Origin of the sequence: Palleronia rufa, assembly GCF_000743715.1 — a bacterium.
Classification (GTDB): Bacteria; Pseudomonadota; Alphaproteobacteria; order Rhodobacterales; family Rhodobacteraceae; genus Palleronia; species Palleronia rufa.
In genome coordinates this window covers 1-112,129 of record NZ_JQEY01000005.1, presented here as the reverse complement: position 1 = coordinate 112,129, position 112,129 = coordinate 1, and the positions used below count along the sequence as shown (strand labels likewise).

Genomic DNA, 112,129 nt, shown 5'->3' with positions numbered 1-112,129 from the left:
GATCACCGCCGACCGCGGCATGGCGACGCTCGCCCCCGTCCGCGCCACCGACAGGCCCAGCAGCGCCGCCTTGCGCGCCCGCCCGGTGCGCGCCCTGGGGCCGACGCTGTCCCAGCGGTTGCGCCGCACCGCCCCGCCGATGGCGGCATAGATGTGGCGCGCCGCATAGATGCCGGGCCGGGCCGACAGCGGCAGCGCGGCGATCCCGGACTCCGACCGCAGATAGAGCCGCTCGGCCTGCCCGATCAGGCGGCGCACCATGGCGCGCACGGCCGGATCGGCGGCGGGGGCGGACAGGAACCGCTCCGGCTCGATCCCCGCCTCGGCCAGCCAGTCGCCGGGCAGGTACAGCCGGCGCGCCCGCGCATCCTCGCCCACGTCGCGGGCGATGTTGGTCAGCTGCATCGCCACGCCCAGATCGCAGGCCCGCGCCAGCGCGTGGGAATCGCGCACCCCCATCAGCACGCACATCATCGCCCCCACGGCGGATGCGACCCGCGCCGAATAGCCGTAAAGCTCCGACAGGGTGTCGTAGCGCCGGCCCAGCGCGTCCCAGGCCAGCCCTTCCAGCAGTGCGTCGGGCAGCGGGCGCGGCATGTCGTGATCGGCGATGACGGCGGCAAAGGCCCGGTCGGCGGGCCGCGGCTCGGGCATCTGGCGATAGACGAGATCCAGCCGGTCGCGCAGCCGCAGCACGGCCTCGCGCTTGTCGCGCCCTTCGTCCACGGCGTCGTCGGCCAGCCGGCAGAAGGCGTAGAGCGCCAGGGCCGGGTCGCGGACCCGCCGGGGCAGCACGCGGGACGCGGCGTGGAACGACAGCGATCCGTGGCGGATCGCCTCCCGGCAGTGCGCCATGTCGCGCGGGTCGATCATTCCGCCGCAAGCTTTCCGGCACGGACCATCGGGCGGGCGGCGTCGGGGACCAGCTTGCCCAGCACCTCGGCCGAGGAGATGACGCCGGGCAGCCCCGCGCCGGGATGGGTGCCGGCGCCCACCAGATAGAGTCCCGCGACCTCCTCGCTGATGTTGTGGGGCCGGAACCAGGCCGATTGCAGGATCCGCGGCTCGATGGAGAATCCGCTGCCGTGGGGGCTGAGGTAGCGGTCGCGGAAATCGGCGGGGGTCAGCTCGTGGCTGGGGCCCAGCCGCGCGCGAAAGCCGGGGATCATCGTGTCGAGCTGCGCGGCCACCTTCTCGCGGTAGCGCGGCGCCTCCTCTGCCCAGTCCACCGGGTCGGCATGGCCCAGGTGCGGCACGGGCGACAGCGCGTAGAACGTGTCGTCCCCCTCCGGCGCGGCGGAGGGGTCGGTGACCGTCGGGCGATGGAGATAGAGGCTCATGTCGTCGGACAGCCGCCCGTTCACGAAGATGTCCCTGACCAGCCCCTCATACCGCGGGCCGTTGAGGATCGTGTGGTGGCCGACGTCCGGCCACATTTCCCGCGTGCCCCTGGTGCCGAAATACCAGACGTAGAGCCCCATCGACCACCGCCGCGCGTCGAGCTTGCGCTTGGTCCAGCGCTTCCTGCCGGGCAGCAGCCGCGTGTAGGTATGGCCCGCATCGGCGTTCGACACCACGATGTCGGCGGGGATCGTCTCACCCGCCGCGGTCTCCACCCCGACGGCGCGGGCGCCGTTGCGAACTCTTACGGAACTCATACGTTTTTCCGACGCGGTTCCGACCGTGCCGGACGGGCCGTTTGCGGTGACGATCCGCTCGACCTCGGTGCCGAACCGGACCTCTCCGCCCTGGTCGCGGATCACCCGCACCATGGCGTCGGCAATGGCCGCGACCCCGCCCATGGCATAGTGGACCCCGAACGCCTTCTCCAGATGGCTGACCAGGATATACATGGAGGTGACGTGGAACGGGTCGCCGCCGATGAACAGCGGATGGAACGAGAACGCCATCCTCAGCCGCGGATCCCGGAACCGCCTGCCGGCATGGGCGGCCACGGAGGCATCCGCCCTGAGCCTTGCAAACGTTGGCAAAACCCGGATGAGATCGGCCAGCTTGTGCATCGGCCGCCGGCCCAGATCCTCGAACCCGAAGCCGTAGCGGGCCGCGCTGTCACGCAGGAACCGCTCATACCCGCTGGCATCCCCGGGCGACAGCCGCGCCACCTCGGCCCGCATGGCGTCCGTGTCCTGGCGGGCGGTGAAGGTCGATCCGTCCGGCCAGCGGATCTCGTAGAACGGGTCCAGCGGCCGCAGGTCCACGTCGGCATCGAAGTCGCGCCCGCAGGCGGCCCACAACTCCCTGAACAGCTGCGGCACCGTCACGATGGTCGGCCCCAGATCGAACCTGTGCCCCTCCATGTGAACCGCCGATCCGCGCCCGCCGGCACTGTCCAGCTTGTCCAGCACGGTGACGCGGTAGCCCTTCGCGCCCAGCCTCATCGCCGCCGCGAGACCGCCAAGCCCCGCGCCGACTACCACTGCTCTGCTCTCCGACGCGGCAAGGTCTGTCATGGGCTGACCGTAGCAGTGTCAATCCAGCCTGACAATCTGCTCCGACCCCCTTTCCGGACCGCGGGAAGGCTGTCACACTGGCCGGAAAGATCTTCGTGGAGGGTGCGCCATCCAGACCGTCACGCTCAGCCTGTTCCGGTTTGGTCCGGCGCTCGACCGACTGTGGGTGCTGGGTCAGATGGGCCGCGCCCGCCTGGACTTCCGCGCCATGCCCGACTGCACGTTCTGGAAGCTGTGCGGGTCGGGCAGCGGACAGGGCTTCACACCGCGCCCCAATACCGCGGTCTGGGCCATCCTGGCCTGCTGGCCCGATGCCGACACCGCCCGGCACCGCGTCGCCGACTCACCGGTCTATCGACGTTGGTCCGCCCGGGCGCAGGAAGCGTGGACGCTGTTCCTGGCTCCCATATCGGCGCGGGGCCGCTGGGCGGGCCAGGCCCCGTTCCGCCCCGGACGCGATGCGCGCGGTCCGGTCGCCGCCCTCACCCGTGCGACGATCCGTCCGCGGCATCTGGCCAGGTTCTGGGCCGCCGAACCCGGCATCTCGGCCCGGATCGGCGCCGATCCGGCCGTCGCCTTCAAGATCGGCATCGGCGAACTTCCGTGGCTCCATCAGGTGACCTTTTCCGTCTGGCCCGACGCCGCCAGCATGGCCCGTTTCGCCCGGCGGGACGGCCCCCATGCCGCCGCCATCCGCGCGGTGCGCGATGGCGACTGGTTCGCGGAAGAACTCTACGCCCGCTTTCGAGTCGTCTCAGAGGCCGGTTCCTGGCGCGGCGCCTCACCTATTCTCTTCCCCCGAGAGGCCGCATGAGACACAGCTTCCCCTTCGCCGCGATCGTCGGACAGGACGACATGAAACGCGCGATGGTCCTGACGGCCGTCGACCCGGGCATCGGCGGCGTGCTGGTCATGGGCGACCGGGGCACCGGGAAATCCACCGCCGTCCGGGCGCTGGCCGCGCTGCTGCCGCCGATCCGCGCCGTCGTCGGCTGTCCGGTCAACGCGGCCCGGCGGCGCGACGTGCCCGACTGGGCACAGCACGCCGAAGACCGCGTCCGGTCGATTCCCACACCCGTGGTGGACCTTCCCCTGGGTGCGACGGAAGATCGCGTGACAGGCGCGCTCGACATCGAACGCGCGCTGGTGGACGGCGAAAAAGCGTTCCAGCCGGGGCTGCTGGCACGGGCCAACCGGGGCTATCTCTATATCGACGAGGTCAACCTTCTGGAGGATCACATCGTCGATCTGCTGCTCGACGTGGCCCAGTCGGGTGAGAACGTGGTCGAGCGCGAAGGCCTGTCGATCCGCCATGCCGCCCGGTTCGTCCTGGTCGGATCCGGCAATCCCGAAGAGGGAGAGTTGCGGCCGCAACTTCTGGACCGGTTCGGGCTGATGGTCGATGTGACTTCGCCCCGCGACGTGGACACCCGGGTCGAGGTCATCCGCCGCCGCGCCGCCTATGAGGCCGATCCGGCAGGCTTCCTGCGGATCTGGAAGGCAGAGCAGGACGGGCTGCGTACCTCGATCCTGGCGGCACGCAAGGCCCTGCCGCAGGTCGCGACTCCCTCCGATACGCTGCGCGACTGCGCCGGACTCTGCATCGCGCTCGGCTCCGACGGGCTGCGTGGAGAGTTGACGTTGCTCAGGACCGCCCGGGCGCTTGCCGCGATGGACGGCGCCTCTGCGGTTGCCCGGTCCCACCTGCGAGAGGTCGCGCCCATGGCACTGCAACACCGTCTACGCCGCGATCCCATGGACGAATCTGGCTCTGCCACGCGGATCCTGCGCACCATGGATGAGGTGTTCGGCCCGCTTCCGGCCGCCGCGGAATGAGCGTCGCCTGGCAGCGCGCCATCCGTGCCGCCGATGCGCTCTGCGTTGCCGGGGGTGCCCTCGGCGGACTGTGGATCCGGTCGCGGCCCGGTCCGGCGCGGGACCGGCTTCTGTCGCGGCTCGCGCCGCTGGCACCGCAGAAGATCGGGCCGGCCACGGGCGACGACGCCCTTTTCGGCGGCGCGGACCTGATCGGCTCCATCTCCGCGGGCCGTATACTGCGGCAAGAAGGGATCCTGTCCCGGGCGACGGCGCTGCACCTGGCCATGGCGGAGCGGTGCCCCCCGGCCCTTGCCGCGCGCCTGGCCCAGTCGCTGGACGCGGATGGCCCCGCGATCCTGCTCTGCGACGAGTCCGCCGAGCCCGACGAGATGCCGCCCGCGTCCCTGTGCGAGCGGGTCGGGATGTTCGTCCCGCTGGAAGGCATCGGCCTGTCCGACCTCGACGCACCCGCGATCCAGGATCTTGCCCGCGCCCGCCAGATCTTCCCCCACGTCTCGGTCCCGGAGGATCTGAGGGACGCGGTGATTGCCGGGGCCGCCCGGCTTGGCATTTCGACCCTGCGCGCGCCGCTCTTTGCCCTGGCCGCAGCCCGCGCCTCGGCGGCGCTGGACGGGCGCGACCGCGTGGTGGCGGAGGACGTCTCCCTTGCCGCAGCGCTTTGCCTGGCGCACCGGGCGGTTCCACCCCCGGAGGACACGGCCGACCCACCGCCGCCGCCCGATCCCGGGCGTGAGGACTCCGCTCCCGGTCAGCGGATGGCCGGCGACATCATCGTGGACCCCGCCCGCATGGCATTGCCGCCCGGCCTTCTGACCGGCCTTGCCGTTGCCCGCCAGCGCGCCGACTCCGTGTCGGGCGGCGCCGGACAGGCCCGGCAATCGACCCTGCGCGGCCGTCCGCTCGTCTCCCGTCCGGGCCGGCCGGACCGCGGGCGGATCGACGCGATCGCGACGCTCCGGGCCGCGGCGCCGTGGCAGACCGTCCGCCGCCGTCTCCGACCGGGCGACGCGCGCCGGATCCTCATCGCGCCCTCAGATCTGCATGTCCGCCGCTACGAGGAGCGCTCCGAGCGGCTGGTGGTGTTCGTCGTCGATGCCTCTGGCTCTGCTGCGGCGAACCGCCTGGCCGACGCCAAGGGCGCCGTCGAGACGCTGCTCCAGCGCGCCTACGCCGCCCGTGACAGGGTGGCGCTGGTGGCCTTCCGCGGCGACGCGGCAGAGGTCGTCTTGCCGCCGACCCGGTCCCTCGTCATGGCCAAACGCCGCCTCACCGGCCTTCCTGGCGGCGGCGGCACCCCCTTGGCGGCCGGTCTCGACGCAGGTCTGGATCTGGCGATAAGGGCCCGGCGGGCGGGAAGCGGCGCGACGCTTGTCCTGCTCACCGACGGGCGGGCCAATATTGCCCGCGACACCACGGCGAACCGGGCCCGCGCCATGGCGGATGCCGAAGGCGTCGCCGCCCGGGTGAGGGCCGAGCGCATCCCATGCCTTGTGGTCGATTGCGGCACGCGGCCCGGCGCCGTGCTGAAGGATCTCGCCGCGACGCTTGGCGCCGGCTACCTTGCCCTGCCCCGCGTCGGAAGCGACGCCCTGAACGCCGCCGTCAGCGCCTAGATGCCGGCGCGGATCCCCGACGACTGGCCGAACCGCGCGCGGTCACGCCTGGTCGACAGCCGACCGCACCGATGGCATGTGCAGATCGGCGGGTCGGGTCCGCAGATTCTGCTCCTGCACGGCACGGGATCGGCCACCCACACATGGCGGGATGTCTTTCCGCTGCTCGCACGGCGCGCCCGGGTCGTTGCGCCCGATCTGCCCGGCCATGGCTTCACGCAAATGGGCACCCGGCAGCGGTCCGCGCTTCCCGCGATGGCGCAGGATCTGGCAGAGCTCTGCGCGTCGCTGGATGTTCGACCGGACCTGATCGTCGGCCATTCCGCGGGGGCCGCGCTCGCGATCCGCATGTCGCTGGCGATCGATCCACCCGTCCCGGTCGTCGGAATAAACGCGGCGCTGACGCCGTTCGAGGGTCCGGCGGCATGGCTCTTTCCGATCATGGCGCGCACCCTCGCTGCGGTGCCGCTCGTTCCCTTCGCGCTGTCGGGCCTCATGGGCGCGACCGGAGCTGCAGGTCCGCTCATCAAGGCGACGGGCTCGCGGATCGATGCCTCGGGTCTGCGGCACTACAGTTCCCTCATTTCACGGCCGAGCCATGTGGAAGGCGCAATCGCGATGATGTCTCAGTGGTCCGCCGAACCCGTCTGGCAAGAGCTGGAAACCTTTCCGGCGCCTCTGACGCTTCTCACCGGCGCCGATGACGCGACGGTTCCTGCGGATGTGTCAGTTCGTGCCGCAGCCCGCGCGCCGCACGGCACGGCAATTTCGCTCGGTGCCTTCGGTCACCTGATCCAGGAGGAGGCGCCCGAAATCGTCTCCGGGGCGATCATCACGGCCTTGTCGGCATAGGGGTCGCGTGCAAAGGCCCCGCAGACGACGCCCGCCTCATTGCACGATAAAATCGGCATGCAGCGCACCGGCGGCCTTGATGCTTTTGAGGATATCGATCATGTCGCGCGGCGCCACGCCGAGCGCGTTGAGACCGGCGACCACGTCCGACAGCGAAGCGCTCTCCGGGACTTCGGCAAGTCCGATGCCTGGCCTTTGTTCGATCTGGGCCCCGGTGCGCGGGACGATGACCGTCTCACCCGGCGCGAAGGGGTTCGGCTGAACCACCAGCGGCGCTTCTTCGATCCGCACGGTCAGGCCGCCCTGGCTCACGGCGACCCGGCTGATGCGGACGTCCTCACCCATCACGATCGTGCCCGACCGCTGGTCGACGACCACGCGTGCGCGCCGCTCCGGATCGACGGGAATGTTTTCGATGCTCTGAAGCGCGTGGGCGGGGGACGGCGCTCCGGTCGCGGCGATGTCGAGAAGGACCGTTCCCGCATCAAGCATGACCGCGACCGATCGGCGAAGGTTCTGGTTGATCGCCTGCTCGATGCGGCTGGCCGTGGTGAAATCGGGCGTCCGAAGCGCCAGGCGGACGCTTTCAAGCGACCCGAAATCGAAGTCGATCTCCCGCTCGATCCGGGCACCCGCCGGGATCGAGCCGGAGGTGGGAACGCCCTGCGTGACAGATGCCGCATCGCCTTGGGCGACGACCCCGCCCGCAATCACGGTCCCCTGCGCGACCGCATAGATCTGGCCGTCCGCCGCGTTGAGCGGCGTCATCACCAGCGTTCCGCCGAGCAGCGAGCTGGCGTCGCCGATCGCGGAGACGGTCACGTCGATGCGGCTTCCCGCACGCGAGAACGGCGGAAGGTCCGCTGTCACGAGCACCGCGGCCACGTTCTTCGGGCGAAATTGCTCTCCTGAGACGTTCACCCCGAGTCTTTCGAGGATCGTCGACATGATCTCTTCGGTGAACGGTGCATTCCTCAGACCGTCGCCGCTTCCATTCAGACCGACGACAAGGCCGTAGCCCACAAGGTCGTTGCCGCGCACCCCGTCGAACTCCACCAGGTCCTTGATCCGGACGCCCGCCGCCGACGCGGGCAGCGTCAAGGTAAGAAAGACAAGCGCGAGCACCAGGAAGCGCATCAGAGATAGGCCGTCAGGGACAGGCGGGAGAGGCGGGCCGTCAGGGTGTAGAGCGTCTCTATCTGCGCCTCGGTCTGCTGGAGCCGCGTTGCGGTCCGGTAGGGATCGGCTCCGAGCAGATCGAGCTTCATCTGCGCAAGGCTGTCCCGTTCGGCGCTGATCCGGACGCCGACACGTTCGATGCGCTCCTGTCCGGCGCCGATCTCCGCGGCCATCGCGACGATCCCGTCGCTTGCCTTCAGCGTGCCGACCGCCGCGGCACTTGCCACACGAACACGCTGGCCCGGTTCGCCCGAAAGAACACCCATGTCCAGCACGGCCAGTTTGGCAAGAACAGCCAAGCCGTCACGCAGACGCCGGTCATCTGCCTTTTGCTGAAAGGAAACGGTTTCGCTCTGCCCGACCTGGATGTCGTCTCTCGACAAGTTCGATCCAAGGTAGTCGTTGACGTCGAACGCGCCGCCCGGTGCGAAATACGCGTCGACAGCAGCTTCGACCCCGTCCGCCGTGGTAATTCCACCAAGAGTCGCCACCACGTCCGCGAGGATGTCTTCCGCAGGCCTCACGGCAGGTCCTGTGGTGCGTGTGCCCGAAAACAGGGATTCGCCGGCTACCTGGGTGTTCAAGGTTGCCACAAAGGCGCGAAACCCCTGCCGTGCCGTCGCCGATGCCGCACTCACGGCCTGGGTATCGGAGCCGGGAAGCACACCGGCGACCGCGGATTGAAGAGTTTCGATGTGATTGGCCAGGTTGGTCATCGCCGCCTGGGCCCCGTTGGCCAGCGTCTCGACCTTCTTGCGGCTCAGATCGTAGGCGTCGAGCAGCGACAGGGACCGGTCGATCGCGGCCACCGGCCCGCTTGCGCCGCGAAGCTGCGCTACAGGGTCGGACACAAGCCCGGTGGTCAATTCCCGCCCCAGTGACTGGATGTCTCGTGTCAGCCGCGCATCGCTGCGCTGATTTACGAAGTTCCGGGCCAGGTCGCCGATCGTTGTCATCATGATCTCAAATCTCCATCAGGCGGTCGATCATGCGACCGGCCGCGTCGATGACCCGCGCGTTTGCGGCATAGGCCTGCTCCACCAGAAGAAGCCGTCGCATCTCATCGTCGGTATCCACGCCGAGCGACAGCTCGGACTCAAGCAGCGCGTCGGCCCGAGCGGCGGAAAAGGTCAGGTCGGTCTCTGCGGCGAATGATCGGCTGTCGCCTCGGGCGGAAAGTTCCACGGCCAGGCCGCCCAGCGATCTGGCCGTCGGGCCGAGCGCCGACGCGCCCGGAACCCGGGAGAGGCTCAAGGCCTCCGACAGCGCGTTCAGCAACCTGGCGTCTCCGGCCTCGCCCGGGGCGGCGGCGTTCAGCCCGTCGCGGAGCCGCCAGGTTTCGCCGCCGTTCGACGGGTCCACGGCCGCGTTTACCTGAAGGCGCTGCGCAAGCCCCGCGCTCGGGGCCGAGCCCACCGTCGCCCCCACATCCGTGAACAGACCCGGAGCGCCGGGAGGGGTCGTGGGGTCCAACGCATCGGCTTCGAGTCTTTGGCCGAGTTCCCACGCGAAGGCGTCTAGCTGTGCCTGCGCACCGGGCAGTTCCCGGTCGCGGAGATCGAAGAGCGCCGAAAGTTCGCCGCCCGCAAGCTTTCCGTCCGGCTTGGCCATGTCGATTTCGCGCCCGCCGACAAGAACCGTCCCAAGAGGCGCACCAAGACCCATGGACGGCGTCACTGCGGGCGTCGGGCTGAACGAAATTTCCACGGGCCGGGAATCGAGCAGCAGCTGCCCGTTTCCGGTTATCAGGGCGATGCGACCGTTTTCGCGCTGGATCTGGCGGATCGGCACGATGTCGGAGATCCCGTCGATGATCTGTCGGCGCTGGTCGACAAGGGGATTGATATCTCCGCCCGTCACGCTTCGCCGGGCGATCTCGACGTTCAGCTTGTCGACACGGGCAAGGCCCTGGTTCAAGCGCGCGACGGAGGACGCGATTCCGGTTTCGGCATCAAGCCGCGCGGCCTGGATAGCGGTCCCGGCCTCATTGATGCGAGAGGCGAGCGTGGCGGCTTTCTGAAACAGGCTGTCCAGACCGGAAACGGACCCGGGGTCGCTGGCCGTGGTGATGAGCGCACCCTCAAAATCCACCAGACGGGCAGAAATGCTATCATCGGACGCGGCACTTCCGATGGCGGCGACCACCTTCCCGAGCCCCGTGAGGCGGGCATCCTGCCCGGCCACCTCGGCATCGGCCATACGGCGATCCGTCGTCAGCGCGATATTCTCCCTTCGGCTGATGCCGCTGAGCCGAACGCCGCCGAAGGACGCGCTCTCCAACTCGGTCGTGCGGGAGGCGTATCCCGGCGTCAGCGCATTCGCGACGTTGGACGAGATCGTCTGCGCCGACCGGCTGGCGGCGGTCAGACCCGAGACGGCTGAGGACAGGGCAGCGGAAAGGGACATGGTTTACCGTTTCAGGTTGGTGGTTTCCTGGAGCATTTCGTCGACGGTCTGGATGATCTTCGCGTTGGACGAATACGCCCTCTGGGTCTGGATCAGCTGCGTGAGCTCGAATGCCACGTCGGTGGTGCTGGCCTCACGGGTATAGCCGGCGGTCGCCCCTACCGGCCCGTCGCCGGCATCCCACAGGAACATGCTGCCGGACTCCATGCTGATGGTATAGGTCTGGGCGTCCCGGGCGGTCAGGCCGTTCGGATTGGGAACGTCGATGACGGGAACCTGGTAGATCGGGCGCGTGAAACCGGAATCGTAGATCGCCCGGACAATCCCCTTTTCGTCAATCTCGACGCCCAGGAAATTGCCGACGGTGGAGCCGTTCTTGTCGAGTGTCGAGGGCGCAAAACTCGAATCCAGCTGAGTGATCCCGCCACCCTCGTTGGGTTTTCCGATCCCGACCGAGATGATTCCACCGCCTACGGGGACGTCGAACGCGCCCGTCGCCGGGTCGTAGCCGCCGCCGGAGACGGTGGTGACGGATGCCAGCGTCCCACCGCCGACATTGGCGTCGTTGAAGGCCAGCGTGTACTCTCCGACGACGGCGCCGCCGGAGTTGCTGTCCGTGATGGTCATCTGCCATTCATTCGCCGTGCCGGTGGGCGCGAAGGCGAAGTTCAGGGACTCTGTCTGACCGAGGTTGCCGTAGTACTCGATCGAAAGGTCGTGCGGCCCACCAGGGCTGGCGGGATCGGAGTCGTCGGACGGCAGGTTGAGCGCGATGTTCATCTCCGTCGTCGGGTTGGCGGCGAACTGGTTGTGGTAGACATTGACGGGCTGCAGCCCATCGGCGCTGTCGCGCGGGAAGCTTCTGAAGGTGCCGTCCAGGGACGCAGGCCAGCCGAGGAGCACCTTGTCGGCAGGGCTGACGAGCACGCCTTCCGCGTCCGGACGGAAGGAGCCCGTCGTCGAAAGGGCAAGGGGCCGGTTCGCCCCCTGATCTATGCCGGCGAGATCGGTGACAGGCAGAAAACCGCGCCCCTGGATCGCAATGTCCGTCGCGTTGGCCGAACCTTGCAACTGCCCTTGCTCATCGATCATTCGGGAGGTCGTCGACCGGACACCACCGGCGCTGAATCGCGCCTCTGTCCCCGAGTTGATCACCATGGAATGGAAGTCGGTGAAGCTGCGCTTGTATCCGAAAGTAGCGGAATTCGAGATATTGTCGGAAATGCTGGCCAGTTTCTGGGCATTCGCGTTCAGTCCGCTGACACCAGCGGCAAGGGATGAGGAGATCGACATGGGCAGGCCCTTTCGGTGGCGGATCGTGCGCGTCCTTTCGACCTTGTTAATCGAGCGCTCTTAACAGGCCCCTAACGCCGGGCATTTCTGAGCAGGATGAGTTCGACCCTGTCGTTGCGCACGTCCATCCTGTCGGGGTGGAGCGGCACGTTGTCGGCGAAACTGGCGGTACGTGCGATGCGCCCCTCTCCGGTCCAGCCATCGGCCAGAAGAACCCGGGCGGCCTCTGCCCGGTCACGGGAAACGGCCCAGCCGTCGCGGTCCTGGCGGACCACCGGCTGCGCGCGGACATGGCCCTGGATGGCGACGCGGTTGCTGGCCATGCGGAAGATGTCGTCGACCACCGCCACCAGTTCGTGGAAAAGCGGCGTCGGTCCGGCGCCGTCGCCTTCGAAGATCGGCGCGCCCGGTAGCGAGAAGATGTCGACCACAAGCCCTTCGTCGGTGACGCGCGTCTTGACGTGACGCAGAAGCCGGTCCGCCACGTCGCTTTCACCGGATTCAGCGTCGAACCTGGCGGCGATTTCGGCAATGACCTCCGCCTCCTGCTCGGCGCTGGCCTGTGCCACGCCATTGAGAGAGTCGGTCGCGGCCAGCGAATCGCCCGACAGCACATCCCTGGAGCCGCCCGATTCCTTTGAGATCGGGATTTCCGGACTGAAGTAGTCGGCCAGTCCCTGACGTTGGTCCTCCGTCGTGGCGCTCAGCAGCCACATCATCAAGAAGAACGCCATCATGGCCGTCACGAAGTCGGCATAGGCGACTTTCCAAGCACCGCCGTGATGTCCGGCGGCGGCGATGACCTTTTTGCGGCGAATGATCACCGGCGCTGCGTCGCTCTGGGTCATGGAACCCCTCCTCTTCCCCGGGATCACCATGACAGGCGGGTTTGAATACCGCGCTAACGCGTAAAAACGTGTTCGTTTTCCGCCGACGGCCTATCTGTCGAAAAAACGCGGAGCAGTGGCACCATGGCTGGGCGGAACGACCTGAAGATTTACGACGATGCGGCCGCCAACTGGTGGTCCGATGACATCCGGTGGGTGCGGATCCTCAAGAACATGGTGCCCGGACGGCTCAAGTGGTTCGACCGGCACATGTCGTGGGAGGGCAAGCGCGTGTTGGACCTGGGCTGCGCGGGCGGCTTCATGGCCGAAGCGTTGGCCCGGCGCGGGGCGCGGGTCACCGGGCTCGACCCGGCGGGGCAGGCGATCGAGGCCGCGCGGTCCCATGCGGCGGCCGAGGGGCTCGATATTCGCTACGACATCGGCACCGGCGAAGAGATGTCCTATGCCGATGCCAGTTTCGATGCCGTGGTCTGCGTCGATGTGCTGGAGCATGTGCGGGACCTGACCGCCGTTCTGGCCCAGGTGTCCCGGGTATTGGTGGCGGATGGAAGGTTCCTCTTCGACACGATCAACCGCAATCCCCTGTCCCGGCTTGCGGCGATCACCGTGGCCGAGGACCTGCTGCGGGTGCTGCCGAAGGGCACCCACGATCCGGACATGTTCATCACACCGGATGAGCTTGCGGCGGCGCTGGAAGCGGCGAACCTCACGCCGCGGCGCTGGAGCGGACTGGGGCCGGTCGGCCTGAACCGCCGCGGCGATCCCGTGTTCGGCCCGATCCCGCTCAGGACGGTCATCTACATGGGCGTGGCCGACAAAACGGCGCCTTGACGTTTCGGCACTATGCGCGGGATCGAGAGATTGTCAGACTGCTGAGATCAGACAGTGGCGAAAAGGATCGTTCGATGGCAGGACTACTCGCGGCCGCGCGCGGCATCGACAAGGTCAACGGATGGATCGGCCGTTGGGTGGCCTGGCTGATCCTGGCCGCCGTTTTGGTATCCGCGGGCAATGCCGTCGTCCGCAAGAGTTTCAACATCTCATCGAACGCGTGGCTCGAACTTCAGTGGTACCTGTTCGGGGCGGTGTTCATGATCTGCGCCGCGTGGACCCTGCGCGAGGATGAGCACGTCCGCGTCGACGTGCTTTCGCAGCGGCTGACGGTCCGCACCCGGGTGATGATCGACCTTTTCTGTCACATCCTGTTCCTGATGCCTTTCGCGGTGATGATGATCTACCTGTCATGGCCGTTCTTCGTGTCATCGTTGCTGTCGGGAGAGCAGTCCAGCAATGCCGGCGGACTGATTCGCTGGCCCGCGAAGCTCTGGATCCTGGTCGGGTTCCTCATGCTCGCGGCCCAGGGCGTGGCCGAGATCATCAAGCGCAGCGCCATGCTGGCGGGGCATCTGCCGCTGCCGGACGATCCCGATGCGGCCAAAGACATACCCTCCGTCGGTCAAGACGCCGCCGGGGGGCGATGAGATGATCGAACTCATCGCCCAGAACCTTGCGCCCATCATGTTCATCTCCGTTATGGGGCTTCTGGTCCTGGGCTATCCAGTGGCGCTTACCCTGGCGGCCGGCGGTCTGTTCTATTTCGTCGTCGGCGTCGGCCTGTCCGATTATTCCAGCGACATCAATCTTTTCTGGCCGCTTCTCAGGGCCATGCCGGAACGGGTCTTCGGCATCATGTCGAACGACACGCTGCTTGCGATTCCGTTCTTCACCTTCATGGGGCTGATCCTGGAACGGTCGGGGATGGCGGAGGACCTGCTCGACACCGTGGGACAGCTCTTCGGGCCGCTCAGGGGCGGGGTGGCCTTTGCGGTGGTGCTGGTGGGCGCGCTTCTGGCGGCGACCACGGGCGTCGTGGCCGCGTCGGTGATCGCCATGGGCCTCATCTCGCTGCCAATCATGCAGCGCTACAACTACAGCCCGACGGTTGCGACCGGCACTATTGCCGCCGCCGGCACTCTGGCGCAGATCGTGCCTCCTTCGCTGGTCCTCATCGTTATGGCGGATCAGTTGGGCGTGTCGGTCGGCGACATGTACGTCGGCGCGCTTTACCCCGCGCTGATCGTCATCGCCGCCTACTGTCTCTACGTGCTCGGCCTGACCGTCCTGCGGCCCGAAACCGTCCCGGCCCTGCCAGAGGAAGAGCGGCGGCTGGGCTCCGGCGTTCTGTCCTTGCTCGGGATCTTCGCCCTCGCCGTGGTGATCTATGTCGGGTCCGCCCGCCTGCTCTTTGCCGACATGATCCCGGCAACGCGGGTCGTCTTCGCGGCGACCGTCACCGTGGTCGTCTGCTACGCCATCGCGCTGGTGAACCGTTGGATGAGTTTGGGGCTGCTCTCCAGGCTTGCCGAGGAGGTGGTCATCGTTCTGATCCCGCCGCTGGCATTGATCTTCCTGGTGCTGGGCACGATCTTTCTGGGGATCGCCACTCCGACGGAGGGCGGCGCCATGGGCGCGGTGGGCGCGCTGGTCCTGGCCATCGCAAAAAGGCGGCTCGACTGGGCGACCACGCGCTCGGCGGTGGAGGCGACGGCGAAGCTGTCGGCCTTCGTCATGTTCATCCTGATCGGCGCGCGGGTGTTCGGCCTGACCTTCTATGGGGTGAACGGTCAGGTCTGGCTGGAGGAGCTCCTGCTGGGCCTTCCGGGCGGTCAGGCCGGGTTCCTGATCGTCGTGACGATCGTGGTGTTTGTGCTGGGTTGCTTTCTCGACTTCTTCGAGATCGCCTTCATCCTGGTGCCGCTTCTGGCCCCGGTCGCCCAGACGCTGGGAATCGACCTGATCTGGTTCGGCGTCATCCTGTCGATGAATCTGCAAACCTCCTTCCTGACCCCGCCCTTCGGTTTTGCGCTGTTCTACCTCAGGTCGGTCGCGCCGTCGCGGGAATGGACCGACGAAGCGACCGGAGAACAGCAACCCCGCATCCGGACCAGTGAGATCTACAAGGGCGTCCTTCCCTATATCGCCATCCAGTTCGCGCTGATCATGCTGGTCATTTCGGTGCCGTCGCTCGTCACACACTACGACGACGCCAGAGGGCAGCAATCCGTGCCGGCATCCGGGTCGGGCGTCAATGGGGGCGGATCCGACGGGCTGAATTTCGGCAATGGCGGAGCATCCGGTGCCTCTGGAGAGACGGGCGAAACTGACGGCGGTTTCAATTTCGGCAACGGCGGCTCCGGCGAAGACTCACAGAGCGGGGGTCGGTCAAGCGGCGCAGGCGGCGGTTTCAACTTCGGAGGAGGCGGAGGCGGAACCTCTGACGCAGATGATGCCGATACAATGCAGGCTCCCGCGTCGGGGGCCGAAGGCCAGACAGAGCGGCCGCGCGGTGGTCAGGACCCGGAGGGGCGAAACTCAGACGCTGGCGAATTCAACTTCAACTGAACGGAAAAAGGCTCGGGCATCAGCCCGGATCTTTCCATGCCACGCGGAGTTGATCGTTACTGATTGCCCGACGATCCGCCCCCCGATACCTGCGCCGGAAGCGCGCCGGCCTTCTGCTTGTCCTGCATGAACTGCGCAAAGGTGGATTCGGCGACCTGCTGCCACAGGAAATGTTCGTTCTGGAACGCCATCATCGAGTCGTAGATCTTGCCCCAGCCGTCTTCGCTCTGCCGCAGGTCCGAATAGAGGCTCAGCGACGCATCATATGTGGCGTCCAGAACCTCCTGCGGATAGGCGCGAAGCTGGGCGCCGTTTTCGACCAGCCGTCGCAGGGCGGCTGGGTTCTTGTAGTCGTATTCCGCCATCATCTCCGTGTTGGCGGCGCGGCAGGCGGTGGACAGAAGGCTCTTGTACTGCTGGGGCAGCCCGTCCCAGGAAGACTGGTTGACGAAGACGTTCAGGGTCAGGTTCCCTTCCCACCAGCCAGGATAGTAGTAATAAGGCGCGACTTGGTAGAAGCCGAGCTTTTCGTCGTCGTACGGACCGATCCACTCAGCCGCGTCGATCGTTCCACGCTCGAGAGCGGGGTAGATATCGCCACCGGCGATCTGTTGCGGCACCACGCCGATCTGCTCCATGACCCGTCCCGCAAGACCGGCGATGCGCATTTGCAAACCGTCCATATCCGCCAGTCCGCCGATCTCGTTTCGGAACCAGCCGCCCATCTGGGTTCCAGTGTTGCCGGCGGGCAAATACTGCAGCCCCTGGGCGTTGTAGAACTCGTTCAGCAGCTCCACCCCGTCCCCGTAGTACAGCCACGCGTTCATGCCGCGGTTGTTTAGCCCATAAGGGATGACAGCGCCCAGTGCCCAGGTCGGCGATTTCCCGACATAGTAGTAGGCCGCGGTATGGCACATCTCTACCGTGCCGTTCTGAACGGCATCGGCTGCCTGGAGGCCCGGGACGATCTCACCACCCGCGAAGACCTGAATGTCGAAAGCGCCGTCGGTGGCTTCCCGGACATAGGTGGCAACGTCCTCTGCCCCCCCGTAGATCGTGTCGAGCGCCTTGGGGAAGGATGACGTGCAACGCCACTTCACCTGCTGCGCGGATTGACCAATGGCCGGTGCGGCCAGCGTTACGGCTCCGGCGCCGCCCAGTGCAGCCGTCGTCAAGAATTTTCGGCGATACATGTCTCTCTCCCCGGTCTTTTTGTGTCGCTCAGGGCACATAGCGCGTCCGGCAAGATTTGCCAGACGCGCCCCTCCTTATCGTCGGGCGCTACGCTGGCAGCGTAAGGCCTTTTCGCGGTTGGCCTGGATCGAAGCGAATTCGTTGACCGGTACAGACAAAACAGCCCGACCGACGACAAGAGCCGTAGTGTCCGCGGCAAATCAAAGGCCAACCGGGGCCGAGACGAACGCAGCCCGCCGTGTTTCAGAGCAGGTAATCAGACTTTCGCAGTGGGAACACTGACGTGCCGTTCAGCCCGTGCCATTCCCGTTCCGGCACGTTGCTCGTGCGCAGAACGTCAGCGGAAAAGTAGTTCAGCAGGCTGTACGGCTCTGGCAAACTGAAGGCCATTCCGAGGTTCCGCGCCAGATCTTCTTTGCCGAATTTCCTGACGTGGTCGCTCTGACCGAACCTGCGCTGCGCCTCTTCGGGGCTCAGGGCCGCCAGATCCTCTTCGGACTCTCCGTGCATGAAGGGGATGCAGAGCAGGTGCAGCCCATCTGGGGTCAGAGAGCGGTGGAGATGGGCGAGCGCCGCGGTGACGTTGCAGGGGATATGCTCCATCACATGTGCGTGGAGGATCAGGTCGTATCGGTTCGACGGCAGTTGCGGGCCGTCGCTGCACAGGTCGAAGCGCTCTATTTCCGCGAACCGGAAGTTTTCCGGACAGAAATCCACCGCGCGATATTCCTTCAGGTCGAGTGAGGCCAGATAGCCGTAAAGACCCTTCTCCGGGGCAAGGTGGAAGACGCGGCGCCCGGGACCCGCGGTCCAGTCTCTGGCCAGGAAGAGCTTGATGACCCGCGTTCGCTCCAAGGACCCGCAGGCCGTGCAGCGGACGTTCTTGCGCTTGCCCATGTCGCCCCAGCTGGAGCGACCGCAGATATTGCATGTCGGCGTCATATGATGGCCCGCCCGTCGCTGATGTCCATCCGGCCGGCCGCCGGACCCGCTTTCTTCCCCCCCCCGGACGCCTTCAGCGGAGGCTGCGCACCTGTCTCGCGGTGTGGTCTAAGGGAAAACATGCGGGCTGCCAACCGCCGCCGGGAACAGGCGGAGCCCGGAATTTTGCGGCTGGAGGATGGTATCCGCCGCGCAGATTGGATAAGACGCCGTGGACGGTTTCCGAAGGCCGGTATTTGACGTTGATTGCCATCTGTTCCGTAAGATTTCAGTATTTCGGTCCGGGCGCAGCCCATGATCGCCGCAGGGCATCGCAGGATGGGCCCATGTTCCGATGACCTTGGCCGCTGGACCCCTCGACACCTGGTACGGGCGCGACGATGCGGTCCTGCTGATTTCCCGCAGTCCGCTCTTCGATCCGGACTGGTACCGCAAAACCTATCCGGACGTCGTCGTGAGCGGCATCGACCCCGCGCGACACTATCTGATGTTCGGCGTCAGCCTGGGCCGCAATCCGGGGCCAGCGTTCGACACGCTTGGATACCTCGCTGCCCATCGCGATGTGAAAAGAGCCGGGCTCAATCCGCTTTTGCACTATGAGCAAAGCGGCCGGATCGAGGGCCGGCGGATTCCCTTGCCTGACGGTTTCGCGACGAGCCCCGCCCAGGCTGTCGCTGCCTCGGGCCTGTCGAACCGCGGCTGGCGGATGACGGTCCGCGAGGCGCGCAAGGCCATGGCCCGCGTCACCGACCCGCCGTCATCAAACCCCCGCAAAATGACGGCGACCTTCGACACCGTTGCCGCACGCCGCTACGCGGCCGCCGCCGAAGCGCTCTACGATGCCGACTGCGCCGCCATCAAAGTATCGGTCGTCATGCCGACCTACAACCGCGCCGGGCTGATCGGGGCCGCCGTCCGCTCGGTCCTGACCCAGTCCCACTCCGACCTCGAACTGCTGGTCGTCGACGACGGCAGCACCGACGACACGATAGAGCGTCTGGCCCGCATTGATGATCCCCGTTTGCGTGTGTTCGAAGCCGACCACCGCGGCGTCAGTGCGGCCCGCAACGTCGCGCTGAACCATGCGACCGGCAGCGTGGTGTTCTATCTGGACTCCGACAACACCTGGACGCACGACCACGTCAAACTGATGCTGACCGGTCTGCATGTCTCCGGCGCTGATTGTGCCTATGCCGCCAGCTGCCTGGTGACCGAGACCGGAGAGCTTCTGGGCTATCGCGGTGAGCCATTCGACTGGAGAGCGTGTCTTTCGGCGAACTATGTCGATATGAACGTCTTTGCCCACCGCATCGGACTGGTGGCGGAACGCGGCGGTTTCGACGAGCATTTGCGCAGGGTCGTCGACTGGGATCTGATCCTGCGATATTCCAAGGGACGCAAGGTCGCCTACCTGCCCTATGTCGGATGCCTGTATCTCGACTCCGTGGGCGACGCGAACCGCATCACGGTCTCGCAACCGTATCTCTTCCGGAAAGTCGTGGCCCAGAAAAACCGGCTCGGACGTACCACGGCGGCCGAGACATGGGACGCGCTGTCGCTTTCCTTCGCGATCAAGATCGCCGCTCCCTATGAGAAGCGCGCCGAATGGGGAGACTTCCACTATGCCGACTCGCTGTCCGATGCGCTGAAGCGCCGGGGCCATGACGCCCGGATCGACTTCCGGGGGGATTGGAGCCTTCCGTCCGCCTGGAAGGACGATGTCGCCCTGGTGATCCGCGGGCTGGAGGGGCACCGCGCCCTGCCCAGCCAGATTACCGTCATGTGGAACATCAGCCACCCGGATCAGGTCCCCTATGAGGAATATGCCGCCTGCAACGTGGTGATGGTGGCCTCGCGATCCTATGCGGCACTGCTGTCGCTGATCCTGGAGCGTCCCGTCCACGCATTGCTGCAATGCACCGACACGGAGCGATTTCACCTGCCGCAGGACGCGCCGCCGATCGACTCGGAGGGCAGAGGGCTGTTCGTCGGAAATTCGCGGCGCGAGTACCGGCAGATGGTGCGCTGGTCCGTGGAAAACGACGTCGAGATCGACATCTACGGCACTCTGTGGGAGGGTTTCATCCCTCCGGAGCGCATCGCGGGGCAGAATGTGCCGAACACAGAGCTGTCCGCCAAGTACCGCTCCGCGCGGTTCGTGCTGAACGATCACTGGCAGTCGATGAAGGATTTCGGCTTCGTCTCGAACCGCGTTTTCGACGTGCTGGCCAGTGGCGGCCGCCTGGTTTCGGACCGCTTGCCCTCTGTGGACGCGATGTTCGGAGATGCGGTGGCGACGGTGGAGACGGAGCAGGCGTTTCTACAGGCCGTAAGCCAGCCGCTTCCGGCCGACGACACGCGCCGCGCCGCTGCCGATCACGTGGCGGAACACGAATCGTTCAACGCGCGGGCCGGGACCATCCTGGACGCTGTCCGCGAGGCGCTTCTGCCGACCGAAGCCGCTTCTGCGCTGGCGTTGGCGCCGGCACCGGATTTGGCACCGGCCGTCAGGCGCCGCACCGTCGGCCTGCTGCTTCAGAGGGGGCGGGCCTGGTGGACCAGCTCGGCCTTCATCCGCCTGATCGGACCGTTGACCACGGATCATGCGCATTCCGTCGCGGGCCTGGATCCCATCGCCCTGGACGGCCCGGACGATCCCCGACTGGATCACTGCGACATCTGCATCGTTCAGCGTGTCGCCGTTTCCGATCCGGACGACGCCGCCCGGCTGATCGACCGCCTGAGAGAGCGGAGCGTCCCGCTCTACGTGGATACCGACGACGCCTTTCACCTCCATGACGACTACCGCGCGGCCGATGCGGCCTTGCGCCGTCTGATGGATGCCGCGCAAGAGGTCTGGTTCTCCACCCCAGCACTGGCAAAGCTCTATCCCGACGTGGCCCGCAAGGCCCGCGTCCGGCGCAACGACCTGGATCCGCGATTCTGGCGCGACTATCGCAATCCGGTCAGCCCGCTTTTCACGGACGGTCCCATCCGCTTTGTTTATATGGGAACGGCCACCCATCACGCGGACCTCCAACTGGTCCTGCCCGCGTTCGAGCGTCTGGCAACCACGCATCCCGGACAGTTCATCCTGACACTCATCGGCGTGACATCGACCCCCCCCGAGGCCGAGTGGCTTGAGGTGTGCAGCCTTCCGCAGACCGCACGCAGCTATCCTGGCTTCGCGCGTTACGTGACCCGCAATCTGTCTTTCGACGTGGGTCTCGCGCCCCTTGCCCGGTCGCCCTTCAACGGCGCGAAGTCGGACGTCAAGTTTCTCGACTATTGCGCCATGGGGCTTTTGTCGGTGGTGTCCGAGGGCGAAGTGTACGGACAAGCCGTCGCGGACGGGCTTGCCATCGGCTGCGGGCCCTCGCCGGACGCCTGGTACGACGCGCTGGCCGCCATCGTTGAACGGCGGAATGACGTGGCAGAGATGCGGCGGCGCGCCGTAGAGCATCTGTGGGTCAGCCGCAACGTGCTGACGGATCCGCATCCGCTGGCCGATCTTTTGCCATGATCCGGTTCCCATCGTGCCTGGTTTGCGCTGGCGCGGCGGACGTGGCAAGAGAACCGCGCCGCAGAGGACAGCCATGATGCCATCGCCCCCCCAGACCCGGACGCCGCAGCCTGCCGCCAGCCGGCGCGTTGCGGTCCTGATCATGGGTATGCACCGCTCTGGCACGTCGGCCATTTCGGGCCTTCTCAACCGGCTCGGCTGCGACGCGCCGGCGACGCCGCTGCCGGCCGACGGCCGTAACGCCAAGGGGTTCTACGAATCCTTTCCGATCACCGATCTGAACAACCGGATCCTTGAAGCCGCCGGCACCGTCTGGAACGATTGGAGCGGCGTGAACCCGGCCTGGCTCCAAAGTCCGCGGTACGAGTATTTTGCGCAGGAAGCGTTGGCCCTGGTCGTGGCAGAGTTCGGTGCCTCGCCGCTGATCGTGCTGAAGGATCCCCGCATCTGCCTTCTCACCGCCTTTTGGGTCGATGTACTCGGCCGCGCGGGCTATGATACGCGAATGGTGTTCGCCGTGCGGTCCCCAGCGGATGTCGCGGCCTCCCTGACCGAGCGCAACGGCTTCGACACGGTTCTGGGGCGGTTGATCTGGTTGCGCTACGTACTTGAGGGTGAGCGTGCGTCACGCGATCTGCCCCGCGTTTTCGTAAGCTTCGATCGACTCCTGTCCGACTGGGCCGCAGAGGTTGCGCGGATCGAGAATGGTCTCGACCTTCGCTTGCCCCGCCGATCCGCGCTTGCCACCGCCGAGGTCGAAAGCTTTCTGACCCCCTCCATGCGCCATTTCACCTTTGCCGACGCGGATCGCGACCACCCAGAGCTGCCGTGGATACGGGACATCCAAGACGTGCTCATGACGTGGGCGCGGCATGGCGAGGATCCCGGACAGCGCACCGTCTTGGACGGGATCCGCAAGAAACTCGATGCACTGGTGCCCCTGTTCGACCCGCTGGTCCGGTCCGCGAGGGATCGCGCCGCATCCGACGCGGCGCGGGATGGCGCGAATGCGGAAATCGACACGTTGACGGAAGAGCTGACCCATCGCGCCCAGATGCTGATGGAGCGCGACCGGAAGATCGACGACTTGACCCGCGGCCTGGGCGTCATCACCAGATCCAATGAAGATCTTCGACAGGAGCTTCATACAGCCCGGATCGCCGCGGAGGCGGCCAAGGCGGAGACTCAGGCGGTCCGAGACAGCCGGTCCTATCGCTTGACATCCCCCCTCCGCCGGATCGCGACCCGCCTGAGGGGCTAGGGCGGAGAGCGCGTCGGCGTGCGGCCTGCGAAAACGGCCCGGAAGGGGAACGCAAGGGTCGCACGATCCGTGGACAGGGGTCCAAATAATGCGGAGCGACACGCAGGCGCCGTCAGGGACGGATCGCCCGGTCCTCTGCACGGATCCGGATCGTCAGAACGACAGCGTTCAGCAGCGTGAAGACCAGTGCGATCCACCATTGGCCCAGCACCAGGGGGGCGATGGCGATTTCGGTCACGACCAGCAGATAGTTCGGATGGCTGAGCCATCGGTATGGACCGCCCGCCACAAGCGGCGTGTCGGTCACGATGATCCGCGTCGTCCAGCGCCGCCCCAGCGTCGCCAGGATCCAGACCCGCAACCCCTGGAGGATCGCGAACAGCACCAGCTATATGGGACGGACGGATTCATCGTATCCGAACAGCATCAGGCACAGGATCCACGCGGTGTGCATCGCCACGATGACCGGATAGTGGCCAGGTGCGACCTCTCGCGCCCCTGCCGCCAGAAGGCGTGCGGTATTGCGACGGGCGATGACCAGTTCCGACAGGCGCTGAAGCACCAGGAACCCCAGAAACAGCGCAGCGCCGGTGGTCATCAGGAGGCCGCAGCCTCGACATGAAACGGAAGGAACGCGGCGGAGAACCCGGGCCCAAGGGCCGACGCCATCATCTGCCCTGTCGCCCCCTCGTTCAGCACCCGCTCCAGCACGAAAAGGACGGTCGGCGCGGACATGTTGCCCGCGGTCCGCAGAACCTCGCGCTCTGCCTGAAGCGCGCCCTGCTCAAGATGCAACGCGCTCTCGATCGCTGTGACGACCTTGGCTCCGCCCGGATGGCAGACGAAACGGGCGATGTCGCCGCGCGCCAGACCGGTGGCCGCAAGGGCACGATCCACCGCGCCCCCCATGTGGTCGATCACGAACCCCGGAATCGACCGGTCGAAGACGACTCCAAGGCCGGTGTCGTCCACATCCCATCCCATGATCCCCAGCGTTCCCGGCCATGTCGTCTGCGTGCCTGCACCCAGCGACACCCGTTGCCGTTCTGAGCGGAGGCCCGACAGGCACGCCGCGGCCGCCCCGTCGCCGAAGAGCACGGTGGCGATGATGTCGGCCTTCTGCAAACGGTCGGTGCGGAAGGACAGGGTGCAGGTCTCTACCACGACCAGCAGGACACGCTCTTCCGGCCGGGCAGCGGCGAGGGACTGCGCGACCGAGAGTCCGGACACGCCGCCTGCGCATCCCAGGCCGAAGACCGGGACCCGCCGGACGTCCTGCCGAAAGCCCATCTGTTCCATGGCGCGGGCTTCAAGGGTCGGTGTGGCGATGCCCGTCGAGGAAACCGTGACAATGCAATCGACATCCTCCGCACGCCAGTCCGACGCCGTCAGCGCCGCCCGGGCCGCGTCGATGAAAAGCTGCGTGGCGCCGGCGATGTAGGCGTCGTTGCGCTCCTTCCAGCCGTGGGGACTTTCGAACCACTCTATAGGAACGACGGAGTGCCGCGTTTCGATCCCCGCACTTGCGAAGGTGGACAGAAGCCGCTGAAACTGCGGATATTTCGGCCCCAGCAGGTCCTGCGCCCTGGCCTGTACGATGTCCTGGGGAAGGTCGTGGACCGGGAGGGCCGTGGCGACCCCGTGGAGAAAAACTGACACGCGCATTCCATAAACTGATGGCGGGCATGGATCATGCGCGCATCCGACCGGGACGGAGCCCGCGGCTTGGTTGCAGTAACTCCAAAGACCGCCCGGCGTTCCGCGACATCTTGTCCGTTCGCCACGGGGGCACGCCATGACACCCCAGTCTGCCGTCAGCCCGCCGAGATTCTGTCCGCCTCGGCCCGACGAACCCAGGTCTCAGCCCCTTGGCACATCAACTCAATGTGCAATCGACCGGCGGGGCCGACGGGGGCCGTGCCTTCGTCCGGCAGCAATGCCTTGGCCACGCGATCGAATTCCTCCGCCGTGGCAGGACGGTTGCGGAATCGGGTCTGCGCATTGTCCGTCAGGATCGGATGAACCCGCAGCGTGAACCCATCGCTGGCGCCCAGCGCCAGATCCACCACCAGGCCGAAAGGCGGCGCATCGTGCTTGCCGAAGCCGCTTCCGGGCGTGTTCCAGACAAAGTTGCCCAGGCCGAACACGACCGGGCGGCCATCGATGACCTCGATCCTCTGACAACTATGGGTGCCATGGCCGATCACCGCGTCGACGCCCCCCTCGATGAGAGCCTTGGCAAGGTCCCTCTGCCCGTCCGTGACATCCTGATAATCGACCCCCCAATGGGGGAACGCGACAAAAATGGGATCGGCAAGCTCGGACCGCAGCGCGGCGATATGCTCGGCGATCACGGCTGGCTCCAGCCTGGCGACACCTTCGGACCCGGCAGAGGCATACCATTTGTAGCGTCGGTCGTAGCGGTCACGATGCTCGAACCCGGCGAAGACCACCACGGATCTGGTGCGTCCGCCGATCCTGATCTGCCGGACGATGGGCCGCGCTGCGATATCGGCGTCACGGCCGGCGCCGAACGGGACGATCCCGGCACGGGTCAGGCTGTCCTGCGTCGCCGCAAGCCCCAGCGGACCGCAGTCGAGCGCATGGTTGTTGGCAAGGGACAATGCCGTGAAACCTGCCGACCGCAGCGCGTCGAGCGTACGCTGCGGCTCACACCAGCCCAAGAACTTCTTGCGTCCCCGCAGGCGTTCGTCGACCCGGGGGGCCAGGGGAACCTCCAGATTGCCGATCACCATGTCTGACTCGGAGATGAGATGCTGGACCCGGCTCATGCAGTATCCGTAGCCGTTCAGGTCCAGGATGCGTTGCAGGTCGCGGCACTTGGGATAGTGCCGGTAGGCCTCTCCGAAACCGATATCGCCAACGAAGGTGACCACCCGCGCCTCTGAGCGCTCCTCCGGAAGCGGGGTGGGCGCGGCGGATCCGGGCGCGGAACGCAGCACCGGTGCGACGACGCCCAGCACATCGAGCGCGCGCGCCACGGCCGCTGGATTGTCCGCGGACATGACCCGGCCATCCGCCGCCTGTTCCAGCGCGGCGATGGCCCGGCCGGTCGCCGGCTTGCGGTGGTCCGCAGGGACGATGGCCAGATCCACCTTGTCCCGTCCGATTCCCGTCCGATCGATGCTGCTCGGCGGCAGCATGATGAGGGCGGCGTCGATGCTTTCTTCCCACGACAGCGCCTCGACACTCGGCAAGGCCAGAGGATGCCCCAAGTCCGGCAGCGCTTCCCGGACCGCATCGGCCAGTCCTGCAGGGAACAGCCCCACCTGCAGCCCCTGCTCACGGGCGGCAACGGCGATTTTCGTGGCGAGCCGGGTGGCCCCGGCGCCTCCGGTGAGGGCGACGACGGGAATACCGGTCCGCGCACCTTCCGGAAACATCGTGTCCACGTAATGCGCCGCGACGTCCTGCGCCTGACCCTCCGTGACCACAAGGTGCAGGCTCAGTCCGGGTTGGGTGTTGGCTTCGCAGATGGCGCCGGGCGCTTCGGACAGCGGTTTGGTAAGGTCCGTAGTCAGAAAGTCGATTCCGCAGAGGTCGATACCCAGAAGCTGGGCCGCGCGCTCTGCGGTCCGGCGGATTTCCGGGTGGACACGATCCGTCAGGTCCACCGTATCGCCGCCCTGGCTGACATTGGACAGTCCGTTGATCTCCACCACCTGTCCCGCGGACGGGACGCTCTCCGTGTTCAGTCCCTGGCCGGCCAGATGGGCCACGGCGCTGTCGTCGAGAGGGATGGGCAGACGCACGGCAAGACGGCCATGGGGCACGGACGCGCGCAGCGGCTCTGCGTTCACGCGGGCGACAAGCTCACGAACGGAGGTCCGTCCGTCTCCGGTGACGCGCGCCGGCCGACGGTGACTGGCCGCACGGAACCGGCCACCGACCACCAGCAGCCGGTACTCGTCCCCCGGCACGAAGGCCTCGACCAGCACCGAGCGTGAAACCTTGCGTGCGCGCACGAAGGCTCGCGCCACCTGAAGAGCCGATCCGGGCCGCACGGTCACGCCCTTGCCCTGATTTCCGTCGGTGGGTTTGACGACGACCTCGCGGCCCAGCGAGACATAGGCACGCACGGCGTTGCGGACCGAGCGGACAGTCCGTTGCTCCGGAACCGGAAGGCCCGCGGCGGCCAGCATCGCGTTGGTCACCGCCTTCTTCTTCGCCAGACGCTTGCCCATGAGTGAGGTGTCCGAGGACTCGGACCCGCGGAGGGCCTTGGAAAATCGCCCGGAGCCCAGGCGAACGAATGTGGAGTCGGCCACGCTAGTCCAGGAGATGCCCCTTGCCTCGGCGCTTGCGGCAAGGGCCAGCGCATCGAATGCCGGGGTCATGCGCGCCGTGCGCTTTTGAAATCCGGTCAGAGCCGACAAGAAGGTCTGCCGCAGCGTCGGGCCGTCCTCGCCGGACATGCAGCGGGCCACGACATCCGTGGCGCGCTGGGCCGCGATGCGTCCCACCTGACGGTTCCGCGTTTCGAACACGGCACCCTCCTCTTGGCCCATCCGGCCGTAGGCGACCGGCCACCACAGGCTGCGCTGGAGCAGCAATGCCAGCACTTCCACCGCATGGGCCGCCGGAACCGGACCGGTGGCCGCACCCAGGGTAGCCCAGGCCGGAAAGTCGAGCATATCGGACCTCTGGGGACCGATCGCGGCCAGTAGCCGCCGTCGATCCGCAGCCGAAAGGGCGGGGTTCGCGTCGAAGGTCACCACGACCACGGGGTGCCGGCACCAGAAATTCCCCGACGCCGGCCGCTTCATGCTCTCGATCTTCATGCCGCCCTCTCAAACCACTGAACAAAATCCGCAACCGCAGCGAAAGCTCACTCTTCTCGCAGGCCCCGCGAAATCGCCCGCGAAATCGGCGCTGCGATATAATCCCAGGCCGTGCGCTCCCCGGTCCGTATCATGATCTCGGCGCTCATTCCCGGTTGCAGGGGAACCTCGCTGCCCTCCACGTCCTCGGGGTCGAGCTCAATCCGCGACAGGTAATACGCCGCGCCCGTGCGGGGGTCGGTGATCCGGTCGGCCGAGATCGTCTTGACGCTGCCCTCGATCCCGGTCTGGCTGCGCCTGTTCAGCGCCGACAGCCAGACGGTCGCCGGAAGCCCCACGGACACCTGATCGATGTCCAGCGGATCGATGGTCGCCTGGATCACCAGCTTGTCGCCGCTCGGCACAAGGTCGAGCAATGCCTGACCGGGCGCGACGACGCCGCCCACGGTGCTGACGCCCAGATTGACGACGACGCCGGGAATCGGCGCGATGATCTCTGTCCGGCGCAGAACGTCGCGCGCTTCGGCCAGTTTCTGGCGCAACTCGTAGGCGTTGGCCCGCGTCGCCCGAAGTTCCTCGACCACGGAGTTCGCTTCCGACGCACGCAGTTCGGACATGCGCAGGGTCGTCTCTTCCATCCTCTGGCGCGCGGTCCCGATTGCCGCGCGGTTGGAGGAGATCGTTCCTTCCAGCTTGGCCTGCTCGCGCTGGAGTTCCTGAAGGCGGCTGCGCTGGGCCAACTGCCTGTCGAGCAGGGTGGTCACCGTTTCCATCTCATCGCCCAGAAGGGACAGCTGGCGCTCGGCCGATGCGATCTGCCCTTCCAGGCCCTCGATCTCGCTCTCGATACCGGCACGGGTCTGCTCCAGGACGGTCAGCCGGTCCGACAGCAGCGCCCGCCGGCTGGCGAAGACTTCCTTCTGCCCCTGCATGGCCTCCTGCGCGGCCGCGTCACCGACCTTGAGCCGAAGCTCCTTCGGGAACGTCACCTTGTCCGCCCCGTCGCGTTCCGCCAGGAGCCGCGCCTCCAGCGCCTGAAGCTCGAATATCCGGGCCTGGACCTCGGTCATCACGGCGGCGGGGATCGTGTTGTCCAGGCGCAGCAGGATGTCGCCGGCCTCGACCTCCGTGCCCTCGCGCACCTCGATGCTCTGGATGATGCCGCCCTCCAGGTGCTGGACCGTGCGCACGTTGGTGTCGACGCTGACCAGTCCCGGCGCGACGACCGCGCTGGCCATGGGAACGATGACGGACCAGGCCGCGAAGGTGCCGCCGAAAAACAGGATGATCGCGAAGCCCGCGATGGCCAGGCCGGGTCCGAAGGGGTGCCGGAACGCCGTGTCGGTCGGAGTGTCGTCGGCATGGGTCATTTGACCGTCCTCAGCTTGGCCCGGCGGGATGAGCCGCGTTGCTTCTCGGTGATCTCGATCTTGTCGCCCAGGGTCAGGTTGCGGTCGGCCAGACGGGACAGCCGGGGCGAGTCGATGGCCTGCGTCGCGATGATCGTGGCACCGGCCGCCCGGCGGGACTTCATGGCGGCCTCCATGACCCGGCGCGACGGCGAGTCCAGATTGGCCGAAGGCTCGTCCAGGACAATCAGGCGGGGATGGCCGAAAAACGCCCGGGCCATCCCGATGCGCTTTCTCTGGCTGCCGCTGAGGATGCCGCTGTTGCCGGAGCCGATCACGGTATCGTATCCTTCCGGCAGTTCGACCACGAAGTCGTGGATACCCACCAGCTTCGCCACCTCGACGACCTCTTCGAGCGGCGCGTCGCCCATGCGGGCGATGTTCTCGCGGATCGTGGCGTCGAAGAGCTCGGTGTGTTGAGGCATGTAACCGATCAGCCGTCCGCGCATGTCCGGCGGCAGGCGTGTGACGTCCACATCGCCCAGTCGGGCGGTGCCGTAGCGCGGCGCGATCAGGCCGACCAGGATCCGCGTCAACGTCGTCTTGCCCGCGCCGGCCGGGCCAGTGATCAGCAGAAATTCCCCCGGTTCGATGGAAAGCGACAGCCTGCGGAAAAGGCTGTTGCGCTGATAGGGATACCGGTGGCCCACGGAATCGAGCACCATCGGCGCGGTCTCTATGCCCTTCAGCACGGATACAGGGGCGGCATCCGCGGGTGACAGGTGCTTGACCAGCCGGACATAGGCATCGCGGGCTTCACGCGTCCCGCGCCAGTTGCGTACCGCGCCCTCAACCAGGCGAAAACCGAACCCCGCCATGACCCGCGCGGCGAAGATGCTGCCCAGGCTTATCTGGTCGAGCACCACCAGCCAGACACCGACCGCCAGAAGGCCGATGCGCATATATTGGCCGAGTCCCCCCATGAGCGTGCGGAACATGTCGCCGCGGGCATCGGTGGTCTGCCGCTCGACCAGGCGGCCGGTCTCCTTGCGGCGCCATTGGGCGGTCAGGTTCTCCCCCATTTGAAGGCCGCCCACCGATTCCCGGTTCCGGTCGAGCGTGCGCACGAGTTCGCCCCCGTCGCGGCGCGCGGCGCTGGCGGCCCGCCGCGACGGGCTTGTGGTGCGGTCCTGCAATACGCCCATCAGGACCAGCAGGGCCGTCGCCCCGATCGCCACGAATCCCAGAACGGGATGGATCAGGTAGACGCCGAAGATGAAGACCGGGGCCCAGATGAGATCCAGCCAGCGCAGCATCGACCGGCCGGCAAAGCGGCTCACGGCGGCAAGGTCGGTCAGCGCCTGATCTGTGTTTTGCTCGTCGCGCGCGTCGCCGTAACCCGTTCCCAGGCGCATGATCTCCGGACCCAGATTGGCCTCGATCCATGCGCTCCATCGGCCCATCATCCGGCCGCGGACGATATCCAGCGCATAGCCCGCCGCCAGCGCGACAGCCGTGATGGCGGTGAGCATCACCAGGGTCTCAAGGCTGCGGCTGGCCGGGATCCGGTCCAGAACCTGCAGCAGATACAGCGGCATCGCGAACTTCAGCACGTTGACGAACGCGCTGAAAATCAGAACCACGGCCAAGCCGCCGCGCGATGCGCGCCAGAGCCTGTCGATCGTGGATCGTTCACCTGCCTTGCGGCGTCGGGCCATGGGTCGGGTCCCTATCGCGCGTCCCGCCCCGGTTGGGGTCGGGATTGGATCATTCGCCCGGAATCGGGATGTAGCGAAGCGGAGCGTAGTCGGGTGCCGCACCGCCGGCGGCACGGGACGGCGGACGCCCGTAGGAGTTGAACCCTTCGGCCCGACGAGTATGCCCGTACTCGTTCATAAGGTCGAGCGAATCCTGCTCGTCGTCATCCAGATCGCTATCGAACTCGCCGTCATCTACCGCCACGGCGGCCTGCTGCGGTAGGCGTCCGACGGTCGGATCGGTCGTCTGAGTGGCGGACTGGATCGCGGACATCACCGCCTGACCCAGAGAACCCGTCACGGGAACGGACACCGTTTCGGGCCGGATCGCATCGACCAGAGCGGACACGGCCGCCTCGAAACCGGGGCCGTTCGCGGAGTAGAGCACCGCCTCGACCGCCTCACGGCTGGCAACCGAAAGCGTTTCCCCAGGACCATAGCCCCCCCGGCGCAGACGCGGAACCCGGACCCAGAGATCGCCCAGGACGGTCGCGACACGACGCGGCCGGAATCCGTTGCGCCGGTTTTTCCGGGTCGCGCCGCGCACGCCGAAAGACGCACCGCAAAGCGCGTCGACCTCCGCGGACATGACATGCTCGATCGCGCAGGTCAGCACGGCGCGGGCCTGCTCTTCCCGTACCGCGGCCGGCGACATCAGGTTTACGACATTCGATGTCCGCACGACTGCCGGATCCAGCACATCGCGTGCCAGCCGGTGAAGATGCGGAACGTCGCCACCTTGGGCCTTGAGCGCCGCGACGGCGCAGCTGCGGATCGTCGGAATTAGCATCCCGTCCTGCAGTTCCCACGGGCTGAACACGCGAAGGCCGGTAGCGGCCTCCGCCTCGCGCACACCAAGAGGAGAGCGGCCCAGACGCCCGCTCATGGCGATGACGTTGTGGCCCGCCGCTCTCAGTACATCGACCCCGTATTTCGCACCCATGGCGTCGTAGGCTGCGAAGACCGTGCCCAGCGTCACGTCCAGGATCGAGCGGCTGTGGATCAGCCGCGAGGTCTCGAGCTGCTGGAGACCGTCCGCGATCTCGATCACCGCGATGTCGCAGCCCTGGTCGGCGGCGTAGTTGAGAAGCCGCGCGCATCCTCTCTCGATGTCCTCGATCGGGGTCAGATAGGTGCTGGCGAACCCGGCATCCGTGAAATCGGCCACCACGTCGGCCCCGGCGTCGCGCACGATCCAGATGTCGCCACCCGCGCCGGTCCCGGTGATCTTGAGCGCGGCGACCTTGTGGCCGAGGCGCTTGAGCCCGCGGACCATCGACATGGCCGTGAGCGTCTTGCCTGCGTTCATCGAGGTGCCCAGGGACAGCAGCGCCGCGATGGGCGGGGGCCCCTCTCCGGCCCGCACGCCGTAATCGGCCAGATTCATCCGGGTTCCGTCAGCGCGTGCCAGAAGGCCCAGCGGAGAGATGCGGGTGGGCGGCAGCATCCGCTCATGGCGTGAAATCTCGACGGATGCGAGCCCGCCGGCAGCGACCAGATCGCAAGGCGACAGGTCCTCACCGATCTGCGCCTCGTACTGGTCGGGTGCATATCGGTGCCCGAACGCGACGATGATCTCGTCGCCGGGAAACATGTGCGCCTTCCGGCCGTCGGTGAGTTCCAGCTTCGTGTGCTTCAGGATCTCATCCACCCGGGCAAGCACCAGGTCGCCAGGCTCCGGGCGCAGATCGCCGGTCAAGAGCCGGCGCATGTCGCCGGTCGGCACGCGGCGTGTGCTGAACGCCCGCTTGGCATTGTCGATTCGCTTCTTGGGCAGCATCGCGACCACGGTAATACCTCTCAAAAATTCTTGGATGGGACACGCAGGCCACACAATTCCAACACTGGTTTACTGTTGTTTTCGCGTTCCGCAACGAATTGCGGCACAATTCATTAAAAAAAGGCGCCGAAACAACTTATGCGGGTTTTGAGGGGGATGGTCTGGCAAGACTACATTTTTTCTGGTTGCCCAACATGCATAATCACTGGCCGAGCTAATGCTATGGTTGTGCAATTATTGATCACCACACGCATAGGTAGAAAGCTGGAAATCTCTGCGACGGCAAACTTCGGTCGGCGATGCGACGCGGACGAATCGAGGCGCGGGCAGCCTTCATGACCTGCGGGCGCTGAGCAGCGTGTGCATTCGGACCGGGCGGAACGTCCGCTTCATCTGGGCCAGCCCGGCACGGCCGCTGTCAACGAAATCGTTGAACAGACGGGGGCCGGGATCGTGCGCCATGAACCGATGCCGCTGGAGATAGGCCAATCCGGGCTGGCGATGGTCCGATACCGTGATGAACAGGCTTGCGCTCTCCGCGTCGATCGGGCCTCCGAAGGTAAAGGCCGCGATTGCACCGTCGATCTCGATCACCTCGCCCCTCAGCCGGGAGGAGTGGAACGCTCCGTCGTTCGCAAGGCATCTCTGTGCGTAGGTCTTGTACGGTCCGATGCGGATTCCCCGCTCAGTGAGGGTCTGCCGCCAGTCCTCCAGCAGCGCCTCGCACCCCGCACGTTCGGCTGCGCCATACGGACGGATATCCATGGCATCCCGGTCGAACCGGCCGATCTTGCGGCGCAAGGAGGCGTAGCCCCGCCCTTCCATCTCACGCACCTGCGCCGCGTCGTAGATGTATTCGTCGTCGTTGAACCGCAATTCGAACCCAGCGCGCGCGACCGCCCAGGCCAGTTCCTCCGGCACCCGGCTGATGCGCTGCCTCCCGTCGCGGTTGACCTCCGCCATCCGCGCGCCGGCGATGTCCAGCGCGTCGTGGTCGAACGGAAACGGCGGTACGAGAAGGGAAAGCGTCAGTCGATCCCGCTTCCGGACAAGCCGATAGACAAGCACGGCGTTCGCGGTCCGCTCGAAAAGTACCCGCTCACCACCCGAAAGCTGGCTGAAGAAATGCAGGTAAGGAAAATAGTAGGTCCATCCGGTCGCACCTGACGCCGCCACCGCCGCATCGAAGACCTCACAATCGGAGACCTCTATCCGCGAGAGGCCGTCGAGCGCGGCGGGCAATGCGTCCATATCGGTTCTCGTTTCGCTCATGTCATGGTTGCGCGGTAGATCCGCTGCATGCGCACCGGACGGAACGACTGCTTGAGCTCACTCAGCCCTGTACGTCCGGCATCCCCGCCGGAGTTGAACTCCGCCAGAGTCGGCCAGAGCGTCACCTGGTCGTAGCGCATGAGATATGCCAGACCGCGCAGATCGGTGTCGGTGATGCAGATGAACATGTTCCCGCAGGATCGACTGATCGGACCGGAGAACGCAAACCCACGGACTTCGCCGTTGACTTCGCACACTCGACCCCGGATCGCGTCCGGCGGCCAGCCCGAAGCGTGGCGCAGGCAATTCGCGGTCAGCCGGTATCCTTCGGCGGGCAGATCGGCCGCCTTGAGACGCTCCCGCCAACGGTCGAGCACCGCAAGACAGGCATCCTCGTCGCCCGGGGCGTAGTCGCGCACGGACAACCCGGAGTGGGCGGAGGTCTTGGCAATCTCCCGCCGCAAGCGCCTGAAGTCCGATCCCTCAAGCGCCGTGATCTTTGCCGTATCGTAGATGAACTCTTCGTCGCGGTCGCGCAGGACGAAGCCGGCGCGGGCGACGGCGGCAAGGTCGCGTTCCTCGACGTGGCGGATGCGAACAGGGGATGCAGGGCTGATGGCACGCACGCGGGCCACGGCATGGGCCAGGGTTGCGGGGGTGGCCGGTATGGGCGGAACGAAAAGCTCAAGAGAGCGGCCCGACTCCGTATCCCGCGCCTTGTAAAGGGTCACCGCTCCGTCATGGGCCTCTTCCAGTATCCGATGCCCGCGGCGCAATCCGGTCAGATGGAGAAACGGTGGATAGAGAAACCAGCAGGCGCGGCCGTTGGCCTCGAACAGATCGGAAAGGCGTCCGCGTGACTCCAGTGTGACGGGCACAAGGCCCTCGCTATCGGTCGAAATCGGCACGGTCATCCGCAGCGTCCATTTGGTCGGCAGTCATCTATTGGAGCCCGGGCACGAAAAGTCCACCGCGCTGCGATCCGCTGTTGGCGATCCAGGGCCGCAAACATGCGATCGGCTCTTGCCGATCCGGGTCCGCAAACACAAGTCCAGAGAGGCGCCGAATATCGGAACGGCCCCGGAGGCGAAAGAACGCAGAATGAAGATTTCAACCCCTTGGGCGCTGATCCTGATTGCGGGGCTTTCGGCGGCTTTTGCCTCGCCCGGCGGAACGGAAGGCGTCGATCGGCGCTTCGGCGTGGATGCGACCGTGGCCGAAGTGGATGGACTGTCGATGGAAATATTTTCCTACCGCCCGTCGGAATGCGCCGCACCCGCAGTGCTGGTGGTGTTCCACGGCAATGGACGGGGCGCCGAATCTTACCGGGACTCTGCCCGGACGGTGGCGGACCGTTCCTGCTTCACGATCTATGCGCCACTTTTCGACGAGGAACGGTTTCCCAACTGGCGCTACCATCGCGCCGGTGTGATCGAGGACGGCCAGCTGCGCGATCCGGAGGTCTGGACCATCGAACTGGTGGGCGATCTCATCGACTGGATCCGTGACCGCGAAGGTGCTGGGGCGCCGATCTATCTTTTCGGCCATTCCGCTGGCGGTCAGTTCCTGTCCCGCTATGCGGCCTATGCCGAACCGCGCGACGTGGAACGGATCGTCCTTGCAAATCCCTCTACCTACGTGCTGCCCACGACAGACGAGGCCGCACCCTATGGCTTCGGCGGCCTTCCCGAAGGGATGGATCCGGACCCGCTCCTGCAGGCTTACCTTGCAGCACCGGTGACTGTCTACCTGGGGTCCGAAGACACCGGCGACGAAAGCCTGACCCGCAATGCGCAGGCCGACCGGCAAGGCGACGACCGGCTCGACCGCGGCCGCCAAACATTTGACATGGCGCGGGCCGTCGCAGACGAGAGGGGCTGGACGTTCGGATGGAGCCTGATCGAGGCCGAGGGCGTCGGCCACACGGCCCGCGGGATGCTGGAGAGTCCGGCGATCCTGCCCGCGCTCGGGTTCGAAGGGCTGCGGATGGAATAGACGCCTGCCCCGCCCGTTTCGATGGTCGGGTGCGGCGTGCGGCTGACGTTGCAAAGCGGCGCAACGAGGCCGTGTCGGATGCACCCAAACTCATTGGTCGCGGTGCGTCCGTTCGATTGTGACCCGTCTCGCGGCAAGCTCCCGAAACGCGCGAAGCCGGCAAGACAGCGTGATGATCTGCAGGTTCTCTGACGACCGGTGCGACGCATCGAGCTTCGCCGCGATCCGCTCGTCGTCGGAACAGACGCTGATCCATGCCTCAGCAGCGTCATCCTGGTGGAGCAGCACATCGTCACGCACACCCGTGCCTCAGTCCAACATGTATAACCGCCCCGTGCGCAAGAGGGATCTTCAAAGCTTGGTCTGACGCGCCATCGGGTGCTGACATGTATCCGGCCTCGTGATGCGACCTTGGATGCCGCGGGCCCGTATGGTGGTCGAGGATCGGGTCCAGATCAAAGCCGCGTGCTCGAAGGCACTCTGTTGCGCCCTGGTTCTCCCGATCCCGTCTCATGATCGCTGCGCCATACCGCTCCTTGCCCTCTTACGCTCCGACGCCCCCCCGACCGCTGACGGCTTACGCCGTCGCGACCGGAGCCCTGTAAACGCCGCCCCGGGCCATCAAGGCCCAGACGATCCGCGCCATCTTGTTCGCGAGCGCCACCCGCACCAGCATCCCCGACTTGCGTGCGAGCAGACCGCCCAGCCAGGTGCCGGGCTTGGCCGCAGCGTGGGTGTGCCGTTTGATGATGACGCTGTTGGCCCCGATGATCAGAAGTCGCCTGAGCGAGCGCTCGCCCATCTTCGTGGTCGCCCCAAGCCGCTGTTTGCCACCCGTGGAATGCTGCCTCGGCGTGAGGCCCAACCAGGCGGCGAAGTCACGTGCCTTCCGGAATGTCTCCGGCGGCGGTGCCAGCGTGGCCAGCGCCGTGGCGATCAGCGGCCCGATCCCGGGGATCGTCATCAGCCGCCGTGCGGTGTCGTCTTCGCGGGCCCGGCGGGCGATCTCAGCGTCGAGCCCGGCGATCCGCTCATCGAGATGGCGCAGGCCGTCCACAAGGACCTGCAACGTCGCCCGTGCCGTCTCGGGCAGATCGCTGTCGGGCTCTTCGATCAGTGCGATCAGCCGACGCATACTCGCGGCACCTTGCGGGACGACCTCACCAAACTCGGTCAGGTGGCCGCGCAATGCGTTGATCGTTTGCGTGCGCTGCCGGATCAGCAGCTCGCGCATCCGAAAGACGGCCGCCGCCCCCTGCTTCTCGTCGCTCTTCACTGACACAAAGCGCATGTTCGGCCGCTGCGCCGCCTCGCAGATCGCCTCCGCGTCGGCCGCATCGTTCTTTTGCCGCCGCACGAATGGCTTCACGTAGGCCGGCGGGATCAGCCGGACCTCATGACCCAGCTTGCCGATCTCCCGGCCCCAGTAGTGCGCCCCGCCGCACGCCTCCATCGCCACTGTGCATCGCGGCAGCCCCGCCAGCACCTCGAGCACCTGACCGCGCCGCAGCTTGCGCCGCAGCACCGCCCGTCCAGACGCGTCCGCGCCATGCAGTTGAAACACATTCTTCGCCAGATCGAGCCCGACCGTAGTAATCTCCGACATGACCGCCCTCCTCGTGGATCGTCGCTGACCAACCTTGGCACACCAGATGCCGTCGGGGGGCGGTCACACCATCAGAGCCATTGCTTGCGGATCCGCCAGCGGAAACCTTCGTGCTCTGCCTCCAGTCCGACGACGACCGTGCCGCCGGATCGGGACTGAAGCGCCCTGGCGTCCGCCTTGGTGCTGCGGTGAAGCGCTCGGAGAGCATCGAAGAGTGCCGATTTTCCAGCCTCGTTTGGCTCGGACCGCAGCATCAGCCCGTCACCGATCGGCCCTATGGTGACCGGGTCGGTTGCGCCGCGGTCCCTGGGGGAGACGCGCTGTCAGCATGGCTTCGGGAACGTCGGTGGGAAGAAGGTCCAGTTCGACCTGCCGCCACTCAAGCTGACCGCCGCGGTGACGCTCGACCTTGGGCACCGCCCCGGGCGCCGCGACCAGACAGACGCCTGCGCCGTCGTGGCGGAAACGGGTCCGTTCCGGCGCCCCGGCGTAGTAGCAGCGGTCGGACGCCTTCATGGCGCCATGCCAGTCGCCCAAGGCAAGGCAGTCCAGCCGCGCCTGCCGGTCCCGGTCGGGCGCGATGATGTCAGAGGGCGCATCGCCTTCGGAAAACCCCCGGATCGACCCATGCGCGATCCCGATCCTAAATAGGTCCTGACGTGCGTGGTGATCGGTGATCCATGCGGTCGGATCGGTCCGACACATGCCGATGCATGAGCGGCGCAGGAAGCGGTACGGCGTCCTCACGCACCGCCATCGGCACCGGCTTTTCGATCACGTTGACATTCGGCTGGTCGAGTGCCCGGATCTGTTCCCATGTGCGACGGCCGCCGTCCCTGCCCGTCCCGCAATCGTCGTGGTTCCCGGGCAGGAGCCACCAGGTCACATGCGCGGCCTACGACATGATCGCGGCGGCCTTTCGCCATCTACCGGTGGCGGGGTTGACCGTGTCGAAAAGATCGCCGGCGATGAGCACGTGCGGCGCCGCTTGCGACCGGGCGATCGGGGCAGCGGTCGCAATGGCTTAGAGCCGCGCGAAGCGAAGGCGATCGGCCTCTTCGAACCGGCCGAAGGTCCGCCCATGGTGCAGATCGGCGCTGTGGACGAAGCGGAGTTCGGTCTCCGAAGGACCTTGTGGGGTGCGATGAAAGCGCCCCGGTACGCTTCACCGATCGCGTTCGATCCTTGCATAAATTCGCTCGACCTTCTCGATCGTCCGTGCGAAATCGCGGTTGATGCTGAACATTCTGACGGCGTGAAGGATACGGTCCCAATCGTCCCTGTCCAACCCCTGGATCGCCGGGTCCGAGTCTTCGGGCGCTTTGTCGGCCCTGTCGGGGTCGGATTCTTCGTCGGGCGGTTGTTCTGAATTAGCCATACTAAATCTTACTCGCGTAACCCAAACTTGCTGATATAGGTCGGTTTCTACCGAAATGATTTATGACGTTGCGTAGCTGCGTCCGTTTGCTCAATGAGCGTGTTGCAACTTGCACGTTTCTTTCGCTTGTACGTCGACGGTCTGAGCGGGTCGTGCTTTTGCTTCGGGAGCGCCCGGACGTGACCCTTCCCCTCCCATCGGCTCTCGCCCGCAACCACCTTGTTTATTGTTTGAAATCCAAATCTTCATATCGAGTGTACGAGCGCTTTGCCTTGTTCAGAAAAGCATCTTCAACGCCCTGCCACCACTGGTCAAACAGGGGTCGGCTAGCCGAAATCGGGTTAGATCCCGCTCGTTCGCTGTAGCGATCTCGGATACGGTTCTCCTCTTGTACCTGCAGCCGGGCGCGAAACCCGGTCCTGATCGCTGGTGCCCGCCCCTCAGCATCGACCCCGCGCTCGGCGACGCCGGGGCGTGTCTGCGCCAAGCGGCCAAGCCGGTTTACCCCGGGGTTCGCGGCTAGAGCGGGATGAAATCAGCCTGAATCGATAGAGGATTCACAGGCCTGCATTTTGGTGATTCACTGTTGCCGACCACAAGATGGAGGGCGAGTAGTGGGTAGAGCACTTTCAATGGACCTTCGAGAGAGGGCAATGGCGCGGCTGTTGGGGGGCGAGAGCGTGCGTCAGGTCGCAGCGGCCCTGGATGTGGCTCCGTCCAGTGTTGTGAAGTGGTCGCAGCGTTTGCGTGCGACCGGGAGTTGCGCTCCGGCAGGGACAGGCGGCCACCCGCCACGCAAGATTGCAGGCGGGCATGAGGCGTGGCTTCTGGAGCGGATAACGGAGCCGTTCACACTGCGCGGACTGGTGGTGGAACTGGCCGAGCGCGGGCTCAAGGTCGACTACCGCACCGTCTGGGCCTTCGTGCGCCGCACGGGCTACTCGTTCAAAAAAAGACCCAACTCGCCGAGGAGCAGAACCGCCCCGACGTGAGCCGCCGCCGTGTGCGCTGGAAGCGGCACCAGGGCCGGATCGACCCCCGTCGTCTCGTGTTCATTGATGAAACCTGGGCCAAGACCAACATGGCCCCGCTGCGCGGCTGGGCTCCCAGAGGTGAACGCCTGATCGGGCGGGCCCCGCATGGTCACTGGCGCACCATGACCTTTATCGCAGCGCTGCGTCATGATCGGATCGACGCGCCCTTTGTTTTGGACGGTCCCGTCAACGGCGAAGCGTTCCGGGCTTATGTCGCGCACGTGCTCGTCCCAACCCTGCGCCCGGGCGATGTGGTGGTTATGGACAATCTGGGCAGCCACAAAGGGCAAGCCGTGCGGCAGGCGATCCGTAACGCGAAAGCGCATCTACTTTTTCTGCCGCCCTACAGCCCCGACCTGAACCCGATTGAACAGGTCTTCTCGAAGCTCAAACACATGCTCCGCAACGCAGCCGAGCGCACAATGGAGGCAACGTGGCGCAGGATCGGGACACTGCTCGACCGCTTCAGCCCACAGGAGTGCGCGAACTACCTCGCCAATACTGGATACGCTTCAAGCTAATCTCATCATGCTCTAGGATTCAGTTCCGGAAGAGGGGCGGCCCGGGACGAGGCAGGCGACGAGAAACCTGTTCCCCTCGTCCGCGAAAGACTGTGCCACGCGCCACCCGGACGCGGTCGCCAGGGCGGCCAGACTGTCGCCGGTGTATTTCCGCGACGCGCTTACGTGGATCGGCTCATCGGCAGCGAAATCGATCCTTGTGCCGGACAGATACACGACCTGTTTCCGGGTCGAGACGAGGCGCATGTCGATGCGCGCCAGGTCCGCGTTCCAGAGCGCTTCGTAGGCGAAAGCGTCTGGATCGAAATTCGCCCCGGCTTCGCGGTTCAGCCGCACCAGGATGTTGGATATGAACGCGGCCGTGACGCCCTGGGCGTCGTCGTAGGCCGCGACGAGCTCCTCCGGGTCCTTGACCAGATCCACACCGAGGATGAAGCCCTCCGTTCCCGGCCAGCCGCGGACGCGTTCCAGCAACGCCCGCGCGGCTGCCGGATCCAGATTGCCGATGGTCGATCCGGGGAAGAACCCGATCTTTGGCAGGTCCAACGCCGCGCCCGGAAGGTTCAGGGGGCGGGAGAAATCCCCCGTGAGCGGGATGATCGGCAGGTCCCGATAGCGGCGCCGCAGGTCCTCTGCCGTGCGGGTCAGAAATTCCGGCGAAATGTCTATCGGGACGTAGGCGCCGAAATGCGCGCCCGCGTCCAGCAGGATCCGGGTCTTGACGGAGGCGCCGGACCCCAGCTCCACCAGCGCGCCGCCCGGCGGCACCAGTGATCCCAGCTGGGCAGCGTGGCGGCGCAGGATCGCCGTCTCGGTCCGGGTCGGATAGTACTCCGGCAGACCGGTGATGCGTTCGAAGAGTGCGCTGCCGCGTTCGTCGTAGAGCCACTTGGGCGCGAGCGACTTTTCGCGGGCCGTCAGCCCCGCGATCGCCTCTGCGCGCAGGGCCGCGTTCCGGACGGATTCCTGAGCGGCTTCCCGGGCGGCGCCGGAGGACGCCGGCGCGCGCAGAACGGTCACGATGCGTCCCGGGCAAGGCGCAGACCGAGCATTTGCCAGCGCTGGTGGGGGTAGAAGAAGGTCCGGTAGGTCGGGCGCAGCTGGTCCTTTGGCGTGGCGCAGGACCCGCCCCGCAATACCCGCTGGTTCACCATGAACTTGCCGTTGTATTCGCCCAAAGCGCCGTCCGGAGGCCGGAAACCCGGATAGGGCGCGAAGTCCGATGCGGTCCACTCCCACACGTCGCCCCAGATGCCTGGACCGGGCAGCGGGCGGAGGGCGCCGAGCGCCTCGGCATCGCCCATCAGGTTGCCCCCCACCGGCACCTTGCGAAAGGCGGTCTCGTGCTCGGCCTCTGTCGGTAGGCGGGCGCCGGCCCAGCGGGCAAAGGCGTCCGCCTCGTAATAGCTGACATGCACCACCGGGGCGTCCAGCGCCACGGGCTGCGGGCCGCGTAGGGTAAAGCTCCACCAGGCACCGTCCTGATGCCACCAGTAAAGCGGATGCTCCCATCCTTCACGCGTGGCGACCGCGTGGCCCTCCATCAGCCACAGCCGGCTGTCGGCATAGCCGCCGTCATCCATGAACGCGATCCAGTCGCGGTTGGTGACGGGGCGGCTGGCGATCTCGAACGGGTCGAGCCAGAGCCTGTGGCGCGGCCCCTCGCAATCATAGGCAAAGCCGCCGCCGTGGTGGCCGATTTCGACCAGCCCGCCGTCGTGGCGGGCGAAGGTCAGCGGCACCTCCGACGTGACGGGTAGGGGTTCGGGATCCTTGTAGGCGGGCAGCAGCGGGTTGAAGCTGAGTCCATGCAGCAGATCGGTGATCAGGAGCTCCTGATGCTGCATTTCGTGGTGGCAGCCCAGTTCGACCAGCGCGGCGATTTCCTCTGCGTCATCGCGCCGCGCGGTCATCAGGTCGGTCAGGCTGTCTTCTACATGGGCGCGATAGTCGCGCACCGCGTCGCCGCCGGGACGCGAGACCAGGCCGCGCCGGTCGCGTGCGTGTCGGGGCCCGGCCTGGGTGTAGTAGGAGTTAAACAACACCGCGAAACGGTCGTCGGGTGAGGCGTAGCCGGGCAGACGCGGCTTGAGGATGAACTCCTCGAAGAACCACGTGGTATGGGCCAGGTGCCATTTGGCGGGCGACGCATCTTCCATGCTTTGCAGCATGGTGTCCTCTGGACTGAGCGGCGCAGCAAGAGCCCGGGACCGCGCACGCGTGCGGGTGAAAAGGTCCATGGCTTCAGGAAGGGGAAGGGGCAGGGGGGCGACATTCATTGACGTCACTCCTTTACTTGGCACATGAGATCGCACTCGTATGGCATGAACTTAATCGGGGCCGGCAAGTTTCAAGTCGCTTGTGCGGACGCCCGGCACGATGTGGCAGGCGGACCAGGCCGGTCCGCGTTGCCGGATGACCGTGGCCGATGTTCCGCACCTCCGGTCGCCAGGCGGGTACCGGGCGGGCCGTCCGGGGCCAGCTGTCGGAGCCTCCGGCGGCGCGGCCCGCGTCCGCCCGCAGCTCGATCGCGATGTCTGTCCGACAGGTCGGACGGATGCCGGTAGACACCGCTCGCGGGCATGCCGATCGCCCTCCGCGGCAAGAGAACCGTGTCGCCGCCGGGACATGCGTGAGGTGCTGACACCCGACGGCTCCTGTCGTTTGAGCGCGGATCCGGTCCTCGCGGGCGACATGGGCGTTGTCGCCCACGCGAGCGACGTTGGACCTGGTGTTCGACGGTCAGGGTATACAGGGACAAATCTCAACCGCGGGCGCGCGCATGGATGCCGACGTCTCGGTGGAGCGGCACTTCTGCTTCGAGCCACCCGTGAGCCCGGTGGACGACCCGGCGCGGGCCCTTCGCCAGTCCGACAATGTCTGGCGCAAAGACTTCCCAGACAGCGGCATCGGTCCGAATGTCATCGCCGCCGTTCGCCGTACCTTCGCTTGTGACATGGCGCCTTGCGCGTTCTTGGCGACGGGGGTGGGCGATCACCTGCGGACCACGGACGACGCCGCGGCCGAGCGCGAGCTGCGCGGCGTGTCGCGGCGCTGGCCGCCGGAACGGCGCGAGGCGACGAGCCTCTGGACCCGACGCCCGCCTCTCCGTGCTGGGCTGGCCCTGCGCTACTGGCAACCCGGCGCCCGAGACTGGTTCGCGCATGCGAGCCCGTTGTTCTGCGGACGAGCAGGTCATGCCAATGGCAGCGTGCAACGCCGAGACCTGTGTCGACACATCGAGCTAGTCGGGCAGTGCATAGGCGGCGATCTGATCGCCGACTTCGGGTTTCAGTATGGAGTTGCCGCCGGCCGCGAAGACGACCCATTGGCGGCCCTGGTGCTCGAACACCGCCGGGTTGGCGACTGCTGGGGCCATGACGTTGTCGTACCATAACTCCTTGCCCGTCGAGGCGTCGAGCGCGCGTACCCGTGCGTCGATCGACGCGCCAATAAAGATCACTCCGCCCCCGGTGACGGCCGGGCCGCCGATCGTGGGGGGGCCCAGCTGGCGGGCATGTAGAAGCCGTAGCGCTGCACCCGCCCGAAAGGGACCTCCCAGACCTTTTCCCCTTTGGCGATGTCATAGGCCGACATGGTGCCGAAGGGCGGCTTCCAGCAGGGCATACCGGCCCAGTTCTGGAAGTTGGAGAGATAGAAGCCATAGGGCGCTCCCTCCTGCGGGTAGTAGCCGGCCTCATTGCCGGAGCCGCCGGCGATCTTCTGATATTCTTCGCGCGGGACCAGGCGATAGATCTGCACGACGCGGCTGGCATTGACATAGAACAGGCCGGTTTCGGGATCGAAACTGCCGGCGCCCCACCGCATGCCGCCAGACGTGCCGGGATAGGTGAGCGTGCCTTCGACAGACGGCGGGCTGTAGAGTCCGTCGTAGCGCATTTTACCGGCCCTGCGGGAGCAGCCGCCGAACGAGACCAGATCTGCCAGCCACCAGGTGCCGGGCCATGCCTCCGGGTCATTGGTGGGCGGCGGCGCGACGGGAAAGGGCTGCGTCGGCGCGGCGGCTTCGCCCATGGCGTCCGACGCCGGCACGGCAGTCTCTTTCCAGTCGAACAACGGCTCTCCGGTCCGGCGGTCGAGGACGTAGAGAAAGCCCTGCTTGGTGGTCTGCACCAACGCCGGAATCATCCTGCCATCGCGTTCGATGTCGATCAGAACCGGCGCGGCGTTGGTGTCGTAATCCCAGATGTCGTGATGGATAAGCTGGCGCGACCAGGCGATGTTGCCGCTTTCCACCTCTACGGCAGTGACGGATGTGGCAAGCGGGATCTCCTGGGTGCGATTGCCGCCCCAGTAGTTGGGCGACGGAGAGGAGACCGGCATGTAAACCAGTCCCAGATCCGGATCCGCGCTCATCGCCGTCCAGACATTGGCCGTGCCGGTGCGCTGGCGGATCTCCTCGGGGATGAATTCGACCGTCCACTTCAACGCGCCGCTGCGCGCATCGATGCCGAAGACGGTACCCGGCGGCGCCTCTGACAGCGCCCAGTCTTTGCCCGCCCAGCCCAGCACCAGCGTGTCGCCCACCACGGTCGGCGGTTGCAGCAGCGACAGCGGCCAGCGGGCGTTGGTGGTGTTCCACTGATTTACGTCGAGGATGCCGTTCTGCGCGAACCCGGCGCAGGGCTGCCCGGTATCCGCGTCGACAGCGTGAAGCGTCGCGGTCATGGTCCCCAGATAGACGCGCCTTTGGCAGGGCTGGCCCGCTTCGGGCTGGGCAGCCTCCCAGTAGGCGACGCCGCGGTTCTTCAACGCGGGCTGAGTCAACGCCTCAAGGCGCGACCGGCTGTCGTAGCTCCACTTCTCTTCACCGGTTGCGGGGTCGAGCGCAAGGATCCGGTAGAAAGGCGTGCCGAAATAGAGGGCGTCGTTGGCATAGATCGGGGTGGCCGACCATACGGTGGGCGGCAGGTCCCCGCTTCCGTCGGACATATCGCCGGTATGGACAGTCCACTGACGCTTCAGGTTGCCGACGTTCCGGGCCGTGATCTGGTCCGCGGGCGCGTATTTCTGCGCCGACAGCTGACCGTGAAACGTGTCCCAGCGATCCTGCGCGACCAGTGGCGTCGCGCTCAGGCACAGAAGAATGAAATATGCGATGGTACGGGTCATCAGCCGTCTCCGATCAGATGGCCAAGGGGCAGGATGATGAGGGCCACCAGGGCGGGAAACAGGATCAGCGGTTGTTGCAGGAGAAGCGCGGCCAGGCAGGTCGCAAGCGCCGTCGTGAGATAGAGGGTCACCAGCGCGGCCCGTCCCCAGGCCACGAACAAAAGGACCAGCGCCAATCCGGCCATCCCCGCATTTCCAAGTGCGGTCAGCAGCGGGCCGGCCGTGTCGTCGACGCCGGTGGCCGGACTCAGATAAGCGGAGATCGACGCCGCCAGCCCAAGGAGCGCGGCAAGGGTCGCGGCAACGGAGAAAACGGTTCTGGCGGTCATATCGGCCGGCTCCCGCATGGAATCGTACGAACCCGACTGACAATAGCGCCGCGAGCGCGGTCGTCACGCCTCGCGGTTCGACTCCCTTCCGAGCGAAGGCGTCGGCCACGCGTTGAACCGGGCGCGGATCGCGGGTCGAAGGCCGACCAAGGACGGTTCCATGCGCCGCTGCGCCCCACCCTCTCCGTTCGAGACGCGCGCCATTCCGGCTGGGCTCAATTGTAGATCAAGGATCGGTCTGGCGCCATTTAGCTGGCACGAAACGCAGCGGCGCCCGCGCATGGACTGGCTTTGTGTCCCCAGCCGATGCGAACCTGCGCGTCGCGGGACAGGCCGCCCCGGCACCCCGCCCGGTCTAGCGGTTCCGCCAGCGGCGGAGGCGCGGCCCGATCTCACCCACGATGCCGCGTCGGAAAAGCAGGACGCATACGACGAACACCGCCCCCTGCACGATGGTCGACAGGGAGCCCACCTGCGCCAGTTCGTTCTGCAACGTCACGATGATCGTCGCGCCCAGGATCGGGCCAAGCATCGTCCCGATGCCACCCAGAACGGCCATCAGCACGACCTCGCCGCTCATCTGCCATTGCACGTCGGTGAGCGATGCCAGCTGGAACACCATGACCTTGGTGGATCCGGCAAGGCCCGACAGGGCTGCGGAGAGGACGAAGGCCAGCAGCTTGTAGCGGTCGGCGTCGTATCCCAGTGAAATGGCGCGGTCCTCGTTCTCTCTGATGGATTTGAGGACCTGGCCGAAGGGCGAATTGACCGTTCGGTAGATGATGAAGATGCCGATGCAGAAGATGGCGAGGACCAGATAATAGACTTCCATGTTCGTCGAAAGGTCGAAGATGCCGAAGAGCGGCCGGCGCGGCACGCCCTGCAGGCCGTCCTCGCCTCCGGTGAACGGAGCCTGAAGCGCCACGAAATAGACCATCTGCGACAGCGCCAGGGTGATCATCGCAAAGTAGATGCCCTGCCGCCGGATCGCGAGCAACCCCATCACGAGCCCCAGCAGAGCGGCAACCGCGACGCCCGCCAGGATCCCCAGTTCGGCCGAGAACCGGAGCGTCTGCAACGCGTAGCCGGTCACGTAGGCCGCGAAGCCGAAGAACGCCGCATGGCCAAAGGACAGCAACCCCGCAAAACCCAGCAGCAAGTTGAAGGCCGCTGCGAACAGCGCAAAGCAGAGGATCTTGGCAACCATCACCGGATACAGGAATTGCGGCGCGATCAGCAGCGCGACGAAGCCGATCGCGGCCCAGAGGCGCACGTCCGACAGCCAGCCTTTCGACGCCGTTCCGGCGGTGGATCTGGTCTCGTCGCTCATGACGTCACGCCGCCTTTCCGAACAGGCCAGCCGGTCGCACGATCAGCACGATAGCCATGACCACGAAGATGATGATGTTGGACGCCTCTGGATAGAAGACGCGCGTCAGCCCCTCGAACAGGCCCAGCAGAAAGCCGGAGATGATCGCCCCTTTGATGGACCCCAGCCCGCCGATGACGACGATGGCGAAGACCACGATGATGATGTTCGATCCCATCAGTGGATTGACGGAATAGATCGGCGCGGCCAGCACACCGGCGAAGGCGGCCAGCGCCACGCCGAACCCGTAGGTCACCGTCACCAGAAGCGGCACGTTCACGCCGAAGGCGCGGACCAGGTCGGCGTTCTCGACCGCGGCGCGCATCGTGGCGCCCAGCCGCGTCATCTCGATGAGATACCAGGTGGCCGCGCAGACGACGATCGACGCCGCCAGCACCCAGGCGCGATAGGTGGGAAGGAACATGAAGCCGAGGTTGTAGCCGCCCTGCAGCGAGTCGGGGATGGCGTAGGTCTCGCCCGCCACGCCGTAGACCTGCCGGAACAGCCCCTCCAGAAGAAGCGCCAGACCGAAGGTCAGCAGCAAGCCGTAGAGATGGTCCAGATCCGCGATGGGGCGCAGCAGGAAGCGTTCGATCACCATGCCGAACAGGCCCACGATGACCGGCGAAAGCAGGAGCGCCCACCAGTAGCCGATGCCGAGCACGTCCAGCAGCAGGAAGGCCACGAACGCGCCGACCATGTAAAGCGCGCCGTGGGCGAAGTTCACGATGTTCAGCAGCCCGAAGATCAGCGCCAGGCCCAGGCTGAGCACCGCATAGAAAGCCCCGTTGATCAGCCCGATCAGAAGCTGTCCCATCAGCACGGGAAGCGGAATGCCTAGAAGATCCATCATCGAACCGGCCTCGGCCTGGGGGTGGGCGCGCGGCGGCCCGGATGCCGCCGCGCTGTCTGGGGGTTGCTACCCTTTGACCGCTTCGCAGGTGCCGTCCTCGATCGAGCGAAACGCCTCGTCGCCGGGAATGGTGCGGATGATGTTGTAGTAGTCCCAGCGCCCTTCGCTCTCGTCGGGGGTCTTCACCTCGGCCAGGAACATGTCGTGCACCATCAGGCCATCCTCACGCACGCGGCCGTTGCGGGCGAAGGCGTCCTCGATCGGCATCTCCTTCAGTTGCGCCACGACGGTTTTGGCGTCATCGGTTCCGGCTTCCTGCACCGCCTTGAGGTAGTTCAGCGCCGACGAATACATCCCGGCCTGCACCATCGTCGGCTTTGCGCCGAACCGCTCTTCGAATTTGCTGCTCCACGCGCGGGCCTCCTCGTCCTGATCCCAGTAGAAGCCGGTCGTCAGGGTCAGCCCCTGCGCGACATCCAGGCCGATCGCGTCCACATCCGTCAGGAACAGCAGCAGCGACGCCAGCGACTGGCCGCCCTGCACGACACCGAATTCCTGGGCCTGCTTGACCGAGTTCTGGGTGTCGGTGCCCGCATTGGCCAGACCGATTACCTGCGCGCCCGATGCCTGGGCCTGCAGGATGAAGGAAGAGAAATCCTGCGTCGGGAAGGGCGCGGCGACGCTTCCCAGGACTTCGCCGCCGTTGGCCTTGACCGCTTCGGACGCGTTTTCCTGCAGTTTCTGGCCGAAGGTGTAATCGGCGGTGATGAAATACCACGACTTCTTGCCTTCCTTGACCATCGCGACCGCCGTGCCGTTGGCCAGCGCGTCGGTGTCGTAGGTCCAGTGAAGCCCCGTCTCGGGGGCGCAGTTCTCGTTCGTCAGCGCGGCCGTGGCGGCCCCGTTGTTGATATAGGCGATGCCCTTCTCGCTGGTGATGTCCTGCAGCGCGATGCCGACGCCCGAATTGGCACCGCCAAGGATCATGTCGACATTCTCCTGGTCGGCCCATTGCCGCGCCAGGTTGGAACCGATGTCGGCCTTGTTCTGGTGATCGGCGGTCAGCAGTTCGATGGGCTTGCCGTCGATCTCTCCGCCCATCTCCTCTATCGCCATCCTGACGGCGGCGATCGAACCCTCACCGTCCAGCGCCGAATAGGCACCCGACATGTCGAGAATCATCCCGATCTTTACGGTGTCGTTGCTGATACCCTGGGCGCTTGCCGCGGTGGCGAGCAGGCTCGCTGCGCCTGCAAGCAATGTGGCTTTCGTCCGTGTCATGGTCTTCCTCCCGTTGAACATTCGATGGCGTCCCGGTCAGACGCCGAGATAGCCGGTGATCTTACCGCGGTTGCCGTCGAGTTCGTCGCGGTCGAACCGGTCGATGACCTGTCCGTGCTCGACGACGAAATGGCGGTCGCCCATACGTTCGGCGAACCGGAAATTCTGCTCCACCAGGAGAATGGTGAAGCCTTCGTCACGCAGGTTGCCGATGATCTCGCCGATTTGCTGGACGATCACGGGGGCCAGGCCCTCGGTCGGCTCGTCAAGCAGCAGCAGACGTGCCCCGCTGCGCAGGATCCGCGCGATGGCCAGCATCTGCTGCTCGCCGCCCGAAAGCTTGGTTCCCTGCGATCCACCGCGTTTCTTCAGGATCGGGAACAGTTCGTAGATCCGGTCGAGGCTCATGCCGCCTTCGGCCACTTTCGGCGGCAACAGCAGGTTCTCGCGCACGCTGAGCGACGCGAATATGCCGCGCTCCTCCGGGCAGAAGGCGATTCCGCGGCGCGCGATCACGTTGGCGCTCTGCCCAATCGTCTCTTCACCCATGAAAGTGACCGAGCCTTCGCGCTGCCGCAACAGCCCGATGATGCAGCGCAGAGTCGTGGTCTTGCCGGCGCCGTTCCGGCCCAGAAGTGTTACGATCTCACCCTTGGGAACCTCGAAATTCATGCCGTGCAGAACGTGGCTTTCGCCATACCATGCCTGCAGATCCCGCACCTTCAGCATCGTCTCAGACATCGTCGGTCCCCATGTAGGCCGAGCGCACATCGGGATTGTTGCTGACCTCCTCATAGGTCCCCTCGGCCAGGATCGCCCCCGCCTGCAGCACACTGATCCGGTCCGACAGATCCGCCACCACGTCCAGATTGTGCTCGACCATCAGGACGGTGCGGTTCTTGGCAACGCGCCGGATGATTTCCGCGACGCGCTTCACGTCGCCGGTGCCCATGCCCGCCATGGGTTCGTCCAGCAGCATGACCTTCGGCTTCAGCGCCAGGGTGGTGGCCAGTTCCAGCAAACGCTTGCGCCCATAGGGCAGTTCGATCGCCGGCAGATCCTCCGAATCCTCCAGCCCGACCTCGGCCAGGATTGCGCGGGCGTCGTCGTTCAGCCCGTCCAGCCGCCGATCGGATGTCCAGAAGTTGTAGGAATTGTTCATCCGCCGCTGCAACGATACGCGGATATTGTCGAGCAGGCTTAGATGCGGAAATACCGAAGATATCTGGAATGACCGTACCGCCCCCTTGCGGGCGATCGCGGCGGGCTTGGCCTTGGTGATGTCTTCGCCGTTCAGAAGGATCGTTCCGGTGGTCGGCTCGAGAAACTTGGTGATCAGGTTGAACATCGTGCTCTTGCCGGCCCCGTTGGGACCGATCAGCGCGTGGATGGTCCCGCGCCTTACCTGCAAAGACACGTTATCGACCGCGGTGAAGCCCGCGAACGATTTCGTCAGATTCGACGTTTCTAAGGCGAAATCGGTATTCAGCTTGGCCTCCCCGGCGCAAGTTGCGCGCGGCCCGGCGGACTGTCAATGGCCCCCGACAGGCGGACCGGGCAGATCGATGAGAATTGCGGCGCAACCTGTTGCAAGCTACGGAGCGGTGGCGATTTTTGATCGACGGCGCGGACGCGGCCGACGCGGTTCAAGTGCCGGTGCGCAAGCATCTCCATCTACTGGCCGCCGAGCGATGGAACCAGCGCCACAACGTCGTGTCGCTGATCCTGTCTCCTCGATCGGAGCACAGGCTGACCGCAGATCGAGGACGTTTCATGGGAGCAGGCCATCGCACAACTGCCGCGGACTATCGGGCCGTGCTCCGAAAAGGCGGCATCCTGATCTCCCTCTCGGCGATCGGCAGCCGGTCGGGCCGACCCATGGGCCCAGCGGTCAATTGAACGATCGGGTCCGCGAACCTTGAGGGGCGGGAATTCGGACGCACGCTCAGAAACAGCATCGCCTTGCAGCCCCTGGAAAAGTGGCCCAGCGTCCGGCGACCGCACTCAACCACCGGACTTGAAATAGAATGCTGATCGTAATGCTGGTCTCTGCGTTTCTCGTCGCCCTAAACACCACGATCCACTATCTGGCGATGCGCGGCGCCGCGGCCTACGTAAATCCCTCGCTCCATCCGGGACGCTGCCTGGCGCTTGCGGTGTCCGCATTGACGCTGGCCCATCTGATCGAGGCGCTTTTCTATGCGGGGGGCTTCTGGCTGGTCGTCCATGGACTGGGCATCGGCAACCTCACGGCCGCTCCGCCGGATGCGGGCAGCGACCTTGCCTTCATGGACTACTACTACTTCTCGCTCGTCAACTACACCACGCTGGGGCGCGGGGATCTGATCCCCTCCGGGCACCTGCGCTTCATCGCGTCGATAGAGGCGTTCCACGGCTTTTTGCTCATCACGGCCTCCGGCAGCTACCTTCTGCAGATCATGGGCGGGCGCAATCCGTTCGCGTGAGGCGGCGGCGCCTCAATCGAGCGCGATTTCGGACCGTCCCGCCTTGGCGATCGCGTCGAGCACCGCGGATTCGCTGAGGATCTCCGACAGTACGATGCCTTCGGGCGCGCCGGGGCCGTACACCGCGTTGAAGGGGATGCCGTATCGGCCGTTGGATTCAAGATAGCGGCTGATCGCGGGATCGGGCCGGGTCCAGTCCGCCTGCATGGGGATTATATCCTCGCGGGCCAACGCCTGGGCCACCGCTCCGCGATCCAGAACCAGCGTCTTGTTGGCCTTGCAGGTGAGGCACCAATCTGCAGTCACATCGACAAAGACCACATGGCCCTTCGAGACGTGGACCGGGATTTCGGCGCGGTCGAAGGGTGTCCAGGATGCGGCGACAGCCGCCGGGGCCGTGTCGGTCGGCGCCAGAACGGGCGCGGCGAGCGTCGCTGTTCCCAGCAGGGCCACGGTCCCGGCAACGACGATATTCTTCATCCGTGATGACAACACGAGGATGGCGAGAGTCAGCGCCGACAATCCTGCGACAAGCCAACCAGCCGTCGCACCGGCCACTCCCAGAAGCACCCACAAGAGCCAGGCCGCCGTGAGCGCAAGCAACGCCCCGAGCACAATCCGTATTGCGACCATCCAGCGGCCCGGTTTGGGAAGGCGCCGGACCCAGCCAGGACGAAGGGCCAACGCCAGGTAAGGCAGGGAAAGCCCCAGTCCCAGCGCCGTGAAAACCACCGCCACGTCCATGCTGCGTCCGGCCAGCGCAAAGGCGACGGCGGTTCCAAGGAACGGTGCCGAACATGGTGTGGCAAGGATCGCGGCGAAGGCGCCTGTGGCGAAGTCACCGGAATGGCCCGGTCGCGCCTCTGCATTGGCAAGGCGGGTCGTCCAGGACTGCGGCAGCGAAATCTCGAACGCGCCGAAGAGATTGCCGGCGAACAGCACGAGGACCAGAAACATCGCCGACAGGAACACCGGGTTCTGGAACTGCAGGCCCCACCCGACGGCGTATCCCGCCGCCTTCAACGCCACCAGAACGGCGGCGAGCGCCCACATGAACGTCATGACGCCAAGGGCCGACATCAGGAAGCCGCGGCGCACGTGGTCCTCACCCCGTTCTCTGGCCTGCATGGCAGACGACATCTTGATCGACAGCACGGGCAAGACGCAGGGCATGACGTTCAGGATCGCGCCGCCCAGAAACGCGACAAGTGCGATCCAGGCAAGAGCCCCGAGATCGGGCACCGCCCGCGAAATCGAGAAGGGCGGCGCCGGTGCCGCGGTAAGCCACGCGGGGGTCAGCGTCGCCGCGCGGTCTCCGTCGGTGACGGTCACCGCAAGATCGCGCGAACTGTCGGAGCGCGCCAGGATCGGCAGCTCGGCCCACAAGAGCCGTCCGCCGTCCCCAAGCCGGATGTCCGGCGCGCCGAAGGCGGTGGTGGCACCGAGTTCGGGAAAGACGTCCGGAGCGGCGAAGGGCTGCTCCGCGCGGACTGTCACGACCATCGTCTCTGCGTCGGCGTCCAGATAGGCGCCTGCCTCACCCATCCCTGCGCGCGCCGCGTCGGGGACGCGAGCCATCGCCGCGGCGATCACCTCGGCCGAGCCGGTGTCGATACCGCCGCCGCTGCCAGCGGGCAGGTCCAGGGCCAGATCGACGGTCTGGGGCACGCAGATATCCGAGCACACCAGGATGTCCAGGGTCCCGGCCAGCCGCGCGGGCGCGCCGGGTTCCTGCAACGTCACCCCCAGCGGAAAGGTGACCTGATCGGCATAGCCGAAGTTTTCGATGCCGAAGGCGCGAAACCGGTCTGGCGCGGGCCAGTAAAATTCCACATCGGCCACGTTTTCGGATGCCGACCAGTCGACGCTGGGCGGAATGCCGACCTCCCCCGGAGAGCGCCAGTAGGTTTTCCAGCCTTCCGCCAGGTCGATGCTCAGCCCGGCAGACAAGGTCGATGCGTCCTGGGACACGCCGTTCTCTGCCGTCAGCAGACGTGCCTGAAGGATTTCGTTTTCGACCCGCGGAGAGGAGGCGGCCGACACAGCCGAAGGCAGCGCCGCCGCAATCGACAAACCGGCAGCCAGGGCCGCCGAAACCGTACGCGACCACGTTCTTGTCACGATCTTCGATCTACGCATGTCCTCGAAACTTTCGTTATTTCGCTGTTGCTACGTCCCTGCCCGGATCCGTTTCACCGATCCGAGTATCGGGAAAGGTCTTTCCGGCAGCGGCAGTGGTGTATGGTGCCCGAACCCGTCCGCCGCCCTGAGACCTGCCATGCCGGCGTCGGGCACCGGCTGTTTTCCAAGGTAGCACCTGGCGGCGGCATCGGAAAGTTCGGTCCGTCCGCCAGCAAACCCGCAGCACGCGCAGATCGCGGCATTGCGTCTTTCCCACCACGCTGGTCCGCGAAAACACGCCCATCTTTGCCGCTGACGCCGTTACCCCGAACCGGCGCCGACCGTGTCGCGCCGCCAGCGACCGCCCGCAAATCCACAGAAGTCCGAGACCGGGCGCGCCCATCGCGTAGGGCGTGATCCGCACCCTTCACGGCGTCTCTCCCACCACGGGGACAGAGGTCGCGAAGCCGGTTCGTCCGTCCTCGCAGCTGATCATATCAAGCGAAGAGGCTCCGTCGGAGACGACCCGGCATCCGCCTGGCAAATCGGCGGTCAGAACGCGCGATTTTTCCGGACATTGGGCCAGTGCTCCGCTGCAAGCGCCAAGCAGAAGCGGCGCCAAGGCTGCAAGTCGCAAGATCACGCGCTCCTTGCAATATCCATGGCGGCCGGCTGTGGCCGCTTCCCCGCGCCGATATTCGGCTGTTCGACAGGGTCCTGCGCCTTCACCCGATCGCCGTGGCACGACTTGCCCATCATGCGATGCATGACGAGATGGGCACCGACGCAAATTGCGATCGGGGCGAAGAGCCCGGCGTTGGTCCAGAGACCGGCAATCGTCCCGCCCGCCAGCAGGAACGATCCGACCGGGAGCAGCATTATGGCGCAGCATGCCATCATTCCCCATTTCATCACGGTGCCTTGGATCGCGGCTTTTTCCGACTCGTTCTTCATCTGTATGCTCCCGGCCTGCTATGGCGTGACTGGTGATTTCCAGCACGGTAAGGTCAAGCGTTTTCAAGCCGCTGCGATCACTGTCTCGTGACAATGATACGTTTGACATTCCAGCGGTGGAACGAGGGACAGGCTGGGAAAAATTCTTGAGGAGCGGAAAAATGAGCAGGATGCAGGCACGGGTCCGGTGCTCCGCTGCGGCTGGGATGGCGGCAGGCCGTCTGGTGGCCTCGTCGAGTGGTTTTGCACGGGACGGCAGCGGGTGGCAGACCCGCCGTCATGCTTCCGCATTTCGCACTCATGGCAGGCAACGCTTCAGGACGGTCGGCAAGGTCGATGCCCTGCCGGGGCGCGCGACGCGGTCGATGAGGGAATGCCCGGAAATCCGCTGGGCGTATACATCTTTCTAATCTGACCGGTTGCACGTTGGAAAAGGTGCCGTGGGGCCGAACGACGCCAGGCTTTGCGATATGGGGACAACAATGCCGACCAAGCTCATCACCTTTGCAGTCGCTCTCATCGCCGGTGTCGGCGCCCTGCTCTGGTGGGCGAGTGCGCCGTCACGGACCGCGGGGCATTCGATGACACCGCCCGACACCAGCGAGATCGCCGCAGGCGATGCGATCGTCGCGGTCTCCGTTCCGGCCGAACTGACCGAGAAGGAAAAGATGGGGGAGCGTGCGTTCAACGCGATCTGCGCCGACTGCCACGGGACGAATGCGGCAGGGCAGAATGGCGTCGCGCCGCCGCTGGTCCACAAGATCTACGAACCCGGACACCACGGCGAGGAAGCGTTCCAGCGCGCCGTCGCCAACGGGGTCCAGTCGCATCACTGGACGTTCGGCAACATGCCCGCGATCGAAGGGCTCACCGGATCCGACGTGGGAACCATCGTGGCCTACGTCAGGGCGCTCCAGAGAGAGAACGGCATTCAATAGTGAAGCGCTTCGGTTTCATTCTGGTCTGCCTGATCTGGGCGTTCCTTTCGCTGTCGGTGCTGGCTCCGCCCGCCCATGCTGACGGCACCCATACGGATGCCGGTGCGGCGGACGCAGACGGGCCGTCGCCGTCCGATCATGTCAGCGCGGCCTCCGGCGAGGAATGCCACCCCGGTCCCGATTGTCTGGTAGTCGCGAACGACCTGCACCGTTTCGACCCGCTTGCCGCTCCTGACACGCGTGCGCAACGGCGTGAGGTCCTGGTCGCGCGGCTGACGGACCGCACTTTCATCCTCGATCCTCCAGTGCCGCGAGACGGGTTCGGCTGAGCGAACACCGGACTTTCATGGATTGAGGATCTGAAGAAGATGAAACTGAAGACAATTCTGGCGGCCGCGGCCGCGAGCAGCGTAGCCATGGGCGCTCTGGCCCACAGCGGCGCCACCGGCATCGTGCTGGAACGGATGCAGGCGATGAGCGCGATGAGCGAAGCGGTCAAGAAAGTGACGCCGATCATGCGGGGCGAAGCGGACTATGACGCCGACACGGTCCGCGCCGCCGCGCAAACGTTCGAGGAACATTCAGGCACGGCAATGACCGAGCTTTTCCCCAGGGATAACGCGAACGAAAAATCCTATGCGAAACCCGCCATCTGGGAGGACTGGGAAGAGTTCGAGCGCCTCGCCGTGCGGCTCGAAACCCTGTCGCAGGGCTTGGCGCAGGCGGCCGACAACGGACTGTCCGCCGACGAAGCGCAGGCCGATACCGGCGCGATGATGGGTGGCGATGCCTCAGCCATGATGGGTGGCGATACCTCAGCCATGATGGGCGGCACTTCATCCGAAGTTTCGATGGAGGAACTGGCCCAGATGCCCGCCGACGACGTGTTCGCGGAAATCAGCCAGAGCTGCTCGTCCTGCCACACCCGGTTCCGCGCCGAGAGGGACTGAGCCGATGAGAAAACTGATACTTTCCGCAGTGGCGCTTGCCGCTGCGGGCATCGCAGGCGTGGGCGTGGTGGTCGCCTGGCCCATCAAGAACCCGGTCGATGCGATAGAAATGACGGGCGACGCGCAGCGCGGCGCCTATCTTGCGCGGGCCGGCGGGTGCATCGCCTGCCACACCAACTGGGACGGCGGGGGCAAGCCGCTGGCCGGCGGCGCACCCCTCGTGACGGCGTTCGGCACGTTCTATCCGCCGAACCTGACGACGTCGAAGGGCGCGGGCATCGGCAACTGGACGGCCGAGCAATTCGCCGCGGCCCTGCGGCAGGGCGTCTCGCCCGAAGGCGACCCGTATTACCCAGCCTTCCCCTACCCCTTTTACGCCAACCTCTCGGACCAGGATATCGCCGATCTCTGGGCGGCATTCCAGACAGTGCCCGCGGTGGACGAACCGGCGCCGGCGAACGACGTCTCCTTTCCCTACGACCAGCGCTGGGGGCTGAAACTCTGGCGTGCCGCCTACATGTTTCCCCCGTCCACCCGGCCCGTCGAGGGAAAGTCCGATGAATGGAACCGCGGGCGCCAGTTGGTCGAGGGCGTGACCCATTGCGCGGCGTGCCATACGGGGCGCAATTTCGCCGGTGGACGGAAGCTGGAGGAGAAGTTCCGCGGCTTCGACGGCCTGCCCGGGGGCGGAAGGTCGCCCGCGATCACGCCAGAAGCCCTGCGCGAGGGCGGCTGGAGCGTTTCCGATCTGGCCTACGCGCTGAAAACCGGCATCATGCCGGACGGCGACGCCTTCGGCGGGTCCATGGGCGAAGTCGTCACCTACGGCACGTCCTTCATGTCGGACGCGGATCGCGAGGCCATGGCGATCTACTTGTTGAACGAGGACGAAACGCAATGACACCGACGCGACGATCCTTCCTTGCAGGCGGCGCCGCGATCGTCGGCCTGCCGCCATTCGCACGGGCCGCCGCAAGCGGCCCGTCGGTGATCGCGCCGCGCGCCGCGCGGCACCAGCTTGCGCCCGACGGCTATCCGGCCACAGAGATCTGGGGCTACGACGGTGCCCTGCCGGGTCCGGAGCTGCGATATCGTCAGGGGGACACGCTTCGGCGTCGGCTGGTGAACGGGCTGGATCAGCCGACCACGATCCATTGGCACGGGATCCGCGTGCCGAACGCGATGGATGGCGTCCCGGACCTGACCCAGGACGCTGTCGAACCCGGTGCGGAGTTCGAGTATGAGTTCGCTCTGCCCGATGCCGGCAGCTACTGGTACCACGCCCACTGGGCCTCTCCCGAACAGGTGGGGCGTGGTCTGCACGGGCCGCTGATCGTCGACGAGGCCGAGGGCGCACCGGATATCGACGCCGATGTGACGCTGGTTCTCGATGACTGGCTGCTGACCGACCAGGCAGAGATAGACCCCGATTTCGCCCTGCCGATGCAGATGTCCCATGGCGGGCGCATCGGCAATTTCGTGACCACGAATGCCCGGTACGATTTCAGCCGGGAGGTCCAGAAGTACCAGCGCCTGCGCCTGCGGCTGATCAATTCCGCCAACGCGCGCATCTTTCCCGTGGCGCTCGACGGTCTGGACGGCTGGATTGTCGCCTATGACGGAATGCCGCTCGACCAGCCCGAGAAAGTCTCGTCCGAGTTGGTGATCGGTCCAGCACAACGCATCGATCTGCTGGTGGATGTCGTCGCCGAGGACGGGGCGATAGCCGGTCTCGTGCGACTGACCCAAGACGGACGTGCGGTGCAGGCGTCGTTTCCTGTGTCGGGGCAGGCCTCACTGGTTCGCCGCAAGGCCCCCTCGCCGTTGCCGCCCAACCCAAGCCACACCATCGGCGCCCTGGCCTCGGCGCGCAGCGTTCCGATGCGGATCGAAGGCGGGGCGATGGGACGGGTGTCCCGCGCCAGCTTCGAGGGCCGCGAGATGGGGTTCGGCGACATGATCGACCGTGGTCAATACTGGACCATGGCCGGGCAGGCCGGATTGCACGACGCCCCTCTGGTCGCGGCGGACATGGGCGAAACGGTCCGCATCCCTATCGCGAACGACACGGTGTTCGCCCATGCCATGCATCTGCACGGCATGCATTTCCGTGAGGTCCTGCAAGATGGCGCCATGGGTCCGATGCGCGACACGCTCCTTGTCGGCGCGCGAGAACGGCGCGAAATCGCGTTCGTCGCCGACAATCCGGGCGACTGGCTGTTTCACTGTCACATGCTGGGCCATGCGGCGTCGGGCATGATGCAATGGGTGCGGGTCGGATGATCCGGTATCTTGCCATAGCGGCGTCCGGCCTAGCGGCCCTGGTCGCTCTGGTGGTGCTGACCCCTGACGGGGGCGAAACCGCCGGCCCTGCCGGACCCGTCGATATCGCCGCCGGCGCCAGCCTCTACGCGGAGAACTGCGCCAGTTGCCACGGCGCCAACCTGGAAGGTCAGGCGGATTGGCGCAGCCCCGGTCCCGACGGACGTCTGCCGGCACCGCCGCATGACGAAACCGGTCATACGTGGCATCATGGCGACGGGCTGCTTTTCGCCTATACGAAAAACGGTGGCGCGGCGGCGATGGCCGATGCCGGAATCGGCGATTTCGACAGCGGGATGCCGGGGTTCGGCGACACGCTGACGGATCAGGAAATTTACGATATCATCGCTTTCATCAAATCAACATGGTCCGAGCGCGCCCGCGATGCGCAAGCCGAAAGAACCCGGACCGAAACAATGGGAAATCCCTCATGAAGCACTTGATGCCGATCGCGCTCGTCGCGTTTGCCCCGATCGCGGCCCTTGCACAGGACCGCAGCGACGAAGAGATCAAGCAACTGGCGCTCGACGCTATCCTGGAGCGGCCCGAGATCCTGATGGAAGCGATCCAGCTTCTGGACCAGCGCGAGGCCGAGGCACAGCAGTCCAGCATCGCTCGGGTCCTGGAGGACGAACGCGAGCTTCTTGAGGACGATCCGAACGCGCCGGTGATGGGCAATCCGGAAGGCGATGCGGTCGTGGTGGAGTTCTTCGATTACAACTGCCCCTACTGCAAGCGCGTCGCCCCCGATGTGGAGGCGCTGATCGAAGGCGATGATGAGGTCAAGGTCGTGTATCGCGAATGGCCGATCCTTGGCGAAGGTTCGGTCTTCGCTGCCCGTGCCGCGCTGGCGGCGCGCGAGCAGGACCTCTACGCGCCCTTCCACTGGGCGCTGATGGATCTGGCGGGCCGCGCCACGGAGGACACGGTGATCAAAACGGCCGAAGAGGTCGGGCTGGATGTCGAGCGGCTGCGCGCGGACATGGAAGCGCCGGAAATCGACGCGCATATCGAAACGTCGATGCGTCTGGCCTCGGCGCTGGGGTTCAACGGAACGCCGTCCTTCGTCATCGGCGATGCTCTGGTGCCCGGCCTCGTCCCGCTCGAACGTCTTCAGGATCTGGTCGAGGAGGCGCGGGCGGAATAACCGCCGCGCCGGAACGCCTCCGGTGCTCACAACGCCGGAGGTGACCGTCACGCCGGGTGCGGCCAGCCGAGAGGCGGATGCGACGGCTGCAAGGACAAGTTTCGCGGGGGTGCTTGGTGCCACAGACATGGCGCGTTGCGGGCCGTGTCCCGGCGTTACTGCCGCCCGCGACCTTGCCTGGCCGCCCCAAGCCCCCAAGCAAAAGGCACACAACTGAGGCAGCCGGACCTCGGCGCGCCATCGGTTGACCCGAAACGGGTCCGGGCACCACAGCGGCCCCCCCGAACGCCGCTGGCAAGCCGGGACAGTCCGACATATGGTTCCAGGAGGCGTCGATGACGCATCGTTTGACCGGGGAGGAAACACATGGCCGACACGATCGCCCGCCTTCTGGCGCCGCATCCCGAGGACGCGCCTGCCATCGGCGCGCCGGGCCGGGACTGGTTGCGCTACGGGGCACTTCGCGACCTTGCGGAACGGACCGCGACGGCGCTGCGGCAGGTCGGCGTCGGAGCGCAGGACCGGGTGGCGATCGTCCTTGCGAACGGGCCGGAGATGGCGACCGCCTTCGTCACGATCGCGCAGGCCGCGACCACCGCGCCGCTGAACCCCGCCTATCGGGAAGAGGAATTCGCCTTCTACCTGGAGGACCTCGGCGCCAAGGCCATCGTGGTCGCGCAGGGCTACGACGGTCCCGCTCTGGCCGCCGCCGAAAAGGCCGGCCTGACCGTTATCAGGCTTCGGACGGACGATGGCAGGCCGGCCGGCGATTTCACCCTCCATGCGGAGGGCGAGACGGCGCCCGCACCGGAGGGTTCCCCCGGCGCGGATGATGTGGCGCTGATCCTGCACACCTCCGGCACCACCTCCCGGCCCAAGATCGTGCCGCTGAGGCAGGGCAATGTCGCGGCCTCCGCCCGCAATGTCGGCGTGTCGCTGGCGCTGACGCCCGACGACCGCTGTCTGAACGTCATGCCGCTGTTCCACATCCATGGCCTGATCGCCGCGGTCTCGGCGTCCCTGGCCGCCGGGGGGTCGATCTGGTGTGCTCCGGGGTTCGATGCGCTCAAGTACTACGGCTGGCTCGGAGATGCCGACCCGACCTGGTACACCGCCGTTCCGACCATGCATCAGGCGATCCTGTCGCGCGCGGGCCGCAACGCGGATGCCATCGCCGCGACGCGGCTGCGGTTCATGCGATCGTCATCGGCGTCGCTGCCGGGACCGGTGATGACCAAGCTCACCGAAACCTTCGGCGTACCGGTGATCGAGGCCTACGGAATGACGGAGGCGGCGCATCAGATGTGCTCGAACCCGCTGCCGCCGCGGGCGCAGAAACCCGGCGCCGTCGGCGTGGCCGCGGGTCCGGAGGTCCGGACGGCCCATGAGGCAGAGGATCGGCTGGTCGAGGGCACCGGAGAGGTGGTGATTTCCGGTCCGAACGTCACCCCCGGCTACGAGGGCAATCCAGAGGCGAACGCCAAGAGCTTCTTCCAGGCGGAGGGAAAGCGCTGGTTCCGGACCGGCGACCAGGGCGCCTTCGACGATGAGGGCTATCTGTGCCTGACCGGCCGGCTGAAGGAAATCATCAACCGCGGCGGCGAAAAGATCAGCCCGCTGGAAGTGGACGGCGTGCTGTCGGACCATCCGGCGATCGCGCAGGTGGTGACCTTCGCCGTGCCCCATCCCAAGCTGGGGGAGGAGGTGGCGGCGGCTATCGTCCTGCATGACGGCGCCGAGGTGACGGAGCGCGACATTCGCGATTTCGCGGCAGAGCGCCTGGCGGATTTCAAGGTTCCGCGCAGGGTGCTGATCCTGGAAGAGATCCCCAAGGGCGCGACCGGCAAGCTGCAGCGGATCGGACTGGCAAAGAAGCTGGGGCTGGCGGACGACGCATGACGGCGGCGCGATGCGTCACACGGGAGGCACGACGATGAGGATATGCGTGTTCGGAGCCGGCGCCATCGGCGGGTATATGGGCGCGAAGCTCGCCCAGGCGGGGGCGGATGTGAGCCTTGTGGCGCGGGGTCCGCACCTGGCGGCGATGCAGAAGAACGGTCTGACCCTAATCGAGGACGGAGACCGGACGACCGTGCCCGTCGCCGTCTCGGAGGCGCCCCGGGACCTGGGGCCGCAGGATTACGTGATCGTCACGCTCAAGGCCCATTCCGTGCCGGGCGTCGTGGCGAAGATGCAGCCCCTGATCGGCGACGGCACGACCGTCGTGTCCGGCGTGAACGGCGTTCCGTGGTGGTATTTCCACAAGATCGGCGGCCCGTATGAAGGAACCCGCCTGTCCAGTGTCGATCCCGGCAACGCTCAGTGGGACGGCTTCGGACCCGACCGGGTGCTGGGCTGCGTGGTCTACCCGGCGGCGGAGGTGGTCGAACTTGGCGTGGTCAAGCACGTGGAGGGCAACCGTTTCTCCCTGGGCGAGCCGGACGGGTCGCGGTCCGATCGCGCTCAGGCGCTGTCGAAGGCGCTGACCTCGGCCGGACTGAAGGCGCCGGTACGGCCCAAGCTGCGCGATGAGATCTGGCTCAAGCTCTGGGGCAATCTGTCGTTCAACCCGATCTCGGCGCTGACCCATGCGACGCTCGACGTCCTTTGCACGGATGAGGGAACGCGCATGGTCGCCCGCGACATGATGGTAGAGGCGCAGCAGATCGCAGAGAAGCTGGGCGTGACCTTTCCGATCGACGTGGATCGGCGGATCAGGGGCGGTGCCGATGTAGGTGCGCACCGCACGTCGATGCTTCAGGATCTGGACAGCGGACGGCCCATGGAGATCGACGCGCTGGTGACATCGGTGCAGGAGCTTGGCCGGCTGACCGACACGCCGACCCCGACCATCGACACCGTGCTGGCCCTGATCCGTCTGCGCGCACGGGTCGCCGGTCTTTACGACTAGAGCGGGATGAAATCAGCCTGAATCGATAGAGGATTCACAGGCCTGCATTTTGGTGATTCACTGTTGCCGACCACAAGATGGAGGGCGAGTAGTGGGTAGAGCACTTTCAATGGACCTTCGAGAGAGGGCAATGGCGCGGCTGTTGGGGGGCGAGAGCGTGCGTCAGGTCGCAGCGGCCCTGGATGTGGCTCCGTCCAGTGTTGTGAAGTGGTCGCAGCGTTTGCGTGCGACCGGGAGTTGCGCTCCGGCAGGGACAGGCGGCCACCCGCCACGCAAGATTGCAGGCGGGCATGAGGCGTGGCTTCTGGAGCGGATAACGGAGCCGTTCACACTGCGCGGACTGGTGGTGGAACTGGCCGAGCGCGGGCTCAAGGTCGACTACCGCACCGTCTGGGCCTTCGTGCGCCGCACGGGCTACTCGTTCAAAAAAAGACCCAACTCGCCGAGGAGCAGAACCGCCCCGACGTGAGCCGCCGCCGTGTGCGCTGGAAGCGGCACCAGGGCCGGATCGACCCCCGTCGTCTCGTGTTCATTGATGAAACCTGGGCCAAGACCAACATGGCCCCGCTGCGCGGCTGGGCTCCCAGAGGTGAACGCCTGATCGGGCGGGCCCCGCATGGTCACTGGCGCACCATGACCTTTATCGCAGCGCTGCGTCATGATCGGATCGACGCGCCCTTTGTTTTGGACGGTCCCGTCAACGGCGAAGCGTTCCGGGCTTATGTCGCGCACGTGCTCGTCCCAACCCTGCGCCCGGGCGATGTGGTGGTTATGGACAATCTGGGCAGCCACAAAGGGCAAGCCGTGCGGCAGGCGATCCGTAACGCGAAAGCGCATCTACTTTTTCTGCCGCCCTACAGCCCCGACCTGAACCCGATTGAACAGGTCTTCTCGAAGCTCAAACACATGCTCCGCAACGCAGCCGAGCGCACAATGGAGGCAACGTGGCGCAGGATCGGGACACTGCTCGACCGCTTCAGCCCACAGGAGTGCGCGAACTACCTCGCCAATACTGGATACGCTTCAAGCTAATCTCATCATGCTCTAGTCCGCAGGTTCCGGCACCGGCTTGCCCGGCGCGATGCGATAGACCAGATCGGCTGAAGCCGCGGCATGGGCGTCGGCCTGCGCGGTCAGAGCGTCGCGGTGGGGCGACTTGATGCAGACCGGATCGGTGGCGGCGGGATCGCCCACGATCGCCATGGCCTGACACCGGCAGCCGCCGAAATCGACGGTCTTGCGCTCGCACGACGCGCAGGGTTCCTGCATCCAGCCGGTGCCGCGATAGGCGTTGAAGGCCGGGCCGTCGTACCAGATGTCGCGCAGCGCGGTGTCGCGGACGTTCTGAAACGTGAGCGACGGGATCGTGGAGGCGGCGTGGCAGGGCATCACCTGCCCGTCGGGGGCGACCACCAGTCCGGTGGAGCCCCAGCCGCCCATGCATCTCTTCGGATAGTCGGAATGGTAGTCGGCGGGCACGTAGTCGATCACCAGCGTGCCCTTCAGCCGGGCGCGCGCCTCGGCCACGATGGCGTCGGCTTCGCGCGCCTGCTCGCGCGTGGGCATCATCGCGTCGCGGTTCCGGAGCGCCCAGCCGTGGAACTGGACGGTGGCGACCTCGATCCGCCGCGCGCCCATCTCCACCGCCATCTCGATGGCGCGGGGCAGCTGATGCAGGTTGCGCCGATGCAGCACCGCGTTCAGGGTCAGCGGAAAGCCGATGGTGCCGATCCACTCCGCCACCTTCATCTTGCGGTCGAACCCGCCGCGATAGCCACCGATGGTGTCGGCCATGGTGGCGTCGGTCCCTTGCAGCGACAGTTGCACATGGTCCAGACCGGCGGCGTCGAGGGCCTGCAACCGTCGTTCGGTCAGCCCGATCCCGCTGGTGATGAGGTTGGTGTAGAGGCCCGCGTCCCGCGCCGCCGTCACCAGCGGCTCAAGATCGCGGCGGGAGGCAGGCTCCCCGCCCGAGAGGTGGAGTTGCAGCACGCCGAGATCGGCGGCCTGCGCGAACACGCGCGCCCAGGTGTCGGTGTCGAGCTCCTGCTCCTGGCGCGCCAGATCCAGCGGGTTGGAGCAGTAGGGGCAGGCCAGCGGGCAGCGATGAGTCAGCTCGGCCAGCATGGCGATGGGCGGGCGGGTGTCGGTCACGGGCGCACCTCCAGAAAGCGGCGGTCATGGAGCGCCTTGAAAAAGCCGCTGGAATCCTTGGTGATTTCTTCGGCGGGGGCGTCGTACCGGGCCGCCAGCGCCGCCGTGATCTGTCGCAGGCTGCGGGTGCCGTCGACCTCCGAAAGGACCGCATGGGCCACGGGGTCGAGCGACACGGCGCGCTCAGGCGCCAGCAGCACCCAGGCATCGCGCACCCGGTCGTGATGCAGGCGCACGCCGCGGGGCAGGAAGGGGATGGCGTCGGGGTCCATCAGGCCGCCCGTCCGGCCAGAAGGCCCGTACCGGGCTGCCATGCGCCGGGCGGGATCCGGGCGGGCGCGACATAGGCGGCGTGGAGCGCGTCGAGCTGGGACCAGAGCACATCGGTCTTGAAGATCAATGCGTTGGCGGCGGCGTCCTGCTTTTCGGCCGTATCGGCGTGGTCGAGCACCCAGGCAAGGCCGAAGGCCACGTCCTTGGGCGCCTCCGCCAGCCGGTTCTGGAAGTATGAGAGCGAGGAATCGTCAGCGAAATCATAGTTTTGCAGAAGCCCCGCGATGCGGTCCTTGTGGATCTTGGGGGCGAAAAGCTCGGTCAGGGAGGCGGCGACGGCCTCCAGCAGGGTCTTGTCGCGGACGAAGCGGACATAGGCATCCACGGCGAATTTCGTGGCCGGAAGAACCCCCTGGGTAGAGGCGACGTAATCCGGGTCCAGGCCCACGGCGCGGGCCAGGCGCAGCCAGCGGCGGATGCCGCCCTCGTTCGTGTCGGTGCCGTCGTGGTCCTCGATCCGGCTGCGCCACTGGCGGCGGAGGGCGGGATCCTCCACGCGGGACATGAAGGCCGCGTCCTTCATAGGGATAGAGTGTTGATAATAATAACGATTTATCACCCAGGCGCGGACCTGGTCGGGGCTGCATCCGCCGCCGTGCAGCAGGTCGTGGAACGGATGGCGGTCGTGATAGCGCTCGGCGCCGATCTGGCGCAGGCGGGCTTCGAACGCGTGCCTGGTCTGGGTCATGGGATCTCCATTCCGTCCTGTCCGATCATCCATCCGGCGGCCTCCGCACGGGCGCGTTCGGGGCTGTCCGGGCGCAGAACCGGATTGGTATTGTTCATGTGAATGAACACCTTGCGCCCGATGTCCATCCCGTCGAAGGCGGCGATGGACCCGTCCGGGCCGGACATGGACATATGCCCCATCCTGGCGCCGGTCTTGCGGCCCAGCCCTGCCCGGATCATCTCATCGTCCTGCCAGAGCGTGCCATCGAAGAACACCGTGTCGGCCCCCGCGATCCGCGCCCTGAGCCCGTCCGAAAGGTGGGCGCAGCCGGGTATGAAAACCGTAAGAGTCTTGTAAGAGTCCAGTAGGACCCCGACCGTCTGTTCGCCCATCATGTCGGTCTGCACCTCCTCCCCCTCCATGTAGAGCGGAACCTTGCCCGGAACCGCGAACAGCGTCGCCGTCAGGCCGGGCAGCAGGTCGAACGGCTGCTCCAGCGAGATCCGCACCCGCTCCACGACCGAATCGTTCAGCGCGTCGAACACCGGGTTGGCGCGCAGCACCTCATGGATCTGTGGCGTGGCGAAGAGGGTGAAGGGCTGCATCTCCCGCAGGGTCAGCAGGCCGGCGATATGGTCGATGTCGCCGTTGGTCACCAGCACCGCCCGCAAGGGTATCTCGCGCAGGCCCGTGGGATGCAGCTCCGGCGTGCGGGCAAGCTGGTCGCGGATGTCCGGAGAGGCGTTGAGGACTGCCCAGGCGGCGCCGTCGGCCGACACGGCGAGCGAGCTTTGCGTCTGTGCCGGGATGTCGCCCCGGCGGGCCAAGGCGCAGTTGTCGCACCCACAGTTCCATTGGGGCAGTCCGCCACCGGCAGCCGCCCCAAGGATGCGCGCGCGGAGCGTCATGCGAGGCCCGCGCGCAACCGGATCAGAACAGGACGACGCCGCCGTCTTCGTCCGGGCCGTACATGTTGATTTCCATGCCGCACTCGATCTCGCGGATGCTGGGTTTGCTCCAGGCCATGAGGGATCCTCCTACAGATTGCGTGACGCGGGCGGGACCGTCCCGCCGACTCATTGCCACTCTAGAATGACAGGGAACGCAGGGCTGCGCAAAGACTCATGCCTAAGAAATAATAAGCCTTTGGTCCCATGACGTTGGGCACGGCAGCGCGACCGCGCTCTCAGGCGATCTGAGGGCGCGTTCCGGTCAGGCGGAAGCCGCGGTTGCGCAGGGTGTGGATCTCGAATCCGAAGCCGGTCATCGGGTCCATCTTCTTGCGCAGGTAGCCCACATAGACATCGACGATGTTCTCCGAGGACGTGCCCTCCTTCGACCAGAGCGTGTCGAAAATATAGCCCCGGGACAGGACCTCTCCGGCATGGGCGGCGAGGAGCGACAGAAGGGCGAATTCGCGCTCTGTCAGCACGACCTCCCGGCCGGCGCCGCGCACGGCGCGTTCGGCGCGGACCAGTTCCGAGCGGGTCTGCGACACGCGGCGTTCCTGCACGCGGAGGCGGGCGACCAGCTCATCGAGCGAGAACGGCTTGACCACGTAATCGTCGGCCCCGGCGTCCAGCCCGGCGGTACGGTCCTCGACCTCGCTCAGGGCGGAGAGCATCAGGATCGGCAGGCCAACGCCCAGTTCGCGGGCCCGCGCGACAAGCCTGAGCCCGCTGTCCGGTCCGAGCATCACGTCGATCACGGCCGCGCGCAGCCCGCCGCCCCGCAGGCGGGCCAGCGCGCCCTCCGCGTCGTGCTCGGCCACCGTGGCGAAGCCGTGGAGCGCCAGGCCGCGGGACAGGGCCGAGGCGATCTGCGGCTCATCGTCCACGATCAGAACGGGGCGGGTGTCGGTCATGCCCCGGGGTTAGCGCGGGTCCGCGGGGAGGGACAGATCCACCATGGTGCCGGGATTGGTCCCAAGCGCGCGGCCGGGCGGGACCGGGCTGGTCAGCGTCAGGGTGCCGCCATGGGCCTCGACCACCCAGCGCGCCAGCGCCAGACCGATGCCGAACCCCTGCCCCCGCATCGGCCCGGCGCCCTGCGCGAAGCGGTCGAAGAGGTCGGCGTGCGCCGGCAGGCCGGGGCCGTTGTCGATGATGGCCAGGCGGACGGCCCCCGCATCCGCCGCGCCTTCCAGCGCCAGCAGGCGGCCGCCTTTCGCATGGCGCGCGGCATTGGCGATCAGCGTGGCGATAACCTGCCGCAGCCAGTTCGGATCGCCCCGACAGGGCAGCGGGCCCTCCGGCACGGCGGCAACGGTGAGACCGGCGTTGGCCAGGATCGCGCCGGTTTCCTCCAACGCGGAGCCGGCGACCGCGGCCAGGTCCAGGGCGGCCTCCTCCAGCGCCAGCCGCCCGGTGTCGGAACGCGCGATGCGCAACAGGTCGTCGATGCGGCGGTTGAGACCGGCGGCGCGGGACTGGATGGTGGCGAAGGCGGCTGCGGTGTCGCCGCCCGCGGCGCGGCCGATCTCGGCCTCCATGGCGATGACGGTGAGCGGCGTGCGCAGCTCATGGCTGATGTCGGCGAAGAAGCGGCGGCGGTCCCCGTCGACGCGCGCCAGGCGGTCGTTGGCGGCGCGAAGGTCCGCGGTGCGCGCGGCGACGGTGTCGCTGAGCCGGCGCCATTCGGCGTCCACCGCGTCGCGGCGGGCTCTGAGCGCCGCGGCCGCGCGCGCGGTCTCTTCCATCAGGCGGCCGATCTCATCCGGTCTGGTGTCGGGAAGCGTGACGGCGAAATCCTCCTGGCCGATGCGGCGCGCGGCCTCCACCACCATGTCGATGCGGCGGAAATGGGGACGCACCAGCCCGGCGTAGAAGGCGAGCGCGGCCAGAACCGCCAGCCCGGAAAGCGCGAGCGCGCCGAGCGTCAGTTGCCGGCGCAGGGCGTCGATGCCGTCCAGAAGGACCGTGCGGGCGCGGATCTCCTCGGCCACGACGCCGTTCAGAAGCGGATCGAACCCGGTGGCGAAGGCGTCGAGCGTGCCGCGCAGGCGCTCCGGGGCGGCGTCCCCGGTGGTGAAGGCGCGCAACGTGGCGTCGAACTGCGCCTCCATCCGCGCGATCCCCAGGGACTGGGTGGCGCGGCGCGACGCCTCGTCCAGTCCCAGGGCGCGGGCCGCTTCGACCGCCGCGCCGAGGTCGGCGCGGAGCCGGGCGAAGGTGCCGGCGATGGAGGCGGCCAGCGTGTCCAGCCGGGCGGCGCGGTCGGCGGCGGGAAGGCCGCTCTGGACCGTCTCCGCGGCGATGACGATGAAGCTGGACACCTCCGTCGAGAGCTCTGCGTAGCGCGCGACGCGGGCCTCCGCCGACAGTGCCGCGTCAAGGCGGCGGCCCATGCGGTCCGTCGCCCAGACCGACAAGATCGCAACGGTGAGGGTCGTGAGACAGAGCAGCGCGGCCCCAAGCGCGAGCTTTGACCGCAGCGACGTTGGGGCTATCCTCATCCGCAAAGCCGGACCCCGAGCCCCGGACGGGCGACGGCGCGGCACGCCCGCCCGGTGTCCGTGCAGGCTGTGCCGCCCGGCATCGGGGACGGCGCAGTTTCCTGGCCGGCGGGTCCGCGCGATGCGAGGACGGAACCGGACGCAAGACCCGAGAGGACCCGCCGGATGATCGAACTTCTCTTCATCACCTGCCTCAGCACCGCCCCCGACCAGTGCCAGGAGCGTAGCCTGATCTTTACGGACGTGTCTGCGCAGCAATGCATGACCGACGCGCAACCGGCGCTGGCCAGATGGATCGGGACGCACCCGGCGTTCGAGATCCGCCAGTGGCGGTGCCGTCCGGTGCCGGACGGCACCGCGATCTGAACGGAGGCTGCCGGCCCCGGGGCTACTGGATCGTCACGCTGACGCGCTGGCTGTCGCCGCGGGCGCCGGGGATGCGGATTTCATACTGGCCGGGCCTGATGGCAAGGAACTCGATCTCCATCGTGCCGGCCTGGTCGAACTCGACCGATTCGAGGCCGAAGGGACGGATCTCCAGCCCGTTGACGACCACCTCGTTGACCCAGATGGCGCGGAAAAAGCCCGGCGCCTCCAGCGCCAGCTCACCCGAGCCGTCGGCCGCGATCTCCAGCTCGTACATGGTGCCGGATTTCAGCGTGATCGGCCCGTCGGCGATGGGCGTGCCGACCGACAGGGTCAGGCCCGGCATGTCCGCCTTGTTGGTGTTCGACAGGATGCCGGCGAAGCCGTATTCATGGGCGGCCGCGGGGGTGGCGGCCAGCAGGGCGATGAGGGCGATGCGTTTCACGGGCGGGTCCTTTCAGTCCGGCGCCACCACGACGCCCCAGGGTTGCTGGCCCACCTGGACCGAGCGGATCGCCTTTTCGGCGGCCACGTCGATCACGGTGACGTCGTTGGAATTGCCGTTGGTGGTGATGAGGTACTTCTGGTCCGGCGTGAAGGCGAGCTGCCAGACCCGCTGGCCGGTGATGATGTAGTCGACGACCTCCAGCGTCTCGCCGTCGATCACCGCCACGCGGTTGGCGGGGCCGAGCGCCACGAACACCCGGCTGCCGTCCGCGGTCACCTTGACCCCCACGGGCTGGAGCCATTCGGGCAGCACGCCGGGCACCTCGAAGGCGATCTTGTCCACCAGCGTGGGCGTGCCGTCGGCGGCGATGTCGATCACCGACACGGTGCCGCCGATCTCAGACGACACGTAGAGGCGGGTGCCGTCGTCGGTGAACTGGGCGTAGCGGGGGCGCTGGTCCACCAGGATATTGTACTTGATCTGGTAGTCCTCGGTCGAGATGAAATGCGCCATGTTGGTGGTTTCGGAGGTGTTGACCACCCATTTGCCGTCCGGGCTGATGCCCATCCCCTCCGGCTCGACCCCCACGGGGACCTCCGCCAGGATGGTGTGGCTTTCGGTGTCGGTGACGGTCACCAGGTTGTCGTCCTCATTGGCGATGTAGAGCGGGTTGCCACCGTGGTTCAGCACGAACAGCTCCGGGTCGGGACCGGAGGGCAGGGTGTAGAGCTCCTGGTAGGTGTCGGCGTCGAAGACGCGCACGGTATCGTCGTCGGAGGCCGCGACATAGACCTTTGCGCCGTCCGGGCTGATGGTGATGCCGCGGGGACGGTTGCCGGCGGGGAACTCCTCCAGCACCTCCCAGGTGTCGCTGTCGATGACGGTGACGGTGTTGCCCTTTTCGTTCGACACGAAGACCTTGTTGGCATGGACGGGCCCGGCCAGGGCGATCAGGGCGGCGGCAATCGGGACGGCGGCAATCTGGACGGGACGCATGGCGGTTCCTCAGTTGAACTGGTCGCAGCTGCTTTCTGGACGGTCGAGCCCCAGCGTGTCGAGGGGCGAGACCTGATGCAGGAACCCCTCCTGCGGAGAGACCGAGACGTTGATGCGCCCGTCGTAGAGCAGGATGGGCTGGCGCAGCTGGCCGTTCCAGTCGCGGAAGGTGACGGGCTGCCCCTTGAAGGCGGCCAGCTCGAATGCGTCCGACAGGGCGTAGTCACGCAGGGCGGCGGGGTCGGCGGCGCCGGTGCGGACCACGGATTCGCCGATGACGCGGAGCGCCAGCCACACCTGGTAGTCCTCCTCGCGGATGTAGCGGCCGGTCAGCTCCTCGAACCGGCGCTGGAACTGGGTGGCGCCCCAGGCCTCCAGCGCCGGGTGAAAGGTCACCGGCCGCAGCCCGCCGGAGCCCATCACGGGGCGCGGATCCCACAGATGATAGGGCAGATAGGGCGCGAACACGTCCGACGCGTCGGCGGCAAGGACGATGTCGTGGTCCCGCGCGCCCTGCATGAAGATCGGCAGTTGCCGCTGCACCAGCACATGGCCGGTGTCGGTGCGGCGGGAGCCTCCGGTATCCTCGAACTCACGCTCTTCGACCAGTTTCAGGCCGAACTTGGCGATCGCGCGGCGGTAGGCGTCGCCCAGGGCGCGGTCGGGCGGGTTGGAGCCCTGCACCAGCAGCGCGCGGGACCATTTCTTCCATGCGGCGAATTGCACGATCGCGTCGGCCAGCATGGGGGCGGAGGGCGCCACATGCAGCACGTTGGCGCGGCAGTCCGCGTCGCGGAGGGCGGCGTCGCGCGCGCGGGCGTTCAGGATCAGCGCGTCGGCGCCGGCCCGGTCGGCCAGACGCAGCAGATCCTCTTGCCCGGCCAGGACCACGATCAGGCCGATGCCCTCGGCCAGAAGGCCGTCGAGCGCGCCCTCCGCCTCTTCGGGGGTCACGGCCAGGGTGCGCGTCTCATAGGTCTGGCCCAGGAACTGCCCGGTGGTGCCGTTGTCCTGATCGGCCAGCGCGGCCCCGGCAAAGCCCAGGTCGTCCGGCACGGCGTCGAGCCGGGAGATCGGCGCGAGCGTGGGCGTGTCCACCCGCAGGACCGCCGCCCGCACCTCCAGCGCCCGCGCGGGCGCGGACAGCCAAAGAACGGCGATTGCGCCGAGAAGCAGCGCGGCGATGCGGGTCACGCGGTCCTCCCCCGGCCCCCGGTTGCGGCGGCGGCCCTCACGCCATCTGACGGCCCCGGCCGGCGGGGGTGAACCGCGACCTTAGGATCAGTTGAGCCGCCCGGCGCGGGCGCCCATCATCCGCGCCATGTTGCGCCTCATCCTGAGCGTCGGGCTTGGCCTGGCCATCGGACCCGCCCTGGCCGAAAGCCCGGTCGCCGCCGATGCGCGGATCGCCTTTCTCGGGATGACCTATCTGGACACGTCGCAGGAGGGCGAGACCTTCGGCGAGAACCCCGACGAACTGGCGCGCGTCGAGATGGCCGAGAAGATGGTGACGGACCGCTTCGCGGCCGAAGGCTACGGGTTCCTGGACACGGCACCGGTCGAGGAGCGGCTGCAGGCCACGGTCAACCCGGCCAAGTGCTACGGCTGCGACACGCGGATGGCCGCGGAACTGGGCGCCGATTACGTGCTGGTGGGCGAGATCCAGAAGGTGTCGAACCTGATCCTGGCGATAAACCTGCAGCTTCGCGCCGTCCCCTCGGGAGAGATGGTCGCGGGCCGGTCGGTGGAGATCCGCTCGAACACGGACGACAGCTGGGCGCGGGGGATCCGCTACCTTCTGGACAACGCGATCTTCAGGGAGGAGACCGAGTGAGACGCAAGCTGTTGAAGCTGGCCGCGGTCCTGGCGCTGGTTCCCGGTCTGGCGCTGGCAGAGGGGCCGTCGCGCCAGAGTGCCACCGTGACCGCCGATCTGGCCGCCGGGCCGGACGAGGTCTGGGCCTATATCGGCGATTTCCAGGACCTGACCTGGCATCCGGCGGTGTTTTCGCAGACCGGGGCGGGCGGCAACGACATCGGCGCCACGCGCCGGCTTGTGCTGGGCGAAGCGGGCGGGCCGACCATCGACGAGGTTCTCGACGGGTACGATGCCGGAAAGATGAACTATTCCTACCGCATCGCCGAGGTGGCGGTAGAGACGCTGCCGGTCACGAACTATGCGTCGCGCCTGACGGTGATGCCGCGCGACGGTGGCGGGTCCACGGTGGAATGGAGCGGCGCGTTCGATCGCGGCGATCCCGGCAACGATCCGCCGGCGGAGTTGAACGATGCCGCCGCCGTCGCCGCCGTGACCGGCATCTATAAGGCGGGCATGGGCGCGCTGGTCGAGAGATTCGGTGCGCCGGGCACGTGACCTGACCGGCCTGCCGCGCGCCACGCAGGCGGCCCGGGCCATGACCAGCGCGGGATCCGTCAGCGTGTTCGGCCCGCAGACGCTTGCCACGATCGCGGACGGAGACCGCCGCGCGGGGGATGAGAGCGGCGGCGCCCCTGTCGTGGCGGACGACCGGTTCGACAATAGTCCCCGGCCGGATCGCCACCGGCGCGCCGGAGATCCGGCCAGGGGAGTGGCCGCGCGCCCTTGGCCGCTTCAACCTGGGAGACGCCCCATGAGACTACTGCTTGCCGCCGCCCTGCTCTGGCCGGCCCCGGTCCTGGCGTCGGAGGCGTGGGAGTCGGTGCGCGACCAGCTCTATCCCGGCCGGGTGCTTCAGGACGGCGGTGCGGTCATCGCCCTGGACGTCCCCTACCGGACGCCCGACGACGCGCGCACGCAGATGGCCGCCCGGATCCGGGCGCCCGAGGGGCTGCGGCTGGGGGAGGTGACCGTCGTGCTGGACGAGAACCCGATGCCGGTGTCGGCCGTGTTCACGCTGGATGCCCCGCAGGAGCGGTTCTTCTTCGACGTCACCATGCGGGTGAACGGCCCGACCCCGGTGCATGTCGTGGCCGAGACCACGGACGGGCAGCTGTTCGTGACCGAGGGCTACGTCAAGACGTCCGGTCAGGGGGCCTGCGCCGCGCCGCCGGGCACCGACCCGAAGCTGGCGCTGGCGAGCCTGGGGCGGATGGAGTTGTCCGTGGACGGCGGCACGGGCGACACGCTGGCCGCATTGCGCGCCCGGGTCCGGCGGCTCGACATCGACCTGTCGCACCCGTCCCTGTCGGGGATGCAGAAGGACCAGATCACGCTGCTGTTCATCCCGATGCGCTATGTCGAGACGCTGGACGTGGAGCTTGACGGCGCGGCATACGCCACGGTCACGGGGTCCATTTCGCTGAGCGAGGATCCGCGGGTCAGCCTGTCGGTCCCGCTGCGCACCCAGTCGGTCGCGGTGACCATGACGGATACCGACGGCACCGTGACCCGCGCCGGCAAGGACCTGCCGGGGTTCTAGGCAGGGCGCCGCGGCGGTCCGCTTCCGGCCGGATCGCGCCGGGGCACGCAGGGTCTAGGGGTGGCCCGGCAGCGGCGTGACCCTCTCCAGCGGATAGCCCCAGAGCACCCAGCCGTCGGTGCCCTCCGGCAGCCAGGAGACGTCCGTGTAGCCGTAGGCCAGGGCGCGCTTGGCGGCGTTCCAGCTCATCCAGCAGTCCTCCAGGCAGAAGATCGCGATGGGCCGGTCGGGATCGCCGCCGGTCGCCGTCTCGAGGCCGGCGCGGAAGTAGTCCTCCATGGCCGGGGCGAGTTTCGCGTAGCCGACATTGGGCAGCCAGATGGCGCCGGGGATCGAATCGCGCGGCTTGTCGCGCCAGATCGTTCCGTCGGGCAGGCCCCGGGGCCGGGGCGCCTGCGGAAGCACGTCGACAAAGGCGGTCTCGCCCGCCTCCCAGAGGGCGAAGGCCTCTTCGGGACCGATGACGCGGGCGCCTTCGAGCGTGGCGGGAACGGCGCCCCGGTAGGGTTCGTCGCGGTAGCCGGCGGGCTCTTCCACGGCCCGGGCGGCGATGGGAAACAGGCCGGCAAGGGCCAGAACGGCGACGGCCAGCGCCGCGCGGTTCACTGGCCCAGGTCCTTCATCGACGTGCCCATGTCGCTGACCAGCGGCACCCCGGCCTCGGTCAGGATCGCGTCGATCCGGTCCTGGTTGCGGCGGATGAGGGAATTCAGCTGGCGCTGCCAGACCTTTTCGCCCTGCCGGACCCCCATGGTGATCCGGTAGAAGAGTTTCGGCGGCAGGGTCTCGTTCAGGAGCGGCGTCACGATCATGCCGGGGTGATCCGCCTTGACCAGGGGGCCGGCGATCGGACCCCAGAGCACCGCGGCGTCGATCCTGTCCGCTTCGAGATCGTCGAGCATGTTCACCGCCGGGCTTTCGTAGCGCCGATCCACCACCAGGTCGTAGGACCGTGCCGCGCCCAGCAGGCCGTTGCGGGCCATATGGGTCGCGGGCGGGGACCCGGCGATGATGCCGATGCGCGCGTCCTTCAGCGCCGGATCGCTCAGGCGGTCGACGCCGGACAGCGGGCCGTCCCGCTGCGTGACCAGCGTGTAGGCCGACGTCATGTAGTGGTTGGTGTTGAGCACCAGCTCGTGGCCCTGGGCATAGCCGATGATCACGTCGCATTTGTTGGCCTTGAGCGTGTTGCGCACGAAGCCGGTGGCCATCGGATACCATGTATAGGACAGGTCGCGGCCCAGCGTCTCTGCCACGAATTCGGCCAGGCGGTTTTCGTAGCCGCCCGCCTGATCGTCGGACATGGGCGCATTGGCCGGGTCGGCGCAGACCCGGAGCGTGTCCTTCGACACGAGGTCCGAGGTCTGCGCCTGCGCCGATCCTGTGGTGAGGGCCAGCAGAACCGGCAGGACGAAGCTGCGCAGGCGGTCAGCCCATGCAGACATTCTCTTCCTCCTGGATCATGTCGGACTTGGCTTCCTTGGAACCGGGGCGTCCGCGCGGGATCGCGTCCACGCCGCGGGCCTTGAGATAGACGTAGATGTCGTCGAGGTAGCACATGACGTTCAGGTTGTCCCCGAATTGCGGCATGACCGAGTTGCCGTTCTTGCGCCCGTTCACCACCACTCCGACGAAATCGTAGTAGCCCATCTGCACGGCCGAGTTCTTGATCGCCGGCGCATAGGTCGACCCTTCGCCGTCGGGGCCGTGGCAGACGATGCATTCGGAATTGTACCGGCGGTATCCGGAGAAGGTCAGCCAGTCCACGGTGCCGTCGGCGGCGACGTTGAAGGTCGGCACGTCATCCGCCGTCCAGTAGCGGCCGCCTTCCTCATAGGCGACGGCGATGTTCGGATCGTCCGGCTGGACCTGCGGCGCGGCATCGGAGCTGTCCTGCGACATGCCTGTGTCCGAGCCGTCCTGCGATGCGCCCGCGTCGGACGCGCCGCCGCCGGTCGCGCCGGCCGCGTCCGGTTCGGATTCGGGATCCGCGGCGGGCGCCTCCATGGTCGTGGTGCCCTGATCGCCCGTGCCCTCCGGGACCGGGGCCGTCGCGGCGCCGGGAACGGGCTGGCGCTCGCTCTCCTGGGCGTCGGTGCTGTCCGTGGCGTCGGTGCCGTTCGTGGCGTCGGTGCTGTCGGCCGTGCCGCCGTCGCCGGCCGCATCGGCCTCGGGATCGGCGGCGGGCATGTCCATGGTCGTGGTCCCGTCATCGCCGACGCCTTCGGGCACCGGAGCCGTCGCGGCGCCGGGAACGGGCTGGCGTTCGCTCTCCTCGGCGCCGTCGAGCTGGCAGCCCTCGGAGGTGTTCATATCCTCGGGGCAGTCGCTCTCGGCGGTCTCGTGCTGGGCCGCGATGGCGAACCCGCCGAGAGCAAGGGTGAGGGCGGTGGCCGCAATGAGCCGCGTGCCGGTGCGTGTCATGTCCAAGGGTCCTTCTGAGGCAAAGCCGGAAAATCGGGGAACAGGGCAACCGGCGCGCGATCGCTCGCGCGCCGGCCGGTACTCTTGGCCGCCCTATGCGTCGTCGGGCAGCGTGAAGACCGTCAGCTGTCCGCCCAGCGCGGTGTAGTCGCTGAGCGCCGCGTATCCGCCGACCGCACCCAGGCCGTCGTTGGGGTTGGTCAGACCGGCCGCAAGACCGATGCCGGCCCAGCCGCCCACCCCCGACAGGACGGCGACATACTGCTTGCCGTCCTGGGTGTAGGTCATGCCGTTGCCGATGATGCCGGACGGGGTCTTGAACTTGTAGAGTTCCTCACCCGTCTTGGCGTCGACCGCCTTGAGATAGCCTTCGAGCGTGCCGTAGAACACGACGTCGCCCGCGGTGGCCAGGGCGCCCGACCAGACCGAGAACTGCTCGGGGATCGACCACTTGATCTCGCCCTTGACGTTGTCCCAGGCGATGAAGTTGCCCATGCCGCCATGGCTGTTCGGTGCGGGATACATCGCCAGCGTGGCGCCGACATAGGGCTGACCGGCGGTGTAGGCGACGCGGAACGGCTCATAGTCCATGCACACGTGGTTGGTGGGGACGTAGAACATCTCTGTCTTGGGCGAGTAGGCCGCCGGCTGCTGGTCCTTGGTGCCGAGCGCGGCCGGGCAGATGCCGGTCGAGTTCACGTCCTCGCCGTTCTGCTCGGTCGAGTACTGGGCCACGACCTCCGGACGCCCGTAGGTGTCGGACTCCGGGTCCATGTCCACGCCCGTGGTCCAGTTCACGGTCGGGTCGAACTTCTCCGCCACCAGCAGTTCGCCCGAGATCCGGTCCATCGTATAGGCCAGGCCGTTGCGGTCGAAATGGGTCAGCAGCTTGCGCTCCTCGCCCTCGAACTCCTGGTCGGTCAGGATCATCTCGTTGACGCCGTCGTAGTCCCATTCGTCATGGGGCGTCATCTGGTAGAACCACTTGGCCATCCCGTCGTCGGGATCGCGGGCCATGATGGTCATCGACCAGCGGTTGTCGCCCGGACGCTGCGCAGGGTTCCAGGTGGACGGGTTGCCGGTGCCGTAATAGATCAGGTCGGCCTCCGGGTCGTAGGAATACCAGCCCCAGGTGGTGCCGCCGCCGATCTGCCACTGGTCGCCCTCCCAGGTCTTCAGCGACGAATCCTCTCCGATCGGCTTGCCGAGATGGGTCGTGTTCTGCGGGTCGACGAGCATCTCCTCGTCAGGGCCCATGGAGTAGGCGCGCCATTCCCGCTCGCCGGTTTCCATGTTGTAGGCGGTGACATGGCCGCGGACGCCGAATTCGCCGCCGGAGATGCCGACGATGATCTTGTCCTTGACCGGCAGTACGGTGGCGGTGTTCGTCTCACCCTTGGACGGGTCGCCGTTCTGCTGCTCCCACAGCACCTCGCCGGATTCGGCGTCGAGCGCGACGATCTTGGTGTCGGCCTGGTGCAGGAAGATCTTGCCGTTGGCATAGGCGACGCCGCGGTTGACCGTATCGCAGCACATCACCGGAATGACGTCCTGATCCTGGCGCGGCTCGTACTTCCACTTGATCTTGCCCTCATTGGCCAGATCCAGCGCGTAGACGATGTTCGGGAACGGGGTGTTGAGATACATCGTGTCGCCGATCACCAGAGGAGAGCCCTCGTGTCCGCGCAGCACCCCCGTCGAGAAGGTCCAGGCAACCTGCAGGTCGCCGACATTCTCGGTGTTGATCGAATCGAGTTCGGAGTAGCGCTGGTTGGCGTAGTCGCCGGTCTGGATCGCCCACTGGTCGGCATTGTCCATCTGGGTCATCAGCTCTTCGTTCGCACTGGCCGGCAGGGCCGTTGCGAGCGCGATGCCCGATGTGAGAAGCAGTAGCTTTTTCATTGTTCATCTCCCTTGGTGATGGTCGCGACCGTTGCGCGGGTCCAGAGCGGACGGCCCGGCCGTGTGGTGGCACCGGTGTGTCGAACGCGTTCCGTCGGGCGCGCGCGGCGTACCGGCGTCGTCGTTACTCTCCCTCCTCTTGGCTGCCGAACGTGGCGAGATACGCGATCACGTCCTGGCGTTCGTCCTCCTTGCGCAGGCCGGCAAAGGCCATCTTGGTGCCCTTCACCGTGCCGCGCGGGTTTTCCAGGTATGTGGACAGGACCTCCGGCGTCCATTGCTTGTCGGCGCCCCATTCGACCATCGCCTCGGAATAGGCGAAGTCCGCATTTGCCGCGACGTCGCGCCCGACCACGCCGTTGAGCACCGGCCCGACCTTCGTCTTGGCGCCCTCGCCGACGGCGTGGCAGGCCATGCACTTGCGGAACACCTTCTCGCCGGCCGCCGGGTCGCCGGGGACGTGGGATCCGGCAAGGACCACCCCGGCGGGCAGCGCCAGGATCGCGGCAAGGGTAAGGGTGAGGGTCTTCATGGGCATCTTCGTCCTTGTTCTGGGTCGCAACGGCGCACCCTTTCAGTATTCCACCACGGCGCGGATGGATTTGCCCTCGTGCATGAGGTCGAAGCCGTGGTTGATCTCGTCGAGGGTGAGCTTGTGGGTGATCATCGGGTCGATCTCGATCTTGCCGGCCATGTACCAGTCCACGATCCTGGGCACGTCGGTCCGGCCCCGCGCGCCGCCGAAGGCAGAGCCGCGCCAGACCCGGCCGGTGACCAGCTGGAACGGCCGCGTCGAGATTTCCTCGCCCGCGCCGGCGACGCCGATGATGACGCTCTCGCCCCAGCCCTTGTGGCAGCATTCCAGCGCCTGGCGCATCAGCGGCGTCTTGCCGATGCATTCGAACGAATAGTCCGCGCCGCCCTTGGTCAGGTCCACCAGATACGGGACGAGATCGCCCTCGACCTCGTTGGGGTTGACGAAATGGGTCATGCCGAAGCGCTCGCCCATCTCCTTGCGCGCCGGATTGATGTCCACGCCGACGATCATCTCGGCGCCCACCAGCCGCAGCCCCTGGATCACGTTCAGACCGATGCCGCCCAGCCCGAACACCACCGCGCGGGAGCCCGGCTCGACCTTGGCGGTGTTGATCACCGCGCCGATGCCSGTGGTCACCCCGCAGCCGATGTAGCAGATCTTGTCGAACGGCGCGTCSGGGTTCACCTTGGCCAGCGCGATCTCCGGCAGCACCGTGTGGTTGGCGAAGGTCGAGCAGCCCATGTAGTGCAGGATCGGCGTGCCGTCATCCATGCTGAACCGCGAGGTGCCGTCGGGCATCACGCCCYTRCCYTGCGTCTCGCGGATCGCCTGGCAGAGGTTGGTCTTGGGGTTCAGGCAGTACTCGCAGGTCCGGCATTCGGGCGTGTAGAGCGGGATCACGTGGTCGCCGGGCCGGACGCTGGTCACCCCCTCGCCCACCTCCATCACCACGCCCGCGCCCTCRTGGCCCAGGATCGCCGGAAACGCCCCCTCCGGGTCCGCGCCAGACCGCGTGAACTCATCCGTGTGGCACAGGCCCGTCGCCTTGATCTCGACCAGAACCTCGCCCGCCTTCGGACCCTCCAGGTTCACTTCCATCACTTCCAGCGGCTTGCCGGCCTCAAGGGCCACCGCGGCGCGAGTCTTCATGAGAGGTTCTCCGCTTCTTGATGTCCGCCAGACCCTCGTCGGAACGGCGGGGCCTTGCAACCGCTGTTTCGTTCGGAGCATGTGCTCCCTGAGAACGAGGCCCGCCATGTTCAACCCAAGACCCATTCGCCCGCTGACCGTACTGGCCTTTGCCTGCGCCATCGCCTTGCCGGCCGCGGCAGAAACCTTCGACGTGCGCCTTGCCGGCCGCGTGATCGGACAGCTCGAAACGGCACCGGACCGGTTGGAAAGCGCGCTGGACAACACGCCTCTCGGGGCTGCGGACGGATGGTTTCGCGCGTCCCGGACGGGTCAGGACTACAGCGCGCTGAACAGCGACGGCCGGGCCATCGACGTCCGGTTCGCGGATGGGCAAGTCGTCGCGGCCACCGTCACTCCGCTGAGCGAGGCCACCGAGCTGACGAACCCGGCGGCCGTGCCCACAGATGTCGTCGATCCGGTCACGGGGCTGAACCGCGTGATTACGGCAAGCGACTGCCCTTCGACATTCCGCATGTACGATGGCCGCCGCGCGATTCTGATCGAACCCACCGAGCGCGCAATCGAGGGCGGTGAACTGGTCTGCCGCATGAACTACACCGTGACCGACGGGCCGGGGCACGTGTCTCCCTTCCGGCTGACAAATCTGCGGATGGAGGCGCGCTATGCGCTGGACGGCTCCGAGGCCGGACCGATCGACACGCTGCGCATCAGCGCCGGGCCCTTTGCCGTGTTGCTGGTGCGACGCTAGACCGGGCGCAGCTCTACCCCATTGCCGGCTCGGTCGCGGCAAAATGGTCGTCGGCGCGGATCCGGTCCCACCAGTCGGCCAGGCCGCCGGCGGCAAGCAACTCGTCCTGATGGGGCGTCATGCCGGTGTAGAACAGGATCGGCGCCAGGGTGTAATCCGCAAGGCTCACATGGGCGCCCGCCAGCCAGTCGTCACCGCCGCGTATCTCACCCACCAGCGCCATGAAGGTCTTTGCCCGTTCGAGCGTTTCCCTGTGCCGGTCCTCTGACGGATTGCCGATAAACTCAGGCTTGATGTGATAAAACGCGACGCCGACCAGTGCGTCATAGCCATAGGCGTGCACCAGCGACACGATCTCATCCGCACGGGCCCGGTCCCATGCACTTTCGGGGAGCGCGGACGGTCCGTCGCGGGTCGCTTCGAGGTATCGAACGATAGCGTCGGTCTCACGCAGGCGATGGCCGTCGATATCAAGCACGGGCACCTTGCCGAACGGATGCCGCGCCAGGTGCTCTGGCTGGCCCGGTTCGCCGGCCAGAACATCGACAGGATTCTGGTCGTAGGGGACGCCCTTGCGGTGCAGGATGATGCGGGCCGTCCGCACATAGGTCGAACCGGAAAAACCGTGCAGGACAGTGTCTGACATGGAACGCTCCCTTATCTGCTGGTGTGGCAGAGGCTAGCGTGACCGCGCCGCGCGGCAATGACGGTCACGAGCGCGCTAGAAGAAGATTGCAAGACATTGCGACCGGAGGCGCGGCTGTCGCCGAGCACGAACCGTCCCTTCCGCACCAAAACCGTGCAGCGCAGTCTTGCGAACCCGATGGTCCCGGAAAATTCACTCTGAGAGAGCGGCGAACCACGACTTTAGTCGCATTCGCCCGGCCGGAGTTTTCGCTACGCTCAAAGACCAGTCGCTGCCGACCGGAATCGGTCAGAAGGTGGCGACGGAACACGCGCTACCGAATTTCACGGACGGCGTGTCGTCCCGCCCGGGCGCGCCGGGATGGCTGAGGGAGGAGACCTGACAGCCAGACCGCCGGCCGGGCGGGACGCACCTGTGTCAGAGAAAGCCGGCGCATCCGGGTCGGGCTGGAAAAGACCGGCGTCGCGACCTTGCGGGGGCATTGACGGCCACGACGCCGGAATGGCGCAAGCGGCGCCACGATCCCGTTTTGTTCCCGAACCATGGCCAGATTTGGGAGTGGAGGAGTCCTTTCTCCGGCAAAAGACGGCAGATCTCCGGCAAAAGACGGCAGATCTTGTCAAACCGCGCCTCCTCCGCCACGTTCGGCAGATGACGTTGATGACGCCCACGCCCTTCCCGGCCCGCCCCGAGCTTGCCTCTCACGTGACGTTCGACCGCTCCGAACTGGGTCCGATCCTGGGGCTCTACGGACGCGCGGTGGCGGCCGGTGTCTGGCGCGACTACGGCATGTCGTTCCTGAAGGATGTCGCCGTGTTCTCGATCTTCCGCCGCACGGCCGAACACCCGCTCTACCGGATCGAGAAACGGCCCAAGCTGCGCACGCGTCAGGGTCAGTATGCGGTCATAGGGGCGGATGGGCAGGTGCTCAAGCGCGCGCATGACCTGCGGACCGTCCTGGGCGTGCTGGACCGCAAGCTCATCCGCGCCGTCGACTAGAGCCTGCGCCGGGCCGTTACGTCGCCGTCGCCTTGCGCCTCTATCCGGGCGACGGCCTCTGCGATGCGTTCATAGGCAACAGCCATGTGATGGGCGTTGGCGTGGATCAGGACCTCTTCATCCACCGCCATGGCGACATGGCCCGGCCAGAAGAACAGATCCCCGCGCTGGACGGAGCCTTCGGCAACCGGCCGCCCCAGCGCCGGCTCCTGCAGGTCGCTGTCGCCCGGACAGGGAATGCCGCAGGCAAGGCAGGCCGCCTGGATGAGCCCCGAGCAGTCGATGCCATCGGTCGAATTGCCGCCCCATAGATATGGTACCCCGAAAAAGAGCTGCGCGACCGACGCCGGGTCGGTGAATGGCCGGTTCGCCGGTCTGAGATGCGGACGAGGTACATGGAGACCGTCCACGGTTTCGTAGAACGCAGCGCTGGCGGCTACGATTCGCAATCGCGCGCCGAACGGCAAACGCAACGCCTGGGGGCGTTTTATATCGGGTACAGCATAAAGATGGGTGGCGGGGACTCCGACGATATGGGTCGCGTCGACGGGAGGGCCCAGCGTGGCCTCTGCGACGTAGCCGACATACCCGTCCCGATGCGCCCGGACGAAAGCCATCCCCTGGCGCCGCTCGAACACGTCCACGCCCTCTCCCAGCACCAACTGCCGGTCGCGCGCGCTCTTGTCCGGCGCGGACCACAGATCGGCGACCGGAAGATGGATGGATGCCGGCACCGGCGACACGTAGCGATCGGCCTCGACCGTACCGCGGAGGTCCTCGGCGGCGACGCGCTTGTTCGCGGCGGTGAGCCGCCGGTCCCTCATGTCAGGCCCTCGATCGTTTCGAGAAGCGCGCGCGCTCCCTGTCCGACCCCGCCCTTGGGCCGTCCGGGCGCATCGGACGGCTGCCAGCCGTAGATGTCGAAATGGACGTAGCGCCGCTGACCGGACACAAAGCGGCGCAGAAACAGCGCCGCCAGGACGGAGCCGGCGAAACCGCCCTTGGGCGCATTGTCCAGATCGGCGATGCCGGGTTCCAGCTGCGGCTCGTAAGGCGCCCAGAACGGCAGCCGCCAGACCGGATCGCGGACGCGGGCTCCGGCCTCCGACAGCGCCCGGGCGATGTCCTCGTCATCGGTGTAGAACGGCGCGAGGTCGGGTCCGACGGCCACCCGCGCGGCCCCGGTCAGCGTTGCCATCGAAACCAGCAGATCCGTTTCCGCCTCCGTGGCCAGGGCCAGCGCATCGGCCAGGACCAGACGCCCCTCTGCATCGGTGTTGTTGACCTCGACCGTCAGCCCCTTGCGGGATGTCAGGATGTCGCCCGGACGCATGGCCGGCCCGGAGATCGCGTTCTCGACCGCGGGGATCAGGACGCGCAACCGAACCGGCAGATTCAGGGCCATGATCGTCTGCGCAAGCCCCAGGACGGTCGCAGCGCCCCCCATGTCCTTCTTCATGATACCCATGGAGGCGCCGGGCTTGAGGTTGAGTCCGCCGGTGTCGAAACATACCCCCTTGCCGACAAGCGTGATCCGAGGCCCGGCCTTGCCCCAGATCATCTCTACCAGACGGGGCGCGCGGCTGGGATCGGCGGCCCGCCCCACCGCGTGGATCATCGGGAAAGCGCTCGCCAGCGCTGCCCCGTCGGTCACGTCAAGATCGGCCCCGAAACGCGCCGCAAGGTCGGACACCGCAGCGGCCAGATCCGCAGGCCCCATATCTTCTGCCGGTGTGTTGATGAGGTCGCGCGTCAGCGCCTCTCCGGACGCGATCGCCTCCAGACGCGCGGCGTCGATGCCCTCCGGCGCGACGAGCCTCGCGTCCGGCGCGGGGGACGTCGCGTAGCGGTCGAAGCGGTAGCCGGCAAAAAGCCAGGCCAGGCACGCCTCGGCGCGCTGGTCGGCGCTCATTTCGCCGGTCAGAGCCCAGGTCCCGGACGGCAGCGCCGCCGGTGCAGCGGCCAGAGAAAACCGGCCGCGCGCCCGGGCCTCTGAATCGCCAAGCCCGACAAGCGCGCCTTCTGGCTGTCCGTCCTCACCCGGCAGGACCACCACGGCACCCGGCGCGGCCTTGAAGCCCGCCGACCGGACCCAGGCCGCATGGCGGGCGGGGGCCTGGGCGATCCAGCCTGGAAGCGCCTCTGCCGTCAGAATCCGTAGGGGACGTGAACTGTGCGGATTGGAGGCAAAGGTCATGCTGGATCGCGGCACTCCGACCTCATTCGTCAGCGGGCGCCCGGCGCGCCCATCCGGACCTTATCCCATGCCGCGCCCGCCGCAATGGCCGCGGCCCCTCAGCCCGGCATGTCCTGCAGCCGGAAAATGTCGGACAGGGTCGTCTGACCCAGCCGGTCGAGGCGTGCCACATTGGCGGCGAGCGCTGGCCGGTCCCCCGATCCGACCAGTGTCGCCACGGTCCGCGCCACGCGGCAGAGCCTGTTCAGCCCCAGTCGGCTGCTGCGGTCTGCGATACCGGTAACGGCACCCAGAAGTTCGGCGGAGTCGTCCAACCGCCAGGCGCGCAGCACCCGGCTCAGATCTTCTGCCAGCCCCTCAAGATCGGGCTCGAAGTCGGGCTGCCGGACGGGGCGGCCATCGTGCCGGCCGATCAGGCGCCAGATGTCGCTTTCGGCGGTTTCGGTCATGTGCAATCTCGTGACGGTCATTCTTTGAATCTCCCTCTGTCCCCGAGACCACCTTGACAGGGTTCGGCTAACACTGGGTGTAGAAGGGTGCGATCCGCATTCGAAAATGCTAAACATGCCCATTAAATCCGAAACAGACCCGCAACCAAGGAACTGCAAATGATCCGCGCAAAGCCGCTGCCGCATTATCTTGTCCAACGCTATCATGGTTGGCGCGCGACGACCTACGCCGAGAGCCAGGCCTGGTATCGCCGGCTGGCCGCAGAGGGGCAGAGGCCCCGCGCGATGGTCATCTCCTGCTGCGACAGCCGGGTCCATGTGACCTCGATCTTCGGGGCTGAGCAGGGCGAATTCTTCATCCACCGCAATATCGCCAACCTCGTCCCGCTCCATGAGCCAGACGGTCACCAGCACGGCACCTCCGCCGCGGTGGAATACGCCGTCACCGCGCTGAAGGTCGCCCATATCATCGTGATGGGTCATTCGCTTTGCGGCGGGGTGAAGGGCTGCTACGAGATGTGCTCGGGCCGCGCGCCGGAGCTGGAGAAAACCACCAGCTTCGTGGGGCGCTGGATGGACATTCTCCGGCCGGGCTTCGAAAACCTGCCGGAGACCGACGACGCGACGCGCATCACGGAGCTTGAGTACGAAGCGGTGCGCACCTCCCTGCGCAACCTGATGACGTTTCCGTTCGTGGAGGAGGCGGTGGAAAAGGGAACCCTGTCCCTTCACGGGCTGCACAACGACATCGCCGAAGGCAGTCTTGCGGCGCTCGACGCGGAGACTGACCGCTTCGTGGCAGTCTGACAACCGCCCCGGACGGCGCCTTCCGGGGCGCCGTCCGGGCCCCGTCTCAACCTTTTTTCAGAACCTCGCGGCCCAGCAGTTCCGCGATCTGCACCGCGTTCAGCGCGGCGCCCTTGCGCAGGTTGTCGGACACGCACCAGAGAGACAGGCCGTTGTCGAGCGTCGGATCCTGCCGGATCCGGCTGATGTAGGTGGCGAAATCCCCCACGCATTCGATAGGGGTCACGTAGCCGCCGTCCTCCCGCTTGTCGACGACCATGATGCCGGGCGCCTCCCTCAGGATATCGCGGGCCTCATCCTCGTCCAGGAAGTCCTCGAACTCGATGTTCACGGCCTCAGCGTGGCCGACAAACACCGGGACCCGCACGCAGGTCGCGTGGACCTTGATGGCGGGGTCGACGATCTTCTTCGTCTCCACGACCATCTTCCATTCCTCGCGCGTGGATCCGTCCTCCATGAACGAGTCGATATGGGGAATGACGTTGAAGGCGATCTGCTTGGTGAACTTCTTCGCCGGCTTTTCGTCGGTGGGATTGTAGATCGACTTGGTCTGGTCCCACAGCTCGTCGATCCCGTCCTTTCCGGCGCCCGAGACCGATTGATAGGTCGACACCACGACGCGCTTGATCCGCGCGCGGTCATGCAGTGGCTTCAGCGCCACCACCATCTGCGCGGTCGAACAGTTCGGGTTCGCGATGATGTTCTTGCCGGAGTAGCCGTGGATCGCCTGCGGGTTCACCTCCGGCACGATGAGCGGCACGTCGTGGTCGTAGCGGTAGAGCGAAGAATTGTCGATCACGACGCAGCCTGCCCTGGCGGCCTTGGGGGCGTATTCCTTGGTCGCGTCGGAACCTATGGCGAAAAGCGCCATATCGAATCCGGTAAAGTCGAAGGTCGCCAGATCCCTGGTCCTGAGGGTCCGATCGCCATAGCTGACCTCCGTCCCCAGGGACCGGCGTGAGGCCAGGGCGACCACCTCATCGGCGGGAAAGCCGCGCTCGTCCAGGATGTTGAGCATTTCGCGGCCGACATTGCCCGTCGCACCGACAACGGCAATTCTATAGCCCATCTGAGACCCCTTGTTTGAAGACGCCGGTTCTTAGCCTATCGTCATGCTACGTGAAAGGGGGGGCAACCGCCCTATCTGACCTGTGTCAACCCAGCGCAAAGGAGGCGCGCTCCATGTATTTCATCGTCCTCATCATCCTGGTGGCCCTGCTGGCCCTTTCGGTCTTTAACTTCATGTCGTCGAAATGATCGCGCAGCCGACTCGCTGATCGTTGCTGACGGACCCGCGGCCACGGCTGCGGGTTCGTCGCATCACCTGCCGCATCAGAGCGACCAGACCGGACGAAGGGGCTGGCGGCCGTCGTCGTGCAGGGTCCAGGCCTCGCGTCCCTCGAAGACCGCCGGGACCAGCGGATTGCCGTAGCCCGCGCCTCCGTCCATGTTGACGCGGTTTCCGTAGTGCTCCGGGAAGTCCAGCGCCGTATGCCCATGGACCACGAGCCGGCCGTGGTCCGCGGTGCTGTCGAGCCATTCGTCGCGGATCCATATGAGGTCGTCCTCAACCTGACGTTCCAGCGGGACGCCGGGGCGGATGCCGGCATGGACGAAGAGCAGATCGCCCTCCGTCACCCAGTTCTGCAGGTCCGCCAAAAACTGGATGTGCGCCTGCGGTACCTTCTCGCGGGCGGCGCGCGCCAGTTCCTGGTCGGAGAAAAGCCTGCCGTCGATGTCGTAGGAGCTCAGGGTCTCGCGCCCGCCGTTGCCCCGATGCAGGAACGCCGGCGCCCCGCCGAGCCCGTAGGACGCCAGCGTCTGCGGCCCGCCCAGCCGCCGGTTCATCCAGCTGAGTCCGGATTTGATGTTCGCGTCGTGCTCGTCGCCGGTGGCCACGAAGTTGAGGAACATGCGGTCGTGATTGCCGCGCACGAATCGCCACGGACGGCCTGCGTCCCGTCCCGCGATCAGACGGTCCAGAACACCGCGGCTATCGGGTCCACGGTCCGTGTAGTCGCCCAGGAACACGATGGGCGCCTCCGGACCGCCGTCGGCCTCGATCAGGGACAGGGCATTGTCGAGCTCGGCAAGCTGCCCGTGGATGTCGCCGACGGCATAGACGCTCATGCCGGCGCCTCCGCCTGGGGCGCGATTTCGTCCAGGATGGTCCGCGCCGCGGCGGCGGGATCGTTTGCCTGCCATATGGGGCGGCCGATCACGATATGATCCGCGCCCGCCTCCAGCGCATCGCGCGGTGTCGCCATCCGCTTCTGGTCACCGGCATCGGTTCCCGCCGGCCGCACACCCGGCGTCACGACAAGCCGATCCGCAGCGACCGGAAGCGTACGGATCGCCGCCGCCTCCCGCGGCGAGGCAATGACACCGTCGGCCCCCGCCTCCAGCGCCCGCCGAGCCCGTTCGCGCACAAGTTCCGGGATGTCCCCGGCCCGCATCAACCCCGCATCCAGGTCCCCCCGGTCGAGCGACGTCAGGATCGTGACCGCAAGGATCTTCGTCGCGGTTCCAGAAGCACCCTCCATCGCCGCCCGGACGACATGGGGATCGCCGTGGACGGTCAGGAAGTCGATGTCGAACCGCGTCAGCCCGCGCACGGCGGACTCGATGGTGGCGCCGATGTCAAAGAGCTTCATGTCGAGGAATACGCGCTTGCCGCAATCGTCCTTCAACTCCCGCGCAAGCGCGAGTCCGCCGCCCGTGAGCATTCCCAGGCCGATCTTGTAGAAGCCGACGGCATCGCCCAACCGGGTGACGAGCCCGAGCGCCGAATGAGCGTCGCCGGTGTCCAGCGCCACGATCAATCTGTCATCCGCCATCGAAAACTCCTCTTGCGCACCCTTCCCCGATAGCGCGATCTGCGGCAAAGCGACAAGGCGCGGAACAAGCCTGTGGGCCACCCGTTTGCGTTGCGATCGAAAAATAGCGGAGTTTCACATGGCCAGATCACCCGGGAGCAGCAATGTTCTCCTTCCCATCGCCATCGTCGCAGTCGTCGTGGTTGCGATCCTTGTCGGTGTCTTCGCCATGGGAGACGAAGCGCCGCCGGACGGGCCGACCATCATCTCTGAGGATGTGAACGCGAAACCCGCCGGGGCCGGAACCGCGCCGGAACCGCCCGCCGGCATGGCAGAACAGGGTGCGAACGTTCAGTTGGACAAGGTCGAGCCTGCGGCCGAAGGTCAGGAAACGATCCCGGCGGCAGAAGCACAATCCGGGCAGACCCCAGAGCAGGACAACTCGGGCGACGCCCAACCCGGGCAGGAAAGCGATGCAAACCGGTCCGAGAGCGGATCCTCGGCGGATACGGCATCGCAGGGGGGCGGCGGCAGCGATTACCTGCTAGACGAATCTTCTGACGCACCGGCGGATGCGAATATCGACCGCGCAGAGAACCCGGAGGCCGGCAATCTGCCTGCCGGACGGGACGCGCAGACGGATCTGACCCCCTCGGACTGTCAGGAGATTGTGCGGGACACCGACGATGGCGGTGCCGCGGTCATCCCCACGCCATCGGGTCCGAACGGCAATACCGGTGACTGCGTCCAGAGCGCGCAATGACGCCGCGGGGGGCGCCGATCGTGGCGCCCCGTTCGCCTGTAGGCGCGCGTGGCTCTGTTGCACACATCGGCTGATGGCCGGGGTCCCCTTTCCCCAGGCGGACCGATCCCGGGGCTTCCGAGACGGGTATGCCGGGCGGTGTGTAGCCGTTCAGGACGGCGATGCGGACCTGGAGCTCGGCGACCTGGCGGTCGAAATCCGGCGCCATGAGGCGCTGCCCCGGCGACTTTACACGGTGCACTTTCGTCTCGACGCGGCTTCGACGGTGGTATCCGCCAGAGCGCACGGCCAAGGTATCTGGCCGCGCGCAGGGCGTCGTTTCGCGCCACGGCTCCGGCGGCGATCGTCTTCCGGGGCTTCGCGTTCTTTCGGGGTGGGATGACGGCATGGGCGCCGCGTCTGGCGATCGCATGATGGCACTTGCGGGTGTCGTGGGCGCCGCCGGCGGTCACCGAACCGATCCCTTCGCCAAGTGCAATCTGGCTGAGCAGACCGGTCAGGACAGGTGCGTCCCCGGCATGGCTCCCGTCCACTGGCTCTTTCGGACCAGCGGCAATCGCCAGTGACCTCTCGACTGCGCGAACCTCCAGCGGTTCCTCATCAATCCCGAGATGGAGCTTAGCCAGATCCGCCGCTCGGGGCCGCCATGCTTGCGGGCATTCCGTGCTGCGGGCTTGCGCGACCGCACTGCGGCCACGGTCCCTTCGCCCTCAACCTCGATGCCGGTGCTGTCCGCTGCCCGGCAGGGCATTGCCACAGGCAATGTCCCGAGAGGGATCGGCAGGTGTAGCGGCCCCTTGGACCCGCGATATGGGATGTTTGCGGCCAGCGTCTTCTGGCGGCGGCAAACTGCGCCGAAGTCGGGCACTCCGGTCGGGACCGACCAGCCGCGACAGGCTTTCGACGAACCCGGCCGTCTGACGGGTCGTCATTGTTGCTCGGACCAATGGCGCGATCAATGGCGACCATGCCGAGCACCTTCATCGACAGGCAGGTCTGGATGGCGACATCGCTGCAGGCCGGCTGGCGGCCACGCCGGCCTGTCGGTGCGACATCCCATTCATCGCGGGATCGAACCGGATGGCCAGCGAGCCCCGGCGCCTGAGCGCTTCGTTGTAGGCTGGCCAGTGAATGGTTTTGTAGGTCGGGGGTGACCGTGATGGCAAAGCCAAGCTAGAGCGGGATGAAATCAGCCTGAATCGATAGAGGATTCACAGGCCTGCATTTTGGTGATTCACTGTTGCCGACCACAAGATGGAGGGCGAGTAGTGGGTAGAGCACTTTCAATGGACCTTCGAGAGAGGGCAATGGCGCGGCTGTTGGGGGGCGAGAGCGTGCGTCAGGTCGCAGCGGCCCTGGATGTGGCTCCGTCCAGTGTTGTGAAGTGGTCGCAGCGTTTGCGTGCGACCGGGAGTTGCGCTCCGGCAGGGACAGGCGGCCACCCGCCACGCAAGATTGCAGGCGGGCATGAGGCGTGGCTTCTGGAGCGGATAACGGAGCCGTTCACACTGCGCGGACTGGTGGTGGAACTGGCCGAGCGCGGGCTCAAGGTCGACTACCGCACCGTCTGGGCCTTCGTGCGCCGCACGGGCTACTCGTTCAAAAAAAGACCCAACTCGCCGAGGAGCAGAACCGCCCCGACGTGAGCCGCCGCCGTGTGCGCTGGAAGCGGCACCAGGGCCGGATCGACCCCCGTCGTCTCGTGTTCATTGATGAAACCTGGGCCAAGACCAACATGGCCCCGCTGCGCGGCTGGGCTCCCAGAGGTGAACGCCTGATCGGGCGGGCCCCGCATGGTCACTGGCGCACCATGACCTTTATCGCAGCGCTGCGTCATGATCGGATCGACGCGCCCTTTGTTTTGGACGGTCCCGTCAACGGCGAAGCGTTCCGGGCTTATGTCGCGCACGTGCTCGTCCCAACCCTGCGCCCGGGCGATGTGGTGGTTATGGACAATCTGGGCAGCCACAAAGGGCAAGCCGTGCGGCAGGCGATCCGTAACGCGAAAGCGCATCTACTTTTTCTGCCGCCCTACAGCCCCGACCTGAACCCGATTGAACAGGTCTTCTCGAAGCTCAAACACATGCTCCGCAACGCAGCCGAGCGCACAATGGAGGCAACGTGGCGCAGGATCGGGACACTGCTCGACCGCTTCAGCCCACAGGAGTGCGCGAACTACCTCGCCAATACTGGATACGCTTCAAGCTAATCTCATCATGCTCTAACTCGCGCGTGTTCGAGGCGACCTGACAGCACTGCCGCGTTCACTGGATCAGGAACGCTCTCGCCCATGTCTGCCGCGGCCAGCACACCGTCGTCGCGGCCGCGATCCGGCAGGCCTTCGAACAGCCCGACCGCGCCCATGCCGGGAAACGTGGCATAAGGTGGCCGAGCAGCTCCGCCCGCGCTGGCCGAAGCTGGCCGATCTCATGGACGCCAGCGAGCACGACGTGCTGGCTTGCATTGGGCTCCGCCCGTTTTTGCCTCAGACTGTCCCCCGGACAGTCTGCCGCCTGCGGCGGATCGGCGCGAACTCCCTCGCCAGCACCGGACCAAGCTGCACAGCATCAACCCGATCGAACGCCTGAACAGGGAAGTGAAGCGCCGCGCCGACGTCGTCGGGATCTTCCCCGATGAGGCCTCCATCATGTGCCTGATCGGAGCTGTGTTGTTCGAACAGAACGATGAATGGCAGACCTCAAGCCGCTACATGATGGTCGAGGCCTTCGCCCAGATCGACACCGAAAAGATCGACCCCATTCTCAGCATAACCACGAAAGCCGCCTGATCATGACCTCAGGCCAACCGGGAAATGACACCAGCTCGAAGGACGTGACCTCAAATGGGTGGTGCCGCATAGGTGACTCGAACACCTGACCCCCGCATTACGAATGCGATGCTCTACCAGCTGAGCTAATGCGGCTAACCGATGCTGCGTTTAAACGCTCGGCGCTGCCCGCGCAAGACAGATTCAGAAATCCGCCCGCATCGAAGGTCATCGTCCGTTCACCGGACCGCCGCTGACGTTTTGCGGCCTGCCGCGTCAGCCCGGCCGGACCTGCGAAAGGCGCCATTTCCAGTGGCGGTGACGCGCCTGCGACGGCGACGGCCAGCGCGGGCCGCGCCACAATCCTATTTTGCGAAGATGCCGCGCGTCGATCCCGAGATCAGCCGCGCCGCGTCGGCAAGCGGGGCCACCGGGGGCAGGAGCGACCGGCAGCACAGATAACGGGGCCGCCAGTCGGGGTCGAACTTGTTCTTGAACTGCCGGAGCCCCTCGAATCCGTAGAATCGACCGCCGTGCAGATAGACGAGGGTCCCGAAGCGGGACCACAGATCGGGTTTTCCGTTTGTGCCAAGCCCGGCGAAAGGAACCATTCCCAGGCTGAACTCGCGCAGCCCATCGTCCTTCAGGCGCAGCATCAGGGCCGTGAACATGAATTCCATCGTGTTGGGCGGCGCGTTCTGGCGGTGGCGCATTAGGTCGACTGCAGCGGACCCCGCGCGCGTCGCCACCGGCACCGTCGCAAAGGCGACGACGCGCCCGCCCTCGTGAACGGTGGCGATCGCGCAGCGGGCGATCCAGTCCGGATCGAAACGCCCGACCGAGAATCCCTTTTCGCGCGACCTGTGACCCGACAGCCAGTCATCCGAGATCTCTCTCAACTCGGCGATGAGGCCCGGGTCATGCGGCGGCGCGCTGAAATCCAGGGACAAGCCATCGCGCAGCGCGCGGTTGTAGGTGGTACGCAACCTCTTGCGGGATGGCCCTTCGAGTGAAAAGGCACGAAGATCGACGACCGCCTCCTCACCCATTTTGTGCAGCATCATGCCCAGATCCAGCGCCGTTTCCGTGAACGCGGCCGGGGCCTCGTAGAACACCGGCCGGGCACCTGCCGACCGGGCCGCGTCACAAAACGCCCATGCCAGCCGCTCGCGTCCCGACGCCTCTCCCACAGGCGCCCCGAGCGCGATCCACGAGCCGCCTTTCGCGGCATAGGACAGGACCGCCCCGTCGCCGAACATCAACATCTTGTCGCCTGTCAGCGCCAGAAGGTCGCCACCATGTCCGTGTTCGGCAATGATGCTGGCAGCTTCTTCCAGTGCGCGCGCGTCGGGGAACAGCGTCCGCATCCTTCCCGGCCGGAGCGCGGCCAAAAACAGCCCCAGGCCAAGCGTCACCGCTGCGGCAAGCCCCGCGCGTCCGGCCGCAAGGGCGGGGGCCCCGTCACCGAAGCGCCACCAGGCGGTATTCGACTGAGCGACGTTTTCATGCACCATCAACCAGGTCAGCGCCAAAGCAGCGGCTATCGCGGTCAGCAATCCGGCCCAGCGGACAGACCACAGTCCCTGCGCGATGCGCGCCGTCCGGTCGAACGCCGTCTGAAAGGGGAGCAGCACCACGAAAAGCGTCGCAAGCAAGATCGCCCGGTCGACATCCTGGGTCTTGACGATTGCCATGACGACCCCTGCGCCCAGAAGTCCCAGAACCAACCAGTAGGCCTGCCGCGAACGTCGAAAGATGCTGATCGAAAGGACGACCAGCACCGCGCCCAGGATACTGGAGGTCAGTGCGCCGCCTTCGACCATCGCCAGCGGCAGAAGCGCCTCAAGCTCATCCGCTGTATTCTGCGGATTGGGCAGCAGGCTTGCGAACATCATGAACAGACCGGAGCCGAGCACGAGTCCGCCCGTCGCCGTCGGAACCAGAAGCCGGCCGGCGGTCATCAGCGGCGTGACGAGAGCGGTGCGAAAGAAACGGACACGCACCTCAAGCGCCGATAGCCCGGCCAGCGCCACCGCGAACGGCAAAAGGAAATAGATCAGGCGGAACAGCAACAGTCCCGTCACGGCCGCGTCCAGCGGGACCGCCGCGGGCATGGCCGCGATCACCACACTCTCGAAGACACCGATGCCGCCCGGAACGTGACTGAGCACGCCGGCCATCGTGGCGATGGCATAAACGACCAGCAGGTTGGCGAAGGGCAGCCCGCCGGACGGCAGCAGAATGTGCAGGACCAGCGCGGCCATGACAATCTCGACGAAGGTAAAGGCCAGCTGCAGTGCGATATCGACGCCCGACGGGACGTTCAGAACCAGATGTCTGATGCGGACGGTCCCGCCGCGCCGCGCGATCAGGAACAGCCCCAGCGCGGCAGCGGCCAGCACAGCCAGGGACAGGAGCCGCAGGGTGCCCGGAGCAATGGCGGTGATACCGGCCAGCGCCGCGGGATGGATCGCCAGCGCGCCGACCCCGATCATCGTCGCGCCGACCCCGTATGAAATCGCGGCGAAGGATGCGATGGCGGCCACGTCATGCGCGTCGAGACCCAGCGTCGAATAGATGCGGTAGCGAACGGCGCCGCCGGATACCGCGCTGAGGCCGATGGTATTTCCGAACGCATAGCCCAGAAAGCCGCCCAGAAAGACGGTCGGCAGTGGCAGCGTCTTGCCGATGAAGCGCAGCGCCGACCAATCGTATCCCACCAGCGCAGCATAGCCGACCCCGGTCGCCGCGATGGCGCCGGCGATGGAGGTGCCAGGGGTCGCGCGCAGTGTCGCCAGCAGGTCGGCGGCGTTCAGCGGGGCGAGCAGGCGGTTCAGGGCATAGGCCCCGGCAACGAAGAGCAGAAGAGTGACGAGGATCGGTGCATGCCTGCGAAACACGAGGAGGGCGGGCAACCTCTGTTGCCCGCCCTGCAAATCCTGTTCGACTGCCTTTGCGGTCACATTTCTACCTTCGGCATTGCCTATCGCGCTGTCTGCGCCGGGCTCTCTTCTAGCCCGTATTCCGCCGGATCGCCCAAATCCCGCGACGGAACCACGAGCCGCGCTGCGAGTGCCATCAACGCACCGATGACGATGGACGTCGCGACGATCATCGCGCCTGCCCCGATGGCCGCCAAGCCGGCGACGACCCCGACGAAAATGGCAAGGTACTGTTTCACTCTGTTCATCCCAGTGCTCCATTTGTCATGCAACAGGCAAGTGGGCACAGGCCCTGACAGTCGATTGGATGCTGGATTACAATCCTGCAAGGGTGCGAGGGTCAGTTCTGGAGTTGTTGACGCACCAGCCGGAACAGATAGATCCCGATGAGACCGACGATGACCAGCGTCGAGATCGGATTGACCCATGTCGCGACCCGGTCGTATTGCGATTGCAACAGATATCCCGCGACGGCCAGCGCCGTCGTCCAGGCCAGGCTGCCGAGTGCCGTGAACGACAGGAACGGACCCATGGGCATCCGCGCCACGCCCGCCGGAACCGAGATGAACGTGCGGACCCCCGGTATCATCCTGCCGAAGAACACCGCCCGCCACCCGTAGCGGCGAAACCAGTCGGTCGCAGCATCGACCTCTCTCGGGGAAATCGTCAGCCACTTGCCGTGACGGCGCGCGAAGTCCTTCAGCCGCTCTTCTCCGATCCAGAGGCCGATGTAATACCACAGCAGCGCTCCCAGAACCGATCCGATCGTGCCGACCAGCACCGTGAGCGGAAGCCACAGGACCCCTTGCGCGGAGAGAAATCCCGCAAGCGGCATCACCAGTTCAGATGGAATGGGTGGGAATACGTTCTCACCGAACATCAATCCGCCCACACCCAGATAGCCGCTGCGGCCCATCAGGGCCACGATCCAATCGAACATCGTATCTACCCGCTGCGATTCTGCTCGCCTGCAGATGAGGCCCGGGGCTTACGGTTCGCTTACGGGAACATCGCTTATCGGAATGCTCAACTCCGCCTCGAAACCTTCGTCCCTGTCCAAGGCCGGCGATCGCAGCGTCAGCGTTCCCCCCGCCTGGCGTGCGATGGTATCGCTGATATGGAGGCCCAGACCGAACCCGTTCGATTGTCCGGCGCTGGTCCTGAACCGCCTGGCAAGGCCGGAAAGTCCCTCTGCCGGAATAACGGCCCCGTCGTTTCTGACGCAGAGCACGCCGCGCGGGGACAGGACGACATCGATGGGGGTGCCAGGTGGCGCGTGCCGGACGGCGTTGTCGATCAGATTGCCCGCCACGATGGCGAAGGCGTCCGGGTCGATATGCGCAAGGACCGGCCTTGCGGGGACCGAGACCGACAACCGCGTGTCACGGGCCGGATCGCGGCTGCTGTCCTCGATCACCAGTTGGAGGACCCGGCGGATGTCGGTGGGTGTGTCCGACAGTCCGATGCCTGCATCGGCGCGGGCGAGCTGCAGCAAACGGGTGACCAGACGCCCCATACGCTTCAGCGCGTCCTCGATGGTCTGGGCGCGTCGTGCCGTTTCTCCATCGACCTCGGCACGCAGGCGCTGGGTCTGGGCAAGCGCCACGGCCACCGGCGTGCGCAACTCGTGCGCGGCATTGGTGGCGAAGGCCCGCTCGCCCGCCAGCGACCGGGAGAGGCGCACCATGAAGCCGTTGAGGGTGGCCGTGATGGCCTGCAGTTCCGCCGGCAGGCCCTTTGCGTCGACAGGGTCCAGACGCCCATCGCCGCGTTCGGCGATCTCGTTCCGCAGCACCCCGAGAGGACGCAGTGCCGTCCGCGCGATCCAGCCGACGAGCAGGTAGCCAAGCGGAAGGATCGCCAGCATCGGTATCAGAAACGCCAGCAGACTGTCTCGGTAGGCTTCGTATCTTTCGACCCTGGGATCGCCGAAACGGACCGCCAGCCCGCTGGCGTTGAACGGCGTCGTGTAGAACACGTGCGTGGCCGTGGTGACATACCCTTCGCCGGCCGGATCTGCCGGCCTGTCGATCACATCGGAAGCGGTGGATTGGGCCAGGATCGCGCCCTCCCGATCGACCAGCAGCCAGACCAGGCTTTCCTCGATATTCTCCGCGTCTCGGTGCGCCGCTGACAGACTTCCGTCGAACGTGTCCGCGCCAGTGAGATAATCGCGGGACAGGATGGGCAACAGGATCTGGGCCGTGTCCCTCAGGGTTAGATCCAGCATTTCTTCCTGTTCGGATCGCAAGACCAGGGCGGTCGCGAAAATGGCCAGCAGCCAGATTGCCGCGAAGCCCGCACTGACGAGCAGGGCCAGCCTGCGCGACAGGGTCCGTCCGCCCGTCATCTCCGTCCCATCCGGTAGCCGAAGCCGCGGATCGTCGTGATGACCTCCCGGCCGAGCTTTGCGCGAAGGCGGCTGACATGCGCTTCGATCGCGTTGCTGTCGACCTCATCGTCGAAACCATAGACGGCTTCTTCCAGGTCGGCTTTTGCGAACGTGGTCTGCGGACGCCGGCTCAGACGGTCGATGAGCGACCATTCCTTTCGCGTCAGGGCCACGTCTTTTCCATCTATCTGCACGGACTTCGACGCGGGCCTGATGGTCAGCTTGCCGAAAGTCCGCTCCAGCGATCTGACATTGTCGGCGCGTCTGAGGATGGCCGAGATCCGCGCCGCCATCTCGTTCAGGTCATAGGGTTTCACCAGGTAGTCGTCCGCACCGGCCTCCAAGCCCGCGATCCGTTCCATTATGCGGTCGCGCGCGGTGACGATCAGCACCGGCGTCGAACTTCCCCGTTCGCGCAGGTTGCGCAACAGGGTCAGCCCGTCACCGTCGGGCAGGCGCAGATCCAGCAGTATCAGGTCATGGGCGGCCACCCGCGCGGCGGCCTCCGCCTCGTCGAGCGTCGGGGCGTGATCGACAGCGTGCCCTGCCGCCCGCAGATGATCGACCACGGCCATGGCCAGATCGGCTTCGTCCTCCACCACAAGCAACCGCATCTCAACCCCGCATGAATCGCCATCCTTATAGGTCGCATGTCAGCGATCCGTAAGGTTGCGCGGTCATCCCACCGGTGCCGGTGGTGGGCTGGCGGAACAAAAGGTATGCGGTGGATATGTCGGAAAGCGGTATCTGGATTGCGGTCGGTCTTCTCGGTCAGCTGTTCTTCACCTCGCGGTTTCTGGTCCAGTGGATCGTCAGCGAACGCCGCCGCGAAAGCGTCATTCCGGTGGCATTCTGGTGGTTCAGCCTGTTGGGGGGCGTGACACTTCTGAGCTATGCGATCTGGCGGCAGGACCCGGTCTTCATCTTGGGTCAGGCCACCGGTCTTCTCGTGTATTCGCGCAATCTCATCCTGATCGCGCGGCGCGGCCGCGAAGTGTCCCCATGATGCCGCAGGCCGTCTCTCGCGCGGCGGTCGCGGCGTTCCTGGGGGTCGCCGTCGCCGGTGTCCTTCTGCGCCCGACCCTTCCCGTGGACGAGACACGGTATCTGTCGGTGGCGTGGGAGATGTGGCTGAGCGGGGATTACCTGGTTCCGACGAAGAACTTCGCCCTCTATACCGACAAGCCGCCGCTTTTGTTCTGGCTCATCAACCTGGTCTGGTCGTTCACAGGCGTATCGGAGATTGCGGCGCGTCTGGTCGGGCCGGTCGCCGCGGCCCTTGCCGTCTGGCTGACCGGCCGGCTTGCCGGGAGACTCTGGCCTGCTGACCCACGGATCGGCATGCGCGCCACACTCGCGCTGGCGGGGCTGCTGCTCTTCGCCGTCTCTGGCGGATTGACGATGTTCGACGCCTTGTTGGCGCTGACCGTCGTCGCGGTGATGGTCGCACTGGTCGCTGCGGTCCGGACCGGCCGGTTGCTCTGGTGGATCGCCGTCGGGGCAGCCATTGGAACGGGCGTCCTTGCCAAGGGACCGGTCGTCCTGATCCATACCCTTCCCGCGATGCTGGCCGTGCCGCTCTGGGCCGGCCCGTCGGCGCGCGTCGCGCCCCTGGCCCTGGCTGGCCGGATCGCGATCGCCCTCGGCGCGGCCATTCTTCTGGTTGCGATCTGGCTGGTGCCGGCAATCGTGACCGGGGGGCCGGAATACCGCGACGCGATTCTCTGGACCCAGAGCGCCGGACGCATGACGCAATCCTTCGCCCATGCCCGGCCCTGGTGGTTCTTTCCCGCGCTGCTCCCGCTTCTGCTGTTTCCCTGGATCTTCGTGCCCGCGATCTGGCGGGCCGGCCTCCGGGCGTCCTGGTCCGAACCCGGGCTGAGACTCTCGGCCATCTGGGGGCTATCGGCCCTGGTGATCTTCAGCCTGATCAGCGGCAAGCAGCTCCACTATCTCATCCCGGAGATGCCGGCCGTCGCCATCGTCGTGGCCCGGCTGACGCGTGACGTGACATTCCGGCCGTTTCTGCCGGCCCTGCCGCTGGTCCTGGCCGCGGTCGCCGCAGTCGCCGCATCCGCCGGCCTCATCCCGATGGGAGATGTCGCCCGGCTGCTGGATCCCGTGACAGCCCTTCTCGCCTGGGGGTTCCTCTTGCTCGCGATTGTCTGGATCGCCCTGCAGACGGGGGGGCTGGGCGGCACCGCGATTCTCACGCTGGGCACTGTGCTTTCGCTCAACCTGCTGGTCGGCCTGACAGATACCTCGAAAAGCTACGACACCCAGCGTATCGCCGACCTGCTTGCCCCGTATCAGGCCGACGGGATCGCCACCTACGGCCAGACCTATCACGCAGAGTTCAATTTCGCCGGACGTTTCACGGCCCCCGTCGCGACGCCCGCCACACCGAAGGAACTTGGCCAATGGGTAGCGGCCAACCCCAACGGGGTGATCGTGTCCAGACCCGACCGAACGGCGCCACCTTGGCAACCGCGTGAAACGGTGCTGTTCCGCAACGCCCCCTACGCCGTCTGGCATGTGCAGGACGCACCGACCCCCCTGCCGGAGCCGACCTCATGACCTGCGCAAAGCCCAGAATTTCGGTCGTCATTCCCTCACGTGATGAGATCGTCGCGATTGGCCCCCTGGTAGAGGAGGTGGGGCGGATTCTCGACGGGCAGGCGTTCGAAGTGATCGTTGTCGACGACGGTTCGGCCGATGGAACCCACCACATCCTTTCTGGACTCGCGGCCAAGCATCCCTGGGTGACCTCGCTGCGCAATAGCCCGTCCGCCGGTCAGTCGGCCTCGATCCGCGCCGGCGTCAAGGCGGCGCGCGGCACTCTCATCGTCACTCTGGACGGCGACGGGCAGAACCCGCCGGACCAGATCCCGCTCTTGCTGGCGCCGCTGGAGAGGCCGGGCGCCGAGACGCTCGGACTGGTGCAGGGAGAACGGCTCGACCGGCGGGACGGGCGCGGCAAGCGCTGGGCGTCCAGGATCGCCAATGCGATCCGCGGCTGGCTCCTGGGCGACGGCGTGCGCGATTCCGCTTGTGGACTGAAGGCGTTCCGCCGCGATGCCTATCTGGACCTGCCCTGGTTCGACCATATTCACCGATTCATGCCGGCCATGATGCTGCGCGAGGGGTGGGATGTCCGTACCGTGCCCGTCACCCACCGCGCGCGGATCGGCGGCGAGTCGAAATACAGCAACCGCCGACGGGCCCTCGTCGGTATTCCCGATCTGTTCGGTGTCGTGTGGTTGATCCGTCGCGCCGGCCCGCGGCGCCGCACACCCGTCGCCGCCGCGGACGACCCCGAGACAGGGGGACAGATCGCCCTGCGTTCGGCGGACGGGACGACCCGATGACCAGTGCCGGAACCTGTCTTCGCTGGCTTGCCTGGTCCGGCATCGCCGCGCTGATGTTCATTTCATTCTTCATCGCGTTCCCGAATTTCGACCTATGGGTCAGCGGTGTATTCGGGACATCCGGACAAGGCTTCGCCCTGCGCGGGATGTCGGGATGGAACGCCGTACGCGCGACAATGATCGCGCTGACGGACGGAATGGTCGCCGGTGCCATCGGCCTCCTGCTGGTCGGCTGGTTCTATCCGCGGATGCACGTCATCCGAACGCGTGTCCTGCTCTTCTGCATTACCGCCTATGCCATCGGTCCGGGCCTTGTCGTCAACGGAATCCTCAAAACCTACTCGCAGCGGGCACGACCGTGGAACGTCGCCGAATTCGGCGGCGACGCGCGTTATTCCAGACCGTTCGAACTGGCCGGCCAATGCGGCGGGCACTGCAGCTTCGTGTCGGGGGAAGCCAGTGCGCTAAGCGTGATCGCCGTCATCGCCCTGCTGACATTCGTGCCCAGCCTGCCGCGGGAAAGACAACGCAACGCGCGGTTTGCCATCGTCGCGATCGCTGTGTTGGGATCGGTTCTGCGGGTGGCATTCGGTGCGCATTTCGCAAGCGACGTGATCTTCGCCGCGGTGTTCATGAACCTCATGGTTCCAGCGCTCTTCCTGGCCTTCGGACTGCATCGCCTTGCCAGCCCCTTCGTACGGCGCGACGGACCCCAAGAGCTTGGAACCCGTTCGGGAAAGTGGTCCACCAGCGCATCTGAAGGAACCGGCACGTCGCAACTCGTTCCGTGGTAGGCAAAAGCGCCGCAACGACGCCACGCCTCATTCTGGACAAGTCATGCCCCACACTCTCGACCAGATCCTGCCTTCCCTCCAATCGCTCGGGGTCTGGACCTACTGGATCATTGCCCTTTTCGCGATGCTGGAGGCCACAATCGGCGCGGGGATAGTCGCGCCGGGTGCGCTCGTCGTCTTCGCGGGCGGGATGTTGGCCCAGCGCGGGGTGATCGACTTTTTCGACCTCGGCTGGTTCGTCATCGCCGGGACCGTGCTTGGCGGCGAGATCAGCTTCAGGGTGGGACGGCTGGCGTCGCGCGGGCTGGAAGGACGGGGGCGCTTTACGTCCTCTCGATATACCATCAGGGCCAAGGATCTGCTGACCCGATATGGTGCGCTGGCAATGGTCATCGGTCGCCTGTCCGGGCCGCTTTCCGCATTCGTTCCGTTTTCCGCGGCCATCGCCGGCATGGAGCGGCGCCGATTTGTGATCTGGAACGTCATCAGCGCGTTCCCGTACACGCTGATCCATCTGAGCTTCGGCTATTTTCTCGGCAATGCCATCGGAACGATGGGCGCGGCAGCGCCCCGGATCTTGGCGTTCGGTGCCGGCGTCGTGGTTGCTGTCGCTGTCTTCTGGTTCGTGGTCAAACGCATCGGGCGCTCGCTGCCTTTGCTGGCCGAGCTTCTGCATACGCTAACCGGCGCATTTCTCGCCAAGCCGTGGGTGCGGCGCTGGACCGTGCGGCATCCGAAGGCCGCGTCGTTCCTCGCGGCCCGTTTCGAGACGACAAGGTTCGCGGGACTTGCGGGCACGGTTCTGATCGTGCTGTTCGTCTACGTCCTCGGGGCCTATCTCGACTCGGTCTACGACTATGTCGGCTCGCCGGACGTCACGCAGGCGGACGCGCGTCTGGCCAACCTCCTTTACGCCATGCGCGACCCGCATCTTGTCGCACTGTTCGGATGGATCACGGCGCTCGGAGGTTGGGAGGTCGTCGTCGTCATGCTGGCGGGCGCTACGGCCGGCCTTGTGCTCATGGGCCGCTACGGCCTTGTGGCGGGGCTCTGGATCACTGTCGTTGGAAATCAGGTCACCGTCACCCTTCTCAAGAGCTTCTTCGACCGGCCCCGTTCCGTCCTTGGATACTTTACCGAGACGTCGGGCAGTTTTCCCAGCGGTCATGCGGCCTCTTCGGTGGCGATCTGGGGTTTGCTGTTCTATCTTGCCTGGCGCGTGAGGGCCGTGCCCGCCGTGGTCGCGGGTCTGGCCGCCCTGACGCTTGCCTTTCTCATCGGGCTCAGCCGGATTTACCTGGTCGAACACTACCTGTCCGACGTGCTGAACGGGTATCTGGTCGGCGGTCTCTGGCTCATCCTCGGCATCGCGTTCTGCGAGTGGCAGAGGGAGCGGATCGACGGGTCCCAGGGCCTCCACCGGCCGAAGCTGGCAGCGGCCGCCGTGATCCTGGCTGCGGTCACCTCCGTGACACTTGCCTCGACACTCAGCCATTCGATCAATCCCAGCGCACCGACCCCGACAATCACGGGCGATAGCGACGTCGCAGCCGATCTGCGATCCGGGGCTCTGCCGGGCGTGACGCGAACGCTGACCGGGGCGCCTCGGGCGCCCATCAACATCGTCGTCGAAGCGGCCGATGCGGCATCGCTGATCTCTGCCGCCACCTCGTCGGGTCTGGTCGTGGCGGATCGGCCCGGCCTTGGCACCCTTGCGCGTGCGTTCTGGGCCGACTGGACGGGCGGCACTCTTCCGCAGCCGCTGGTAATTCCGGTATTCTGGGGCGATCGCCCGAACGATCTGAGCTTTGCAAGGATCGATGCCGGGCAGAAAGACACCCCGAAACTGCACATCCGGTTCTGGCGAACGTATTTCCAGAATGCTGCGGGTGACACGATTCTAGTCGGGTCCGTGGTTCTGGAAGATCCGCTGGAAGGCGTGGAGGATGGCACGCGCGCGGCACTGACGTCATCATCCGCTGTGACGAACTTCGCCGCCGCGCTGGAAAAAGTGGGCCTGTCCGTGACAGCGATCAACGTCGGGGCGCCGGATTCGGCACCAGGTCGCAGCGGCCAGGAGACTCTCGCGCCGAACCTGTCGGATTTGTAATCTTCCAAGCAGAAGGCCGTATCCCTCGCGGCCTATCGTAGGTCCATCGACGGCGCGGCCGACCCCGAAGGACGGCCGGCAAGACCCGTTTAAATCTGCGTTCGGTGGACGACCGGACCACCGAGAGGACCAAACATATGCGAAACCTGCTTTTGAGCGTCGCGCTCATCGCCGCTCCGGTCGGCGTCTTCGCCGCCGGCTATACCTGGCTGACCCCCGCACCACCGTCACAGAGCGCTTCCAGCACCCCATCGCTGGGCGATATGTCCAAATTCTCGACAATTGTGTCGGATGTCCAGGACAGCACCGCAGCGGGCGACCTGTCCGCCGCCGAGACCCGGATCACCGATCTTGAAACCGCCTGGGATGCCGCACAGCCCGAACTCCGGCCGCTCAACACCGCAGCCTGGGGCACTGTCGACGGCGCGATCGACGATGCGCTGAGCGCCCTTCGGGCAAAGACCGTCAACCCCGCCAAGGCCGAAACGGCCCTGGCCGACCTTCAGACCGTACTGGCCGATCCTTCCGCCGCTACCATCGATGCCACCGGCGCGGTTGCGACGGTTCAAGGTGTCGCCACGACCGACGCGAACGGACGGCCGCTGCCCTGCGAGGTGATGCTCGACACGTTCCGCACCACCCTTGCGGGCGCGACCCTGAGCGACACGACCCGCGCCACCGTGGCGACGCTGCAAGAGAAAGGCACCGAGCGCTGCAACGCGGATGACGATGCGCGTGCCGACGACTTCTTCGCGCAGGGCATCGCCCTGATGTCGAACTGATCTTTTTACAGGAGCCATGTCCATGACAACGATTTCCACCGACACCGATACCGGCAATGCCACCGGGTTTGACGATACGCAGGCCGGGAGCATGCCCAACCGGGTTCCTGCGGTCACGATAGACTTCTGGCTGATCAAGCTGATGGCCGTGACCATGGGCGAGACCGCCGCCGATTTCCTGGCCGTCAATCTGGGACTGGGGTTGACCGCGACCTCCCTGCTTATGACCGCCATTCTGATCGGTGCACTCTATTTTCAGTTCAGTCAAAAGCGCTACGTCCCCTGGTCCTACTGGTTGGCAGTCGTACTGATCAGCATCGTCGGCACGCTGATCACCGACAACCTGGTCGACAATTTCGGCGTGTCGCTCATCACAACGACAGTCTTCTTCACCGCCGCGCTCGCGGCCACCTTCGCGGTCTGGTACGCTTCGGAACGCACCCTTTCGATTCACAAGGTCACGACGACACGACGCGAAGCATTCTACTGGCTCGCTATCCTGTTCACCTTCGCCCTGGGCACCGGTGCGGGCGATCTGGTCGCCGAACAATTCGGGCTCGGCTACATGGCCACGGGCATCCTGTTCGGCATGATCATCGCGTCGATCACGTTCGGCTACTATGCGCTGCAACTCGACGGTATCCTGGCTTTCTGGATCGCCTACATCTTTACGCGGCCCTTGGGCGCGTCGTTCGGAGACCTGTTGTCGCAGCCCAGGGAGTATGGCGGACTGGGGCTTGGTACGATCGTCACAAGCGCGATCTTCCTGACCGTGATCGTCGGCATCGTAATCTACATGTCCACGACCGGCAGAGGCAGGGAGCAGGTTCGTCCGACGTAGTGCGGCTGGACAACGCAGCCGAGGTGCGGCCCCTGACCGGCCGCCACCTCGGAAGGCCGCATTCGTCACCTGGCTGCTCGACGCCCAACCGAGCCTATCTCAGCCAAGCGACGCCGGTTCGGGCAGCCGTATCGGAGCGGACAACCACTCAACGGCAGGCCCGCACACTGACCAGACATGTCGCATGATCCCCGTCCGGTCGGGTCCGGATGTGCGGCCACGACGCCACAGAGCGCGCATCCGAAACCGCAGCGGGCGATTTCGGTCCGTGCCGAACCGGAAGTCCGCTACCGGGTCACGTCTGCCACCAGAGCCCGATCAAACCTGACGTCGCCAAGGTCATTTGCGCAGAGCGCAAGCGACAGGACCAGGGCGGGATTTCCGCGTGCTCGGCAGAGATGGGATCGATTGCCGCGAGGCCTGTGACCTGCTCCCCTGAGGCCAAGGCACTGCAGGCTGAAAACGCGAAGCTGAAAAACGGGCTCGCAGAACACATGCTGGGTTTGGCGATGCTCAAGGAGATACTGGGAAAAAACTTCGAAAACCCGTGACCTGAGACCCGACGTCCCTCCGGCCGTAGGCGGAGTCCGCCGGTTGATGTTTGGCGCCACGCGGCACGTATCGCCGGGGCCGTTCTTTGCCACGAACGCGGCTGGCGGAATGGTCCCGAGCCCCGAGTGGGGGCAATGATGGTTGCAGTCTTCTTGCCGGGCCCGGATTTTCTGACGGGCGTCGGTGAGCGACGCGAACAGCGTCTCGTCGAGCAGCCCGTCGCGGAGCCGGCCGTCGAAGCTTTCCACGAAGCCTTTCTGCATGGGCTTGCCAGTCGACGCCGGTGCCCCGGCACCCTGCCAGGATGGCCATCGAGGCGAGTTCGGTGCCATTGTCAGAAACGACCATGGCCGGAGGCCCCCGCCGGGCGATCAGGGCCTCCAGCTCCCGAACAACCCGTCGACCGGAGAGGGACGTGTCGGCGACCAGCGCCGGGCCTTCCCGGCTGCAGTCATCGACCAGCGCCAAGACCCGGAACCGCCGCCCGCCGGTCAGTGCATCGCTGACGAGGTCCAGGCACCAGCGCATGTTCGGTGCCTACGGCACCGGCATCGGCCGCCGCGTTCCCAAGGGGCGCTTGCGCCCGCCGGCGCACTTGAGGCTTCTGCTCGCGGTAGAGCCGCCTTGGCTCCTTCAGGTTCGTCACGATCCCCTGGCGCGCGAGCGTCACGTAAATGCGCCGGTAGCCGAACCGCCGCCGCCGGGCAGCCACCGCTTTCATCGACGCCCGAGCTTCGCCATCGTCCGGCCGCATGCCGCGATAGCGCACTCCGGAGCGATCGGCCTAGACCCTGCACGCCGTTGGCGCGGTACGCCGACCCGGCTCACCCCGTGGACCTCCACGCCACCGCCCACCGCTCTACACCGGGCGCGACCGTTTTTTGCGGCGACATCCTTCTGGATCGCCCCTCGGCAAATCGATCCACTGGATCGATCTGCCCCCCTCGGGCCTGTCGAGCATGGCTTTGGCGAGCGGCTTCTTCAGCATGCCGTGCTCCTCTTCAAGCCCCTTCAGCCGCCGCGCATCCGAAACCTCGCGCCCGCCATAGCGCGCCTTTCATCTGTGAAGCGCAACGAAGGCCGCCTCGACCTCCTCCGCGCTGCGGCAGTGCTGGCAGATGTCGAAGATGCGCCGGTCGATATCGACACCGAATTCGAGCGCTCCAAGTATCTCGCCCGACGCGCCGAATACCCCGTCGACGAGGGCAAATTTCTCTTCCAGAAGCTCGAACACGCGCGCATCGGCGCGATTTGCCCGTTGACGAAATTCACGACGACGACTTCGCATTTCTGGCCGTAGCAGTGGACCCGCCCGACCCGCCGCTCGACCCGCTCGGGGTGGCCCGTTCTGCGCTATACTTGTCCTCCGCCCGCGGGGGCGGAGGCTCATGCCGAGAAAACCCGCCCATGCGCGTCTCGACCGCTCTCAGCCTTCTCGGCCTCGGGTCTCTCGTCACCCTCCTCTTCACGCTTGCGGCTTACGCGCTGCCCGTCTTCGTCCCGATGAGCTTCGGGATCTAGGTGTCCGACACGGACACCTATGTTCGCGCGGCGGTCTTCTCGGCCGTCCTGTCAGGAGCCCCGACGCTGGTATTCGGCCAGATCGCATTCGCCACGATCAAGTCCGTCCCCGTCCGTCTCGCCCTCGGCGCACTCTACGCGCTGCCAGCCCGGGGTCGCAGGGTTCCATACGATCAAGGGACTGTCGGAGATCGGCGGCGCGGCCGACAGTTGGACGCCGGTCGTCGGCTGGATCGGCGCATCCGTCGTCGGCGGAGAGGCTTGGGGACACATCGCCTCCCTTGTCGGACCAGATAAGACCCATCTAGCCCAACCCGCGCCGTCAGGGGGCGGGCGCGCGGCGAACGATGGATGACGGCGGGCAATCTTGGACGAGGAATCTTTTTTCCTCTCGAGTGGGCGAACAAACTGAAGGGCCGAGAGCCGACATTCAAGATCCGACGATCCCATCGACATGCGGATAGGAACGGACGGAAGGACTGCGGGACGATCCGGGCATTTGCTGCGCATCCCACGAAGGTCCGGTCCAGCTCGGCAAGCGGGAGAGAACATTGTCAGTATTGGAGCCATTTCAGTCATGCAAACCGGTCGGGACGGTCGGGGTGATTTTCAGGATGCTTCGTTGATGCTGTTCGATGGGATCTCGCGTTCGCCCAGAACTGCCACATCTTCTTCGGATATCTCTGCCAACTCCTCGATAACGCCCTCCTGCGCGGCATCGAGCGTCGCGACGACCTCGTCGAGCGCGGCTTTGGCAACCGCGCGAATATCGGTGTCCAGATCCTCGTGCCAGACGACCCAGGCCGGATAGGGAAAGACCGGCGCGTCGGCGACAAGGTGAAGCTCTCCGCTCTCCAAGAATGGCATCGCCGAGCGGGCCGGCATATACGCCGCGAGCCCACGATTTGCGACGAAGGGGACCGCGATCGACCCCAGCGCCAACGTCTTGCCGGAAACCAGGTTGGGCAGGCCGACCGCATGGGCCTGCACGAATTCGGGACCCCAATCGATCATCACGTAGCGTTCGGCCACTTCCGTCATGCTGGCCCCCGCGCATCCCGCGACGAGGATCAGGTCTTCCTCGAGCAGAGGTTCGGCATGCAGGCCGGGGCGCAGCTGGGGCGTGTGCATCAGCGCAGCCTGTACGACACCTTCGATCAGGAAGCGGGTCAGCCGATCTGAGGTGCCCCTAGATTTGTAGACGCTTTGCCCCCTAACTTTGAGGCGAGGAGGCCGAGATGGGGACAAGCAATTACAGCGACGAGTTCAAACAGGATGCGGTGCATCAGATCACGGTGCGCGGTTATCCGGTGCGGGAGGTATCGCAGCGTTTGGGCGTCAGCACGCATTCTCTTTACAAGTGGCTGAAGTTGTTCGCGGAACCGGTTTCAAAGCCCGGCGTGGATCATGAAGCCGAGAACCGGCGTCTGAAGCGAGAGCTGGCTCGCGTGACCGAGGAGCGCGACATTCTAAAGAAGGCAACGGCGTACTTCGCGCGCGCGTCCCAATGAAGTACGCGTTCATCCGGGCGCATCGCGAAGAGTTCGGCGTTCGGGCCATGTGCCGAGTGCTGCGGGTGCATTTCAGCGGGTTCTATGCATGGCTTAAGGAACCGTTAAGCTACCGCGCACAGGAGGATGCACGTCAGACGAAACTGATCCGACAGGCTTGGGCCGGCAGCGGCAAGGTCTATGGCTATCGCAAGCTGACGGACGATCTGCGCGACCAGGGCGAGCGGGTCTCGGAGAACCGTGTTGCCCGGCTGGCGTCGCTGGCCGGGATCGCTGCGCAGGTCGGCTATCGGCGCCGCCCCGGCCGATATGGTGGCAAGCCTGCGGTGGTGGCCGAGAACAGGCTGGAGCAGTGCTTCGAGGCGTCCCGGCCCGATCAGGTCTGGGTGACCGACATCACCTATCTGCGGACCCATGAAGGCTGGTTGTATCTCTGTGTCGTCATCGACCTGTTCTCCCGTCGCGTCGTCGGTTGGTCCGCACAATCCCGCATGACGACGGATCTGGCGCTCCAAGCTCTTCTGATGGCCATCTGGCGACGAAAGCCGACTGACCGGGTCATGGTACATTCAGACCAGGGCTCCCAGTACACCAGCCGCGAATGGCAGACCTTCCTGCGCCAGCACGGCCTCGAACCCAGCATGAGCCGGCGCGGCAATTGCCATGACAACGCGGTCGCCGAAAGCTTCTTTCAGTTGCTGAAACGGGAGCGGGTCAGACGTCGCACCTATCCGACCAGAGAAGCGGCAAGGCAGGACGTGTTCGAATACATCGAGCTCTTCTACAACCCGAAGCGCAAGCACACGAACAACGGCATGCTGTCGCCCGTTGACTTCGAAATCAGACAGCAGAAACTGAAAGAGGCAGGTGTCTAGGAAACTAGGGGCACCTCAAACGGCGCGTCTGGGGCAAGATCCATCTCGGGATTTATGAGGAGCCGCTGGAGGTTCGCGCAGTCGAGAGTTCACTGGCGATTGCCACTGGTCCGAAAGAGCCAGTGGACGGGAGCCACATCGGTGATGCCCCGGTGCTACCCGACCTGCTCAACCAGATCCCGGCGGACGAGCAGATCGGCAGCGTCACCGCCGACGGTGCCTATGACACACGCAAATGCCACGACGCCATCGCTGACCGCGGCGCAAATGCCGTCATCCCGCCCCGCAAGAATGGGAAGCCGTGGAAGACTGTCACCGCCGGAGCCATGGCCCGAAACGACGCCTTGCGCGCCGCAAAATATCTCGGCCGCGCGCTCTGGCGACGATGGAGCGGATACCACCGCTGGAGCCGCATCGAGACCAAGATGCACTGCGTGAAATTGCTGGGCCAACGGCTCATGGCACGGGACTTCTACCGCCAGGTCGCCGAACTCCAGGTCCGCATCGCCGTCCTGAACGGCTATACCGCTCTCGGCATCCCTGCCACAGAGGTTGTGAGATAGGTCTGTCCGCGGGAAGGGGAACCCCAGCCATCAGCTATTTTGTGCAACAGAGCCTCCCCGAGGATCGGAGTGCAAGTACTGCTTGGTTTCATAGACGCGAAATCCCGACGAAGAGCTTGCGATGCAACGGCGGTCATGCCGAAACCGTTCGCCTTGCCGACCTTCCCCAGCCGGAGCGTCGGGCGTATCTCGACCGCTAGGCCGAAGATGCCGGAGTCGAGCCGGGCGCGCATGACGACACTGCCCATATCGAGCTGTTGAAGGCGCCCTTGAAGGCGCAGGAGAGAGCGCATGACAGCGCCGTGAAGCTCCTGTTCATCGTGAAGCGGGAGAGCGTCGACCTGACCTGGCCGGAGATCGAGGAAGCCGGCCGGAAGACCTTCGGAGCCTTCCCATCGCGCAACACGGTGAAGGACTGGAAGCGCCGGACAGACGGCATCGCGCCCGCGAACTGGGCGCCCGCGCTGGCGCCGAGCTGGTCGGGCGGCGGCGTCGGCGATCCGGTCTCGGCCGAGGCTATGGCTCGGATGCTGGACCTGATGAAGCTGTCGGGCAAGAACCGGAGCGGCTGGTCGCTCAAGCACGCGCATCGGATGGTCGCCGAGGAGGCCGCGCGCAAAGGCTGGGACTGGCCGAAGCTGCACACGGTACGGCGGCACTGGAACGCCCTCGACCCGAACGAACGGCTCTTCGCCACGCTCGGAGAAGAGCGGTTCACTGACCGCATTCACATGCACCAAC

Annotated in this window: 107 protein-coding genes, 1 tRNA gene and 5 pseudogenes (1 of these 113 cut by a window edge); 46 read left to right on the top strand and 67 right to left on the bottom strand. The window is 66.3% G+C overall.

Annotation, left to right across the window (positions count from 1 at the left end; translation table 11 throughout):
- Window positions 1-873 carry the 5' portion of a 15-cis-phytoene synthase gene (gene crtB, locus KW83_RS09095; protein ID WP_036177642.1) on the bottom strand. 141 nt of this gene lie to the left of the window's left edge, so 873 of the gene's 1,014 nt are visible here — the first part of the coding sequence; its start codon is at window positions 871-873; the stop codon falls past the left edge of the window.
- Window positions 870-2,471: a phytoene desaturase gene (locus KW83_RS09090; protein ID WP_036177640.1), complete on the bottom strand. Its 1,602-nt coding sequence runs from the start codon at window positions 2,469-2,471 to the stop codon at window positions 870-872. Before KW83_RS09090 ends, crtB begins: the two co-directional genes overlap by 4 nt.
- A 109-nt stretch (window positions 2,472-2,580) precedes the next feature.
- On the opposite strand from KW83_RS09090, the gene crtA reads away from it, so the two are divergent.
- From crtA to bchO, 4 genes are read left to right on the top strand one after another with little or no spacing between them, the layout of a single operon-like run.
- A complete protein-coding gene (gene crtA / locus KW83_RS09085) occupies window positions 2,581-3,285 on the top strand; it encodes a spheroidene monooxygenase (protein WP_036177638.1) in 705 nt (234 codons plus the stop codon).
- Window positions 3,282-4,307, top strand: coding sequence for a magnesium chelatase ATPase subunit I (gene bchI / locus KW83_RS09080; RefSeq protein ID WP_036177636.1), 1,026 nt, complete (start codon window positions 3,282-3,284; stop codon window positions 4,305-4,307). The genes crtA and bchI overlap by 4 nt, the downstream gene beginning before the upstream one ends.
- Complete coding sequence (locus KW83_RS09075) at window positions 4,304-5,923, top strand: VWA domain-containing protein (RefSeq protein ID WP_036177634.1); 1,620 nt, start codon at window positions 4,304-4,306, stop codon at window positions 5,921-5,923. The genes bchI and KW83_RS09075 overlap by 4 nt, the downstream gene beginning before the upstream one ends.
- Window positions 5,924-6,775, top strand: coding sequence for an alpha/beta fold hydrolase BchO (gene bchO / locus KW83_RS09070; protein ID WP_036177632.1), 852 nt, complete (start codon window positions 5,924-5,926; stop codon window positions 6,773-6,775).
- A 36-nt stretch (window positions 6,776-6,811) separates the two neighbouring features.
- Here bchO and KW83_RS09065 read toward each other — a convergent pair whose 3' ends face one another.
- The 5 genes from KW83_RS09065 to KW83_RS09045 all read right to left on the bottom strand — a co-directional run bounded on the left by KW83_RS09065 (window position 6,812) and on the right by KW83_RS09045 (window position 12,501).
- Window positions 6,812-7,912 (bottom strand): flagellar basal body P-ring protein FlgI, encoded by a 1,101-nt coding sequence (locus KW83_RS09065; protein ID WP_036177630.1) that lies wholly within the window; start codon window positions 7,910-7,912, stop codon window positions 6,812-6,814.
- The gene (locus KW83_RS09060) at window positions 7,912-8,763 is read right to left on the bottom strand and encodes a flagellin (RefSeq protein ID WP_161785472.1); all 852 of its coding nucleotides are present in this window, start codon (window positions 8,761-8,763) and stop codon (window positions 7,912-7,914) included. Before KW83_RS09060 ends, KW83_RS09065 begins: the two co-directional genes overlap by 1 nt.
- Window positions 8,764-8,917: 154 nt before the next feature.
- Window positions 8,918-10,360 (bottom strand): FlgK family flagellar hook-associated protein, encoded by a 1,443-nt coding sequence (locus tag KW83_RS09055; protein ID WP_036177626.1) that lies wholly within the window; start codon window positions 10,358-10,360, stop codon window positions 8,918-8,920.
- 3 nt (window positions 10,361-10,363) lie between these two features.
- On the bottom strand, window positions 10,364-11,653 hold the full coding sequence (locus tag KW83_RS09050; protein WP_036177624.1) for a flagellar hook protein FlgE: 1,290 nt from the start codon (window positions 11,651-11,653) through the stop codon (window positions 10,364-10,366).
- A gap of 71 nt (window positions 11,654-11,724) precedes the next feature.
- Entirely contained in the window at window positions 11,725-12,501 is a 777-nt protein-coding gene (locus tag KW83_RS09045; protein ID WP_036177623.1) for a flagellar motor protein MotB, read from the bottom strand.
- 123 nt (window positions 12,502-12,624) lie between these two features.
- On the opposite strand from KW83_RS09045, the gene ubiG reads away from it, so the two are divergent.
- The 3 genes from ubiG to KW83_RS09030 all read left to right on the top strand — a co-directional run bounded on the left by ubiG (window position 12,625) and on the right by KW83_RS09030 (window position 15,903).
- Window positions 12,625-13,332 carry a bifunctional 2-polyprenyl-6-hydroxyphenol methylase/3-demethylubiquinol 3-O-methyltransferase UbiG gene (gene ubiG / locus KW83_RS09040; RefSeq protein ID WP_036177622.1) on the top strand — a complete coding sequence of 236 codons (708 nt, stop codon included), beginning with the start codon at window positions 12,625-12,627 and terminating at the stop codon, window positions 13,330-13,332.
- A gap of 74 nt (window positions 13,333-13,406) precedes the next feature.
- Window positions 13,407-13,982 carry a TRAP transporter small permease subunit gene (locus tag KW83_RS09035; RefSeq protein ID WP_036177617.1) on the top strand — a complete coding sequence of 192 codons (576 nt, stop codon included), beginning with the start codon at window positions 13,407-13,409 and terminating at the stop codon, window positions 13,980-13,982.
- A 1-nt stretch (window position 13,983) separates the two neighbouring features.
- Entirely contained in the window at window positions 13,984-15,903 is a 1,920-nt protein-coding gene (locus KW83_RS09030; RefSeq protein WP_081904534.1) for a TRAP transporter large permease, read from the top strand.
- Between the two features lie 56 nt (window positions 15,904-15,959).
- On the opposite strand, the gene KW83_RS09020 is transcribed toward KW83_RS09030, so the two are convergent.
- Both KW83_RS09020 and KW83_RS19125 read right to left on the bottom strand, forming a co-directional pair.
- Entirely contained in the window at window positions 15,960-17,096 is a 1,137-nt protein-coding gene (locus KW83_RS09020; protein WP_036177615.1) for a TRAP transporter substrate-binding protein, read from the bottom strand.
- 244 nt (window positions 17,097-17,340) lie between these two features.
- Window positions 17,341-17,994 carry a methyltransferase domain-containing protein gene (locus tag KW83_RS19125; protein WP_161785471.1) on the bottom strand — a complete coding sequence of 218 codons (654 nt, stop codon included), beginning with the start codon at window positions 17,992-17,994 and terminating at the stop codon, window positions 17,341-17,343.
- 379 nt (window positions 17,995-18,373) lie between these two features.
- Between KW83_RS19125 and KW83_RS09010 the strand changes: the two genes are divergently transcribed.
- Together KW83_RS09010 and KW83_RS09005 are read left to right on the top strand one after the other, a co-directional pair.
- Window positions 18,374-21,562, top strand: a complete 3,189-nt coding sequence (locus tag KW83_RS09010; RefSeq protein ID WP_051928393.1) for a glycosyltransferase — start codon at window positions 18,374-18,376, stop codon at window positions 21,560-21,562.
- 76 nt (window positions 21,563-21,638) lie between these two features.
- Entirely contained in the window at window positions 21,639-22,823 is a 1,185-nt protein-coding gene (locus KW83_RS09005) for a sulfotransferase family protein (RefSeq protein ID WP_152563537.1), read from the top strand.
- A 112-nt stretch (window positions 22,824-22,935) separates the two neighbouring features.
- Here KW83_RS09005 and KW83_RS21435 read toward each other — a convergent pair whose 3' ends face one another.
- The 9 genes from KW83_RS21435 to KW83_RS08965 all read right to left on the bottom strand — a co-directional run bounded on the left by KW83_RS21435 (window position 22,936) and on the right by KW83_RS08965 (window position 34,697).
- On the bottom strand, window positions 22,936-23,208 hold the full coding sequence (locus KW83_RS21435; protein WP_235191393.1) for an isoprenylcysteine carboxylmethyltransferase family protein: 273 nt from the start codon (window positions 23,206-23,208) through the stop codon (window positions 22,936-22,938).
- A gap of 3 nt (window positions 23,209-23,211) precedes the next feature.
- The gene (locus KW83_RS21430) at window positions 23,212-23,421 is read right to left on the bottom strand and encodes a hypothetical protein (protein WP_235191392.1); all 210 of its coding nucleotides are present in this window, start codon (window positions 23,419-23,421) and stop codon (window positions 23,212-23,214) included.
- Complete coding sequence (locus tag KW83_RS08995; RefSeq protein ID WP_036177612.1) at window positions 23,421-24,488, bottom strand: type III polyketide synthase; 1,068 nt, start codon at window positions 24,486-24,488, stop codon at window positions 23,421-23,423. Before KW83_RS08995 ends, KW83_RS21430 begins: the two co-directional genes overlap by 1 nt.
- 149 nt (window positions 24,489-24,637) lie before the next feature.
- Window positions 24,638-27,625: a CapA family protein gene (locus KW83_RS08990; protein ID WP_036177609.1), complete on the bottom strand. Its 2,988-nt coding sequence runs from the start codon at window positions 27,623-27,625 to the stop codon at window positions 24,638-24,640.
- A 47-nt stretch (window positions 27,626-27,672) separates the two neighbouring features.
- A complete protein-coding gene (locus KW83_RS08985) occupies window positions 27,673-28,995 on the bottom strand; it encodes an HlyD family type I secretion periplasmic adaptor subunit (protein WP_051928391.1) in 1,323 nt (440 codons plus the stop codon).
- On the bottom strand, window positions 28,992-30,692 hold the full coding sequence (locus KW83_RS08980; protein ID WP_036177607.1) for a type I secretion system permease/ATPase: 1,701 nt from the start codon (window positions 30,690-30,692) through the stop codon (window positions 28,992-28,994). The genes KW83_RS08985 and KW83_RS08980 overlap by 4 nt, the downstream gene beginning before the upstream one ends.
- 49 nt (window positions 30,693-30,741) lie before the next feature.
- Window positions 30,742-31,386, bottom strand: a complete 645-nt coding sequence (locus tag KW83_RS21890) for a transposase (protein ID WP_407667854.1) — start codon at window positions 31,384-31,386, stop codon at window positions 30,742-30,744.
- 1,458 nt (window positions 31,387-32,844) lie between these two features.
- Window positions 32,845-33,783, bottom strand: coding sequence for a phosphatidylglycerol lysyltransferase domain-containing protein (locus tag KW83_RS08970; RefSeq protein ID WP_081904533.1), 939 nt, complete (start codon window positions 33,781-33,783; stop codon window positions 32,845-32,847).
- The gene (locus tag KW83_RS08965; protein ID WP_036177594.1) at window positions 33,780-34,697 is read right to left on the bottom strand and encodes a phosphatidylglycerol lysyltransferase domain-containing protein; all 918 of its coding nucleotides are present in this window, start codon (window positions 34,695-34,697) and stop codon (window positions 33,780-33,782) included. The genes KW83_RS08970 and KW83_RS08965 overlap by 4 nt, the downstream gene beginning before the upstream one ends.
- A gap of 187 nt (window positions 34,698-34,884) precedes the next feature.
- Between KW83_RS08965 and KW83_RS08960 the strand changes: the two genes are divergently transcribed.
- Window positions 34,885-35,778 (top strand): alpha/beta hydrolase, encoded by an 894-nt coding sequence (locus tag KW83_RS08960; RefSeq protein ID WP_051928389.1) that lies wholly within the window; start codon window positions 34,885-34,887, stop codon window positions 35,776-35,778.
- Between the two features lie 90 nt (window positions 35,779-35,868).
- On the opposite strand, the gene KW83_RS08955 is transcribed toward KW83_RS08960, so the two are convergent.
- The 4 genes from KW83_RS08955 to KW83_RS19115 all read right to left on the bottom strand — a co-directional run bounded on the left by KW83_RS08955 (window position 35,869) and on the right by KW83_RS19115 (window position 38,131).
- Complete coding sequence (locus KW83_RS08955; protein ID WP_036177591.1) at window positions 35,869-36,078, bottom strand: hypothetical protein; 210 nt, start codon at window positions 36,076-36,078, stop codon at window positions 35,869-35,871.
- Between the two features lie 277 nt (window positions 36,079-36,355).
- Window positions 36,356-37,384 (bottom strand): IS110 family RNA-guided transposase, encoded by a 1,029-nt coding sequence (locus tag KW83_RS08950; RefSeq protein WP_036177588.1) that lies wholly within the window; start codon window positions 37,382-37,384, stop codon window positions 36,356-36,358.
- A 71-nt stretch (window positions 37,385-37,455) separates the two neighbouring features.
- Window positions 37,456-37,638 carry a hypothetical protein gene (locus tag KW83_RS21145; RefSeq protein ID WP_036177585.1) on the bottom strand — a complete coding sequence of 61 codons (183 nt, stop codon included), beginning with the start codon at window positions 37,636-37,638 and terminating at the stop codon, window positions 37,456-37,458.
- A gap of 7 nt (window positions 37,639-37,645) precedes the next feature.
- Window positions 37,646-38,131, bottom strand: coding sequence for a metallophosphoesterase family protein (locus tag KW83_RS19115; protein ID WP_152563535.1), 486 nt, complete (start codon window positions 38,129-38,131; stop codon window positions 37,646-37,648).
- 139 nt (window positions 38,132-38,270) lie between these two features.
- Here KW83_RS19115 and KW83_RS20545 point away from each other — a divergent pair, with 139 nt between their 5' ends.
- Window positions 38,271-38,753, top strand: coding sequence for a hypothetical protein (locus KW83_RS20545; protein WP_152563534.1), 483 nt, complete (start codon window positions 38,271-38,273; stop codon window positions 38,751-38,753).
- Between the two features lie 623 nt (window positions 38,754-39,376).
- A protein-coding gene (locus tag KW83_RS19845) for an IS630 family transposase (protein ID WP_161785428.1) occupies window positions 39,377-40,317 on the top strand; the annotation gives its coding sequence in 2 pieces (ribosomal slippage) (window positions 39,377-39,709 and window positions 39,712-40,317; 939 coding nt in all).
- Window positions 40,318-40,329: 12 nt separating this feature from the next.
- On the opposite strand, the gene egtD is transcribed toward KW83_RS19845, so the two are convergent.
- The 10 genes from egtD to KW83_RS08880 form a co-directional block, all read right to left on the bottom strand.
- Window positions 40,330-41,337: an L-histidine N(alpha)-methyltransferase gene (gene egtD / locus KW83_RS08920; protein ID WP_235191391.1), complete on the bottom strand. Its 1,008-nt coding sequence runs from the start codon at window positions 41,335-41,337 to the stop codon at window positions 40,330-40,332.
- On the bottom strand, window positions 41,334-42,596 hold the full coding sequence (gene egtB, locus KW83_RS08915; protein ID WP_036177579.1) for an ergothioneine biosynthesis protein EgtB: 1,263 nt from the start codon (window positions 42,594-42,596) through the stop codon (window positions 41,334-41,336). The genes egtD and egtB overlap by 4 nt, the downstream gene beginning before the upstream one ends.
- A 965-nt stretch (window positions 42,597-43,561) precedes the next feature.
- Window positions 43,562-43,780, bottom strand: coding sequence for a hypothetical protein (locus KW83_RS22130; RefSeq protein WP_456088817.1), 219 nt, complete (start codon window positions 43,778-43,780; stop codon window positions 43,562-43,564).
- Entirely contained in the window at window positions 43,777-45,450 is a 1,674-nt protein-coding gene (locus KW83_RS08910; RefSeq protein WP_051928386.1) for an outer membrane protein assembly factor BamB family protein, read from the bottom strand. The genes KW83_RS22130 and KW83_RS08910 overlap by 4 nt, the downstream gene beginning before the upstream one ends.
- Window positions 45,450-45,779 carry a hypothetical protein gene (locus tag KW83_RS21140; RefSeq protein ID WP_036177574.1) on the bottom strand — a complete coding sequence of 110 codons (330 nt, stop codon included), beginning with the start codon at window positions 45,777-45,779 and terminating at the stop codon, window positions 45,450-45,452. Before KW83_RS21140 ends, KW83_RS08910 begins: the two co-directional genes overlap by 1 nt.
- Window positions 45,780-46,134: 355 nt before the next feature.
- On the bottom strand, window positions 46,135-47,109 hold the full coding sequence (locus KW83_RS08900; RefSeq protein WP_051928385.1) for a branched-chain amino acid ABC transporter permease: 975 nt from the start codon (window positions 47,107-47,109) through the stop codon (window positions 46,135-46,137).
- A 4-nt stretch (window positions 47,110-47,113) separates the two neighbouring features.
- Window positions 47,114-48,001: a branched-chain amino acid ABC transporter permease gene (locus KW83_RS08895; RefSeq protein ID WP_036177571.1), complete on the bottom strand. Its 888-nt coding sequence runs from the start codon at window positions 47,999-48,001 to the stop codon at window positions 47,114-47,116.
- A 66-nt stretch (window positions 48,002-48,067) separates the two neighbouring features.
- Window positions 48,068-49,282, bottom strand: coding sequence for an ABC transporter substrate-binding protein (locus KW83_RS08890; RefSeq protein WP_036177835.1), 1,215 nt, complete (start codon window positions 49,280-49,282; stop codon window positions 48,068-48,070).
- A gap of 36 nt (window positions 49,283-49,318) precedes the next feature.
- Window positions 49,319-50,023 (bottom strand): ABC transporter ATP-binding protein, encoded by a 705-nt coding sequence (locus KW83_RS08885; RefSeq protein WP_036177568.1) that lies wholly within the window; start codon window positions 50,021-50,023, stop codon window positions 49,319-49,321.
- On the bottom strand, window positions 50,016-50,699 hold the full coding sequence (locus tag KW83_RS08880; RefSeq protein ID WP_327203964.1) for an ABC transporter ATP-binding protein: 684 nt from the start codon (window positions 50,697-50,699) through the stop codon (window positions 50,016-50,018). The genes KW83_RS08885 and KW83_RS08880 overlap by 8 nt, the downstream gene beginning before the upstream one ends.
- Before the next feature lie 197 nt (window positions 50,700-50,896).
- Here KW83_RS08880 and KW83_RS08875 point away from each other — a divergent pair, with 197 nt between their 5' ends.
- Together KW83_RS08875 and KW83_RS08870 are read left to right on the top strand one after the other, a co-directional pair.
- Window positions 50,897-51,181 carry a hypothetical protein gene (locus tag KW83_RS08875; protein WP_036177564.1) on the top strand — a complete coding sequence of 95 codons (285 nt, stop codon included), beginning with the start codon at window positions 50,897-50,899 and terminating at the stop codon, window positions 51,179-51,181.
- Between the two features lie 128 nt (window positions 51,182-51,309).
- Complete coding sequence (locus KW83_RS08870) at window positions 51,310-51,747, top strand: ion channel (protein ID WP_036177560.1); 438 nt, start codon at window positions 51,310-51,312, stop codon at window positions 51,745-51,747.
- Between the two features lie 12 nt (window positions 51,748-51,759).
- Here the strand turns inward: KW83_RS08870 and KW83_RS08865 are convergent, their stop codons facing one another.
- On the bottom strand, window positions 51,760-53,886 hold the full coding sequence (locus tag KW83_RS08865) for a protein-disulfide reductase DsbD family protein (protein WP_081904532.1): 2,127 nt from the start codon (window positions 53,884-53,886) through the stop codon (window positions 51,760-51,762).
- A 621-nt stretch (window positions 53,887-54,507) separates the two neighbouring features.
- Complete coding sequence (locus tag KW83_RS08860) at window positions 54,508-54,822, bottom strand: DUF2933 domain-containing protein (RefSeq protein WP_081904531.1); 315 nt, start codon at window positions 54,820-54,822, stop codon at window positions 54,508-54,510.
- A gap of 482 nt (window positions 54,823-55,304) precedes the next feature.
- On the opposite strand from KW83_RS08860, the gene KW83_RS08855 reads away from it, so the two are divergent.
- From KW83_RS08855 to KW83_RS19840, 10 genes are all read left to right on the top strand, one after another.
- A complete protein-coding gene (locus KW83_RS08855) occupies window positions 55,305-55,760 on the top strand; it encodes a c-type cytochrome (protein ID WP_036177558.1) in 456 nt (151 codons plus the stop codon).
- The gene (locus tag KW83_RS08850; protein WP_036177555.1) at window positions 55,760-56,089 is read left to right on the top strand and encodes a hypothetical protein; all 330 of its coding nucleotides are present in this window, start codon (window positions 55,760-55,762) and stop codon (window positions 56,087-56,089) included. The genes KW83_RS08855 and KW83_RS08850 overlap by 1 nt, the downstream gene beginning before the upstream one ends.
- Window positions 56,090-56,128: 39 nt before the next feature.
- Window positions 56,129-56,710, top strand: a complete 582-nt coding sequence (locus KW83_RS08845) for a c-type cytochrome (RefSeq protein ID WP_036177553.1) — start codon at window positions 56,129-56,131, stop codon at window positions 56,708-56,710.
- 4 nt (window positions 56,711-56,714) lie between these two features.
- Window positions 56,715-57,611 (top strand): c-type cytochrome, encoded by an 897-nt coding sequence (locus KW83_RS08840; RefSeq protein WP_036177550.1) that lies wholly within the window; start codon window positions 56,715-56,717, stop codon window positions 57,609-57,611.
- Window positions 57,608-58,993, top strand: a complete 1,386-nt coding sequence (locus KW83_RS08835; RefSeq protein ID WP_036177547.1) for a multicopper oxidase family protein — start codon at window positions 57,608-57,610, stop codon at window positions 58,991-58,993. Before KW83_RS08840 ends, KW83_RS08835 begins: the two co-directional genes overlap by 4 nt.
- Complete coding sequence (locus tag KW83_RS08830; protein WP_036177829.1) at window positions 58,990-59,466, top strand: c-type cytochrome; 477 nt, start codon at window positions 58,990-58,992, stop codon at window positions 59,464-59,466. Before KW83_RS08835 ends, KW83_RS08830 begins: the two co-directional genes overlap by 4 nt.
- Window positions 59,463-60,179 (top strand): DsbA family protein, encoded by a 717-nt coding sequence (locus KW83_RS08825; RefSeq protein WP_036177545.1) that lies wholly within the window; start codon window positions 59,463-59,465, stop codon window positions 60,177-60,179. Before KW83_RS08830 ends, KW83_RS08825 begins: the two co-directional genes overlap by 4 nt.
- A 366-nt stretch (window positions 60,180-60,545) precedes the next feature.
- Window positions 60,546-62,078, top strand: coding sequence for an acyl--CoA ligase (locus KW83_RS08820; RefSeq protein ID WP_036177542.1), 1,533 nt, complete (start codon window positions 60,546-60,548; stop codon window positions 62,076-62,078).
- 34 nt (window positions 62,079-62,112) lie between these two features.
- Window positions 62,113-63,090 (top strand): 2-dehydropantoate 2-reductase, encoded by a 978-nt coding sequence (locus KW83_RS08815; protein WP_036177539.1) that lies wholly within the window; start codon window positions 62,113-62,115, stop codon window positions 63,088-63,090.
- 91 nt (window positions 63,091-63,181) lie between these two features.
- A protein-coding gene (locus KW83_RS19840) for an IS630 family transposase (protein ID WP_161785428.1) occupies window positions 63,182-64,122 on the top strand; the annotation gives its coding sequence in 2 pieces (ribosomal slippage) (window positions 63,182-63,514 and window positions 63,517-64,122; 939 coding nt in all).
- Between the two features lie 12 nt (window positions 64,123-64,134).
- Here KW83_RS19840 and pqqE read toward each other — a convergent pair.
- The 7 genes from pqqE to KW83_RS08770 all read right to left on the bottom strand — a co-directional run bounded on the left by pqqE (window position 64,135) and on the right by KW83_RS08770 (window position 69,701).
- Complete coding sequence (pqqE, locus tag KW83_RS08800) at window positions 64,135-65,217, bottom strand: pyrroloquinoline quinone biosynthesis protein PqqE (RefSeq protein ID WP_036177828.1); 1,083 nt, start codon at window positions 65,215-65,217, stop codon at window positions 64,135-64,137.
- Window positions 65,218-65,240: 23 nt separating this feature from the next.
- On the bottom strand, window positions 65,241-65,516 hold the full coding sequence (gene pqqD / locus KW83_RS08795) for a pyrroloquinoline quinone biosynthesis peptide chaperone PqqD (RefSeq protein ID WP_036177537.1): 276 nt from the start codon (window positions 65,514-65,516) through the stop codon (window positions 65,241-65,243).
- A complete protein-coding gene (pqqC, locus tag KW83_RS08790) occupies window positions 65,516-66,265 on the bottom strand; it encodes a pyrroloquinoline-quinone synthase PqqC (RefSeq protein ID WP_036177535.1) in 750 nt (249 codons plus the stop codon). The genes pqqD and pqqC overlap by 1 nt, the downstream gene beginning before the upstream one ends.
- Window positions 66,262-67,155: a pyrroloquinoline quinone biosynthesis protein PqqB gene (gene pqqB / locus KW83_RS08785; RefSeq protein WP_036177532.1), complete on the bottom strand. Its 894-nt coding sequence runs from the start codon at window positions 67,153-67,155 to the stop codon at window positions 66,262-66,264. The genes pqqC and pqqB overlap by 4 nt, the downstream gene beginning before the upstream one ends.
- Window positions 67,156-67,177: 22 nt before the next feature.
- Window positions 67,178-67,273, bottom strand: coding sequence for a pyrroloquinoline quinone precursor peptide PqqA (gene pqqA / locus KW83_RS08780; protein ID WP_036177529.1), 96 nt, complete (start codon window positions 67,271-67,273; stop codon window positions 67,178-67,180).
- Window positions 67,274-67,433: 160 nt separating this feature from the next.
- Window positions 67,434-68,111, bottom strand: a complete 678-nt coding sequence (locus KW83_RS08775) for a response regulator transcription factor (protein ID WP_036177527.1) — start codon at window positions 68,109-68,111, stop codon at window positions 67,434-67,436.
- Window positions 68,112-68,120: 9 nt separating this feature from the next.
- The gene (locus KW83_RS08770) at window positions 68,121-69,701 is read right to left on the bottom strand and encodes a sensor histidine kinase (protein ID WP_036177524.1); all 1,581 of its coding nucleotides are present in this window, start codon (window positions 69,699-69,701) and stop codon (window positions 68,121-68,123) included.
- Between the two features lie 165 nt (window positions 69,702-69,866).
- On the opposite strand from KW83_RS08770, the gene KW83_RS08765 reads away from it, so the two are divergent.
- A complete protein-coding gene (locus KW83_RS08765) occupies window positions 69,867-70,067 on the top strand; it encodes a hypothetical protein (protein WP_036177522.1) in 201 nt (66 codons plus the stop codon).
- A 22-nt stretch (window positions 70,068-70,089) separates the two neighbouring features.
- Here the strand turns inward: KW83_RS08765 and KW83_RS08760 are convergent, their stop codons facing one another.
- From KW83_RS08760 to KW83_RS08750, 3 genes are read right to left on the bottom strand one after another with little or no spacing between them, the layout of a single operon-like run.
- The gene (locus KW83_RS08760; RefSeq protein WP_036177519.1) at window positions 70,090-70,512 is read right to left on the bottom strand and encodes a cupredoxin domain-containing protein; all 423 of its coding nucleotides are present in this window, start codon (window positions 70,510-70,512) and stop codon (window positions 70,090-70,092) included.
- Between the two features lie 12 nt (window positions 70,513-70,524).
- Window positions 70,525-71,511: a YVTN family beta-propeller repeat protein gene (locus tag KW83_RS08755; protein ID WP_152563532.1), complete on the bottom strand. Its 987-nt coding sequence runs from the start codon at window positions 71,509-71,511 to the stop codon at window positions 70,525-70,527.
- 9 nt (window positions 71,512-71,520) lie between these two features.
- Window positions 71,521-72,705, bottom strand: a complete 1,185-nt coding sequence (locus tag KW83_RS08750; RefSeq protein WP_051928383.1) for an ABC transporter substrate-binding protein — start codon at window positions 72,703-72,705, stop codon at window positions 71,521-71,523.
- Between the two features lie 127 nt (window positions 72,706-72,832).
- Here KW83_RS08750 and KW83_RS08745 point away from each other — a divergent pair, with 127 nt between their 5' ends.
- The 3 genes from KW83_RS08745 to KW83_RS08735 all read left to right on the top strand — a co-directional run bounded on the left by KW83_RS08745 (window position 72,833) and on the right by KW83_RS08735 (window position 74,929).
- Window positions 72,833-73,345: a DUF3280 domain-containing protein gene (locus tag KW83_RS08745; protein WP_036177822.1), complete on the top strand. Its 513-nt coding sequence runs from the start codon at window positions 72,833-72,835 to the stop codon at window positions 73,343-73,345.
- Window positions 73,342-73,884 (top strand): SRPBCC family protein, encoded by a 543-nt coding sequence (locus tag KW83_RS08740; protein WP_036177516.1) that lies wholly within the window; start codon window positions 73,342-73,344, stop codon window positions 73,882-73,884. The genes KW83_RS08745 and KW83_RS08740 overlap by 4 nt, the downstream gene beginning before the upstream one ends.
- 256 nt (window positions 73,885-74,140) lie before the next feature.
- The gene (locus KW83_RS08735; RefSeq protein ID WP_036177814.1) at window positions 74,141-74,929 is read left to right on the top strand and encodes a quinoprotein dehydrogenase-associated SoxYZ-like carrier; all 789 of its coding nucleotides are present in this window, start codon (window positions 74,141-74,143) and stop codon (window positions 74,927-74,929) included.
- A gap of 54 nt (window positions 74,930-74,983) precedes the next feature.
- On the opposite strand, the gene KW83_RS08730 is transcribed toward KW83_RS08735, so the two are convergent.
- The 6 genes from KW83_RS08730 to KW83_RS08705 form a co-directional block, all read right to left on the bottom strand.
- Window positions 74,984-75,535: a PQQ-dependent catabolism-associated CXXCW motif protein gene (locus KW83_RS08730; protein WP_200879674.1), complete on the bottom strand. Its 552-nt coding sequence runs from the start codon at window positions 75,533-75,535 to the stop codon at window positions 74,984-74,986.
- Entirely contained in the window at window positions 75,532-76,374 is an 843-nt protein-coding gene (locus tag KW83_RS08725; protein WP_036177513.1) for a substrate-binding domain-containing protein, read from the bottom strand. Before KW83_RS08725 ends, KW83_RS08730 begins: the two co-directional genes overlap by 4 nt.
- Entirely contained in the window at window positions 76,358-76,831 is a 474-nt protein-coding gene (locus tag KW83_RS08720; protein WP_036177812.1) for a c-type cytochrome, methanol metabolism-related, read from the bottom strand. The genes KW83_RS08725 and KW83_RS08720 overlap by 17 nt, the downstream gene beginning before the upstream one ends.
- Window positions 76,832-77,446: 615 nt before the next feature.
- A complete protein-coding gene (locus tag KW83_RS08715; RefSeq protein WP_036177511.1) occupies window positions 77,447-79,255 on the bottom strand; it encodes a methanol/ethanol family PQQ-dependent dehydrogenase in 1,809 nt (602 codons plus the stop codon).
- Between the two features lie 124 nt (window positions 79,256-79,379).
- A complete protein-coding gene (locus KW83_RS08710) occupies window positions 79,380-79,787 on the bottom strand; it encodes a c-type cytochrome (protein ID WP_036177508.1) in 408 nt (135 codons plus the stop codon).
- 42 nt (window positions 79,788-79,829) lie between these two features.
- Window positions 79,830-80,942 (bottom strand): S-(hydroxymethyl)glutathione dehydrogenase/class III alcohol dehydrogenase, encoded by a 1,113-nt coding sequence (locus KW83_RS08705; RefSeq protein ID WP_036177506.1) that lies wholly within the window; start codon window positions 80,940-80,942, stop codon window positions 79,830-79,832.
- A 106-nt stretch (window positions 80,943-81,048) separates the two neighbouring features.
- Here KW83_RS08705 and KW83_RS08700 point away from each other — a divergent pair, with 106 nt between their 5' ends.
- Complete coding sequence (locus KW83_RS08700) at window positions 81,049-81,693, top strand: hypothetical protein (protein WP_036177503.1); 645 nt, start codon at window positions 81,049-81,051, stop codon at window positions 81,691-81,693.
- Between the two features lie 13 nt (window positions 81,694-81,706).
- Here KW83_RS08700 and KW83_RS08695 read toward each other — a convergent pair whose 3' ends face one another.
- A complete protein-coding gene (locus tag KW83_RS08695) occupies window positions 81,707-82,339 on the bottom strand; it encodes a glutathione S-transferase family protein (protein WP_036177501.1) in 633 nt (210 codons plus the stop codon).
- A gap of 651 nt (window positions 82,340-82,990) precedes the next feature.
- Between KW83_RS08695 and KW83_RS08690 the strand changes: the two genes are divergently transcribed.
- Window positions 82,991-83,338 (top strand): DUF2794 domain-containing protein, encoded by a 348-nt coding sequence (locus KW83_RS08690; RefSeq protein WP_036177811.1) that lies wholly within the window; start codon window positions 82,991-82,993, stop codon window positions 83,336-83,338.
- Here KW83_RS08690 and KW83_RS08685 read toward each other — a convergent pair.
- The 3 genes from KW83_RS08685 to KW83_RS19105 all read right to left on the bottom strand — a co-directional run bounded on the left by KW83_RS08685 (window position 83,335) and on the right by KW83_RS19105 (window position 86,005).
- Window positions 83,335-84,162: a C40 family peptidase gene (locus tag KW83_RS08685; RefSeq protein ID WP_036177498.1), complete on the bottom strand. Its 828-nt coding sequence runs from the start codon at window positions 84,160-84,162 to the stop codon at window positions 83,335-83,337. The two genes, KW83_RS08690 and KW83_RS08685, sit on opposite strands and share 4 nt — an antisense overlap.
- Entirely contained in the window at window positions 84,159-85,535 is a 1,377-nt protein-coding gene (locus tag KW83_RS08680) for a leucyl aminopeptidase family protein (protein WP_036177496.1), read from the bottom strand. Before KW83_RS08680 ends, KW83_RS08685 begins: the two co-directional genes overlap by 4 nt.
- A gap of 98 nt (window positions 85,536-85,633) precedes the next feature.
- Window positions 85,634-86,005, bottom strand: coding sequence for a hypothetical protein (locus tag KW83_RS19105; RefSeq protein ID WP_152563530.1), 372 nt, complete (start codon window positions 86,003-86,005; stop codon window positions 85,634-85,636).
- Window positions 86,006-86,143: 138 nt separating this feature from the next.
- Between KW83_RS19105 and KW83_RS08670 the strand changes: the two genes are divergently transcribed.
- Entirely contained in the window at window positions 86,144-86,791 is a 648-nt protein-coding gene (locus tag KW83_RS08670) for a carbonic anhydrase (protein ID WP_036177494.1), read from the top strand.
- Between the two features lie 46 nt (window positions 86,792-86,837).
- On the opposite strand, the gene KW83_RS08665 is transcribed toward KW83_RS08670, so the two are convergent.
- The 3 genes from KW83_RS08665 to pyrF all read right to left on the bottom strand — a co-directional run bounded on the left by KW83_RS08665 (window position 86,838) and on the right by pyrF (window position 89,628).
- Complete coding sequence (locus KW83_RS08665; RefSeq protein ID WP_036177492.1) at window positions 86,838-87,860, bottom strand: aspartate-semialdehyde dehydrogenase; 1,023 nt, start codon at window positions 87,858-87,860, stop codon at window positions 86,838-86,840.
- A gap of 263 nt (window positions 87,861-88,123) precedes the next feature.
- Complete coding sequence (locus KW83_RS08660) at window positions 88,124-88,921, bottom strand: metallophosphoesterase family protein (RefSeq protein WP_036177490.1); 798 nt, start codon at window positions 88,919-88,921, stop codon at window positions 88,124-88,126.
- A complete protein-coding gene (gene pyrF, locus KW83_RS08655) occupies window positions 88,918-89,628 on the bottom strand; it encodes an orotidine-5'-phosphate decarboxylase (RefSeq protein WP_036177488.1) in 711 nt (236 codons plus the stop codon). Before pyrF ends, KW83_RS08660 begins: the two co-directional genes overlap by 4 nt.
- On the opposite strand from pyrF, the gene KW83_RS08650 reads away from it, so the two are divergent.
- On the top strand, window positions 89,594-90,370 hold the full coding sequence (locus KW83_RS08650; RefSeq protein WP_152563529.1) for a hypothetical protein: 777 nt from the start codon (window positions 89,594-89,596) through the stop codon (window positions 90,368-90,370). The two genes, pyrF and KW83_RS08650, sit on opposite strands and share 35 nt — an antisense overlap.
- A 106-nt stretch (window positions 90,371-90,476) precedes the next feature.
- Here KW83_RS08650 and KW83_RS19835 read toward each other — a convergent pair.
- Window positions 90,477-91,536 (bottom strand): annotated as a pseudogene (locus KW83_RS19835) (IS5 family transposase); the annotation flags it as partial.
- A 102-nt stretch (window positions 91,537-91,638) separates the two neighbouring features.
- Here KW83_RS19835 and KW83_RS19830 point away from each other — a divergent pair.
- Together KW83_RS19830 and KW83_RS19825 are read left to right on the top strand one after the other, a co-directional pair.
- Window positions 91,639-92,579, top strand: a protein-coding gene (locus KW83_RS19830; protein ID WP_161785428.1) for an IS630 family transposase whose coding sequence is annotated in 2 segments (ribosomal slippage) — window positions 91,639-91,971 and window positions 91,974-92,579 — 939 coding nt in all. Because the reading frame shifts where the segments join, the coding sequence is not laid out codon by codon here.
- Window positions 92,580-92,620: 41 nt separating this feature from the next.
- Window positions 92,621-93,158, top strand: a pseudogene (locus KW83_RS19825) (transposase); the annotation flags it as partial.
- Window positions 93,159-93,217: 59 nt separating this feature from the next.
- On the opposite strand, the gene KW83_RS08625 reads toward KW83_RS19825, so the two are convergent.
- From KW83_RS08625 to KW83_RS08600, 6 genes are all read right to left on the bottom strand, one after another.
- Window positions 93,218-93,293: transfer RNA gene (locus KW83_RS08625), tRNA-Thr, on the bottom strand.
- A 209-nt stretch (window positions 93,294-93,502) separates the two neighbouring features.
- Window positions 93,503-96,100, bottom strand: coding sequence for a bifunctional lysylphosphatidylglycerol flippase/synthetase MprF (gene mprF / locus KW83_RS08620; RefSeq protein WP_161785470.1), 2,598 nt, complete (start codon window positions 96,098-96,100; stop codon window positions 93,503-93,505).
- A gap of 20 nt (window positions 96,101-96,120) precedes the next feature.
- The gene (locus tag KW83_RS20925; RefSeq protein ID WP_036177478.1) at window positions 96,121-96,327 is read right to left on the bottom strand and encodes a hypothetical protein; all 207 of its coding nucleotides are present in this window, start codon (window positions 96,325-96,327) and stop codon (window positions 96,121-96,123) included.
- 92 nt (window positions 96,328-96,419) lie between these two features.
- On the bottom strand, window positions 96,420-97,019 hold the full coding sequence (locus KW83_RS08610) for a DedA family protein (protein ID WP_036177476.1): 600 nt from the start codon (window positions 97,017-97,019) through the stop codon (window positions 96,420-96,422).
- A 48-nt stretch (window positions 97,020-97,067) separates the two neighbouring features.
- Entirely contained in the window at window positions 97,068-98,429 is a 1,362-nt protein-coding gene (locus KW83_RS08605; protein WP_036177474.1) for a sensor histidine kinase, read from the bottom strand.
- Window positions 98,426-99,085, bottom strand: coding sequence for a response regulator transcription factor (locus tag KW83_RS08600; protein WP_036177472.1), 660 nt, complete (start codon window positions 99,083-99,085; stop codon window positions 98,426-98,428). Before KW83_RS08600 ends, KW83_RS08605 begins: the two co-directional genes overlap by 4 nt.
- Window positions 99,086-99,201: 116 nt before the next feature.
- Here KW83_RS08600 and KW83_RS08595 point away from each other — a divergent pair, with 116 nt between their 5' ends.
- The 8 genes from KW83_RS08595 to KW83_RS21135 all read left to right on the top strand — a co-directional run bounded on the left by KW83_RS08595 (window position 99,202) and on the right by KW83_RS21135 (window position 106,917).
- Window positions 99,202-99,477, top strand: a complete 276-nt coding sequence (locus KW83_RS08595; protein ID WP_051928407.1) for a lipid-A-disaccharide synthase N-terminal domain-containing protein — start codon at window positions 99,202-99,204, stop codon at window positions 99,475-99,477.
- The gene (locus KW83_RS08590) at window positions 99,474-101,048 is read left to right on the top strand and encodes an ArnT family glycosyltransferase (protein WP_051928379.1); all 1,575 of its coding nucleotides are present in this window, start codon (window positions 99,474-99,476) and stop codon (window positions 101,046-101,048) included. Before KW83_RS08595 ends, KW83_RS08590 begins: the two co-directional genes overlap by 4 nt.
- Window positions 101,045-101,839: a glycosyltransferase family 2 protein gene (locus KW83_RS08585; RefSeq protein ID WP_051928378.1), complete on the top strand. Its 795-nt coding sequence runs from the start codon at window positions 101,045-101,047 to the stop codon at window positions 101,837-101,839. The genes KW83_RS08590 and KW83_RS08585 overlap by 4 nt, the downstream gene beginning before the upstream one ends.
- On the top strand, window positions 101,836-102,633 hold the full coding sequence (locus tag KW83_RS08580) for a phosphatase PAP2 family protein (protein ID WP_036177470.1): 798 nt from the start codon (window positions 101,836-101,838) through the stop codon (window positions 102,631-102,633). Before KW83_RS08585 ends, KW83_RS08580 begins: the two co-directional genes overlap by 4 nt.
- Before the next feature lie 43 nt (window positions 102,634-102,676).
- Complete coding sequence (locus tag KW83_RS08575) at window positions 102,677-104,743, top strand: bifunctional DedA family/phosphatase PAP2 family protein (protein ID WP_036177469.1); 2,067 nt, start codon at window positions 102,677-102,679, stop codon at window positions 104,741-104,743.
- A 137-nt stretch (window positions 104,744-104,880) separates the two neighbouring features.
- The gene (locus KW83_RS19095; protein ID WP_152563528.1) at window positions 104,881-105,525 is read left to right on the top strand and encodes a hypothetical protein; all 645 of its coding nucleotides are present in this window, start codon (window positions 104,881-104,883) and stop codon (window positions 105,523-105,525) included.
- A gap of 22 nt (window positions 105,526-105,547) precedes the next feature.
- A complete protein-coding gene (locus KW83_RS08565; protein ID WP_081904528.1) occupies window positions 105,548-106,366 on the top strand; it encodes a COG4705 family protein in 819 nt (272 codons plus the stop codon).
- Window positions 106,367-106,575: 209 nt separating this feature from the next.
- Entirely contained in the window at window positions 106,576-106,917 is a 342-nt protein-coding gene (locus KW83_RS21135; protein WP_152563527.1) for a hypothetical protein, read from the top strand.
- A 114-nt stretch (window positions 106,918-107,031) separates the two neighbouring features.
- Here KW83_RS21135 and KW83_RS21875 read toward each other — a convergent pair.
- Both KW83_RS21875 and KW83_RS21870 read right to left on the bottom strand, forming a co-directional pair.
- Window positions 107,032-107,250 (bottom strand): annotated as a pseudogene (locus KW83_RS21875) (integrase core domain-containing protein); the annotation flags it as partial.
- Window positions 107,240-107,446, bottom strand: a pseudogene (locus tag KW83_RS21870) (DDE-type integrase/transposase/recombinase); the annotation flags it as partial. The pseudogenes KW83_RS21870 and KW83_RS21875, both read right to left, overlap by 11 nt.
- Here KW83_RS21870 and KW83_RS20530 point away from each other — a divergent pair.
- Window positions 107,445-108,218 carry a hypothetical protein gene (locus KW83_RS20530; protein WP_152563525.1) on the top strand — a complete coding sequence of 258 codons (774 nt, stop codon included), beginning with the start codon at window positions 107,445-107,447 and terminating at the stop codon, window positions 108,216-108,218. The pseudogene KW83_RS21870 and the gene KW83_RS20530 sit on opposite strands and share 2 nt — an antisense overlap.
- 830 nt (window positions 108,219-109,048) lie before the next feature.
- Here KW83_RS20530 and KW83_RS08550 read toward each other — a convergent pair.
- On the bottom strand, window positions 109,049-109,570 hold the full coding sequence (locus KW83_RS08550; RefSeq protein ID WP_051928376.1) for a hypothetical protein: 522 nt from the start codon (window positions 109,568-109,570) through the stop codon (window positions 109,049-109,051).
- Between the two features lie 107 nt (window positions 109,571-109,677).
- Here KW83_RS08550 and KW83_RS08540 point away from each other — a divergent pair.
- The 3 genes and pseudogenes from KW83_RS08540 to KW83_RS08530 form a co-directional block, all read left to right on the top strand.
- Window positions 109,678-110,825, top strand: a protein-coding gene (locus tag KW83_RS08540; RefSeq protein ID WP_152563524.1) for an IS3 family transposase whose coding sequence is annotated in 2 segments (ribosomal slippage) — window positions 109,678-109,921 and window positions 109,921-110,825 — 1,149 coding nt in all. Because the reading frame shifts where the segments join, the coding sequence is not laid out codon by codon here.
- Between the two features lie 8 nt (window positions 110,826-110,833).
- A pseudogene (locus KW83_RS08535) lies at window positions 110,834-111,388 on the top strand (IS5 family transposase); the annotation flags it as partial.
- Window positions 111,389-111,690: 302 nt separating this feature from the next.
- A partial coding sequence (locus tag KW83_RS08530) for a DNA-binding domain-containing protein (protein WP_036177460.1) occupies window positions 111,691-112,129 on the top strand: 439 nt, incomplete at its 3' end.

What these genes read in the sequence shown, in the direction of transcription:
- KW83_RS08660 (WP_036177490.1), bottom strand. Translation starts at nt 88,921, where the DNA reads ATGAGCGTCTATGCCGTCGGCGACATCCACGGGCAGCTTGCCGAGCTC.
- KW83_RS08965 (WP_036177594.1), bottom strand. Translation starts at nt 34,697, where the DNA reads ATGACCGTGCCGATTTCGACCGATAGCGAGGGCCTTGTGCCCGTCACA.
- KW83_RS08950 (WP_036177588.1), bottom strand. Translation starts at nt 37,384, where the DNA reads ATGTCGGAGATTACTACGGTCGGGCTCGATCTGGCGAAGAATGTGTTT.
- KW83_RS09030 (WP_081904534.1), top strand. Translation starts at nt 13,984, where the DNA reads ATGATCGAACTCATCGCCCAGAACCTTGCGCCCATCATGTTCATCTCC.
- KW83_RS20925 (WP_036177478.1), bottom strand. Translation starts at nt 96,327, where the DNA reads ATGAACAGAGTGAAACAGTACCTTGCCATTTTCGTCGGGGTCGTCGCC.
- bchO (WP_036177632.1), top strand. Translation starts at nt 5,924, where the DNA reads ATGCCGGCGCGGATCCCCGACGACTGGCCGAACCGCGCGCGGTCACGC.
- KW83_RS21890 (WP_407667854.1), bottom strand. Translation starts at nt 31,386, where the DNA reads ATGTCGCCGGCCGCGGTACGGGAAGAGCAGGCCCGCGCCGTGCTGACC.
- KW83_RS08670 (WP_036177494.1), top strand. Translation starts at nt 86,144, where the DNA reads ATGATCCGCGCAAAGCCGCTGCCGCATTATCTTGTCCAACGCTATCAT.
- KW83_RS08890 (WP_036177835.1), bottom strand. Translation starts at nt 49,282, where the DNA reads ATGACACGGACGAAAGCCACATTGCTTGCAGGCGCAGCGAGCCTGCTC.
- KW83_RS20530 (WP_152563525.1), top strand. Translation starts at nt 107,445, where the DNA reads ATGTTCGGTGCCTACGGCACCGGCATCGGCCGCCGCGTTCCCAAGGGG.
- egtB (WP_036177579.1), bottom strand. Translation starts at nt 42,596, where the DNA reads ATGAATGTCGCCCCCCTGCCCCTTCCCCTTCCTGAAGCCATGGACCTT.
- KW83_RS08725 (WP_036177513.1), bottom strand. Translation starts at nt 76,374, where the DNA reads ATGTCTGCATGGGCTGACCGCCTGCGCAGCTTCGTCCTGCCGGTTCTG.
- KW83_RS19125 (WP_161785471.1), bottom strand. Translation starts at nt 17,994, where the DNA reads ATGGGCAAGCGCAAGAACGTCCGCTGCACGGCCTGCGGGTCCTTGGAG.
- KW83_RS08595 (WP_051928407.1), top strand. Translation starts at nt 99,202, where the DNA reads ATGTCGGAAAGCGGTATCTGGATTGCGGTCGGTCTTCTCGGTCAGCTG.
- pqqC (WP_036177535.1), bottom strand. Translation starts at nt 66,265, where the DNA reads ATGACCCAGACCAGGCACGCGTTCGAAGCCCGCCTGCGCCAGATCGGC.
- KW83_RS08830 (WP_036177829.1), top strand. Translation starts at nt 58,990, where the DNA reads ATGATCCGGTATCTTGCCATAGCGGCGTCCGGCCTAGCGGCCCTGGTC.
- KW83_RS08755 (WP_152563532.1), bottom strand. Translation starts at nt 71,511, where the DNA reads ATGCGTCCCGTCCAGATTGCCGCCGTCCCGATTGCCGCCGCCCTGATC.
- KW83_RS08855 (WP_036177558.1), top strand. Translation starts at nt 55,305, where the DNA reads ATGCCGACCAAGCTCATCACCTTTGCAGTCGCTCTCATCGCCGGTGTC.
- KW83_RS08720 (WP_036177812.1), bottom strand. Translation starts at nt 76,831, where the DNA reads ATGTCGCAGGACAGCTCCGATGCCGCGCCGCAGGTCCAGCCGGACGAT.
- KW83_RS09065 (WP_036177630.1), bottom strand. Translation starts at nt 7,912, where the DNA reads ATGCGCTTCCTGGTGCTCGCGCTTGTCTTTCTTACCTTGACGCTGCCC.
- KW83_RS08575 (WP_036177469.1), top strand. Translation starts at nt 102,677, where the DNA reads ATGCCCCACACTCTCGACCAGATCCTGCCTTCCCTCCAATCGCTCGGG.
- KW83_RS08580 (WP_036177470.1), top strand. Translation starts at nt 101,836, where the DNA reads ATGACCAGTGCCGGAACCTGTCTTCGCTGGCTTGCCTGGTCCGGCATC.
- KW83_RS08765 (WP_036177522.1), top strand. Translation starts at nt 69,867, where the DNA reads ATGATCGAACTTCTCTTCATCACCTGCCTCAGCACCGCCCCCGACCAG.
- KW83_RS08835 (WP_036177547.1), top strand. Translation starts at nt 57,608, where the DNA reads ATGACACCGACGCGACGATCCTTCCTTGCAGGCGGCGCCGCGATCGTC.
- pyrF (WP_036177488.1), bottom strand. Translation starts at nt 89,628, where the DNA reads ATGGCGGATGACAGATTGATCGTGGCGCTGGACACCGGCGACGCTCAT.
- ubiG (WP_036177622.1), top strand. Translation starts at nt 12,625, where the DNA reads ATGGCTGGGCGGAACGACCTGAAGATTTACGACGATGCGGCCGCCAAC.
- KW83_RS21145 (WP_036177585.1), bottom strand. Translation starts at nt 37,638, where the DNA reads ATGCTGCGGTCCGAGCCAAACGAGGCTGGAAAATCGGCACTCTTCGAT.
- KW83_RS20545 (WP_152563534.1), top strand. Translation starts at nt 38,271, where the DNA reads ATGCGCGGCCTACGACATGATCGCGGCGGCCTTTCGCCATCTACCGGT.
- pqqB (WP_036177532.1), bottom strand. Translation starts at nt 67,155, where the DNA reads ATGACGCTCCGCGCGCGCATCCTTGGGGCGGCTGCCGGTGGCGGACTG.
- KW83_RS09045 (WP_036177623.1), bottom strand. Translation starts at nt 12,501, where the DNA reads ATGACCCAGAGCGACGCAGCGCCGGTGATCATTCGCCGCAAAAAGGTC.
- KW83_RS08990 (WP_036177609.1), bottom strand. Translation starts at nt 27,625, where the DNA reads ATGAAGATCGAGAGCATGAAGCGGCCGGCGTCGGGGAATTTCTGGTGC.
- KW83_RS08970 (WP_081904533.1), bottom strand. Translation starts at nt 33,783, where the DNA reads ATGAGCGAAACGAGAACCGATATGGACGCATTGCCCGCCGCGCTCGAC.
- pqqD (WP_036177537.1), bottom strand. Translation starts at nt 65,516, where the DNA reads ATGGACCCCGACGCCATCCCCTTCCTGCCCCGCGGCGTGCGCCTGCAT.
- KW83_RS08980 (WP_036177607.1), bottom strand. Translation starts at nt 30,692, where the DNA reads ATGGCCCGACGCCGCAAGGCAGGTGAACGATCCACGATCGACAGGCTC.
- KW83_RS08565 (WP_081904528.1), top strand. Translation starts at nt 105,548, where the DNA reads ATGACAACGATTTCCACCGACACCGATACCGGCAATGCCACCGGGTTT.
- KW83_RS09055 (WP_036177626.1), bottom strand. Translation starts at nt 10,360, where the DNA reads ATGTCCCTTTCCGCTGCCCTGTCCTCAGCCGTCTCGGGTCTGACCGCC.
- KW83_RS08815 (WP_036177539.1), top strand. Translation starts at nt 62,113, where the DNA reads ATGAGGATATGCGTGTTCGGAGCCGGCGCCATCGGCGGGTATATGGGC.
- KW83_RS21135 (WP_152563527.1), top strand. Translation starts at nt 106,576, where the DNA reads ATGTGCGGCCACGACGCCACAGAGCGCGCATCCGAAACCGCAGCGGGC.
- bchI (WP_036177636.1), top strand. Translation starts at nt 3,282, where the DNA reads ATGAGACACAGCTTCCCCTTCGCCGCGATCGTCGGACAGGACGACATG.
- KW83_RS08735 (WP_036177814.1), top strand. Translation starts at nt 74,141, where the DNA reads ATGAGACTACTGCTTGCCGCCGCCCTGCTCTGGCCGGCCCCGGTCCTG.
- pqqE (WP_036177828.1), bottom strand. Translation starts at nt 65,217, where the DNA reads ATGCTGGCCGAGCTGACTCATCGCTGCCCGCTGGCCTGCCCCTACTGC.
- KW83_RS09050 (WP_036177624.1), bottom strand. Translation starts at nt 11,653, where the DNA reads ATGTCGATCTCCTCATCCCTTGCCGCTGGTGTCAGCGGACTGAACGCG.
- KW83_RS08745 (WP_036177822.1), top strand. Translation starts at nt 72,833, where the DNA reads ATGTTGCGCCTCATCCTGAGCGTCGGGCTTGGCCTGGCCATCGGACCC.
- KW83_RS19105 (WP_152563530.1), bottom strand. Translation starts at nt 86,005, where the DNA reads ATGACCGTCACGAGATTGCACATGACCGAAACCGCCGAAAGCGACATC.
- KW83_RS08715 (WP_036177511.1), bottom strand. Translation starts at nt 79,255, where the DNA reads ATGAAAAAGCTACTGCTTCTCACATCGGGCATCGCGCTCGCAACGGCC.
- KW83_RS09020 (WP_036177615.1), bottom strand. Translation starts at nt 17,096, where the DNA reads ATGTATCGCCGAAAATTCTTGACGACGGCTGCACTGGGCGGCGCCGGA.
- KW83_RS08860 (WP_081904531.1), bottom strand. Translation starts at nt 54,822, where the DNA reads ATGAAGAACGAGTCGGAAAAAGCCGCGATCCAAGGCACCGTGATGAAA.
- KW83_RS08900 (WP_051928385.1), bottom strand. Translation starts at nt 47,109, where the DNA reads ATGAGCGACGAGACCAGATCCACCGCCGGAACGGCGTCGAAAGGCTGG.
- KW83_RS08910 (WP_051928386.1), bottom strand. Translation starts at nt 45,450, where the DNA reads ATGACCCGTACCATCGCATATTTCATTCTTCTGTGCCTGAGCGCGACG.
- KW83_RS08690 (WP_036177811.1), top strand. Translation starts at nt 82,991, where the DNA reads ATGACGTTGATGACGCCCACGCCCTTCCCGGCCCGCCCCGAGCTTGCC.
- KW83_RS08695 (WP_036177501.1), bottom strand. Translation starts at nt 82,339, where the DNA reads ATGTCAGACACTGTCCTGCACGGTTTTTCCGGTTCGACCTATGTGCGG.
- KW83_RS08870 (WP_036177560.1), top strand. Translation starts at nt 51,310, where the DNA reads ATGCTGATCGTAATGCTGGTCTCTGCGTTTCTCGTCGCCCTAAACACC.
- KW83_RS08590 (WP_051928379.1), top strand. Translation starts at nt 99,474, where the DNA reads ATGATGCCGCAGGCCGTCTCTCGCGCGGCGGTCGCGGCGTTCCTGGGG.
- KW83_RS08825 (WP_036177545.1), top strand. Translation starts at nt 59,463, where the DNA reads ATGAAGCACTTGATGCCGATCGCGCTCGTCGCGTTTGCCCCGATCGCG.
- KW83_RS21430 (WP_235191392.1), bottom strand. Translation starts at nt 23,421, where the DNA reads ATGACCACCGGCGCTGCGCTGTTTCTGGGGTTCCTGGTGCTTCAGCGC.
- KW83_RS08885 (WP_036177568.1), bottom strand. Translation starts at nt 50,023, where the DNA reads ATGTCTGAGACGATGCTGAAGGTGCGGGATCTGCAGGCATGGTATGGC.
- KW83_RS21140 (WP_036177574.1), bottom strand. Translation starts at nt 45,779, where the DNA reads ATGACCGCCAGAACCGTTTTCTCCGTTGCCGCGACCCTTGCCGCGCTC.
- pqqA (WP_036177529.1), bottom strand. Translation starts at nt 67,273, where the DNA reads ATGGCCTGGAGCAAACCCAGCATCCGCGAGATCGAGTGCGGCATGGAA.
- KW83_RS08995 (WP_036177612.1), bottom strand. Translation starts at nt 24,488, where the DNA reads ATGCGCGTGTCAGTTTTTCTCCACGGGGTCGCCACGGCCCTCCCGGTC.
- KW83_RS08605 (WP_036177474.1), bottom strand. Translation starts at nt 98,429, where the DNA reads ATGACGGGCGGACGGACCCTGTCGCGCAGGCTGGCCCTGCTCGTCAGT.
- KW83_RS08895 (WP_036177571.1), bottom strand. Translation starts at nt 48,001, where the DNA reads ATGATGGATCTTCTAGGCATTCCGCTTCCCGTGCTGATGGGACAGCTT.
- KW83_RS08585 (WP_051928378.1), top strand. Translation starts at nt 101,045, where the DNA reads ATGACCTGCGCAAAGCCCAGAATTTCGGTCGTCATTCCCTCACGTGAT.
- KW83_RS09010 (WP_051928393.1), top strand. Translation starts at nt 18,374, where the DNA reads ATGACCTTGGCCGCTGGACCCCTCGACACCTGGTACGGGCGCGACGAT.
- KW83_RS08610 (WP_036177476.1), bottom strand. Translation starts at nt 97,019, where the DNA reads ATGTTCGATTGGATCGTGGCCCTGATGGGCCGCAGCGGCTATCTGGGT.
- KW83_RS09005 (WP_152563537.1), top strand. Translation starts at nt 21,639, where the DNA reads ATGCCATCGCCCCCCCAGACCCGGACGCCGCAGCCTGCCGCCAGCCGG.
- KW83_RS08710 (WP_036177508.1), bottom strand. Translation starts at nt 79,787, where the DNA reads ATGAAGACCCTCACCCTTACCCTTGCCGCGATCCTGGCGCTGCCCGCC.
- KW83_RS08550 (WP_051928376.1), bottom strand. Translation starts at nt 109,570, where the DNA reads ATGCACACGCCCCAGCTGCGCCCCGGCCTGCATGCCGAACCTCTGCTC.
- KW83_RS08665 (WP_036177492.1), bottom strand. Translation starts at nt 87,860, where the DNA reads ATGGGCTATAGAATTGCCGTTGTCGGTGCGACGGGCAATGTCGGCCGC.
- KW83_RS08985 (WP_051928391.1), bottom strand. Translation starts at nt 28,995, where the DNA reads ATGACCCATGCCGACGACACTCCGACCGACACGGCGTTCCGGCACCCC.
- KW83_RS09090 (WP_036177640.1), bottom strand. Translation starts at nt 2,471, where the DNA reads ATGACAGACCTTGCCGCGTCGGAGAGCAGAGCAGTGGTAGTCGGCGCG.
- KW83_RS19095 (WP_152563528.1), top strand. Translation starts at nt 104,881, where the DNA reads ATGCGAAACCTGCTTTTGAGCGTCGCGCTCATCGCCGCTCCGGTCGGC.
- KW83_RS08680 (WP_036177496.1), bottom strand. Translation starts at nt 85,535, where the DNA reads ATGACCTTTGCCTCCAATCCGCACAGTTCACGTCCCCTACGGATTCTG.
- KW83_RS09075 (WP_036177634.1), top strand. Translation starts at nt 4,304, where the DNA reads ATGAGCGTCGCCTGGCAGCGCGCCATCCGTGCCGCCGATGCGCTCTGC.
- KW83_RS08775 (WP_036177527.1), bottom strand. Translation starts at nt 68,111, where the DNA reads ATGACCGACACCCGCCCCGTTCTGATCGTGGACGATGAGCCGCAGATC.
- KW83_RS08770 (WP_036177524.1), bottom strand. Translation starts at nt 69,701, where the DNA reads ATGAGGATAGCCCCAACGTCGCTGCGGTCAAAGCTCGCGCTTGGGGCC.
- KW83_RS08960 (WP_051928389.1), top strand. Translation starts at nt 34,885, where the DNA reads ATGAAGATTTCAACCCCTTGGGCGCTGATCCTGATTGCGGGGCTTTCG.
- KW83_RS08820 (WP_036177542.1), top strand. Translation starts at nt 60,546, where the DNA reads ATGGCCGACACGATCGCCCGCCTTCTGGCGCCGCATCCCGAGGACGCG.
- KW83_RS08600 (WP_036177472.1), bottom strand. Translation starts at nt 99,085, where the DNA reads ATGCGGTTGCTTGTGGTGGAGGACGAAGCCGATCTGGCCATGGCCGTG.
- KW83_RS08840 (WP_036177550.1), top strand. Translation starts at nt 56,715, where the DNA reads ATGAGAAAACTGATACTTTCCGCAGTGGCGCTTGCCGCTGCGGGCATC.
- KW83_RS08845 (WP_036177553.1), top strand. Translation starts at nt 56,129, where the DNA reads ATGAAACTGAAGACAATTCTGGCGGCCGCGGCCGCGAGCAGCGTAGCC.
- KW83_RS08865 (WP_081904532.1), bottom strand. Translation starts at nt 53,886, where the DNA reads ATGCGTAGATCGAAGATCGTGACAAGAACGTGGTCGCGTACGGTTTCG.
- KW83_RS08700 (WP_036177503.1), top strand. Translation starts at nt 81,049, where the DNA reads ATGTTCAACCCAAGACCCATTCGCCCGCTGACCGTACTGGCCTTTGCC.
- KW83_RS09035 (WP_036177617.1), top strand. Translation starts at nt 13,407, where the DNA reads ATGGCAGGACTACTCGCGGCCGCGCGCGGCATCGACAAGGTCAACGGA.
- KW83_RS08685 (WP_036177498.1), bottom strand. Translation starts at nt 84,162, where the DNA reads ATGAGGGACCGGCGGCTCACCGCCGCGAACAAGCGCGTCGCCGCCGAG.